Origin of the sequence: Paenibacillus sp. NPDC057886, from assembly GCF_042796655.1 — a bacterium.
GTDB lineage: Bacteria > Bacillota > Bacilli > Paenibacillales > Paenibacillaceae > Paenibacillus.
Map to the genome: position 1 here is coordinate 57,672 of NZ_JBHVMZ010000003.1, position 115,343 is coordinate 173,014.

General features: G+C 47.0%; 92 protein-coding genes, 2 pseudogenes and 3 CRISPR repeat arrays (2 of these 97 cut by a window edge). Of the genes and pseudogenes, 71 read left to right on the plus strand and 23 right to left on the minus strand.

The window, feature by feature from the left end; translation table 11 throughout:
- The 9 genes from ACFVQB_RS10990 to ACFVQB_RS11030 all read left to right on the plus strand — a co-directional run.
- Positions 1–827, plus strand: partial view of a proline racemase family protein gene (locus ACFVQB_RS10990; RefSeq protein ID WP_379438270.1) — the 3' portion only. 196 nt of this gene lie to the left of the window's left edge; only the last 827 of its 1,023 coding nucleotides appear in the window; its start codon lies off the left edge, out of view; it ends in the stop codon at positions 825–827.
- A 48-nt stretch (positions 828–875) separates the two neighbouring features.
- A complete protein-coding gene (locus ACFVQB_RS10995; protein ID WP_379438273.1) occupies positions 876–1,763 on the plus strand; it encodes a dihydrodipicolinate synthase family protein in 888 nt (295 codons plus the stop codon).
- A 55-nt stretch (positions 1,764–1,818) separates the two neighbouring features.
- Entirely contained in the window at positions 1,819–3,258 is a 1,440-nt protein-coding gene (locus tag ACFVQB_RS11000) for an aldehyde dehydrogenase family protein (RefSeq protein ID WP_379438276.1), read from the plus strand.
- 10 nt (positions 3,259–3,268) lie between these two features.
- Positions 3,269–3,541, plus strand: a complete 273-nt coding sequence (locus ACFVQB_RS11005; protein ID WP_379438278.1) for a (2Fe-2S)-binding protein — start codon at positions 3,269–3,271, stop codon at positions 3,539–3,541.
- Complete coding sequence (locus ACFVQB_RS11010; protein ID WP_379438280.1) at positions 3,541–3,873, plus strand: (2Fe-2S)-binding protein; 333 nt, start codon at positions 3,541–3,543, stop codon at positions 3,871–3,873. Before ACFVQB_RS11005 ends, ACFVQB_RS11010 begins: the two co-directional genes overlap by 1 nt.
- Positions 3,870–5,072, plus strand: coding sequence for an NAD(P)/FAD-dependent oxidoreductase (locus ACFVQB_RS11015; RefSeq protein ID WP_379438283.1), 1,203 nt, complete (start codon positions 3,870–3,872; stop codon positions 5,070–5,072). The genes ACFVQB_RS11010 and ACFVQB_RS11015 overlap by 4 nt, the downstream gene beginning before the upstream one ends.
- A 17-nt stretch (positions 5,073–5,089) precedes the next feature.
- The gene (locus tag ACFVQB_RS11020; protein ID WP_379438286.1) at positions 5,090–7,753 is read left to right on the plus strand and encodes a LamG-like jellyroll fold domain-containing protein; all 2,664 of its coding nucleotides are present in this window, start codon (positions 5,090–5,092) and stop codon (positions 7,751–7,753) included.
- A 10-nt stretch (positions 7,754–7,763) separates the two neighbouring features.
- Positions 7,764–10,073, plus strand: a complete 2,310-nt coding sequence (locus ACFVQB_RS11025) for a beta-L-arabinofuranosidase domain-containing protein (protein WP_379438289.1) — start codon at positions 7,764–7,766, stop codon at positions 10,071–10,073.
- A 384-nt stretch (positions 10,074–10,457) separates the two neighbouring features.
- Positions 10,458–11,654, plus strand: a complete 1,197-nt coding sequence (locus ACFVQB_RS11030; RefSeq protein WP_379438292.1) for an IS110 family RNA-guided transposase — start codon at positions 10,458–10,460, stop codon at positions 11,652–11,654.
- Positions 11,655–11,786: 132 nt separating this feature from the next.
- On the opposite strand, the gene ACFVQB_RS11035 is transcribed toward ACFVQB_RS11030, so the two are convergent.
- Genes ACFVQB_RS11035 through ACFVQB_RS11045 form a run of 3 tightly spaced genes read right to left on the minus strand, consistent with a single transcriptional unit; the run spans position 11,787 to position 15,779 of the window.
- On the minus strand, positions 11,787–12,971 hold the full coding sequence (locus ACFVQB_RS11035) for a Ger(x)C family spore germination protein (RefSeq protein WP_379438295.1): 1,185 nt from the start codon (positions 12,969–12,971) through the stop codon (positions 11,787–11,789).
- The gene (locus tag ACFVQB_RS11040; RefSeq protein WP_379438298.1) at positions 12,968–14,065 is read right to left on the minus strand and encodes a GerAB/ArcD/ProY family transporter; all 1,098 of its coding nucleotides are present in this window, start codon (positions 14,063–14,065) and stop codon (positions 12,968–12,970) included. The genes ACFVQB_RS11035 and ACFVQB_RS11040 overlap by 4 nt, the downstream gene beginning before the upstream one ends.
- Positions 14,066–14,084: 19 nt before the next feature.
- Positions 14,085–15,779, minus strand: coding sequence for a spore germination protein (locus ACFVQB_RS11045; protein ID WP_379438301.1), 1,695 nt, complete (start codon positions 15,777–15,779; stop codon positions 14,085–14,087).
- Between the two features lie 343 nt (positions 15,780–16,122).
- Here ACFVQB_RS11045 and ACFVQB_RS11050 point away from each other — a divergent pair, with 343 nt between their 5' ends.
- Entirely contained in the window at positions 16,123–17,886 is a 1,764-nt protein-coding gene (locus ACFVQB_RS11050) for an ABC transporter ATP-binding protein (protein WP_379438304.1), read from the plus strand.
- Positions 17,867–19,708 carry an ABC transporter ATP-binding protein gene (locus tag ACFVQB_RS11055; protein ID WP_379438306.1) on the plus strand — a complete coding sequence of 614 codons (1,842 nt, stop codon included), beginning with the start codon at positions 17,867–17,869 and terminating at the stop codon, positions 19,706–19,708. Before ACFVQB_RS11050 ends, ACFVQB_RS11055 begins: the two co-directional genes overlap by 20 nt.
- Positions 19,709–19,767: 59 nt before the next feature.
- Here the strand turns inward: ACFVQB_RS11055 and ACFVQB_RS11060 are convergent, their stop codons facing one another.
- Positions 19,768–20,787: an NADP-dependent oxidoreductase gene (locus tag ACFVQB_RS11060; RefSeq protein WP_379438309.1), complete on the minus strand. Its 1,020-nt coding sequence runs from the start codon at positions 20,785–20,787 to the stop codon at positions 19,768–19,770.
- Positions 20,788–20,960: 173 nt separating this feature from the next.
- Here ACFVQB_RS11060 and ACFVQB_RS11065 point away from each other — a divergent pair, with 173 nt between their 5' ends.
- A complete protein-coding gene (locus tag ACFVQB_RS11065) occupies positions 20,961–21,524 on the plus strand; it encodes a TetR/AcrR family transcriptional regulator (protein WP_379438312.1) in 564 nt (187 codons plus the stop codon).
- A gap of 130 nt (positions 21,525–21,654) precedes the next feature.
- Here the strand turns inward: ACFVQB_RS11065 and ACFVQB_RS11070 are convergent, their stop codons facing one another.
- On the minus strand, positions 21,655–23,646 hold the full coding sequence (locus ACFVQB_RS11070) for a DUF4832 domain-containing protein (protein WP_379438315.1): 1,992 nt from the start codon (positions 23,644–23,646) through the stop codon (positions 21,655–21,657).
- A gap of 642 nt (positions 23,647–24,288) precedes the next feature.
- On the opposite strand from ACFVQB_RS11070, the gene ACFVQB_RS11075 reads away from it, so the two are divergent.
- The 7 genes from ACFVQB_RS11075 to ACFVQB_RS11105 all read left to right on the plus strand — a co-directional run bounded on the left by ACFVQB_RS11075 (position 24,289) and on the right by ACFVQB_RS11105 (position 31,574).
- Entirely contained in the window at positions 24,289–25,389 is a 1,101-nt protein-coding gene (locus tag ACFVQB_RS11075) for a Gfo/Idh/MocA family protein (RefSeq protein WP_379438318.1), read from the plus strand.
- Positions 25,390–25,400: 11 nt separating this feature from the next.
- Positions 25,401–26,291: a carbohydrate ABC transporter permease gene (locus ACFVQB_RS11080; RefSeq protein ID WP_379438321.1), complete on the plus strand. Its 891-nt coding sequence runs from the start codon at positions 25,401–25,403 to the stop codon at positions 26,289–26,291.
- Positions 26,292–26,303: 12 nt separating this feature from the next.
- Entirely contained in the window at positions 26,304–27,137 is an 834-nt protein-coding gene (locus ACFVQB_RS11085; protein ID WP_379438324.1) for a carbohydrate ABC transporter permease, read from the plus strand.
- A gap of 70 nt (positions 27,138–27,207) precedes the next feature.
- A complete protein-coding gene (locus ACFVQB_RS11090) occupies positions 27,208–28,551 on the plus strand; it encodes an ABC transporter substrate-binding protein (RefSeq protein ID WP_379438326.1) in 1,344 nt (447 codons plus the stop codon).
- A 252-nt stretch (positions 28,552–28,803) separates the two neighbouring features.
- On the plus strand, positions 28,804–29,829 hold the full coding sequence (locus tag ACFVQB_RS11095) for a LacI family DNA-binding transcriptional regulator (RefSeq protein WP_379438328.1): 1,026 nt from the start codon (positions 28,804–28,806) through the stop codon (positions 29,827–29,829).
- Positions 29,830–29,950: 121 nt separating this feature from the next.
- Positions 29,951–30,913, plus strand: a complete 963-nt coding sequence (locus tag ACFVQB_RS11100) for a helix-turn-helix transcriptional regulator (protein WP_379438330.1) — start codon at positions 29,951–29,953, stop codon at positions 30,911–30,913.
- A gap of 136 nt (positions 30,914–31,049) precedes the next feature.
- Entirely contained in the window at positions 31,050–31,574 is a 525-nt protein-coding gene (locus tag ACFVQB_RS11105) for a VOC family protein (RefSeq protein WP_379438332.1), read from the plus strand.
- 88 nt (positions 31,575–31,662) lie between these two features.
- On the opposite strand, the gene ACFVQB_RS11110 is transcribed toward ACFVQB_RS11105, so the two are convergent.
- The gene (locus tag ACFVQB_RS11110) at positions 31,663–32,568 is read right to left on the minus strand and encodes a helix-turn-helix transcriptional regulator (protein ID WP_379438334.1); all 906 of its coding nucleotides are present in this window, start codon (positions 32,566–32,568) and stop codon (positions 31,663–31,665) included.
- Positions 32,569–32,756: 188 nt separating this feature from the next.
- Between ACFVQB_RS11110 and ACFVQB_RS11115 the strand changes: the two genes are divergently transcribed.
- Genes ACFVQB_RS11115 through ACFVQB_RS11125 form a run of 3 tightly spaced genes read left to right on the plus strand, consistent with a single transcriptional unit; the run spans position 32,757 to position 35,365 of the window.
- Entirely contained in the window at positions 32,757–33,398 is a 642-nt protein-coding gene (locus ACFVQB_RS11115; protein ID WP_379438336.1) for a carbohydrate-binding family 9-like protein, read from the plus strand.
- A 50-nt stretch (positions 33,399–33,448) separates the two neighbouring features.
- The gene (locus ACFVQB_RS11120; RefSeq protein ID WP_379438339.1) at positions 33,449–34,297 is read left to right on the plus strand and encodes a sugar phosphate isomerase/epimerase family protein; all 849 of its coding nucleotides are present in this window, start codon (positions 33,449–33,451) and stop codon (positions 34,295–34,297) included.
- Positions 34,298–34,354: 57 nt separating this feature from the next.
- Entirely contained in the window at positions 34,355–35,365 is a 1,011-nt protein-coding gene (locus ACFVQB_RS11125; protein ID WP_379438342.1) for a Gfo/Idh/MocA family protein, read from the plus strand.
- 75 nt (positions 35,366–35,440) lie between these two features.
- Here the strand turns inward: ACFVQB_RS11125 and ACFVQB_RS11130 are convergent, their stop codons facing one another.
- Positions 35,441–37,078 (minus strand): bifunctional metallophosphatase/5'-nucleotidase, encoded by a 1,638-nt coding sequence (locus ACFVQB_RS11130; RefSeq protein WP_379438345.1) that lies wholly within the window; start codon positions 37,076–37,078, stop codon positions 35,441–35,443.
- 252 nt (positions 37,079–37,330) lie between these two features.
- On the opposite strand from ACFVQB_RS11130, the gene ACFVQB_RS11135 reads away from it, so the two are divergent.
- From ACFVQB_RS11135 to ACFVQB_RS11155, 5 genes are all read left to right on the plus strand, one after another.
- Positions 37,331–38,314: a phosphate/phosphite/phosphonate ABC transporter substrate-binding protein gene (locus ACFVQB_RS11135; RefSeq protein ID WP_379438348.1), complete on the plus strand. Its 984-nt coding sequence runs from the start codon at positions 37,331–37,333 to the stop codon at positions 38,312–38,314.
- Positions 38,315–38,485: 171 nt separating this feature from the next.
- Positions 38,486–39,286 (plus strand): phosphonate ABC transporter ATP-binding protein, encoded by an 801-nt coding sequence (gene phnC, locus ACFVQB_RS11140; RefSeq protein WP_063565947.1) that lies wholly within the window; start codon positions 38,486–38,488, stop codon positions 39,284–39,286.
- Positions 39,283–40,146 carry a phosphonate ABC transporter, permease protein PhnE gene (gene phnE, locus ACFVQB_RS11145; RefSeq protein ID WP_379438352.1) on the plus strand — a complete coding sequence of 288 codons (864 nt, stop codon included), beginning with the start codon at positions 39,283–39,285 and terminating at the stop codon, positions 40,144–40,146. The genes phnC and phnE (ACFVQB_RS11145) overlap by 4 nt, the downstream gene beginning before the upstream one ends.
- Positions 40,143–40,949 carry a phosphonate ABC transporter, permease protein PhnE gene (phnE, locus tag ACFVQB_RS11150; protein ID WP_379438355.1) on the plus strand — a complete coding sequence of 269 codons (807 nt, stop codon included), beginning with the start codon at positions 40,143–40,145 and terminating at the stop codon, positions 40,947–40,949. The genes phnE (ACFVQB_RS11145) and phnE (ACFVQB_RS11150) overlap by 4 nt, the downstream gene beginning before the upstream one ends.
- A 239-nt stretch (positions 40,950–41,188) precedes the next feature.
- Complete coding sequence (locus ACFVQB_RS11155) at positions 41,189–41,602, plus strand: hypothetical protein (protein WP_379438358.1); 414 nt, start codon at positions 41,189–41,191, stop codon at positions 41,600–41,602.
- Between the two features lie 93 nt (positions 41,603–41,695).
- Here the strand turns inward: ACFVQB_RS11155 and ACFVQB_RS11160 are convergent, their stop codons facing one another.
- Together ACFVQB_RS11160 and ACFVQB_RS11165 are read right to left on the minus strand one after the other, a co-directional pair.
- A complete protein-coding gene (locus ACFVQB_RS11160; RefSeq protein ID WP_379438361.1) occupies positions 41,696–44,506 on the minus strand; it encodes a chitinase N-terminal domain-containing protein in 2,811 nt (936 codons plus the stop codon).
- Between the two features lie 206 nt (positions 44,507–44,712).
- Positions 44,713–45,189: an RNA polymerase sigma factor gene (locus tag ACFVQB_RS11165; RefSeq protein WP_379438364.1), complete on the minus strand. Its 477-nt coding sequence runs from the start codon at positions 45,187–45,189 to the stop codon at positions 44,713–44,715.
- Positions 45,190–45,396: 207 nt separating this feature from the next.
- On the opposite strand from ACFVQB_RS11165, the gene ACFVQB_RS11170 reads away from it, so the two are divergent.
- The 7 genes from ACFVQB_RS11170 to ACFVQB_RS11200 all read left to right on the plus strand — a co-directional run bounded on the left by ACFVQB_RS11170 (position 45,397) and on the right by ACFVQB_RS11200 (position 55,177).
- A complete protein-coding gene (locus tag ACFVQB_RS11170) occupies positions 45,397–46,110 on the plus strand; it encodes a response regulator transcription factor (RefSeq protein ID WP_024628875.1) in 714 nt (237 codons plus the stop codon).
- Complete coding sequence (locus ACFVQB_RS11175; RefSeq protein ID WP_379438368.1) at positions 46,107–47,570, plus strand: sensor histidine kinase; 1,464 nt, start codon at positions 46,107–46,109, stop codon at positions 47,568–47,570. Before ACFVQB_RS11170 ends, ACFVQB_RS11175 begins: the two co-directional genes overlap by 4 nt.
- On the plus strand, positions 47,567–48,724 hold the full coding sequence (locus ACFVQB_RS11180) for a hypothetical protein (RefSeq protein WP_379438371.1): 1,158 nt from the start codon (positions 47,567–47,569) through the stop codon (positions 48,722–48,724). Before ACFVQB_RS11175 ends, ACFVQB_RS11180 begins: the two co-directional genes overlap by 4 nt.
- Before the next feature lie 248 nt (positions 48,725–48,972).
- Positions 48,973–49,677 carry an ABC transporter ATP-binding protein gene (locus ACFVQB_RS11185; protein WP_379438373.1) on the plus strand — a complete coding sequence of 235 codons (705 nt, stop codon included), beginning with the start codon at positions 48,973–48,975 and terminating at the stop codon, positions 49,675–49,677.
- Positions 49,674–51,035 carry an ABC transporter permease gene (locus ACFVQB_RS11190; RefSeq protein WP_379438376.1) on the plus strand — a complete coding sequence of 454 codons (1,362 nt, stop codon included), beginning with the start codon at positions 49,674–49,676 and terminating at the stop codon, positions 51,033–51,035. Before ACFVQB_RS11185 ends, ACFVQB_RS11190 begins: the two co-directional genes overlap by 4 nt.
- A gap of 108 nt (positions 51,036–51,143) precedes the next feature.
- Complete coding sequence (locus ACFVQB_RS11195; protein WP_379438378.1) at positions 51,144–52,193, plus strand: efflux RND transporter periplasmic adaptor subunit; 1,050 nt, start codon at positions 51,144–51,146, stop codon at positions 52,191–52,193.
- Between the two features lie 551 nt (positions 52,194–52,744).
- Entirely contained in the window at positions 52,745–55,177 is a 2,433-nt protein-coding gene (locus ACFVQB_RS11200; RefSeq protein WP_379438381.1) for a glycoside hydrolase family 6 protein, read from the plus strand.
- A gap of 321 nt (positions 55,178–55,498) precedes the next feature.
- On the opposite strand, the gene ACFVQB_RS11205 is transcribed toward ACFVQB_RS11200, so the two are convergent.
- Complete coding sequence (locus ACFVQB_RS11205) at positions 55,499–55,732, minus strand: hypothetical protein (RefSeq protein ID WP_379438384.1); 234 nt, start codon at positions 55,730–55,732, stop codon at positions 55,499–55,501.
- A 499-nt stretch (positions 55,733–56,231) separates the two neighbouring features.
- Here ACFVQB_RS11205 and ACFVQB_RS11210 point away from each other — a divergent pair, with 499 nt between their 5' ends.
- Positions 56,232–58,574: a rhamnogalacturonan lyase gene (locus ACFVQB_RS11210; protein ID WP_379439651.1), complete on the plus strand. Its 2,343-nt coding sequence runs from the start codon at positions 56,232–56,234 to the stop codon at positions 58,572–58,574.
- Positions 58,575–58,721: 147 nt separating this feature from the next.
- Here ACFVQB_RS11210 and ACFVQB_RS11215 read toward each other — a convergent pair whose 3' ends face one another.
- Positions 58,722–59,324, minus strand: coding sequence for a histidine phosphatase family protein (locus ACFVQB_RS11215; RefSeq protein ID WP_379438387.1), 603 nt, complete (start codon positions 59,322–59,324; stop codon positions 58,722–58,724).
- Between the two features lie 225 nt (positions 59,325–59,549).
- On the opposite strand from ACFVQB_RS11215, the gene ACFVQB_RS11220 reads away from it, so the two are divergent.
- Complete coding sequence (locus tag ACFVQB_RS11220) at positions 59,550–60,512, plus strand: AraC family transcriptional regulator (protein WP_379439654.1); 963 nt, start codon at positions 59,550–59,552, stop codon at positions 60,510–60,512.
- Positions 60,513–60,692: 180 nt separating this feature from the next.
- The gene (gene melA, locus ACFVQB_RS11225) at positions 60,693–62,198 is read left to right on the plus strand and encodes an alpha-glucosidase/alpha-galactosidase (RefSeq protein ID WP_379438389.1); all 1,506 of its coding nucleotides are present in this window, start codon (positions 60,693–60,695) and stop codon (positions 62,196–62,198) included.
- 118 nt (positions 62,199–62,316) lie between these two features.
- Here the strand turns inward: melA and ACFVQB_RS11230 are convergent, their stop codons facing one another.
- Positions 62,317–62,739, minus strand: coding sequence for a hypothetical protein (locus ACFVQB_RS11230; protein WP_379438392.1), 423 nt, complete (start codon positions 62,737–62,739; stop codon positions 62,317–62,319).
- A gap of 299 nt (positions 62,740–63,038) precedes the next feature.
- Here ACFVQB_RS11230 and ACFVQB_RS11235 point away from each other — a divergent pair, with 299 nt between their 5' ends.
- From ACFVQB_RS11235 to ACFVQB_RS11260, 6 genes are all read left to right on the plus strand, one after another.
- Entirely contained in the window at positions 63,039–63,398 is a 360-nt protein-coding gene (locus ACFVQB_RS11235) for a PadR family transcriptional regulator (RefSeq protein ID WP_379438394.1), read from the plus strand.
- Entirely contained in the window at positions 63,395–64,087 is a 693-nt protein-coding gene (locus ACFVQB_RS11240) for a permease prefix domain 1-containing protein (RefSeq protein ID WP_379438396.1), read from the plus strand. The genes ACFVQB_RS11235 and ACFVQB_RS11240 overlap by 4 nt, the downstream gene beginning before the upstream one ends.
- A complete protein-coding gene (locus ACFVQB_RS11245; RefSeq protein ID WP_379438398.1) occupies positions 64,084–64,641 on the plus strand; it encodes a DUF4825 domain-containing protein in 558 nt (185 codons plus the stop codon). Before ACFVQB_RS11240 ends, ACFVQB_RS11245 begins: the two co-directional genes overlap by 4 nt.
- A gap of 131 nt (positions 64,642–64,772) precedes the next feature.
- Positions 64,773–65,543, plus strand: coding sequence for an amino acid ABC transporter substrate-binding protein (locus tag ACFVQB_RS11250; protein ID WP_379438400.1), 771 nt, complete (start codon positions 64,773–64,775; stop codon positions 65,541–65,543).
- A gap of 105 nt (positions 65,544–65,648) precedes the next feature.
- Complete coding sequence (locus tag ACFVQB_RS11255; RefSeq protein WP_379438402.1) at positions 65,649–66,308, plus strand: amino acid ABC transporter permease; 660 nt, start codon at positions 65,649–65,651, stop codon at positions 66,306–66,308.
- 62 nt (positions 66,309–66,370) lie between these two features.
- Positions 66,371–67,126 (plus strand): amino acid ABC transporter ATP-binding protein, encoded by a 756-nt coding sequence (locus ACFVQB_RS11260; protein ID WP_379438404.1) that lies wholly within the window; start codon positions 66,371–66,373, stop codon positions 67,124–67,126.
- Positions 67,127–67,368: 242 nt separating this feature from the next.
- Here the strand turns inward: ACFVQB_RS11260 and ACFVQB_RS11265 are convergent, their stop codons facing one another.
- Both ACFVQB_RS11265 and ACFVQB_RS11270 read right to left on the minus strand, forming a co-directional pair.
- Entirely contained in the window at positions 67,369–68,235 is an 867-nt protein-coding gene (locus tag ACFVQB_RS11265; RefSeq protein WP_379438407.1) for an RlpA-like double-psi beta-barrel domain-containing protein, read from the minus strand.
- Between the two features lie 152 nt (positions 68,236–68,387).
- Positions 68,388–69,134 (minus strand): hypothetical protein, encoded by a 747-nt coding sequence (locus ACFVQB_RS11270; protein ID WP_379438409.1) that lies wholly within the window; start codon positions 69,132–69,134, stop codon positions 68,388–68,390.
- Positions 69,135–69,363: 229 nt separating this feature from the next.
- Here ACFVQB_RS11270 and ACFVQB_RS11275 point away from each other — a divergent pair, with 229 nt between their 5' ends.
- Positions 69,364–69,705 carry a DUF4190 domain-containing protein gene (locus ACFVQB_RS11275; protein WP_379438411.1) on the plus strand — a complete coding sequence of 114 codons (342 nt, stop codon included), beginning with the start codon at positions 69,364–69,366 and terminating at the stop codon, positions 69,703–69,705.
- Positions 69,706–69,838: 133 nt separating this feature from the next.
- Here ACFVQB_RS11275 and ACFVQB_RS11280 read toward each other — a convergent pair whose 3' ends face one another.
- The 3 genes from ACFVQB_RS11280 to ACFVQB_RS11290 form a co-directional block, all read right to left on the minus strand.
- Positions 69,839–72,025, minus strand: a complete 2,187-nt coding sequence (locus ACFVQB_RS11280) for a YhgE/Pip family protein (protein WP_379439656.1) — start codon at positions 72,023–72,025, stop codon at positions 69,839–69,841.
- Positions 72,026–72,104: 79 nt separating this feature from the next.
- Entirely contained in the window at positions 72,105–72,683 is a 579-nt protein-coding gene (locus ACFVQB_RS11285) for a TetR/AcrR family transcriptional regulator (protein WP_379438414.1), read from the minus strand.
- A gap of 379 nt (positions 72,684–73,062) precedes the next feature.
- Positions 73,063–76,271: a CRISPR direct-repeat array (repeat unit 33 nt; unit sequence GTCGCACTCCGTATGGAGTGCGTGGATTGAAAT).
- A 639-nt stretch (positions 76,272–76,910) separates the two neighbouring features.
- Positions 76,911–77,120 (minus strand): helix-turn-helix domain-containing protein, encoded by a 210-nt coding sequence (locus ACFVQB_RS11290; RefSeq protein WP_285078029.1) that lies wholly within the window; start codon positions 77,118–77,120, stop codon positions 76,911–76,913.
- Positions 77,121–77,487: 367 nt separating this feature from the next.
- Here ACFVQB_RS11290 and ACFVQB_RS11295 point away from each other — a divergent pair, with 367 nt between their 5' ends.
- The 10 genes from ACFVQB_RS11295 to cas2 all read left to right on the plus strand — a co-directional run bounded on the left by ACFVQB_RS11295 (position 77,488) and on the right by cas2 (position 89,308).
- Entirely contained in the window at positions 77,488–77,838 is a 351-nt protein-coding gene (locus ACFVQB_RS11295; protein WP_379438417.1) for a hypothetical protein, read from the plus strand.
- A gap of 784 nt (positions 77,839–78,622) precedes the next feature.
- Positions 78,623–79,414, plus strand: coding sequence for a hypothetical protein (locus ACFVQB_RS11300; protein WP_379438419.1), 792 nt, complete (start codon positions 78,623–78,625; stop codon positions 79,412–79,414).
- A 659-nt stretch (positions 79,415–80,073) separates the two neighbouring features.
- Positions 80,074–80,832 (plus strand): DUF3800 domain-containing protein, encoded by a 759-nt coding sequence (locus ACFVQB_RS11305; RefSeq protein ID WP_379438422.1) that lies wholly within the window; start codon positions 80,074–80,076, stop codon positions 80,830–80,832.
- A gap of 418 nt (positions 80,833–81,250) precedes the next feature.
- Positions 81,251–83,707 carry a CRISPR-associated helicase Cas3' gene (cas3, locus tag ACFVQB_RS11310; RefSeq protein ID WP_379438425.1) on the plus strand — a complete coding sequence of 819 codons (2,457 nt, stop codon included), beginning with the start codon at positions 81,251–81,253 and terminating at the stop codon, positions 83,705–83,707.
- A gap of 76 nt (positions 83,708–83,783) precedes the next feature.
- On the plus strand, positions 83,784–84,506 hold the full coding sequence (gene cas5c / locus ACFVQB_RS11315; RefSeq protein WP_379439660.1) for a type I-C CRISPR-associated protein Cas5c: 723 nt from the start codon (positions 83,784–83,786) through the stop codon (positions 84,504–84,506).
- Positions 84,503–86,464, plus strand: coding sequence for a type I-C CRISPR-associated protein Cas8c/Csd1 (gene cas8c, locus ACFVQB_RS11320; protein WP_379438428.1), 1,962 nt, complete (start codon positions 84,503–84,505; stop codon positions 86,462–86,464). Before cas5c ends, cas8c begins: the two co-directional genes overlap by 4 nt.
- The gene (gene cas7c / locus ACFVQB_RS11325; protein ID WP_379438431.1) at positions 86,465–87,334 is read left to right on the plus strand and encodes a type I-C CRISPR-associated protein Cas7/Csd2; all 870 of its coding nucleotides are present in this window, start codon (positions 86,465–86,467) and stop codon (positions 87,332–87,334) included.
- Complete coding sequence (gene cas4 / locus ACFVQB_RS11330; RefSeq protein ID WP_379438433.1) at positions 87,321–87,980, plus strand: CRISPR-associated protein Cas4; 660 nt, start codon at positions 87,321–87,323, stop codon at positions 87,978–87,980. Before cas7c ends, cas4 begins: the two co-directional genes overlap by 14 nt.
- Positions 87,977–89,008, plus strand: a complete 1,032-nt coding sequence (gene cas1c / locus ACFVQB_RS11335; RefSeq protein ID WP_379438436.1) for a type I-C CRISPR-associated endonuclease Cas1c — start codon at positions 87,977–87,979, stop codon at positions 89,006–89,008. Before cas4 ends, cas1c begins: the two co-directional genes overlap by 4 nt.
- Before the next feature lie 9 nt (positions 89,009–89,017).
- Positions 89,018–89,308 (plus strand): CRISPR-associated endonuclease Cas2, encoded by a 291-nt coding sequence (cas2, locus tag ACFVQB_RS11340; RefSeq protein WP_379438439.1) that lies wholly within the window; start codon positions 89,018–89,020, stop codon positions 89,306–89,308.
- A gap of 194 nt (positions 89,309–89,502) precedes the next feature.
- Positions 89,503–93,724: direct repeats of the CRISPR family, unit length 33 nt; unit sequence GTCGCACTCCGTATGGAGTGCGTGGATTGAAAT.
- Between the two features lie 890 nt (positions 93,725–94,614).
- On the opposite strand, the gene ACFVQB_RS11345 is transcribed toward cas2, so the two are convergent.
- The 4 genes and pseudogenes from ACFVQB_RS11345 to ACFVQB_RS11360 form a co-directional block, all read right to left on the minus strand.
- Positions 94,615–95,169 (minus strand): stalk domain-containing protein, encoded by a 555-nt coding sequence (locus ACFVQB_RS11345; RefSeq protein WP_379438442.1) that lies wholly within the window; start codon positions 95,167–95,169, stop codon positions 94,615–94,617.
- 284 nt (positions 95,170–95,453) lie between these two features.
- The gene (locus tag ACFVQB_RS11350; RefSeq protein WP_379439663.1) at positions 95,454–95,696 is read right to left on the minus strand and encodes an integrase core domain-containing protein; all 243 of its coding nucleotides are present in this window, start codon (positions 95,694–95,696) and stop codon (positions 95,454–95,456) included.
- 27 nt (positions 95,697–95,723) lie between these two features.
- Positions 95,724–96,316 (minus strand): annotated as a pseudogene (locus tag ACFVQB_RS11355) (IS3 family transposase); the annotation flags it as partial.
- Positions 96,317–96,327: 11 nt separating this feature from the next.
- Entirely contained in the window at positions 96,328–96,645 is a 318-nt protein-coding gene (locus ACFVQB_RS11360; protein WP_379438445.1) for a transposase, read from the minus strand.
- Between the two features lie 291 nt (positions 96,646–96,936).
- Between ACFVQB_RS11360 and ACFVQB_RS11365 the strand changes: the two genes are divergently transcribed.
- The 3 genes from ACFVQB_RS11365 to ACFVQB_RS11375 all read left to right on the plus strand — a co-directional run bounded on the left by ACFVQB_RS11365 (position 96,937) and on the right by ACFVQB_RS11375 (position 98,523).
- Positions 96,937–97,284, plus strand: coding sequence for an asparagine synthase-related protein (locus ACFVQB_RS11365; protein WP_379439666.1), 348 nt, complete (start codon positions 96,937–96,939; stop codon positions 97,282–97,284).
- A gap of 37 nt (positions 97,285–97,321) precedes the next feature.
- Entirely contained in the window at positions 97,322–97,453 is a 132-nt protein-coding gene (locus ACFVQB_RS11370) for a lasso RiPP family leader peptide-containing protein (protein WP_379438448.1), read from the plus strand.
- Positions 97,454–98,166: 713 nt separating this feature from the next.
- Positions 98,167–98,523, plus strand: coding sequence for a winged helix-turn-helix transcriptional regulator (locus tag ACFVQB_RS11375; RefSeq protein WP_379377211.1), 357 nt, complete (start codon positions 98,167–98,169; stop codon positions 98,521–98,523).
- Between the two features lie 409 nt (positions 98,524–98,932).
- Here ACFVQB_RS11375 and ACFVQB_RS11380 read toward each other — a convergent pair whose 3' ends face one another.
- Positions 98,933–100,126 (minus strand): MFS transporter, encoded by a 1,194-nt coding sequence (locus ACFVQB_RS11380; RefSeq protein WP_379438451.1) that lies wholly within the window; start codon positions 100,124–100,126, stop codon positions 98,933–98,935.
- A gap of 656 nt (positions 100,127–100,782) precedes the next feature.
- Between ACFVQB_RS11380 and ACFVQB_RS11385 the strand changes: the two genes are divergently transcribed.
- Both ACFVQB_RS11385 and ACFVQB_RS11390 read left to right on the plus strand, forming a co-directional pair.
- Positions 100,783–101,412: a TetR/AcrR family transcriptional regulator gene (locus ACFVQB_RS11385; protein WP_379438454.1), complete on the plus strand. Its 630-nt coding sequence runs from the start codon at positions 100,783–100,785 to the stop codon at positions 101,410–101,412.
- On the plus strand, positions 101,409–102,383 hold the full coding sequence (locus ACFVQB_RS11390) for an alpha/beta hydrolase (protein ID WP_379438457.1): 975 nt from the start codon (positions 101,409–101,411) through the stop codon (positions 102,381–102,383). Before ACFVQB_RS11385 ends, ACFVQB_RS11390 begins: the two co-directional genes overlap by 4 nt.
- Positions 102,384–102,551: 168 nt before the next feature.
- On the opposite strand, the gene ACFVQB_RS11395 is transcribed toward ACFVQB_RS11390, so the two are convergent.
- On the minus strand, positions 102,552–103,499 hold the full coding sequence (locus ACFVQB_RS11395; RefSeq protein ID WP_379438460.1) for a methyl-accepting chemotaxis protein: 948 nt from the start codon (positions 103,497–103,499) through the stop codon (positions 102,552–102,554).
- A gap of 273 nt (positions 103,500–103,772) precedes the next feature.
- Here ACFVQB_RS11395 and ACFVQB_RS11400 point away from each other — a divergent pair, with 273 nt between their 5' ends.
- From ACFVQB_RS11400 to ACFVQB_RS11455, 12 genes and pseudogenes are all read left to right on the plus strand, one after another.
- The gene (locus ACFVQB_RS11400; RefSeq protein WP_379438463.1) at positions 103,773–103,898 is read left to right on the plus strand and encodes a hypothetical protein; all 126 of its coding nucleotides are present in this window, start codon (positions 103,773–103,775) and stop codon (positions 103,896–103,898) included.
- A 37-nt stretch (positions 103,899–103,935) separates the two neighbouring features.
- Positions 103,936–104,025 (plus strand): annotated as a pseudogene (gene tnpB, locus ACFVQB_RS11405) (IS66 family insertion sequence element accessory protein TnpB); the annotation flags it as partial.
- 192 nt (positions 104,026–104,217) lie between these two features.
- Positions 104,218–104,982: an SDR family oxidoreductase gene (locus ACFVQB_RS11410; RefSeq protein ID WP_379439669.1), complete on the plus strand. Its 765-nt coding sequence runs from the start codon at positions 104,218–104,220 to the stop codon at positions 104,980–104,982.
- A 384-nt stretch (positions 104,983–105,366) separates the two neighbouring features.
- Entirely contained in the window at positions 105,367–106,782 is a 1,416-nt protein-coding gene (locus tag ACFVQB_RS11415; protein ID WP_379438466.1) for an RNA-guided endonuclease InsQ/TnpB family protein, read from the plus strand.
- 987 nt (positions 106,783–107,769) lie between these two features.
- A CRISPR array of direct repeats spans positions 107,770–109,087; the repeat unit is 33 nt; unit sequence GTCGCACTCCGTATGGAGTGCGTGGATTGAAAT.
- A gap of 127 nt (positions 109,088–109,214) precedes the next feature.
- Positions 109,215–109,400, plus strand: coding sequence for a hypothetical protein (locus tag ACFVQB_RS11420; RefSeq protein WP_379438469.1), 186 nt, complete (start codon positions 109,215–109,217; stop codon positions 109,398–109,400).
- Positions 109,384–109,662: a hypothetical protein gene (locus ACFVQB_RS11425; protein WP_379438472.1), complete on the plus strand. Its 279-nt coding sequence runs from the start codon at positions 109,384–109,386 to the stop codon at positions 109,660–109,662. The genes ACFVQB_RS11420 and ACFVQB_RS11425 overlap by 17 nt, the downstream gene beginning before the upstream one ends.
- A 438-nt stretch (positions 109,663–110,100) precedes the next feature.
- Positions 110,101–110,886 carry an ABC transporter ATP-binding protein gene (locus ACFVQB_RS11430; RefSeq protein ID WP_379438475.1) on the plus strand — a complete coding sequence of 262 codons (786 nt, stop codon included), beginning with the start codon at positions 110,101–110,103 and terminating at the stop codon, positions 110,884–110,886.
- Positions 110,887–110,933: 47 nt separating this feature from the next.
- Positions 110,934–111,734, plus strand: coding sequence for an ABC transporter permease (locus tag ACFVQB_RS11435; RefSeq protein ID WP_379439672.1), 801 nt, complete (start codon positions 110,934–110,936; stop codon positions 111,732–111,734).
- Between the two features lie 24 nt (positions 111,735–111,758).
- The gene (locus tag ACFVQB_RS11440) at positions 111,759–112,595 is read left to right on the plus strand and encodes an ABC transporter permease (protein ID WP_379438478.1); all 837 of its coding nucleotides are present in this window, start codon (positions 111,759–111,761) and stop codon (positions 112,593–112,595) included.
- Between the two features lie 90 nt (positions 112,596–112,685).
- Complete coding sequence (locus tag ACFVQB_RS11445) at positions 112,686–113,741, plus strand: ABC transporter substrate-binding protein (RefSeq protein WP_379438481.1); 1,056 nt, start codon at positions 112,686–112,688, stop codon at positions 113,739–113,741.
- A gap of 29 nt (positions 113,742–113,770) precedes the next feature.
- Positions 113,771–115,108, plus strand: coding sequence for an LLM class flavin-dependent oxidoreductase (locus tag ACFVQB_RS11450; protein ID WP_379438484.1), 1,338 nt, complete (start codon positions 113,771–113,773; stop codon positions 115,106–115,108).
- Between the two features lie 24 nt (positions 115,109–115,132).
- Positions 115,133–115,343 carry the beginning of a class II aldolase/adducin family protein gene (locus tag ACFVQB_RS11455; protein WP_379438487.1) on the plus strand. 545 nt of this gene lie beyond the right edge of the window, so only the first 211 of its 756 coding nucleotides appear in the window; its start codon is at positions 115,133–115,135; the stop codon falls past the right edge of the window.

Consider the following 115,343-nt stretch of genomic DNA (forward strand, 5'->3'; position numbering starts at 1 on the left):
TTGTGACGGCACCGACAACGCCAGAAGCGAGCTTTGGATTGTTATTCCTGAACCAGGAAGGCCTTTCAGCCATCAGCGGCCACGGAATCATCGCCGCCGTTGCGGCATGGGCATCGACGGGGCAGCTATCTGCTTCGGACGCTGCCAACGGCGTTCTGATCGATTGCCCGGCCGGAACGGTCAAGGCCTTTGCCGATTTCGACGGGCATGAAGTCCGGTCGGTTTCTTTTTTGAATGTCCCAAGCTTCGTTTATGCCGAGCAGCTTGCGGTGAAGGTTCAAGGCATGGAGGTAAGGGTCGATGTCGCTTTTGGCGGTGAGTTTTATGCTGTGGTCGATATGTCAGCTTTGGGAGCCGGGGATGTGTTCAACCTTCCGAAGCTGCGTGAATGGGGCAGGCTGATCCGCGAGGAGATCGAACGGCGGCTTGAGGTGAAGCATCCGCACCTGGACTGGATATCCGGAATTCACGGCGTCTTTTTTTATCAAAGGGGAGATGCATCGTGCGATGACCGAAACCCGAACCAGCTCGCATATCGCTGCACGGCTGCATTTGCCGGAGAGCAGCTTGACCGGTCGCCGGGAGGGGCTGGCACCTGCGCTCACATGGCGGTCCTGCATTCCTGTGGTTCGCTGAAGCCGGGGCAGCAGATCGTTTATGAAGGGATCACTGGCGCGCGAATCGTGGGAAGCATCGAAGGGGAAAAGGACATTTACGGGTATAGAGCCGTCATTCCTCGGCTCACCGGAACCGCTCACATCCTGGGATTCATGAATTTCTTGCTCGATCCGTCAGACTCGCTGCCGGAAGGCTTTGTTCTTTACTGAATCGAGGTTGATATTGAAATGGATAACACTGAAGGGAGAAATGTCAATATGGCAACATTTGAAGGGGTTTATGTCGCGCTTGTCACACCGTTTACAGCGGATTACGAGGTTGATTACAAACGTCTGGCGGAGCTTTGCGATGACCTTATCTCACAAGGTGTGAACGGTTTGATCCCGGCTGGATCATTAGGCGAGTATGCGACATTAACGAAGGAGGAGCGGGCCAAGGTTGTGGAGACGGTCATCGAAACCGCGGCAGGCCGAGTGCCTGTAGTGGTCGGTTCCGCGGCGCCTTCCACCAAGCAAGTGGCAGATTGGGTACGGCATGCCAAGGATGCGGGAGCTGCCGGCGTGATGGCACTGCCACCGATTAATTACAAGCCGCTTGAGTCTGAGGTCATCGCTCATTATGAAGCGGTGAATGAGGTGGGTTTGCCGATTATCGTTTACAACAACCCGCATGATTACAAAGTTGATTTGACTCCCCAGCTGCTTTCCAGGCTTTCCGAGCTTGAACATGTCGTGGCCGTGAAGGAATTTTCCGGGGACATCCGCCGCGTGCACGATATTTTGGCCCATACGAATCTGGAAGTGATGATCGGCGTTGACGATTTGGCTATGGAAGGTGCGCTGTGCGGAGCAACGGGATGGATTTCGGGCGTGCCGAATGCCCTACCTAAGGAAGGAGTGGAGCTATTCAATCTGGCGAGACAGGGCAAAGTTCGGGAGGCGTCTGTTCTATATCGCCATCTTCTCCCTTTGTTCCACTTTGATGCCAGTCCGCAGCTTGTCCAATCGATCAAATATATGATGGAACTGGCCGGATTCCCTGTAGGACCGACGCGTCCGCCTCGCCTGCCACTCCCGGCAGCCGACTATAGCGCCATTAAAGAAGCTTTTGAGTTTGCCGTGAAGCGCGAAATAAACCAGCCATGAAGCCTTAGCTTAACCAACAATGCTGATTATGAGTCCTGCAAAAGGAGGAACGCAAATGAAAAACAGCCGTAACTGGATCGGGGGAGAATGGATAGAGCCGACAGCGGGAGAGTGCGCCGTAATCAACCCATCCAATACCAAAGAGCAGGTGGGGGTGCTGCATTTATCAGATTCATCACAAGTCATTCAGGCGGAACAGGCGGCGCGTGAAGCTTACGGCCCCTGGTCCGGCTTGAGCGGCCCCGCCAGAGCCGGTCATTTGGAACGGATGGCGGATTTGCTGCAGTCAAAATCAGATGACGTCGCTAACCTCGCAAGCATGGAGATGGGGAAGCCGATTGCGGAAATGCGCGGGGAAGTAAAGCGGGGGGTGAATCTGCTGCGTTATTACGCCGCCGAGGGACTCCGGGCGAACGGGGAGGTCATCCCTTCCAGCGAGCAGAATGTGCTGCAATTCACCAGAAAGGTTTCTCTCGGCGTGGCGGGCATCATTACGCCCTGGAACTTCCCCGTTGCCATTCCGATCTGGAAAATAGCGCCCGCGCTGATTTGCGGAAACACAGTGGTATGGAAACCGGCGGAGCTTGCATCGCTGACCGCGACCAGGCTGGCGGAACTTTTTGAAGAAGCTGGGCTTCCGCCGGGCGTCATCAATCTGGTTATCGGCAAGGGCAGCCAGATCGGTAAAGCGATGCTTGAGCAAACTCCTTTGGATGCCGTAAGTTTTACCGGCTCCACGTCCACAGGCCTTGGTATTGCCCAAATTTGCGCCAAGCGCAATATCAAATATCAGACTGAAATGGGCGGCAAAAATGCTGCTGTCGTATTAAACGACGCCGATCTTGAAACGGCTGTGCCGCTCATTGTCAGCGGTGCGTTTCGATCGGCGGGCCAAAAATGTACGGCAACAAGCCGGATTATTGTTGAGTCAGGAATCTACGATTCGTTCATCAGGAAATTGTCGCATGCCTTGTCCAAAATCAAGCTGGCTCCGGCACTTGACAGCGACGCTTACCTTGGTCCCGTGGCTTCCGCAAGCCAGTACGAAACCGTGATGTCTTATGTGCGTATGGCCAACGAACAAGCAGATATTCTGGCGCAAGGTCCGCCGGTCTCCGGAGATCAGGCGGGTTATTATATCCGGCCGATCGTGGCCGCTGGCGTAAGCGCAGGACACCCCCTGATCCAGGAGGAAATATTCGGACCCGTCGCCATGGTTCTGAAAGCGGCCGACTTTGACGAAGCGGTGGCTTTGTGCAATCAATCGATTTATGGGCTGAGCGCTTCGCTGTTTACTCAAAATTTATCGCATGCCCACAGGTTCCTGGACGAGGCCCGGGCCGGAATGGTCCGTGTCAATCAGGAAACCGCGGGTGTTGAGTATCAGTCCCCGTTTGGCGGCATGAAGCTGTCAAGCTCCCATACGCGCGAACAGGGCCAGGCTGCACTGGATTTCTTTACCGAGCTTAAGACATACGCCATTTCTTATCGATAGGAGGTTTCCCATGAAACGCTTTTCCATGATCATTTGCCGATGCGAAGAAGTAACCCTCATTCAATTGGAGGCCGCCTACGAGTCAGGATGCCATACTTCAAGGCAGCTAAAAATGAAAACACGGGCCGGTATGGGAGCCTGCCAGGGCAGGATATGCAGGCATCTACTCGAAACCTGGGTGCATGCCAAAAATCCGGAGTCTCCCCCCGATCCGGAGCTGCTGCCCCACCGTCCTCCGGTGCGGCCGGTGACCTTTGGCCAGCTGGCTAATGGTGAGGCGTAATGGAACGGATTACGAATCATCCGATTTTGGGTCCGCTGAAGAGGGGGAAGGAAGCGGTCAGCTTTACGTTTGACGGCAGAAAACTTTCCGGACTTCAGGGCGAACCGATTGCCGCGGCCCTGCTGGCCTCGGGGATTCGCAGACTGCGCAGGCACGAGGAGTCCGGCACCGCTCGCGGGCTGTATTGCGCCATCGGCCACTGCATGGAATGCCGGCTGAACGTGGAAGGGAGGGGGCAGGTTCGCTCCTGCCTTACCCCGCTCGAAGAGGGGATGCGCATTTCCGAAGGGCGGCAGCTTTCCAATGAAATTACGGGGAGGAAGCTGCCATGACCCCAGCTCCGTCATTCGACTTGTTGATTGTTGGAGCCGGTCCGGCGGGATTATCGGCCGCCGCAACGGCGGCCGAGCATGGCTTAAGCGTAGCTGTGCTGGATGAATTCCCGCAGCCGGGCGGGCGCATGCTGGGACAGTTCCACGAGGAAAAAGGGAGCTGGTGGGTTGGAAGACAGGTTGCGGAACAGCTGATAGAAAGATGCAGCGCCATGGGAGTGGATATCCGCTGTGGCGTTTCCGTTCACAGCATGCTTCGGATTGAACATCGCTGGGTCGTAAGAGCGGCGGGAGGATCGTTCACGGCTGCAAGGGTTTTGCTCGCCACCGGCGCCGCCGAAATTCCTCAGCCGACGCCAGGCTGGACGCTGCCAGGGGTCATGTCGATTGGGGCCGCCCAGGTGATGGCCAATGTGCACTATGTGAAGCCGGGACACCGCGGGCTAATCATCGGCGTGAACGTGCTCGCCATGGCGATTGCTCGCGAGCTGTCCGTCAGCGGGATTTCGCTCGCCGGGATCGTGCTGCCAGAACGAAATTCCGTATTCGGTAAGGAAGCCCTGCCTAAAGAAGCGGTGAAGCGTCTGCTGGGCCTTGCTCATTTGGCACCGTCTCCGCTGATGAGAATCGGAGGAAAGCTTGGCGCGAGCCTTGGGTTGGCGGGCGCGGTATCCCGCTTTTTTCCGCGGGGCGGGCTTAAAATATGGGATATTCCTTTACGGCTCCGCACTTCCGCGATATCCATTAACGGCGAACATCACGTGGAATCCGTGACGCTGGCGGATGTAACCGGGAGAGGTGAAATCATTCCGGGCAGCGAGCGGGAGGAAAACGTCGATTTTGTGGCTCTTGCCGGCGGTTTATCCCCACTCGCGGAATTGGCCGCTGTGGCCGGGTGCCCCCTGGTGTATGCAAAGGAACTGGGCGGCCATATTCCGCTGCACAATGAGGATATGCGAACGCCAGTAGAGGGCCTGTACGTCGCCGGCAATATTACGGGAATCGAAAGCGCGCTGGTCGCTATGGCTCAAGGCTGTGTTGCGGCGGCCGCCATTTGCCGGGATGCTGGAGTGCTGGGGAAGGATTGGGAACATAACCTGCTTGAAGCGATGGAGCATGTCCGCCGGATTCGAGCCGCTGCTTTGATCCAATTTCATTCAGGCATTTCGGATGCCAGAGAGCAATTATATAGGAAATGAAATGAGGAGGAATGAACATGAAAAAATGGTTATCTATGGCGCTGAGCTTTGCGCTGTTGTTTTCCTTATGTGCATTCCCGGCCGCGGCCGAGCCCGTGAATCCGGAACCAACCGAAAGCGAGGCGAAGATCATTGACATTTTCGGAAGAACGCTCAACGATTACGGCGTCGAGCTGGTAGACTGGCAGGGATACATCGCCAATCCTTACGTGAAACTGAACGTTGTTCCGCCAAACGAGGCCGCTTATCCATTAACGATTGACATCAAGGCCAAAGGCACCTCTCGCCTGATGATGGACCGGCCGAGCACGTTGAGCGCGACTGGGGCGGCAAAAACGCTGACGTTTCAAAATACCGGCGAAAGCAAGCACTTTCTGCTCGAAGTTCATCCCGACCGAATCGGAGGCAACGGTGAAATTGAACATTATACGCTGGAACTCACGGTCACGGATGCAAATGGCAATGTCCGAAAACAAACCACCCCGATTCGCGTATGGGACCAGGATGATGAGAGAGAGCCGAGCCTGCCGCTGAAATTTGATTACAGATATGACACGATCCAGCCTTATTTCAGCGATCCCGCGATCCGAAACGCCAGCGAGCAGGCGATCAAGGATTGGTTCTACTTCTTTGATATGGAGCCCTTCGATACCGTCCCGGCGAACTCGGAAGTCACACGGCTGCCGCAGGATAATTTTGACGGGCATATCTCCGTGACCAATAATGAGCCTTACAACGGAATGTGGATCTACCTCAGAGGGCTTAACGAGCCTTATTCCACTGGCGGAGCGTCCGACAACGGGAAATATCATAAACGTAACGGAGTGACGGTTCCCGACAGAATTCATCGTTCGCTTCTCACCATTTTGGACTTTTACGATACTGCAACGCCGTTTAGCTCGCTGGATGATGAGAAATGGTACCTGACGGAGATGTCAGACACCTCTACGGACGTGTACGGACTCATCATGCACGAATTCGGGCATGCGCTTGCATTTTCCCACAGCTGGAGAGGGATGGCTGCCTATAAGCGGAGCGGAGGAACGGCGGACAATATCGTCGCGTACCAAGGGGTTCCTGTTCCGCTGGATGACACGTATCATATTCCTGGAGAACCGCAATACTGGGACCGGATTAGCGGCCAGAACGGCGGCCGTACGCATCTCTTTCACAACAAGCGCTGGATGCTGACCAAACTGACGCTGTTGATTGCGGAACAAGCGGGCTGGAAATTGAATCGTTCACTGACGCCTTTTCTTAGCCCGGCCATTAAAAACACTCCGGTTCCCAATGCTAAGCCAGGACAAAATTATGAGCTGAAGCTGCAAGCGGAAGGCGGGGTCCCATTCTATGATTGGAATATTGCAGGGGGAACGCTACCGGAGGGACTGACGCTGGACCGCTTTACGGGCAAGATCGCGGGAAAAGTATCTGGTGGGGCCAAAGGCAGCTACAGGTTTACGGTACAGCTCCGGGATTATGACGAAAAGAGCGCCCCGGTTCAAAAGGAATTCACATTAAACGTCGGTCAGGGAGAGCTGGCGGGAAATTACTTATTTGATGAAGAACAGGCCGAGGATTCCGGTATCGCCCTGGATTATTCCGGTGCGGGCCATGATGCCGCCGTTTATCATGCTTCCCGGACGGACGGGGCAAGAGGCGGAGGATTGGGGCTGAACGGCTCGTCAAGCTACATGAAACTTCCGGATCGGATTTTGAAAGGAGCCCAAGACTTCACATTCTCCGCATGGGTAAATGCTGCCGGAGGCCCGGGTGTCTCATCCTCCGGTGGCCCTGATATAAGCGCAGCCAGCGCGCGCATTTTCGATTTTGGCTCACCCGCAGGCAAATTTATGGCGTTATCCATCGAAGATGGCGGAACGTTACGCTTGACGGCACCGGGCCCACAGGGGACGGGAGCCGTGAGCGTTTCCGGCAGCGGCGTAACATCCGGACAATGGCATCATGCAGCGGTCACCGTATCCGGAAGCACGGCTGTTCTTTACCTGGATGGGGATGAGCTGGCCAGGACCTCGGATGTGAATCCGGGCAGCATCCGATCCCTTCTGAATGGAGCGAACAAGTATATCGGAAAGTCCGGGACAAACGAACATTATTTTGCCGGAAGCCTCGATGAAATCAAGCTCTATTCGCGTACGCTGCTTGCAGACGAGATCGCAGCGCTCGCCGCCGATAAACCATCTCCGCCCGTTGTCGAACCGCCGGGTCCGGTAAATCCGAACGTAGCGGTTGAAGGAACCGTTACAGCCTCCTACGTCTCGCCCTGGGAAAGCCTTGTGGGACTAAATGACGAATACGAGCCGACAAGCTCGGCGGACAGGGGGCACCCGGTCTATGGGAACTGGGATACCCGTGGAACCGAGCAGTGGGTGCAGTATGATTTTGACCGGCCGTTTAGCCTCTCGTCAAGCGAGGTATACTGGTTTGACGATCAGGACGGGATCGATCTGCCAGCGTCGTTTTACGTCCAGTATTGGACGGGAACCAATTGGGTGGAGGTATCGAATCCTTCCGAATATGGCGTGCTTCCGGATCAGTATAATGCGACCTCCTTCGATCCGGTGACAACGACGAAAATCCGCCTAACCATGAAGGCGAAGGAAGCGACTTCCACGGGTATTCAGCAGTGGAAGGTGATTGGAACATCCACAAGCGAATAGGGGGCATGACATGGGTTTGGTTAAAGAGGATGAAAGCATCGTAATCAAGGATATGGAGACGCTGTATTTAGGAAATCTGGCCACGGTGGAATTCGATCTCCGCTTGCCTCGGGAAGGGAAATACGGCTCAAAAATCACCTGGACATCAGGGGATTCCCGTTTTCTCCATGACGACGGTACGGTAACCCGGCCGAAATACGGCATCGGCAAACGCACGGTTGCTCTGCGCGCGATGTTTCGATACGGCGATTGCATCAAGGAAAAAGTCTATGAAGTGACCATTTTGGAGGAAGAGAATCAAATTCGGACGTCGCGGATCTATCCGATACGCCTGAAAGAGGAAATGGGAAGACCGTTTTATTTGCCGGCGGTCGCCGTGGTCGAAACGGCTGAGGGCGAGATCATTTCCCATGCCGTGGATTGGGAACAGGGAGAGGAATACATTGTTGATGAGCCCGGTCCCATCATGTTTAAGGGGGTCCTGAAAGACACAGCCATTCCGGTAAGCGCGGAAGTTTGGGCGGCAGCAGGGCAGCGGGAACGGGAAACGATGGACACCACTCCTGCCGTGCACAGCTTTCCCGCTGAGGCGGTGGTGCTGAAGGAAGGAACCGCCTTTAAAGCGGCTCAGGACAGAAGCCTGGCCTTCTTGAAAAAGGTCAATGACGACCAGATGTTATATAATTTCCGAGCCGCCGCCGGACTGGATACGCGCGGAGCTCCGGAAATGACCGGTTGGGATTCGCCCGACTGCTTGCTGAGGGGGCATACGACCGGACACTATCTGTCCGCGCTGGCATTGTGCTATGCGGCTTCGGGGGATGAGGACATCAAGCGGAAGGCGGAGTACATGATCGCTTCGCTGGAAGAATGTCAGCAGGCTTTTGCAGGCCAAGACGGATTTCGTGCCGGCTTCCTCAGTGGTTACTCAGAGGAGCAGTTTGACCAGTTGGAGAAGTTTACCCGCTATCCGGAAATATGGGCTCCTTACTACACCCTGCACAAGATTTTTGCCGGATTGCTGGACTGCTACCGCCACATGGAAATCATTACGGCGCTGACGATCGCCGATCAGCTTGGCGACTGGGTATATCACCGTTTGAACAGGCTCCCTAACCGCGTGCTCAAAACCATGTGGAGCATGTACATCGCCGGCGAATTTGGCGGCATGAACGAATCGCTTGCCGAGTTATACTCCATAACGCATAAACCCGAACATCTGGCGGCGGCAAACCTGTTTGAAAACGATCGTCTGTTCGTGCCGCTGCGCACGGGTATTGACGCCCTCGGTGGCCTCCATGCGAACCAGCATATTCCTCAGGTCATCGGTGCCCTGAAAATATTCCAGGCTACTGGAGAGAAGGAATATTACGACATGTCCCGCTTTTTTTGGCAGGCCGTTACGGGCGCGCATATCTATTCGATCGGCGGTACGGGAGAAGGCGAAATGTTCCGGCAGCCAGGCAGAATTGGAGAGTGTCTCAGTGACAGAACCGCGGAAACCTGCGCCTCGTACAACATGCTGAAACTGACGAAGGAATTGTTTGCATATTATTCTGTAGCGGAATATATGGATTATTACGAGCGTACGATGTTTAATCATATATTGGCCTCCTGCGATCATCAACCGACGGGAGGGAGTACGTATTTCATGCCGCTGGCGCCCGGCAGGACAAAATCTTTTGACGTAGCGGGGAATACCTGCTGCCATGGCACCGGATTGGAGAACCATTTTAAATATCCGGAGGCGATTTATCATTACGATGAGTCCTCGCTTTATGTTAATTTGTTCATTCCTTCAACCCTCCATTGGCGGGAACGGCAGGTGAAGCTGACGCTGGACGCGGAGCGACACGATCCAGGTAAAGCGACGCTGCGGGTGAAGGGGACAGGGGCTTTTGCATTGAAGATTCGCCGTCCTTACTGGGCCGGGCCGGACTGCCGCATGGAGATCAACGGCCAGAAAGCCAACATGACTGACGACCCCACAGGGTATATGTGCATCAGCCGGGATTGGCAGGATGGAGACGAGATCAAGCTTTTCTTCGACTGCAGGCTTCGCCTGGAAACGGCACCGGATCGGAAGGAACTGGTGTCTCTTGCGTATGGGCCGTACATTTTGGCTGCGCTCTCTGAAGAAAGTGACTATTTGCGGCTTCAGCTGCGCGAAGATGCCCTTCAGGAAAGTTTCACCAAGGAAACCGGGCCACATGGGTTTACTTTCCGCTATACCTGGGATGATTTGTTGTTCATACCGCTTGCGAATGTGTTTCACGAACGATATCACGTGTATATTGAACGGAATACGATGCTGCTGTAGGAGGCTACTGAAAAAGGAAAGCTACGATCACGGAAAAACGCAAACGGGACGAAGCAGAATAGACCTCTGCTTCGTCCCGTTTGAACCTATCAGTGTTATTGCTCCCAACCGATACGTTTTTTTTAGAGCTTTTGAGACAGCCCCTTCGTATTATAGGGTCAACCAGAGAATTACTGGTTGGCCTTTTTTAATAGCTGTTTTACGATGGAGGCAGCCGGGAGAACGTGACAGCCCCTGGGGATAAACCTCGTACTAAAAACAGTTCTCCCACCGCCCCCTTCTACCATGTTTGAGCTGGTTGAGGCCCTGACCTCGTATCACAAGCGAAGCTGTGGAGTAGGAACCATGGTGGGAATACCGGCGAATTTAGATTAGGAGGAGAAGATGAAACCTGTTGTTGGCGTAGATGTTGCTAAAGGAAAATCGGTTGTACAAGCGTTTACTAGGCGGAACAGTCCTTATGGACGTAACCAAGACATTCTGCATACCCCAAAAGGGTTCGAAAAGCTGAAACAACTCTTGGAGGATTTAGAACAGAAGACGACCCTCAAGCCAGCTGTTATTTTAGAGCCTACAGGACATTATCATCGTGTGCTGGTGCTCTATTTGCAACAGGCTGGATATGAGGTCATTCTCGTTAACCCTTTGCAGGCGCAGAGAGCACGGAGAACAGGATTGCGAAAAGTCAAAACGGACGCCTCAGATGCCTGGCATTTAGGAGATCTGTACTACCAAGAGAACTGGCCTGCCCATCCTGGACGAAAGGAAGCCCTAGTGGACTTACAATTCTTAAGTCGAGAACACGAGTTTATTACAAGCTTGTATGTTCAAGCTAAACTGAATATGCGTACACTTGTCGATCAAATCTTTCCAAGTTACGAGGGTGTGTTTAAAGACTTATATTCCAAAACATCATTGAATTTGCTGGAAGCTTGTCTCACTCCAGAAGGGGTGAAGGCACAGACGCCAGAGGCTTGGGCGGATATTGTGAGAGTGGCCACTCGGGCTTCACGCTCTGAAGCTTGGATGAATCGCAAGGTAGAAGCCCTACAGATCGCAATCGCAAATAATCCCGTGCAGCGGGTTCCTTATGGCCTAGAGATGGCGCTGCGAAGTCTGCTGGCTCTTGTTCGTGAATTCCAAGAACAACTTGCAGCACTCGAAAAAGTGATTCTGGACCTGTCCGAGACTCTGGACGAAGTCCAACTGCTGAAATCCATTCCTGGGGTTGGAACAAAGCTAGCCACTGCTGTTGTTTCTGAAATCGGAGATGCCTCACAGTTCCATCATCCCAAACAACTGGTGGCATACGCCGGAATCGATCCAAGCGTCTTCAGTTCAGGGAAGTTTGTGGCCACACAAAACAAGATCACCAAACGGGGTTCCAAACGACTACGACGAGCGGTGTATTTAGCGGTAACGTGCGGATTGCGAGGAGAACTGAACCCTCGGCTCAGGGAGTATTATGACAGAAAAAAGAGTGAAGGAAAGCCCCATAAAGTAGCCGTGATCGCTTGCGCCAACAAGTTACTCCATCACGTATACGCTATGCTTAAGAAAGGGGAACCCTACACTCTATAATTTAATAATCCATAAACTTCCATTTTCATGGAGGTTTATTTGCTATGACTTCTTACATTATACCAAATGTATACGCTTTTCAAAAGCTTGACTTGACATACTATTAGCTGGTTTTGATTTTGGAGGGCATTATTAATTCGCGGTCATCGTAGAGGCTCCGAAATCTTCAATGTCCACCTTCACCTCAAAGGTCACGGGTACGGTTGCAAAGACCTGATCCCAATGGTCCTTCACTTGTTCCCACATATCGGGGTGTTGAATTCGCAAGGCTTGGCCCATATGTGCTACCTCCACCCGCATTTTTTTCATCTTGGATATCGTTTGTTGTGCCAGCTCCTTGATCTTGTCCTGAACAACACCTGCTTCTTCGCGCAGTGTCTGATCCTTCATTTTATTTGCATCAGAAACAAAGGTTTCAGAAAGGCGACCCACCGATGAAATCTTCACATGGAACGAAATGTCGTTTTTATGAACGTGAGCCTGAATATTGCTTTTTGCCGATTTGATCTCATAGACGAAATCCCGTTGCGAACGGGAATCGGTACCTTTTACAATCCCACCTGTCAAATCTCCTGTAATCCATTGCAATCCTTCTACATCCATTTTATTCAGATATCCTGCATATTTTTGCGTGTCCCCCCTGATAACCCCTGCACCAGACAGTGTGATTCCCTCCCTAATCCTGATGACGTTGGGTAACAAGAAGCTGGACCTCGATTTTAGCGGTCCGATCACTTTGGCAAGAGTTACGGGCTTGACGAGACGATTGGTGTGGCTGCGGTTGTCAAAAAGATCTTTCAGCATGAAGGCGGGTGTTTTCCCCGATATCATTTCCTTGAACACATCGCTTGCTGTACCGGTGCTTGTTAAGAGCAGAATACTCAGTCGAATGTCGTTATCCGCCAAATAAAAATCCAATAGTTCCTGAAGGGGAACTTTTTGAAGTAATTCCGAACTAATGACAATGGTTTTAAGGTGAAATCCTGCCGGAGACTGATTGCTGAGATAGGATTCCCTTGTCATTTCCATGATTGAAGCGCCAAGCTCCTCTTCATTGTAGAATCGGTTTCCCTGTGAAGAGGTTTCTGAGGTCCCTGTATTCGGAAGAACGAACTGAACAGTTCTTCGAATCTGATATTTCGGATGTTGTTGCTGGGTTTCTCGGACAGACGTCTCCGTTTGCTGCGGTACCGCGTCCAATGCAATGCCTGCTTCCAAATTCCTCTCCTCAATGGGGGAACTGCTCCAGCAGCCAGCAAGCAGGAAGTAACATGTAATCATGCAGGTGTATCTCAAGCAACGCTTCCAACTCTTCATGGAGAATTCACCCGCCAACGTGAAATGAGAAGCAACAGCACAGGCAAGCATGAGAACAAGACCAGATTGGCCTTACCCATGTATGCTCCCAGAGCAAAAACTTCGTTAATGTCTTTAGGCAACTGGGAAATGAGGCAAATGAACGGCAAAATCAGGAACATGCTTATCCTGTAGGATAAATTGAAAATTTGGGAAACGCCTAAGGCAGCAGAATAGAAAATGATTGTAAATGTAGAAAAAATCTGCAATACCCAGATAGCCAAGAGCAGGGATTCGAATCGTTCCAGCAGGAGGTCTTCGAATTCCACGCTGCGGGCAAGATCGAAGAAAGGCCAGGTGCGCGTCAAAACCCCGTCCAGGGAAAATACCCCAATACAGATGATTACGGCTGACGTATAAAAGATAATGGCAAGGCCGATCCCCCAGCTCATGACTTTAGCTGCTTTCTTGGGAGCCTGCATCCGACTTAATATGAAGAGGAAACATTCGCTTCCGCTGAAGGCGAGTGTAGTGGATGGAATGCCTTTCATGATCGGTGTCCATCCCTTGGCAACGAGGGGGCGAAGATTATTCATATCGAAAGCGGTAGATCCCAAAAGATAGATAAGAATGAGAACGGTTATGGATAGGGGAATAATAATCTGGCATAATCTCCCGATTGTGCTGATACCCTCCATGCACAAGTACAGAGATATCCAGACAAACCAAGCCAATATTGCCCATCCTGGTGTCCCCTCCAGAAGATAGAAGGAAGCCATTTCTTCCATAGACCTTAACTCATAACTGGCAAGATGAATGTAATATAGAACGACGACAAGCCCGATGCCTTTTCCGATAAGCTTACCAGTAATTTGTTGTACGTATTCATAGAAGGTGAAATGCGGATATCGCTTGCCGAGCAAGATAATGATCCAAGCTGTGCAGAGGCTGAATATGCCCCCCAGAACAACCGATATCCAAGCGTCAGCAGTGCTTACTTTGCTAATTATCTCTCTTGGCAGGGTAAACAATTCCGCCCCAATCATGAAACAAAGAATAAGCGCTAGCGTCTGTAACGTAGTTAACTGTTTCGTTTCAGGAATTCCGGCTGACATCAGGAGTGCTCCTTTCCATCTAATCTTTGCGTTTGGATTCCTTGGGCTTAAGCACCTCGGGACGATATTTCATGAATTGCAGAGGTACACGGATCACATAGTCTTTCCAGTCTTTCAAGGACTGGGGAACGGCCAGATTGACATAAGAAATGCCGAAGCTTTTCAGCTTGAGCATATGGACGACCAGGAAGAGAAAAGACATGATTACGCCATACAATCCGAACATCGCAGCGCTAAACATAATTGGAAAACGCAGCAGGCGCATGGATAACCCTGCGCTGTACATTGGCGTCGCAAAGGAACAGATGGCTGTCACGGCAACGACAATGACCAAAATGGGACTGACGATTCCTGCATTTACCGCAGCCTGTCCAATGATCAGTCCACCTACGATTCCCATGGCTGGACCGATAGGTTTAGGAAGTCGCAGTCCTGCTTCACGCAATACTTCAATGGCGATTTCCATGATCAATGCCTCAATGAGTGTCGAGAAGGGAACGCCTTGCCTTGTGGCGATGATGGAAACAACCAACTTGGTTGGAATCAGGCCGGGATGAAACGAAATAAATGAAATGTACAGGGCAGGAGCGAAAAGGGAAATAAACGTGCAGACAAAACGAAGGATGCGAATCAGCGAGCTAGGAAGCCATCGTTCATAATAATCCTCCGGGGATTGTAACATCATGGCATAGGTGACGGGCATTAACAGCGCATAGGAAGAACCATCCAACAATATGGCTACTCGACCTTCCAGCAAGGAACTCATAACCCGGTCAGGGCGTTCTGTATTTTGTATTTGGGCAAATGGACTCAAAAAATTGTCCTCGATGAGCTGTTCCACATAACCGTTCTCCAATACTTCATCCACGTCAATGGTTCTTATGCGCCGTTTGACCTCTGCCACTAACTCTTCATTGGCAATATCCTTGAAATATATAACCATCAACTTTTTTTGCACCCGCTTACCGACTTGATAGGACGTCATGGCAAGGCTTTTATTTTCTCCGTGTCTGCGCAACATGGCCGTATTGTCGCTTAACGTTTCGGTGAAGCCGATTCTTGGTCCGCGAAGAACGGCTTCTGAGATGGGTTCCTCCACGGAACGGGTCTGGCCGCGAGAGCTTCCTAACAGCAGGGCACCTGGCATGCCTTCAACTAACAGCATGGTGGAACCGAACAGGACTTTTCGTAATGCTTGATGGACATCGACGATCCACTCGGTCTCCGAAATCAACAAGACTTGTTGCACAAGGTAATCCTCTAGCTTTTCATTTCTAATATGTTCATCTGTTAAGGGCTCACTTGCCCAGTCCAGAAGCGGCTTTAATATATTCTGGTCGAGTCCGGGTTTGTCGGTAAGGCCGTCCACAAAAAACAAGACGCCTTTGGCTTTCAAATTTTGGAGAAAGATCGTTCTCTCGTTGACATCATCCATATCCAGAGCAGATTTCCTGAATTTGTCCAGGTTAAGTTGATAGTCATCCGTAAAAGAAAGCATTTCCTCATCTGATGCTGTCCGCGTATCGCCCGAGTCGAGTCCACGTTGGTCTTCCCGTTGTAGTTCCTCTAATTTTTGTTTTCTTTGGCTGTAAGCCCCATCAAATATTTTAATCTGTCTGATGGTGAGCAGAATGAGCAGTGGAACAGCCGTAAGAAAAAAGACTTCCATTAGTACTCCCCATTTGGGTATATGGTTCAGGATGAATTGTGGCATCACAGGGCCTCCATTTCCAGAATATCCACGTTGGTTAATAGGGTTGCCAAAGATAACAAAATAATGCATTACTAAGGGGCAATACGCATTGTACCCATTTGCATTCCTAATTTGGGCACGCTGCTCAGTTTTTTATCATAGATCGATGCTCCCATGCCCATTTCAGGTTAATAATGAGAAGGAAAGAAAGATATTAGCGATTTGATGGTGCAAAATGCGATATAATAAGCGTATTGGATACGTGAAATTTTACATAGAGTTATGGAAAGAGACTAACGGAGCTGGCTGCGTGAACATACGAAATCGTCACGAAGATTAAACGCTCCGGGCCGGAGGAATGGTTATGATCAAGCTGTTGTACTACTTGAAGAAGTATCGAGTCGCCGCCATCGCAGCACTGGTCATGATGCTGATTGAATTGACGGTCGAATTGGCTCAACCCTATTTGATCTCGAAGATCATTGATAACGGTATCCAGCAGGGAGATCTGTCAGTAGTTTGGCTATGGGGCGGAGTGCTCGTGGGCAGCGCCATTGTGGCGTTTGCCGCGGGTATTGCTAGTTCCTTTTTTGCGTCACATGCGAGTCTCGGCTTCGGTTACGATCTGCGGGAGAAGCTGTATGACAAAGTGCAAGCGTTCTCTTATGCGGTCTTTAACCGTTTTGCCACTTCATCCCTGATTACCAGATTGACCGGGGACGTCACACAGGTGCAGGATACGGTGTTTATGAGTCTGCGATTCATGACGCGTGTGCCGCTGGTGGTAATTGGCAGCATGATCATGGCGGTCGTGGTGAATCCGAAGCTGGGTCTGCTGCTCGTGGTGATGGTGCCTGTGCTGCTGGTGGTTGTTATCTGGATGATCAAAAAGGCAGCGCTGCTGTTCCGCAATGTGCAGCGCAGACTGGATGCCGTCAACGGAGTCATCCAGGAAAATCTGACAGGCATTCGGCTGATTCGTGTCTTCGTCCGGATGGGCCACGAGATTGAACGCTTTGCCGGGTATAGCGGCAAGCTGATGAAGGGCACGATCTCCGCGCTGCGCCTGACGGAGACGACGATGCCATTCATGCTGCTCATGATGAATGGTTGTATCATCGCCGTGCTATGGTTTGGACGACGTGATATCACTACCGGGAGTGCAACCGTGGGTGAAGTCGTAGCAGTCATTAACTATCTGCTCCGCACCATTGGCGCCATGTCTGCACTGTCCTGGATTCTGGTGACCTTCTCCAGAGCGAGTGCTTCGGCACAGCGGCTTAACGAAGTTTTTGACACGGAGGAAGTCTCGGAATCAGCTCAATCAATGAACACAGGTCGTTCTGCACAAACTGGGAAAGGGAATTCTGTTATCCAGGGTGCAGTTGATTTTCGGGGTGTAGGATTCAGCTATCCGGGCAGTGAAATTACTGTGCTGGAGGGTATTACATTCTCAGCCAAACGAGGTGAACGTATCGCCATCATGGGAGCGACGGGCTCGGGCAAATCCTCACTGGTACAGCTCATTCCAAGGCTCTATACCGAAGATCAAGGCGAGGTTCGTATAGATGGTAATGATGCAGAACGGTTGGACATTTCCACATTGCGCGGAGCTATCGGTTATGTGCCGCAGGAGGTCGTTCTTTTTACCGGATCGGTACGGGATAACATCGCCTGGGGCCGAGAGGACGCAACGCTTGAAGAGATTAAGGAAGCGGCACGGCGTGCCCAGATTCATGAGACCATTGAGAAGTTGCCGAATGGCTACGATACACAACTGGGTCAGCGGGGAGTGAATCTGTCGGGTGGACAGAAGCAGCGGCTCTCGATTGCCCGTGCATTGATTCGTCGTCCAAGCATCTTGATTCTGGATGACAGTACAAGTGCTCTCGATGTAGCCACGGAAGCAAGGCTGCTGGGTGCACTGGAAGAGTTATCGTGTACAACGTTTATCATCACGCAGAAGATCAGTTCAACCACCTCTGCCGATCTGATTCTGCTGTTGGACGATGGACGTCTGATTGGACAGGGGAAACATGAGGATCTGATGGATTCATCCGAACTGTATCGCCGAATCTATGAATCACAATACGGGGAGGGTACACCACATGTTCAAAGCATTCATTGAACCTTTCCGTCAGCCCCCACCGCCGATTGATCCCGAGACGTTGAAGGCAGGTGGAGGTCGTAAGCCGAAGGCACGGGCGAAGAACTGGTCCGGTACGTTAGGCCGGATCTGGGCGTACCTGGCCCGTCGCAAGGTCAAGCTGACGATGGTGCTGTTGATGGTATTTGCCAGTTCCGCACTCGCTTTGCTTGGACCGTATATGGTTGGTGTAGCTGTGGATAAATTCATTGATGGAGAAGCAACGAGTTCCAGCTGGACGACATTTTTATTGGGTCTGGTGGCAGTCTATGTTCTCTTCTCCCTGACGTCATGGCTGCAAAATATATGGATGATTGAAATTGCACAGGAGACCGTGTTCCGCATGCGGTATGATCTGTTCTCCCATCTGCACAAACTGCCGATTCCATTCTTCGGCAAGCGTCAGCAGGGGGAGATCATGAGCCGGGTTACCAACGACATTGAGAATGTCAGCGGTACGCTGAACAGCTCGGCCATCCAGATTTTCTCCAGTGTGTTAACACTGATCGGAACGTTTGGCGTGATGCTTTGGTTAAGTCCGCTGCTGACCTTGCTTACATTTATCGTCGTACCACTGATGGCTATTGGCATGCGCTGGATTACGCGCAGAACCGGGCCGTTGTTCAAACAACGTCAGCGGAATCTCGGCGAACTCAATGGGTACATTGAGGAAACCTTGTCCGGGCAGAAGATTATCAAGGTGTTCTCCCAGGAAGAGCGGGTCATTCGAGGCTTTGAGGAACGAAATACGAAAATCCGGTTGTCCGGTTTCTGGGCGCAGACCATCTCCGGTTTTATTCCTAAGCTGATGAATGGTCTGAACAACCTGAGCTTTGCGATTGTCGCAGGCATCGGCGGGATCTTGGCGATTCAAGGTTCCGTTACAGTTGGGGTGATTATCATCTTCGTAGAATATGCCCGTCAGTTTACTCGGCCGCTCAACGATCTGGCCAACCAGTGGAATACGTTGCTGTCTGCGATTGCTGGGGCAGAGCGCGTGTTCGAGGTGCTGGATGAGGACGAGGAAGCGAAGGATGAAGGTGCAGCGGTGTCTCTGGACAGAGTGGAGGGAGCCGTACGCTTCGACAAGGTATCCTTTGGATACGATGAAGGACGTAATATTTTGCATGAAATTAACTTTGAAGCGAAGCCGGGTGAGATGATTGCTCTGGTAGGTCCGACCGGGGCAGGGAAAACAACATTGATTCAGCTGTTATCCCGCTTCTATGATCCTACAGCCGGTACGCTAACGGTTGATGGGCGTGACATTACGACCATTCGGCGCGAGAATTTGCGCTCACATATGGCATTTGTTCTTCAAGATTCATTCCTGTTCCAGGGCACGATTCGTGAAAATATCCGTTTCGGCCGTCTGGATGCGACCGACGAAGAGGTGGAAGCTGCTTCGAGGTTGGCGAATGCCCATTCGTTCATCATACGGATGAAGGATGGGTATGACAAAGTGCTTCAGGCCGACGGAAGTGGCATCAGTCAGGGACAGAAGCAGCTGCTTGCGATTGCCCGGGCAATTCTGGCTGATCCGTCCATCCTTGTATTGGACGAGGCGACCAGCAGTATCGATACCGTCACGGAGATCAAAATCCAGGAAGGGCTGCAGCGCCTGATGCAAGGCCGTACCAGCTTTGTCATTGCCCACAGGCTGAACACAATCCGCCAAGCCGATCGTATTCTTGTACTGAAGGATGGTCAGCTCTTGGAGCAAGGTTCGCATGACGCATTGCTCGAACAAGGTGGTTTCTACAGCGAACTGTATTACAGTCAGCTGCGGAACAAGGCACAATAGTATAAAAAAGAGCAAGTAACTGAACCTTGAAAGTGTTCGAGTACTTGCTCTTTTTGCTGCTACAAGTCGGACATCCCAGTTTCTTGAGCAACTATGGAAGATAGATTATCTGTAATAATATCCCTCTGAATGACTAATTTGCCTCTCATATTCCGGGTGTCGTAATATTTATGAGCTTCGGCTACACCTTGGCGGGTAAAGGGGAATACGTTGTCTACATGTATATCGAGCTTATTCGTCTGAATCCATTGGATAAACGCTTCCCAGTCGTTGGCATTGGGGCTGATCAAGGCAAATTGGGCATCAATTCCACGGATGAGAGGTTGCTTCGCAATCGCCGGATTTACAAGGGAAATGAACGTCCCATTATTCTTTAATATGCTGTAATTTTTCAGTTCTGTTGCTCCGATTCCCGTGACTTTATCGACAACCGGGTCACGAACCATATCCAGCACGACATCAACAGGACTCAAAGTCTCAGCAAAGTCGGTTGTTGTATAATCAATCACTTCGTCGGCACCGAGCTGAAGAACAAATGAATGATTATGGGCCCGAGCCGTGGTGATCACATAAGCGCCGTGTTGTTTGGCTAATTGTATGGCGATGTGTCCTACGCCACCTGCACCGGCGTGGATCAGAATACGCTGTCCCGGCTGCAGTTTACCATAGTGAAATAAAGCTTGCCAGGCTGTCATGCCGGACGCAGAGACCGAAGCAGCTTCTGCATCGGAAAGGGACTCCGTTATCACAGCAAGATCGCATTCTTCCACAGCGACATGTTCAGCGTAACCACCTCCTGTACGAGACACCGCAATAACGCGATCCCCGGTTTGTACACGAGTAACCTTTTTCCCTGTGGCCACGACGATTCCAGTTATATCGACTCCAAGAACATAAGGGAATTCAATGGGCATGAAATGCCTGAATGTTCCGCTCCTAATCAGTCGATCCGCTGAGGATACTGTGGTCGCCTTCATCTCCACGAGCACCTGTGTATCACTAATATGTGGTATATCGCGCTCCTGCTCCGCAAAAACCTCCGAGCCTCCATAATTTTCTATCACTACTGCTTTCATCATAGTCCTCCATTCGGTATTGCTGGCTGTCAGTTGATTTGTTCCCAGCCGTTCAATATAATGATCGTACTTATAATGGGATTGGACGACAATTGTTAAAACAGTTGAATGTGTATAATATTGAACACAATCCACTGTTTTGTTCAATCTCAGATCCGATAATAAAAGGAGTAAGTATGGACAGAAGAATACAAAAATCACGTGAATCGATTATAGAGGCCTTTATTCAACTGCTGTCCGAAAAAAATTTCGAGCAAATCACGATTAATCAAATTGCAGAGCGAGCCAATGTAAGTCGCGGAACGGTTTATTTGCATTTTATGGACAAGTTTGATTTGTTGGATCAGTGTATAAAATCCCATTTGGTGGAACTGATCGAGAGCAGTCTCTTCTGCGGAGTCACTGGCATATTTCCTTCCAAAGAAGCTCTGCTGCACAGTTTTCGGTATCTGAAAGAACATGCCCTATTCTATGGTGCAGTGTTGGCTGATCAAAGTGTCCCGGCATTTCGAACTCGCTTGCAAGCTGCTCTGTTGAGAGGACTGGATAAACAAATCGACATGAGTGGCATCAATCAGGGAAGGAACAAGGAGATTATGCTTCAATTCCTTGCTTCCGCGCTGGCTGGCATGATTGAATGGTGGATTACTTCAGCCGAACCGTACTCCGCAGAAGAATTGGTTGATGAATTATGGATTCTGATGGAACGCAATCAAATGACACCTGTGCCTCACGTATAGGGGAGAGTTGCTGGGGTTTACTGATTGTTGTGTTCGGTTGATTTGATAGATAGTTATCATCCAAAAAAAAGAAAGAGCAGGAACGAAGGGCGCTGTGGCCCTTATTCCTGCTCTTTTCATGTCATGCCGTTTACTTCGTTACACTGCTCAGCTTGAACGAGCCGTCGGTCAATTTATTTGTATTGGCAAAGTCTACGCCAGGTTTATTCGTTTCCGGGTCAATGATCGCAATCGCGATATCATAGGTTCCGGCAGCAAGACCGGAGACCGGAATGGAATCGGTCAGGGTGTAGGTACCCGTTTTCCACGTGGTCAGATTAACGGTTGTTGTTTTCTTGGCGACCACTGTATTGCCGCTGCGCAGTTGGATTTCAACCGGCCAGGCAAATGGGAAGTGCTGCACGCCTTTATTTTCCACCTTAATCGTTGTGGTAAACGTGCTTCCGCTAATCGTGGATGGGTGCGAGATTTCCTTCACCACAAAGTGGTAACCCATTCGTTTCTTGAGTGCATCGATATTGGCCTGTAATGCATGATTCAGAGGAAGCGAGGCAGGGGAATTCGGTCCCAGCCAGCTTGGTTTGCTTAGCTCCGTTTGACGCAACGTTTCCGTAAATCCGCTACCGGTGGTTAATGCTGCAAGCATGCCGGAAGCGCCCCCGTAAAATTCACCCCCGGAGATGCGTGTCTCCCAGAAGTTTGCATGTGCTGGCTGCTGTTGACCGATGTCATCCCAATAGCCATTCTGAGTGCCTGTGTACCAGCCCCAATCGGCATCGAAGCTGTCTTTATGTCCAAACACATCGTTAAACATACCCATGACCATGCCTTTGTTATTGGTTTTGGCGAGGGCGATACTGCGCCGGATCAGAACCTGCATCTTGTCCTCTTTGCCGGCAAAGGCATCAATATAATGCTGAACATACTTGTTCGAGATGTCATTGGTAGGGAAAGCGCCGGTGTAATTGGTTTCACCATTTGGTCCGACATAAGGCCAGGTATGGAACTCACCCCAGTGTCCGAGGGAACCGATCTGGACAAAGGCGACCGGACGATCATTGGTATTGTATCTTGCCGCAATGGCCTCAATGGCTAATTTGTGCCGTTCTTGTACATAGGTGGAGTTGTAGTTGGGAGAGAAGCCCATGTTGTTGCCAGTACCCATGCCTCCGGTTGTATCGTTGTATACGGTTCCGGGCGATTCTCCGCGGGCAACCATGTCATTGTAAAGCCAGTCGGGAATATCCCGGTGAGCCTGTCCTGTCGGGCTGTCCAGAATGAAGCGAAACACCACTTTGACGCCTTTACTTTTCCAGTAGGCAAAATTGTTTGCAGCCTCAATCGCGCTAAAATCATAGGTGCCTTTGGTAGACTCAAGTTCCTTCCAGGTTACTCCGGCATATACGAGCCTGTGTGGCTGTGCATATGTCGTGCTCTTGGCTGAAGGCGCCCAGCCTTTAAATGGATTGTTGAGTGGGCTGTCCAGCTCTACGGGATTCACCACGGTATTGTTCCCTGTACCACCACCTGATCCAGCCGAGGTCAGAAGGTAAGCGGGCAGTGTTTGTCCAGACGCAGGCAGTCTCGACGTATCCGAGCTGTTGTCGATATATCCAACTCGTACCGTGCTGCCTGCACTAATTTGAAGTGTAGAGAGAGGAATAGCGACCTCAATGACGGAAGAGCTGCGATAGAATTGGGAGCTGGTCAACGTGCTGTTGAAGTTCCAGCTCCAGTCCGTTCCGCTGCCGCCATAGCGGTATAACCCTGTATTTTCAAGCAGCCACTCCACACCTGTAGCTCCCCAGCCCGCAGCCTGATAACCAGTTGCAGTATTGTTATCGGTATTGATCCAGAAGTTGCCCATCGTTGTACTCAGACCTGAACCTTGAACGAGCAGATAGAGGTTGGTTCCATCATTGGTTACTTTGAGCGTCTGGGCAGTGCCACTATTGGTGGTGAGAGCACTAACGCTGCTCCAGTCGCTGACATTGCCATCAATGGTGATGGTTGCAGCAGAGGCCTTTGGGAAGGCTCCTGCAGGCAAGAGCAGGGTAATCATGAGGACAAAAGCCAAAAACAGTCCAAGGCTCCGCTTGCTTCTATCAAATAATCTTGTCATGGTATACCTCCTGAATAATGGATTTTGAATGATAACTCGTTCTGCCCGCCCCGAATTTCTTTATGAGGGGAGAGTTAGGAGAGTTCAACTCCTTTCTAATCCGCATGAAGTGGCGGAATATTAACGTTTTATGTGAGAGTCATGGTAGTAATCGGGGAATAAACAAATAAAAAGATGGAATTTTATTTTGCGGCAAATGTAAAATGTGTTTCAGTTCTTGGATTCCGCGTCTAAATTGCATTATAGGGGATGGATACAGGAGATTCAACAGATTTTTTTCCAGAATTTATTGAGTTTTCTATTGAGAATAAGAGTGTCTTATTGGATTTTGGACCTGAGTAATCATAACTTGAATATACTTTTTGCCGCAAATAAAAATGAATTCAAATTAAAGTATATGATAATAAAACAAAAATGTAAACGCTTAATTTATGATGAATAAAGAAGTATACTGTTTAGTAGTATATAAAATTAAGGCCGAATATGTTGCCGCAAAATAATTTAAAATTTAGCCAAAATCAATTGACAAGAAATTAAAACTATTTTACTATCGTTACATAGTCACAGTCCTGTTAGATTTCTTAACATCGAATTGGCTTCATGGCATTTGCCGCAAATTTACGAGCAACGGAGAGTGTAAGCATGGGGAAGATAAAAATGGCTTTTATCGGTGTAGGAGACATGGGGTCACATCATTGCATTGGTTTTGATTTGCTCGAAGATAGTGAGGTTCGTTATATCTGTGATATGAATGAGGCGAATGTGGCACGTACGCTGGCTGAACTCAAGAACAGCAACCCAATCATAGTTAGCGATTATCGTGAGCTGCTTGCCAAGGAAGATTTGGATGCGGTGGTCATCAGTGTACCGAACTATTTGCATCGTGAAGTGGCAGTCGCTTTTCTGGAAGCTGGCAAGCATGTATTTCTGGAGAAACCGGTCGCCCATACCATTGAGGACTGTGATGCCATTATAGAAGCGGCTGAAGCCTCGGGACGGGTATTGCAGATCGGATTGGTTTATCGGTACTCAAATCTGTATCGCCGAATGGAGAAGGAATTGGAGAACGGACGTCTTGGTGACGTGAAATTGATGTGGTGCAAGGAATTCCGTGACCCGTTCCCACCTGCGGATTGGTTCTATGACAAGACCAAGTCTGGGGGAGCGATTGTAGAAAAGGATTGTCATCACTTCGACATTTTCAACTGGATGATCCAGGCGAAGCCTGTCCGCGTGTTTGCCTCTGGAGGCCAGCATGTCATGAAGCAAGGAGAGCCTAATCGAATTCAGAATTCATACAGTCACTATCCGACGAAAGAAATTTCGGATACCTCCATCGTCGACCATGCATTTATCACCATTGATTATGATAACGGCAGCAAGGCCAATCTGGGCCTGTGCATGTATTTGAAACCGCGCAATCTGATGGGAGAAGGGCTTGAGATTGGCCTGATCGGAGAGAACGGCGGCCAGATGGTGGCCCGTAATGACAAGACGATTGATATCGTTGGCGGGCAGGACTGGACGAAGGACCATCTGGAGATTGACGTGACGTCCGATTCCATTATGGGTGGACACACGGGGGGACAGACCCAGCGCATTGATTTTCTGAAATGTGTACAGGAAGGCAGACAGCCTTTTGCGAGTGCACAGGTTGGTCGTAACGCGTTGCTTATTGCCCTGGCGGCAGAGAAATCCATTTTGGAAGAACGGTACGTCTATTTAGAAGAAATTTCAGGCTGAGGGGTGTCATCATGAACAGGTTGAGAAAATATGACACACTGCTGTTTTTTCTCTTCATATTGCCTTGGATTATCGGATTTATCACCTTTTTTCTGTTTCCTTTCGGGACCTCGGTCTTCTACGCCTTTACGGATGCAAGGCTTCCGGGAGCGACCAACTTCAACTTTGTCGGCATTGATAATTTTACGCACATGATGGATGATCCCATCTTCTTGAAAAGCTTGATGAACACGATGTTTTTCGTTGTATTCGGTGTTCCGATCGTTACGGCGGGTATGCTCGTTCTGGCAATGCTGCTTAATTTTAATGTCAAAGGTATTGCCTTGTTCCGCACCTTCTTTTACTTACCGACCCTGGTTCCCATTGTGGCAACGGTCATTATCTGGCGTCTGGTGTTCAACTCCGAATTTGGCATCTTGAACGCCGGACTTGGCGCGCTCGGTATAAGCAAAGTCGACTGGATTGGCGGGGAGCATACAATCAAGCCGGTCATCATCATGCTTCAAGTCTGGATCTCCGGCAGCGGGGTACTGATCTTCTTGGCTGCACTGAAAAACGTCCCCAGACATTTGTATGAAGCTGCTGCAATTGACGGTGCAAGCGGGATACGCCGATTTTTCCAAATTACGCTGCCGATGATCAGTCCTTCCATCCTGTTTGTGATCATTATTCAGACGATGTATAACTTTCAGATGTTTACGGAAGCACTGCTGCTATCTAAGGGTGGTCCGAACTACTCTGCTTATACGTTTGTCTACAATATTTACAAGTCGGCCTTTACCGATCTGAAATTCAGCATGGCGATGACGCAGTCGATTTTCCTGTTCGCCGTGATCTCGCTTGTCACCCTGATCCTGATGAAAGTATCGAACCGCTTTGTGTATTACGAGGGAGAACGATAGGAGGAGAGTTACATGAACAGCCGAAAAATAGCGGTAAAAGCGTCCCAATATGCATTGCTGATCGCAGCATTAATGCTGTTCGCAGGGCCTCTTGTATGGATGCTCTCGACCATGCTGAAAACCAAAGCGGAAACCTACAAGGTACCTCCAACTATTCTGCCGGACACATTCAGCCTGGAAGCCTTTGAACGATTGTTTGCTGTGCAGCCGATGATGTGGCAGTGGATCCAAAATTCGTTTATCATTTCCTTTTTTGTTGCAGCGGGAGCGGTGGTTTCCAGTTCACTTGTCGCTTACGGTTTCTCCCGTTTTGCAACCAAGTATCGGAATATTCTGTTCCCGGTCGTGCTGGTTACCTTAATGATTCCTCCTTCCATTATGATGATTCCCTCGTACGTCCTTTTTTCCAAGCTGAACTGGATTGACACCTGGTTGCCGCTCATTGTGCCAGCCTGGCTCGGAGGCGCCTATTATATCTTCCTGTTCCGACAGTTTTTCATGACTATTCCCCAGGAGCTGGACGAGGCTACATATCTCGACGGCGGCAATCGCTGGACGGTATATGCGCGAGTCATTATGCCACTGTCCAAACCGATTATTATGACGACCATTATTTTTGCCTTTGTGAACTCCTGGCTCGATTTTCTGGGGCCGTTCCTGTATATCAAAAACCCAGAAATGTTCACGCTGAGCGTGGGCTTGCAGCTGCTGATTGGTCAGACGAGCCAGGATTTGCCGGCGCTCGCTGCGGGTGCATTTATCAGTATTGTACCTATCGGTCTGCTGTATCTGTTTGCACAACGTTATATCGTCGAGGGGGTGGTGCTTACGGGCACCAAAGGGTAGAGTGGCTGCCTGCTTTCCGGTTTTCAGGTGAACAGGACTTATTGATATGACTTAAAGGGGAGCTGTGTATATGAGAGCGAAAAGTAAACGGCTATTCAATGTATGGGCACTTGTACTTGCTACAATGGTGGTGATCAGTGGATGTGGAAATGGGGGATCGTCCGAAAATGCCGACTCTTCTGGTTCCGGCAGCAGCCAGAGTGAACCTGTAACGATCACATACTCCCAGTGGGGGACGGCAGAAGAGCTTCATCGTACACAGGAACTGCTGGATCAGTTCATGAAGGCCAATACCGATATTAAGGTCAAACTGGAAGGCAAGGATTGGGGCAGCTATTGGGACGGACTGACAGCGAATGCAGCTGGGGGCACACTTCCGGACGTGTTCAAAACGAGTTATGCATACGTGGAGAAATACGCCGAGCTGGGCATTTTCAAGGAATTGGACGGCTTGCTGGCAGAAAATCAGTTTGATCTGAACAATGTGGACAAAAGTCTGCTGGGTCTTCACCAATATCAGGGCAAACAAGTATCCTTTCCGATCGATGCCAACGTCATCGTATGGTATTACAACAAAGCGATCTTTGAGAATGCAGCCACGAATCCTCATAAAGCTCCCGTTCCATCGCTTGAGCCAACGTGGGACGAAATTACCGACATTGCAACCAAGCTGACGCTGGATAAGAACGGGAAAAGCGCAGACGAAGCGGGTTTTGATGCAGGTAACATTGTGCAGTGGGGCTTGTCCATTTCACCAGGATCAACGATGGATTGGTTCCTGGAGCCGGAGTTGTGGTCCAACGGTGCCAAGCTGGTGAATGACGATGGTTCCCTTGCGCTTGAGACACCTGAAGCGATGGAAGTGCTGAACTATTTTATCGACTTGACCAAAAATAAAAAGATCAATACCACACCTGCACAGATTGAAGGCTTGGGTGGACAGGTGAACCTTGCGATTACTACATCCAAGGTAGCGATGAATCCGGGTGGAAGCTGGAATACAACCAACTACCAGGAGGCTGGCGTGAATTACGGCATCTCCTATTTGCCGAAATTCAAAACCAACCAAACCGTTGTTCAGCCAGCAGGTCTTGCAATCAGCTCCAATACAAAGCATGAAGAGGCGGCTTACAAGCTGCTCGCTTGGCTAGCAGGTCCGGAAGGACAGACAGAACTGGCGAAGCAAGGATATTCGATTCCGGCTAACAAGGCCGCAGCGGATGCCTATATTGCTACTGTAGGCGAAGATAATAAAATCTTCCTGGATGCGCAGCAGTATGGCATTGTATCTCCCTTTACAACCAAGAAAACCGATCTGGTCTGGACGTATGGTGAGCAATCGCTCAAACTTCCACTTGCCGGAGATGGTGATCTGAACGCAGCACTTAAGGATTTGGCCTCCAAGATGCAATAAGCAGATAAAGAGGCAGTAGAGCTTCATAAGTTTTCTTAAAAGGGTTACAATTGGCGGCAGTTATGGGGGACAGCAAGCTCCCTGACTGCCGCTATTATTTTATAAAAGACTGCGCCTATGCACCATTTCATTGACTTCTGGGCAGGAGAAATATAAAATTATATTTGCCGCAAATTTGTGTTTGCTGAGATGAAATTGCCCCAATACGAATGGGGTTTAAATACATAGTTAGAGGAAAGGTGGGGACTTCACATGGCAAAATTGAAGGATATTGCAGACCGCGTCGGTGTATCGATCTCTACCGTTTCACGTGTGATGAAGAACGATGTCAATCGATCGGTCAGCGATGAAACCCGCAAAAAAATATGGGACACCGCTGAGGAATTGGGCTATCGTTCACAGCGTCCGGCCAAGAAGAAAAAGGTCCAGCCCAAAACGACATATGCGATCGGCTGTGTGGTTGCCATTCCCCAAAATAAATACAACAGTCCTTATTTTTCGGTCATTATGGAAGGGATTGAAAAGCAGCTTGCTGAAGCGGGCATGCGTCTGGAATTTGTGTACAGCATCGAAAACGACGGGGATATCGTGCAGCTGCAGTCTCTGGTGAAGGAACATCAGATTGATGGCATGATTGTGGTGGAACGGATTGATCCGGAAGCCTATCGCTGGCTCAAGGCCAATGTGCGGACTGTTGTGGGTGTGGATATCACGGACCCGGACATTCCAGTCGTTGGTTATGATCGTGAAGAGGCGGCCAGGGAGGCAACGAATCATTTGATTGCCCAAGGGCATCGGATCATTGCCTACATTGGCGGAGCAGAATTTAAGAATGATTTTCTGGAGGAAAAACGTTTTCTTGGTTATCGACGTGCAATGACTGATGCGGGCTTACCTATTGATAATGACTGGGTGATTGATGTGAAATGGGATGTTTCGCTGAGTTATGAATTGACCAAGCAGGCATTTACCAACAATGCGAACAGACCTACAGCCATTTTTGCAGCCAGTGATATGATGGCGATTGCGGCCATGCGTGCTGCAACCGAACAGGGACTCCGCATTCCGGAGGATATCGCCTTTTTTGGTGTAGATAATATTGAGATATCCGAATTCACCTCTCCGCCGTTATCAACTATTCATGTACCCAAGCTGGAGATGGGCATGTTCGCGGTTAAACAGCTGCTCGATTATCTGGATCATCCGTATGAAGTGGCTGTCAAAATGATCGTTCCGTACCGCTGTATATTCCGCCAGTCTTCCAATGGCAAAATATAATAGCTATCTACAAAAGAGTTCCCGTGTCCAGTTATGGGCGGAGGGAACTCTCTTTTTTACTAAAAAGGCTGTTGATATAACCAGTTGAGATTAACAATTAATAAAGCTGAGGGGCTATGTTATGCCAAAAAACGATAATATGTTGGCCATTCTATGGATGCTAAATTCAGGCACCAAAATAACTGCAAAACAAATATCTGAAAAGTTAGAAATAAATATAAGGACCGTTTATCGATATATTGATGCATTATGTGCCAGTGGAGTGCCTATAATTTCAGACGCAGGCCATAATGGCGGGTATAGCTTACTGAATACTTTTATCACAGCACCACTGTTATTTGATATTGAAGAGAAAAAAGCGCTTCTTCAGGCTGCTGTTTTTGCAAAAGAAGCGGGATACCCTTTGAGTGAGGCGTTAGACCATGCGACATCAAAATTGAAAATGTATTCGAATCAGGAACAAGAAAGTATACTTAGTCGTCATTTAGCCGGATTTGATGTTATCAACCGTAAGGGGGATCCTTCCATTCAGCCTGTGTTGATGGAATTGGAGCAGGCTGTGGCAAACGATTTCTCTGTAGAAATCGATTATCGCGCAAGCCATAAAGAACAACCTGAGAATAGGATGATCGACCCCTATGGAATGGTTTACTGGAACAATAAGTGGTATACAATTGCATTTTGCCATCTAAGGAATGAGATCCGCAGTTTTCGGGCAGAGCGGATTCTACAAATCAAGCGGACTCAAATTAAATTTAAGCGTTCCGAAGCTTTCTCAGCTCGTGAATTTTTTATGCAAAATTTATTACCTGATGTAGTGGACAAGGATGGATTAATTCAGTTAATTATCACAGGAAGGTCAGAGGCGTTGGATGACGTATGCTTGCATTGGTTTATGGGACACCATTTGAAAGAACGGACTTCAAATCAAGCCATCTTTTTACTTGAGGAAAAATCACTTCATACCTATGTCCCGTATTTTCTCCTATCCTACGGGAAATCCATTCAAGTCATCGAACCACCGAGTTTGAAGGACAAACTTGTTGCGGTTGTGTCCGAGCTAATGGAATACTATCAACTTTAATAACTACACTGACAGTAGATGTCAGTGTAGTTATTTTATAATGATGACAATCAGGGATTACCGAGATGGGTAATTGGTATCACTTGATAAATAAGCCTAAAATCAATAAATTAAAATCATTTAAAGGTGGGTAAACATGACTGAAAACACAAAATACACTGCAGTATCTGGTGAATATACAACGAATGGTACTCCCAACGGCGTTACCTCTATTACTCCGTTTATAACAGTGAAAGATCCTACTGAAGCAATAAAGTTCTATAAAAATGTTTTTAATGCAAGGGTGAAGGACATTACTGAACATTCTGATGGAAATGGAAATCGAATGATTGTTCATGCGGAATTAGATTTTGGAAATGGTTTTTTGCAGCTAGGAGCAGCGAATCCAGCATATCAGTTGTCCCTGCCGCCAGATGAAGAAAATGCATGTTATTCTTTGGGGATTTACGTCATTAATGTTGATGAAGTAATTGAAAACGCGGTATCAAGAGGAGCCAAAGTAAGGGAATCGATTATAAACTTTGCTTCAGGTGATCGATTTGGAAGTATAGTAGATCCTTTTGGAATAAGGTGGTCCATTCTGACTCGAATTGAAGATTTATCCGAAGAAGAAAGTAGTCGTAGGGTCGCTGAATGGGCGAAAAGCTTTAGCGCAGAATGAGAATCAATAAAAAAATTGAATCAAATATGGATAGAAGATATAAAAACGGTCGTCTTTCGCTTATCGAGCTGAAGATGACCGTTTTTTTTCACAGCATTCTGGACAACTTCCGATATTCCCGTGGTGAAATGCCCTCATATTTGCGGAACATGCGGCTGAAATAATGAATGTCCGGGTAACCGCTTTGTACACCCACAGTCTCAATGGAATGATCGGTTTCCCGCAGTAGCTTGCGTGCCTCGCTCAGGCGGACGGATTGAATATATTCATTGGGCGGCATGCCCGCAATCTGTTTGAACAATTTGGCCATGTGATCCACACTCAGGTTCAATTGTTTGGCGATGCTCGAATTGGTCCACGGGTCGGATGGGGCGACCTCTATACGTTTCATGAGTTCGAGCAGCTTCTCTCCGTGTACCGACTCATGGCGTGGTGAACTTCGCCAGGATGAACGTAGCAGATGGGTCAATATTTGAAGCATCAAGGCTTTGCATACCAGTTCATATCCCGGTGGGCGCATCGTAAATTCATGAACCAATTGCTCCATAAGCTGCACGGACACTGAAGAAGGGGTATACACCGGGTTGATAGATAGCGGCGTCATGCCCTCTGCGCAAGCTTCCACTGCGAATTTATGATGCAGAACAGTCTCTTCGTTAACAACCATATCTGCCTCGGTTAGAATGGTCAATTCGTTGAAGAAATCAAAATGAATGCCAATAAAACGTGCTTCCGGGCTGGAGACGACTTCATTCTGGTGATAAACCCCGGCAGGCAGCAGGATTAGCTGGCCCGCCTTCAAAATATGGTGTTTATCGTTCATATAAGTTGCAGCTTCACCTTGAGAGACGTACAGAAGTTCAAAATCATACAGACGCCGCTTTGCCAGCTTGCCGGGAGGAAGGCTCTGGAACTGAGCATAATGCACGTTGGGAGACCATTCCTTGTAAGTGGCGGTTCGTTGCAGAGGATATACCGCTTGTTGGAGGGACATGAATTCCATCTCCTTTTTCAATGAGATTGGCCCAAATAAATCTAGTTAAAACTGAACGGAATTGTGCAAATAATCTCTTTATCTCCTAAATAAATGATCACGTAAATTATTTATAATATATGTATTATCACATGTTCTTACGAGAGAGACAACATCACGGATTAAGCTAAAAAAAGGAGAGGATTAAGATGCGCTCTCTCCCTGTGGAACGGAGCACAAGTTATTGCTGCGAACCACTCAGGTCAGTTGCACAGAGTGGATTCCCCTCGGCTGCGGATTGGGAACGATGTATTCCAGTGGAACTGGTCGACACGGTAACAGGCAGACCACCTCATCAATCCACGGAAGTCCGTTTTGGCTGGAGTCCCGAATACTTGCATATTCGCTTTGTATGCCAGGATGATCACGTTGTATCTGACTTCACGGAAAGGGATCAGCCATTGTATGAGCAGGATGTAGTTGAACTGTTCATTGATGAACAGGGCGATGGCAGGAACTACATCGAACTGGAGATCAGTCCGCACAACGTAATATTTGATGCATTCATTCACAATAACGGCGAAGGTTCCGAATTCAAGGCAGATGTAACCTGGCAGCTGGAGGGTTTGCAAACAGCTGTAGAAGTGGATTTTCAAGGCCATCGGGTGTATTTGATCCATATTCCCGCCAGTAACTTCAAGTCGCCCCTGAATAAAGGGTTATGCTGGAGGGTCAACATTTACCGAATTGATGAGAATGTGCAGGGAGAGCGGGAGTATCAGGCATGGCAGCCCACGGGGGCTGTAAACTTTCATTTGCCTGCCCGGTTTGGTCATTTTCAATTGGGATAGCTATGCACTGATGAAGAACAGGTTTGTATATTTTGAAGGAGGGTATTGGCATGAAAAAAGGGATTAACATATGGTCGTTTCCAGGAGATGCCTCCATTTCGGATTGTATTCAGACGGCGAAGCAAGCTGGCTTTGAGGGGATTGAGCTATCGCTTAATGGGGAAGGCGAGCTGAGTCTGTCTGCCACAGATCAGGAGGTTCGTGATATTCAGGGACGTCTCGAAGAGGCCGGACTCGAAATCGCGGGACTTGCAACCGGATTGTACTGGGATTACCCGATGACGAGCGCCCGTCCGGATATTCGCACAAAAGCACTGGATGTGTGTAAAAAACAGCTGGAGCTTGCCGCGGCATTTGGTGTGGATACCATTCTGGTCATTCCGGGTGCGGTTGGTGTGGACTTTATTCCAGACAGCGAAGTGACGGATTATGAAGTTGCCTACGAGCGGGCACAAGAAGCCCTTGCGCATCTGCTGCCGTATGCGGAAAGTGCCGGAGTATCGATTGGCATTGAGAACGTATGGAACAAATTTCTGGTGTCGCCGCTAGAGCTGCGTACCTTTATTGATTCTTTTAATTCAGATTATATAGGTTCATATTTCGATGTAGGCAATGTGGTGCAGAACGGTTACCCGGAGCAGTGGGTGCGTATTCTTGGTCATCGGATTAAGAAGGTGCATTTCAAGGATTACCGCCGTCAAGCGGGAGGGCTTCACGGTTTTGTGGATCTGCTGGCTGGAGATGTGAATTATCCGGCCGTGATACAGGCATTACAGGCCATTGGTTACGACAACTACGTAACTGCCGAGATGATTCCGCCATACACTCATCATTCGAAGCAGATCATATTCAATACATCCAAAGCGATGGATGCTATTCTTGGACGTTCTCAGGAATAAATACAGCTAACAACGTTTATACGAATATAAATCTATGAATATTTGGGAGGTAGAAACATGTTAAAAGTGGGATTGATCGGTTTTGGGTTTATGGGACGTATGCATTTTGACAACTATGTACGCCTTGCCTCAGAAGGGGAACCTGTGGAATTGGTAGCCATCTGCGATCTGAGAATAGAGGAACTGAAGAACGGTAAAGCAGCCGGCAATATGGCGACAGAGCAAGAGGTATATGATCTATCGCCTTATCGTTTGTATGACAACATCGACGCGATGCTGGAGCAAGAGGAATTGGATATCATTGATATTACGCTGCCTACGCCACTACATGCTGAACTAACGTGTTCGTTGCTGGAGAAGGGCATGCATGTGCTGTGTGAGAAGCCGGTTGCGCGCCATTCGGCGGAAGGCTGGAAGATGGCACAGACAGCCAAAGCGACCGGGAAAACACTGATGATTGGTCAATGTTTACGTTTCTGGCCAGCCTATTCTTATCTGAAATCCGTTGTGGAAGACGGCCGTTATGGAGCGGTAAACGCAGGTTACTTCTTCAGGGGTTCAGGTTTGCCTCAAGAGTGGTTTTTGGATGGAGAGAAAAGCGGTGGCTGCATATTAGATATGCACATCCATGATGCGGATATCATCCACTGGCTGTTTGGCAAACCGGATCAAGTATCCACGCTGGCTCGTAACGTCATTCCGGGAAGCGGCTATGATACCGTGTCCACCAATTATGTATACCCTGACGGAAAAGTACTGAATGCCCAAGCCGACTGGACGCTGGGGGGAGACTACGGTTTCTCCATGACGTATCGCGTTAATTTGGAGCAGGGGAATCTGGTCTTTGAGAATGGTGAGCTGAAAGTAAATCCGAACAATGCTCCCGGTTTCGTCGCTGAGCTGTCACCCGACTCGGGATATTATCACCAACTGAAATATTTTATCCAGTCTGTTCAAGCAGGTAAGCCTGTATCTGTATGTACACCGGAGAGTGCAACAGGCACGCTTGAGTTAATTGAAGCCGAGATGCGCTCGGCGGATGAGCATGGGGCATTGGTTTCATTATAATAGAAAGAGCAGAACCTGTGATGAGGGTTCTGCTCTTTGCATTTCTGAAGTAGTACGGGTCTTTGAAAAAGAGAGCTATCCAACAACCTGCCAGTTATTCGCCTGCTCCACTGTCAGTGGTTGATGCCTGCGAATATAATCCTCCACCAGTGCCGCCATATCCGTGGCGCCTTCGTGAAGTACCTTTTTGCCCGGATACATCGCATAATCACCACCACCTGCCGCACGATAACTATTCATCACTACAGAGTATGTCGCGTCCATGGCAACAGGTATGCCTTCACGTTCCAGCTTCACCACACGACTTCCCACAGGTTTAGAGATATCCAGCTCATATTCGATGCCTGCCCACATGTCGTAATTATAATGCTGTGGTTTCGGCTGCATGTAAGCGGGATTGACGACTACTTCGCCCGAAGCCTCGACTTCAAAGTAACGCGCTGTTTGCTCCAACGCATCCCGAATGTCCTGACCACGAAGCTCCAGTACCGTTAGTGTGTTGGGATAGATAAAATTGGACAACACATCCCGAACGGTAATAAGGGAACCGAATCCGCGAGCTTCTTCACTGAGCAATGCCGTATTGGAGATTTGAGCACCCGTTGCTTCCATCTGCACCTGATGTACAAAAGCAATGAAGGGATGCGCTGCGAGCCGCAGTGCGGCAGGATCGGTAATGGACAAGTCTCCGGCCACCTCGCCAATCGGCTGGTCCAGCCATGCTTGTGCTTTTGCTTCAAGCTCGTCTGTCAGTTTCATAACAGCCGCATCGGGCTGTACATCACTATTTCCATGCAAGAGCAGCAAGCGAGCCTGTTTTTCTGCAATCTGCCACTTTCCATTCGATAACCGGTCCAACTCAATGGATACATGACCTGCACCGTTCCCACTAAATCCAGGCTGAACCACGGTCACACCATGTATTTCAGCGGTAAGCTGACGATGTTGATGTCCGGTGAGCAGAACGTCAATTCCTTCAATGTCACGGCAGATGGCGTACGCCTGATTTTCTCCGGTTAACCGCTCGGCAGGTTCGCCAGTCTCCAGATCACTCTCAAAACCACCATGATAACTAACCACAAGCACATCCGGCTGTTCATGTTCACGAATATAGTCAACCCAAGCACGAATAGTCTCCATAGCATCAAGGAACTGTAAACCTTCTATATTTTTCGGATGCTCCCAGTTCGGGATATAGTGCGTCGTTGCGCCCAGCAAAGCAATTTTAACGCCTGAAGACAAGGTTTTGATCAGATAGGGAGGACCGAAGGCGGGAATGGCTGCTCCAGTAGGTGCAATGTGTGGTACCTCTTCGTCAGGCTTTCCTCCATTAACAATATTTGCGGATAGCCAAGGGAAATGGGAATCTTGAACTGCTTTACGCAGCAAGTCCTGACCGTAGTTGAATTCGTGATTGCCCACCACGGCTGCATCATAGCCCAGTTCATTCAGAACATTAATGAAGGGATGCACTGCGTGATCTGAAACAAAGGACGCAGCATATGAGGCCAAAGGGGAACCCTGCAACAGATCACCATTATCCACGAGCAGCAGTTCGGGTGAACGCTCCCGTTCACGCCGGATCAGCGAAGCAAGCAAAGCAAGTCCGGCTGGACGATATGCATTGGTATTGTAATGTATGGGACGAATGGCCCCATGAAGGTCACTGGTTACCATGATGTCGAAGCTTGACGTAGTTGTTATGGATGTCATTTTACAATCTCCTCTAAATATATAAGTTTAAACATATCAAATCACTGGTCATTCTGGCGGCAGATTACAAGGGAATTCACCATTTATACTTGTATTATCAACCGTAATGAGGCTATTCTAACAGATCAAAGCTGCTCTGACAGCCTGACAGGAAACTTTACAAAACTCCAAATTTCGTTTCACATCGCGGTAATATTCGACGACTATAGTAGACAAGTAATGAAAAATAGAAACTCTTTGGAGGGTGTTCGCTTGAAGAAGTCTGCTTTATTTTTACCATTGTTGATTTTGGTTCTGTTTCTAAGTGCTTGTGGGTCTAACAGTAGTACAACAGGTTCGGCTAACGGGGCTGATACGAGCTCGAATTCATCCAGTACTGACACGGCAGAGACAGACAAAGCCGCTGAAGGTTATGTGCCGACTGAGCTGACTGTACAATTCGTTCCATCACAAAATGCAGATACACTCGAAGCAAAAGCAAAACCGCTTGAGAAGCTGCTGGGTGACAAATTGGGTATCCCGGTGAAGGTCAGCGTATCCACAGACTACAACACAATTATTGAAGCAATGGCTTCCAATAAAGTGGACGTAGGTTTCCTGCCTCCAACGGCTTATGTTCTTGCCAAAGAAAAAGGCGCAGCTGAAGTTATTCTTCAGGCACAACGTTTTGGTGTAAATGATGAGACTGGTGCTCCAACTGAGGAACTGGCAGATTCATATAAATCCATGATTATTGTGAAGAAAGATTCACCGATCCAATCCGTTGAAGAACTGAAAGGTAAAAAAATTGCCTACCAAAACGTAACGTCTTCCGCTGGTTATGTATGGCCGGCAGCATTGTTGCTCGACAGAGGTCTTGATCCTTTGAAAGATGTACAGCCAATCACGGTTAAAGGCCATGACCAAGGCGTACTTGCTGTACTGAACGGTGATGTTGATGCCGCAGCGATTTTCCAAGATGCGCGTAACACTGTAGCGAAAGACTACCCGACTGTATTTGAAGATACTCGTGTACTGGCGTTCACTGAGCCGATTCCTAACGACACGATCGCAGTTCGTACAGACATGAATGCAGATTGGACAGCAAAAATCAAACAAGCGTTCATCGACATCGGTAAAGATCCACAAGGTCACGAGATCATCAAAGAAATCTACACACACGAAGGTTATGTAGAGTCTGATGACAGCAAGTTTGATATCGTTCGTCAATACAACGAAAAAGTAAAAACCGAGTAGTTTTCTGTCAAAATAAATCGTTAATAATCGCATTGCATTGCTTATCTTTTCATTGGATAACTTCATCGTATCAGCGGGCAGGCCAGTTCAGCGTGACATACGCTGCGCTGGCTTGTCCCATTACAGCGTGACCCTGCGAAATACCATATTAATGAAAGAAGGATTACTGCCATGATTGAGCTTCACAATGTAACGAAAACATACGCTAACGGCACCAAGGGCCTGAATAATATCAATTTGAAATTTAAACAAGGAGAATTCATTGCCGTCGTTGGTCTGTCTGGTGCGGGAAAATCGACGCTTCTGCGTTCCATTAACCGACTTCATGATATCAGTGACGGTGAGATTTTGATTAATGGCAAGTCGATTACGAAAGCTCATGGCAAATCACTTCGCATGATTCGCCGGGATATCGGCATGATCTTCCAGAGCTTCAATCTCGTGAAGCGTTCCAGTGTGCTTCGTAACGTGCTTGCTGGACGCGTGGGATATCATTCCACAATGCGTACTATTCTGGGTCGTTTTCCAAAAGAAGATACAGAACTCGCATTTGGAGCACTGGAAAGGGTAAATATCGCGGAAAAAGCCTATTCCCGCGCGGACCAGTTGTCCGGTGGGCAGCAGCAACGGGTGGCAATAGCCCGAGTGCTTGCACAGGAAGCCAAAATCATTCTGGCAGACGAACCTGTCGCTTCACTCGATCCACTAACAACGAAGCAGGTTATGGATGATCTGAAACGCATCAACCAGGATCTCGGTATTACAACGATTGTTAACCTTCACTTTATTGACCTAGCCAGAGAGTATGCGACCCGTATTGTTGGATTGCGTGCCGGCGAAGTGGTGTTTGATGGCCCGGTATCCGAAGCAACGGATGAGCGTTTTGCAGAAATTTATGGCAGACCTATTCTGGCAGACGAGCTGCTGGATAAACAGGCTGTACAGGAACAGCGGGGAGAAGTTCTGGTATGAAGCAACCCGTAAACGTATCGATAGATGGATCATTGCAGAATGAATCAGGAAAGGGAAAGCGTCCTGGCACAGGCTCAGGTTCGACTATCCACCGTCCCAAACCACCGGGGCGCACTAAACATCTGCTCACGTTGGTCATCATTCTGCTGCTTTTGTGGGCAAGTGCCAAACAGACTGATGCCAGCTTCAGCGAACTGATTGAAGGTTTCCCGAACATGCTGGATCTGCTGAAGGAGATGTTTCCTCCGCGGTGGACTTACTTTGATAATATCGTTCAGGGCATGCTGGAGACCATTCGAATGGCTCTGATTGGTACAACGATTGGTGCGATCATCGCGATTCCGGTCTCCATCATCTGTGCAGGCAACTTGATGCCCAGCCGCTGGATTTACTACCCGGCCCGTTTTGTACTGAACCTGATTCGTACTGTGCCTGACCTGTTGCTGGCTGCGCTGTTCGTTGCTGTGTTTGGACTGGGACCGATCCCTGGTATATTGGCACTCGCCGTCTTCTCGGTGGGACTGATTGCCAAGCTGACCTACGAAACGCTGGAAACGATTGATCAGGGACCGCTTGAAGCGATGACGGCTGTCGGCATGAACCGGATTCAACTCATTGTTTATGGCGTGGTGCCACAACTGGCCGCCCAGTTTACTTCCTATGTGCTGTATGCCTTTGAGATTAATGTGCGTGCCGCTGCGATTCTCGGATTGGTTGGAGCTGGGGGCATCGGACTGTATTATGAAGCAACACTTGGATTCCTGGAATATGACAAAACGAGTGTAATCATTCTGTTTACCCTTGTCATTGTTCTGATCATTGATTATGTAAGTACTAAGCTGCGGGAGAAATTGTTATGATGAAAAATGAAACAAGCGTAATCCGGCGCAAACCACGGAAGAACCCGCTTCGCTGGGTCATTGTAATCTTGCTTATCCTAGTGTACGCTTGGGCACTTGCCGGTGTACCTTTTACAGGGTTGAAAGAAACCGCTGGTCAGATCATGAAGGCCATTATCGCCGGGGTTTTCTCCCCGGATTGGGATTTTGTTTATCTGCCTGAGGGTGAAGATTTGCTGCGAGGATTGCTGGATACGCTGGCGATCTCCGTGCTGGGTACCGTCATTTCTGCTGTACTGTGTATCCCGTTTGCATTCTGGTCTGCCCGAAATATGAGCAGCTTTCGTCCTGTATCGGGTTCGGGCAAAATGGTGCTCAGCTTTATCCGTACGTTCCCGGAGATTATTATGGCTTTGCTGTTTATCAAGGCGGTGGGTCCGGGTTCCTTTGCGGGTGTACTCGCCCTTGGACTACACTCCATCGGGATGCTTGGCAAACTGTTTGCTGACGAAGTGGAAAATATTGATTATGGTCCTTCTGAAGCGTTGCTCGCTTCCGGAGCGACTCGCATGCAGCAGCTGTGGTTTGCTGTACTGCCACAGGTTTTGCCTGGATTCCTTAACTACACGTTGTATCGGTTCGAGATTAATGTGCGTTCTGCAACCATTCTGGGGGTTATCGGTGCAGGGGGGATCGGTACACCGCTGATCTTTGCACTCAGCACACGGAACTGGCCGCGAGTAGGGATTATCCTGCTGGGAATCATCGTGATGATTACGATCATTGATCTGATCTCGGGATACATTCGCAAGAAGCTGGTATAGGGAAGAAAGGGTAACGTTTGCTTGCTAATAAAGACGAATAAAATAAAGAACATGATGGATATGTTTCAATCCATTATTGATCTATCGGAAGAGCAGCCCATGCAATAGCAGGTGCTGCTTTTTGTATTTTATAGGAAGTTAATATCAGCAAAATGTTGAGCCTATATGAAATTACTGTTTTAGAAGTAGACTCATCTTATGATACTGTATAGTTATAAATTTAGTAATGGAGGTAAATTGTGAGAAAAATCAATCACGTATTATGGGTCTCAATATCTATACTTATTTTAATAGTCGCCATGTCTCTCACGGGTTGTTCCAAATTGCAAACAAGAATTAATCTGATGGGAGAGAGTGAACATTGGAGAGGGGAGCTAGATACGACAGTAACAAATGAAAGAGCAGAAAATGGACAGTATACTATATTTTATAAAAAAGATAATTTGGAAGATATTAAAGAATATAAAATTAACATTAATGAAGGAAGAATAATTAGAAAGGAGAGCGATTTAACTTCGAAATCTATAGAGTTCCCTATAACGAGAACAAAAGGTTCAATGGTTAGTAGGAATGAAGACCAGACTATTGTCATTGAGTGGAAAGATATGAGTGGTAACAACTTTGAAGAGAAACTGATCTTAAGTGAAAAATAACAGAAAAAAACCGAAGCAAGGTGCCTGGAGTCCCGGCAAACTTGCTTCGGTTTTTCAATGCTTGGTTAAACGTTAGGCATTCCTTAGTGAGACTTAGCTTGCTGCAGGCAAAGATACAGCGGATTTCGTTACTTGTACTGTAATCGTTTCCGTGCTTGTCACACCCGCTGCATTGATCAGCTCGGCGCGATACGTGTACGTTCCATTCGCGTGACCGGATACATCTGTCACGGCGCTTTGTGCATTAGGTGTTACTGCGTTCAGCGCTTTGGTATCGATCAGTTGACCATTCTCATAGAGACGGTATTCTGTTGCATTTGTTCCCCACCACAGATTCATTGTCACTTTGTAGTTGCCGTCCCCATCCCAATTGTCTTGGGAGAGAACTGCTTTGCCAGGGGCAGCATTCGCAACTTGTACCGTAAGTACTTCACTGCGAGTTGTACCCTTGGAGTTCGTCAGCTCAGCTACATAGGTATAAGTACCGTTAGCTTTGCTATTAATCGTAGTTTGGGCCGATTGCGCCGCTGGTGTAGCGTCTGTCAGCTTTTGTGTGTCAATCAGCACGCCATCTTCATACAGCTTATAGCTTGTGCCATTGTCACCCCACCAGAGGTTCATCGTAACCGTATAAGATCCTTCAGACAGACCATTGCTATAACCATTGTTGGATGTAAGCGACGGTTTACCTGGTGCGCCAACAGCTGGCGTAGAAGGTCCTTCTTCGCCGCCTTCCTCAACTTTTACGAAATCGTTCAAGCTTCTAGGCTTCAATTGGAATACATCTTTGAAAATAGCGGCAACACCGGTCACGCTGATTTTATCGCCTGCTGCATAAGGGAAGGATGTTTGCGTTACACCTGTGCGTGTATCTACACGTACATGCGTGCTTGTTCCGTCCGCTGCAACCGCATCGAATTCAAACGAACCTGCCGGAGTTGCACTGATGATGTTTTGAACAGTTACTTCTTTCAATTGAACGAGTTGACCCTGGTTAGCAGCCGTAACTGCCGGAACTTCAAGGGCAGCAGGAATGGAGGCTGTACCTGTTTTCTCGATCGCTACGATATCTGTAAGCTCAAATTCACTGTTGTACAGCGCCGTTGCTGCGGTTACTTTAACCACATCACCAGCGTGGAAGCCGCCAGTGCTTTGGAAAACATAAAGGCCGCCGGTTGTGTCTTGAAGATAGAAGGATTGTCCACCAAAAGCACCTGGCTCTGTAGTAACTACGCCCTCAACCGTAACCGTTGAACCAGCTGCTTTGGTGCGAGCATCAGCAATGCTGATTGTTGCCGGGATGGGTCCTTCTTCTTCCGGAAGCTGCTCAGCCGGAACATTGCCGACGGTAACTGCAGTCGTGATCAGGTTGCTGCCGTTCAGACGCAGACGCAGGCTGGCAGCGCCCGTTGTACCTGATTTAATGCGGACATTCAGGTCCTTGATTGCGCGACCTTTACTGTCGGAAGTTACGCTAAAGTTGGAGCTATAACCGTACGAAGTCGGCCATGTACCACTTTCATTCTGAATCATGGCTACTTGCGTTCCGCCAGTCAGATAGATTCCTGCACTGTAACCGGAAACGGTTGTGTTAGCAGGCATGTTCTCTACAACCACACGGATTTGGAAATCCTCCGCATTAGGCAGGGTGTCCTGCTTTACGAAGCTGTAGGAAGCATTCGCGCTTGAAGCTGGTCCACCATAAGAACCTGCTTTGAACGTGGAACGATCGTACCACTTGTATCCGGCAGCTGGTGCGGCCCAAGGTTCAGCCTGTGGTTCAGTGGAAGCCGCAGGTTGTTCGAACGGAAGCAATGCTGTTGCATTATCCAGTTGGAGTCCGTTCACTTGAGTCAAGCTAGTGTAATTTTCTTGATTAGCAAGCCAGTTAACCGTATTGACCAGCAATTTGCCGTCATCCACTTCTTTGAAGCCATCATACGTTGTTTTGCGAGCACCAGTCTCTTCGCGCAAGTATTTCGGTGAAGCATCTTCAACCGGAGAGGAATCCCCGATAAACGCTGCTTTACCTGCACCCAGCTTGGATACGGCTACATAAGGACCTTCCTCAACTCCACCACCGTTGTATACGCCTTGGTCAACAGCGTTCGGCCAAGCTGCATTCGTTTTCGGCAGGTAAACAATACCTTTGGCTTTGGTTGGATCAGTGATCGCAAGAGTGGACCCTGCGTGCATGGCTACAGCAGATACACCTTCCGTAATGCCAAATGCCTGTCCAGCAGGCACAATGTTAGTAGCGTTAATATCGCCTAATGCGTTGTAACGGAAGCGTACTCCGAAATTATCGGACAGCCAGTCCGTGCTGGTTACATTTTGCATAGCCTCAGAGTTACGCTCCTCTGTGCTCATGCCTTTGGCTGGATCTTCGAATGCGCCACGACGATAACCGTTAATTGCTTCGGAACCGTCCCAGCGGTTTTTGTTACGGTCAGCATTGTAGTGATCTCCAATGAAGAAGATGCTGCCGCCTTTTTCTACGTACTCTTTCATGGCTGCCTGTTCTGTCGTTTTGAAGGGAACATTGGGTTCAGCAATGACAAACACGTTATATTCTTTCAGATCGTCATAGGTAAAAGGAGTTGTCTTGCGCAGTTCCTTTACATAATATCCATCATTCGCGAGTGCATTGCCGAAGTCAGAAAAGCCTCCGTCAATGACCCAGTCAGCCGCTCCGGCTGTCTGTGCATGAGTATTGTCGAACAATACTTTCTTGCCAGCATTTCCGTTAACAACCTTCGCCTGAATGAACGGTGCAGGGTCTGTTGCCCATTCGGCTTGAACCGTTGCATCTCCATTCCACAATCCGATCTGAAGCGGCAATGCCATGGACAATGCTAGGAGTGATTTTACCCATACTCCTCGCATACGTGTCAATTTACCCAACCAAATCCCTCCCAAATATTAGTTGAAACATGAGTTCGTCCATATTCTAACACACCAAAATCTCACATAGTCATAACAATTTGTAAAAACGAAATCGACTTTTGTAAAAATGAGTCCTTTGTCATGCTCCATAGAGCAAATTTTGATACTTTCTAACATCAGATGTTGATTTCAACGTCATTCCTGCTCATGAAAAAAGCCATCTCTTATGAGATGACTTTGGCCCGAATGCGATTGACGGCATGAAATACCGAGGATTTGATCATGCCTTCACTGCGGTTGATTAGCTGGGCGGTTTCCTTGATGCTGTACCCATGAATCACGCGTAATTCAAGAATTTTGCGATGCTCTGTATTGTTAATGATCGACACAAGGTCGTTAACACCTTCGGAAATCTCCAACTCGGATGTATCACAGTGATAGGTCTGCATCTCCAATTTACTGTCACGCTTCAGTGTACGGGTTCGCTTGCGGAATGTATCCATGGCGAGGTTACGGGCAATTCTTTTGAGGTAGTAGAGAAGACGTTCTTCCGGAATGTCAGCCGATACATTCATCATTCGAATGAAGCACTCCTGCGTGAGGTCCTCTGCATCCTGTTGATTTTTGACGATTTGAGATAGATACCGTGTCACTTCTGATTTATAGTTTACATAAGCATCATGAATGGTTGTTTTGTTCACGTGATGTTTTCCCCTTTGGATACCGATCTGGCCTTTTCCGGTCTGGTTTGTTCTCTATGTTCCATAGTATATCGGGATGATGTTTCCAAAGACGCCAGACTTGTATCCGAGTTGTAACATTTTCCGTGAACCTCTGTTCAATCCTGGAGCAGAGATACAAAATATAAGGCAGATGAAATTCATAGAGCAGGGAGATTAAGATTCATCATGAGACCGAAACAGATTTTGATTATTGAGGACGAAGAGTCCATTCGCGACATCCTGTCCTATTCTTTGCGCAAGGAAGGATTTGAGATGACCGAAGCAGCAACAGGCAGAGAGGGCCTGGATCTGCTCAGAGAGTCCAGACCAGACTTGATCCTGCTCGACCTGATGCTGCCCGACATGAGCGGGTTCGATGTATGCAGACAGCTATCGGTGAATTCGAAGATTCCCGTGATTATGATTACGGCGAAGTCCGATATGCTGGACAAAGTGCTCGGCATGGAGCTGGGGGCGGATGATTATATTACCAAGCCATTCGACATTCGTGAGGTGGTTGTGCGTATTCGGGCCATTTTCCGCCGGATTGATCTAATCAGCGAGACGCTGGAGAATCAGTCCTATGAAGTGGTACGGCTTGGCAGACACATTGAGATACGCAAGGATGAGCGTGAAGTCTGGAAGGATGGGGAACGCGCCGGACTGACCAATAAGGAGTATGATCTGCTGCTGTATTTGGTCAACCATCACCGCAAGGTACATACAAGGTCTGAGTTGCTGGATAAAGTGTGGGGATTTGATTTTCCCGGAGATACCCGGACGGTAGACATTCATATTCAGCGCATCCGCAAGAAGCTGGATAGTGGGGAGCAGGGCATTTCACTTATCGAGACGGTCTTCGGCGTGGGGTACAAACTGAATATTCAGGTGCATACATGAAGTGGACGATCCAGTTCAAAATGGTCGTTCTTTTCTCGGTCATCGTATTTATCGGTTTTTCGGCCTTGCTCATTATTTTGAATAAAGTGGGTGAGGAGAACATGTACAGGGAAGTGCAGGAGGACATGGTACAATCCAAAAAAAATCTGGATATCGCGCTCAATCAATACTTCCTGATTCATAATAAACGGATTAGTGAGGACTCCCTGGGAACAGGGAATCGGGACCTCGCAGAACAGATCGGATCCGCGGTAGGCGGCAAGGTCATGGTGTATCGATCGGATGGAACCCCGTTTAGTACCGTGGGTGCGGAGGGGAAGCCGGGTGCCGCCCAAACCTCTGATCTACAGGCTGCCATGAAATCAAAGATCGCCTATACAACTGTGGTGGACAAAGGCAGAGTAACAGGGAATCTGTCCTTCCCTGTGCTGTCGGATGGGAGCATCCTTGGCATTATCCAGCTGGAAAGGGATTACACGGATCTGTTCAAACGGCATCTGCGCTTTCAGAACACCATCAAGGGCTTTGCAGCGGTCATTTTTGTGTTTGTTTTCATTGGCTCTGTCTTTATTTCACGCCAGATTACGAAGCCCATTCGTGTGCTGACGAAACGTTCAGCCGAAGTTGCACAAGGCAGCCTGAATGCAGACATCCACATCTCAACGAAGGATGAGATTGGAGAGCTGGCTTCCAGCTTTACGGTCATGATTGATCGGGTAAGGGAGCAGATTGATGTGATTGAGAGAGAACGGGATGAGGTCAAGCATTTGCAGGCGCGCAACAAGGTTTTTTTTGACAATGTGACCCATGAATTAAAGACACCGCTGACCACGATACTGGGGTATGCCCAGATTTTGCGGGATAATGGATTTACGGATCAGGCGTTCTTCGATAAAGGGTTGAAATATATTATCAATGAGAGCCAACGTCTCAACGTCATGGTTGCCGATATCCTGGAAGTGACCGTATCGTCCACACCGATTCAGACCTATCGCTTTGAGCAGGTGAATGTATCGAATATTATTCGGGAAGCCTGCGAAGACATGTCCATCAAGGCGGGCAAGTACAATATTGGCATTCGCTATGAGCTGGAAGAGCTGCTGTATGTCCAGGGGGACTGGAATAAGCTCAAGGAAGTTTTTTTGAATGTACTGGATAACTCGGTCAAATACGGGAATGTGAATTCCATCATTCAGGTCCAATCGTTCCGGCTGGGAGATTCGGTAGCCATACTGATTCGTGATGAAGGAGAAGGCATTCCGGAGGAAGCGCAGAAGCATGTATTTGAACCCTTTTACCGGGATAACGGGATGAACAGGACAGAGAAGGGAAGCGCTGGACTGGGCTTGTCCATAGTGAAAAACACGGTGGAGCAGCATGGGGGAACGGTGGAAATGAAAAGTATATTAAACAAGGGAACGCAGGTGAATATCAGTCTGCCTGGAGAATGGGACGTATGAAGAAACGAGGATTTTGGAGCAGACATCGCGATATGCTTATGTTATCCGGTTTGCTGATTGTATTTGTCGGAGGTATCTTTGGCATTGGTAGTCTGTTCAGCATTGGACATGCGAAGCCCAGAACCGTCATTCTGCCGGATAAACAGTTCAACAGCCGCCTGGCCCCACCGCCAAGCAGCACAATTCAGATTGAGTCGGCTACCAAGCTGCCCAATGACTTTGCCATTTATGATTTTGAGGTAGCTGATCCCAACACCGTGATATTGAATCGGCCGGATCGTTCCTATACCGGGATCAAGCTGTCACAACTGCACATGGATGATAATCGGTTGAAAGACATCGCTACGAATACAGAGTATGGCATTACCTTGAGTCCGGATCAGAGCAAGCTTATTTATTCCCAGTACCGATCGACTCAGGCACAGAAGACAACCTATCAATATGATTTGAAATCTGGGGAACATCGCAAGCTGAAGAATGACAACTCCTATTCACGTGTCTTTGTAGGCAATGAATCCTACATCGGATATGATGATCTGGTGTTCAACATGGTGGAGCTGAATACAGGAAAGAAACATGAATTGTACAGTTATGATGAGTTAGTTGCCAAGGTCGCACAGACGAGCAACATTTCAAGTCCGGATGATACCCTGATTATGCTGTATTCATATGAGATCAGCCGGGATCTATCACGGGTGTATGTGCTGGTCAAACTGAAAGAAAATTACGCCGTCTACAGCTTCTCTCTTAACGATAAAAATGAAATCACTGCATACACCCCTGCCCAGGATATACAGCAGTTTAAGGTATTGAAGAATGGGGACATGCTGATTCAGGGCATGATTAACAACGAACAGGGATTGTACAGATATCGATCGGCTACCAAGAAGTTTGAGCTGCTAGTCAAAGGGCCTATCTGGAGCTTCGATCTGGATGAGGAGGAGTCCCGCATTGCCTATTTTCTGACACTCGAAGGACAGAAGAATGAGGTGCACATTGCCTATCTGAATGACCGCAAGCTGGGGTCCGATACAGTTATCTACCGGAATATCGATTACTTTATCAAGTTGAAATGGAATGACAGCAACCTTTTTGTTGTTGGGAGCTCCATGGAAAAAAGCGAGTTATATCGGTTTAGCTTCCGAGCTTGGTAAAACCGTAAATATGGAATGCTCAGACATTAGGGCCCTATGGAATAAAGTCGCTACGTAAGGACTAAACCCATAGGGCTCTTTTTGTATGTGAGCATTATTGCATAAGTTCAAAGAGCGCATTTCAATCGCATCTCAATCCAATGGTGTAAAAGTATGATTTTACAAATTGGATACAAGTCCAGATTGGACCGATACATCTGATGGCTATAATTACCTCTATTACATCGATGAGAGAGGAAGCCGGATTCATGCTGCGAGTAGAACAGGTGTCACACACGTTCCGCAATGCACAAGGGACTGTTCCCGTATTGCAGGACATTAACATATCCGTGGGCAAGGGTGAGATGGTTGCACTGCTGGGAAGCTCCGGTTCAGGCAAGTCGACGTTATTGCATCTGATGGCAGGTCTGATGAAGCCGGACACAGGCAAGATCCTCATTGCAGATCAGGATATTGTGCGAATGAGTGAGAACCGACTGGCTGAATTTCGCCGGACACATATTGGCTTTATTTTTCAGGCGTATGAGCTGCTGGCGAACCTGACGATTCGGGAAAATGTAGAGCTGCCGCTCGTATTTCAGGGCATTCGCCCATCATGGCGTAAGCAAAAGGCGATGCACCTGCTGGAACAGGTAGGCCTTGTCGGCAAGTCTGAATTATTCCCTTCCCAGCTATCGGGAGGGCAGCAGCAGCGCGTCAGCATTGCGCGTTCGTTGATTACAGAGCCGTCCGTCATATTCGCAGATGAGCCTACCGGGAACCTGGATACGCGAACGGAGGAAGAGATTATTTCCATTTTGCAACAGCTGAATCGGGAGATGGATACAACATTCGTTATTGTCACGCATGAGGCTGAAGTGGCGGAGCAGATGCAGGTTGTCATTACATTGCAGGACGGATGTTTGGTGGAGAGTGGTCAGTCCAAGGCAGTAGAGCAAGGAGAGCGGTTGTGAGAGTTCTGGATGTGTTGCGAATGGCATGGGGACAGATTGTGCGCAGGAAGGTGGTTACTTTACTGTGCATGATTGGCCTGTCCATCGGCTGTGCGGCGATGATTATCGCATTAAGCGTGGGGCAGTCGGTACAGGTCTATGGTGAGAAAACGTTAAACGAGAATTACAAAATGGATGAGATTACGGTGTCTCCCAATGAAGGAATCAGTTCCGGAAGCAATGGACAGACGTCCACTTTTGAACGCGGAGCGCTGACGGCTCGCAAAGTCGATATTATTGGCAGCCTTCCGCATGTCGTCGCTGTCGCTCCGATGCTGAAGCTGGATATGCTGGAGATGGCTACTTTGGATGGCAAAAGCTCCAATGTAGAAGTCATCGGTACAGAGCTTGGATCATTGAGTCGTTTCGGCTACCGTTTTGACAAAGGCGGGGCCTCGGGAATTAGCGGAGCCGCTATTGCGAATCATGGTGCAACTTTCGGACTTGTGGAGGCCGAGGTGATTCGCGAACTGAACAACAAGCTCATGGAGGATTCGTTTAACGATGAGTTTCTACAGCAGTACATGGCGTTGATGTCTACCCAAACCGAGCTGTTTCAGGCACAGTTTAACCTGAAATATCAGGACATGAATGATTCGTCCAAAGTCAAAATAAGCTCGCCTTTGCGAGTGACGGGTGTGCTTAAGGTGCCTGGTGGCATGAGTGAGAATAATGCCATGTATGACAAAAAGATCTATGTTTCCCTCGAAACTGCCCGGATGCTCGCCGAACAATTCCAGAGCAGTCAGGCACAGGCTGCGGCGGCAGGACGGTTGAACTCGGCGCTCGTGAAGGTGGAGGACAAAAAGTATGTGGCGCAGGTGCAGGAGCAGATTAAGAAGCTGACGCTGATGACAGACAGTAATCTGTATCAGGAGCAGGCGATGAAGGAACAGCTCGGCATGTACCAGAAGGCCGCTATGGGCATTGGGATATTCGTCATGCTGCTGGCTTCGCTGTCCATTATTGTCGCGATGATCATGTCCACGCATCAGCGCCGCAAACAGATTGGCGTCATGAAGGTGCTGGGAGCTAATCTGTGGCAGATCCGGCAAATGTTCATTACAGAAGCCGCAGTACTCGGAGTAATGGGCGGTATTGTTGGTGTCTTCATCGCTTACGGAGCCATCCAGGGAGTGAATGGACTGCTCCAAGGGCAAATCTCGATGGAGGCAAGCACACCTCTCCAAGTGGTTATTCAGACGTCGGCCCTGCCTGCTGGCATAGCGTTTGCGGTGTTGACCGGAGTGCTCTCTGGAATCTATCCGGCGATTAGTGCTTCGCGTACGAATGCGTTGCAGGTGATTAAATCGGCATAAATGAAGCAGAGATACAGCAGAGATAAGACAGAATCAACAGCAGATTCAATGAAGGGACATACGGCAATGAAGAACTCGGCAATAAGCAAATGGATAAAGAGAATCATCATGATCGGACTGCTCGTAGGCGCTGGATATTTTCTATACCAACAATATAAACCGGTACCGGAAGCGCCCATCGAGGCCCCGCAGCCCATTACATTTGAAGTCACACAGGAGACGATCACGCAGGAAATTCAGGTCAAAGGTAAGTCGGCTTATGCCAAACAGACGGATGTGTACGCTCCTTTTGCCTCGAAGATAAAGCAGTGGAATGTGGAGAATGGGGAGCCCATTCGCAAGGGAGCTGTCATGTTCTCGCTTGATTCCAAAGCATTGCAATCGGAAGTGCAGCAGTTGGAAACCGATATTGAGAAATCGAGGCTGGAAGCTCAATTAAATGAGATTGGTCTTACTCAGGGAGAGGGTCCCGAGCAATTGGGGGTTACCGAAGAAGAACGGAAGAAAGCTTTCGCGGAGCGGGAAACAAAACGACTGACCAACGAAATGAACAAGGAATCCATCGCTGTGAAGGAGCAGGAGGTTCAGGCCAAGAAAGCGGTCATTGGTTTATCCACCGTGTATGCGCCGGTATCCGGCGTATTTATGATGAATGATACGGAGACCAAGACACGTATGGTGAGCGAAGGTCAGTATGTAGGTACCATTGTGGATACGGGCAAACTGCAATTTGTGGCGACCATTAGCGAGCAGGACATTTTCAAAATTCAAACTGGCATGCCTGTAAGCGTACATATGACGGGCAATAAGGAGGTTCCGTTAACCGGAAAGGTCAGCAAAATCTCCAAGTTTGCCAAAAAGGGAACGGAAGCAGATCTGAAGCAGCCTTCCCAATTCGATATTGTCATTGATCTGAAGCCAAACGCCAAGCTGATCGGTGGATTAAGTCTGGAGGGCAAGATTGAAACGCTGCGCAAGGAGAAAGCTACGGTGGTTCCCACGTTGGCAGTCATGCGTGATCAGGATAAGGCATATGTCATGCTGGATCAAGGCAACGGGCAATATGCACAGCAGACTATCCAAACAGGCATGGAGACAGATGACAAGACTGAAGTACTGAACGGTTTGAAACCGGGAGATATTGTAGTCCTTCCATAAAAAGAGAGCTTGAGAATATGCCAAGTGAAATAGCTCATTAAGGGGGAATAAGCCCCTGATGAGCCTTTCTTATGGCTTGGGGAGGCACATCTCATAATTCCTGCCTGATTTATGGAATTAAATATAATAAATTTTAATAAATTCAATTTACAGTAATATTTACATGGAGTATAATCGATTCATAAGGAGGTGGACACGCGATGTGAGGTTTGTATCGAGGGTAAGCCTTTTTTTAAAACCTCTAAAAGTAAGCGCTTACTTTATTTGAGCTTGAGCAATGCCTTGAAAGCCGTTCACCAAAGATCACCCGCATACACCTACAGATGTTATCCCCCTTGCTTTGTCACTTAACCCCAGTGTAAGACACCATTTCTGTTTCTTGTTTCACACCTTATTATTGTTGAACTAGCTTGTCCCAATTGAACTACATTCATGGAGGTGAAGTTCCTACAGCTCATCCATACGTTCTCTACCGTGCATAGCATCTTGCCGACACAGAGGATCAGACATGAGTATATACCCAATCCAATTACAGGAAAGGTGGAACCCTAATGACAAAATCGAAAACCTTATCGAGAGGCGGAAAGGTCCTTCGCAGAAGTGTAAAACAAATGCTGGCAACAACGCTGCTCGCGGCGGGCATTTTCCCGGGCATGGCTCCAGGAGTGAGTCAGGCGGCTGAAGCGCATGTGGATAATCCGTTTATCGGAGCTACGGCGTATTTAAACCAGGATTATTCCGCTCTCGTGGATACGTCTATCGCTCTCACCAGTGATGCTTCGTTAAAAGCCAAGATGGAAACGGTCAAATCCTATCCAACGGCAGTCTGGATCGACCGTATTGCCGCCATCAATGGAGGAGCAGACAATGCCGGACGCAAAAGTGTGGAGCAGCATCTGGATGCCGCCTTGGCACAAAAAAAGGCAGGCACTCCGATTACCGCTTCATTCGTTATCTACAACTTGCCTGGGCGGGATTGTCATGCGCTTGCGTCCAATGGTGAACTTCCACTAACACAGGTGGCCCTGCAGACGTATAAAAATGATTATATCAATGTAATTGCCGATATTTTTGCAAAGCCCAAGTATCAGGACATTCGTATCATCGCGATCATTGAGCCGGACAGTCTGCCCAATCTGGTAACCAATCTCAGTACACCAGCCTGTGCCCAGGCCAGTTCAACAGGCATCTATGAAGCTGGCGTGAAATACGCTTTGGACAAGCTGCATGCCATTCCGAATGTGTACAACTACCTGGATATTGGTCACTCCGGCTGGCTAGGTTGGGATAACAACCGTACAGGTGCAATCTCGCTGTATACCAACGTTGTCCAAGGAACAGCAGCAGGTCTGAATAGCGCCGATGGCTTCATTACGAACACGGCGAACAGCACACCGCTGAACGAACCGAATCTGCCTAATCCGGATCTGAACATTGGCGGACAACCGATCAAGTCTTCCAAGTTTTATGAGTGGAACCCTTACTTTGACGAAACCGATTTCACTGCGGCACTGTATAGCGGATTTGTACAAGCAGGATGGCCGGCCAGCACGGGCTTCCTTATTGATACCAGCCGCAATGGATGGGGCGGGGTTAACCGTCCAACGTCTGCCACAGGCAGTGATATTAACACGTACGTGAACTCCGGGCGTGTGGATAAGCGGGATCACCGGGGGAACTGGTGCAACAACAGCGGAGCAGGCATAGGTGAAGCACCTAAGGCAGCACCAGGACCAGTACATCTGGATGCCTATGTATGGGTCAAACCTCCAGGGGAGTCCGATGGCTCCAGCTCGGAGATTCCGAACAACGAAGGGAAAGGCTTCGACCGGATGTGTGATCCAACGTTTACAACTCGTGATGGTGTATTAACGGGTGCACTGCCTAACGCACCGGTGTCAGGTCACTGGTTCCATGACCAATTCGTTATGCTGGTGCAAAACTCATTCCCTGTTCTTCCTGCCAGCAATGGTGGAGGGGGTGGAACGACAGCTCCAGCAGCTCCGGCAACACTGTCTGCAACAGCAGGCAACGCACAGGTTTCCCTGAGCTGGACAGACTCCACAGGTGCGACCAGTTATAACGTGAAGAGGGCGTTGAGCGCGTCGGGTCCATTCATTACGGTTGCAGCGGGCGTGACCGGCACATCGTATGCCAACGCAGGTCTGATCAATGGTACAACCTACTATTATGTGGTTAGTGCCGTGAATGCTGCGGGTGAGAGTGCGAATTCGGCTGTAAAAAGTGCGGTACCAGTAGCAGGCGTAACTGCCCCTGCTGCACCAACAGCGCTGACAGCTACGGCAGGCAATGCTCAAATCATCTTATCCTGGACGGCTTCGGCAGGAGCGACAGGTTATAACGTGAAACGAGCGTTGAGTGCATCGGGTCCATTTACGACCGTTGCTGCCAACGTGAGCGGCACATCTTACACGAATACAGGTCTGACCAATGGAACGACCTATCATTATGTGGTTAGTGCTGCGAACGCTGCCGGGGAAAGTGCCAATTCTGCCGCAGCTTCCGCAACACCACAAAGTGTAGTTGTTCCGACGAGTGATCTGGTTCTGCAATATCGTGCGGGAGATACCAACGCGGCAGATAATCAGATCAAACCGTATTTCAATATCAAAAACGTGGGTAACACGGCTGTAAACCTGAGTGATCTGAAAATCCGTTATTACTTCTCCAAAGAAGGTACCGCAGCGATGGACTCTGCAATTGACTGGGCTCAGGTGGGCGGTGCCAACATCCAGCGCACGTTCACCGATTCCTATGTGGAGCTGAGCTTCACTGCTGGAGCAGGCGCGATCCAGGCGGGTGGACAATCCGGGGATATCCAGCTTCGTATGTACAAAACGGACTGGAGCAACTTTGATGAAACCAATGATTATTCCTACGATCCAACCAAAACATCTTATCAGGACTGGAACAAGGTGACCCTCTACAAAGGCGATAACCTGGTCTGGGGCATTGAGCCTTAAATAGGTAGCTCAACACATGAAGCAGGGACGTTTTCAAGTCATGTTTATGACTGTGGGAACGTCCCCTGTTGTTGTTTTCTGCTTCAGGAATCGGCTTTTATAGCTATGCACCAACTCTCATGAAGAACGGCTTCAAAATCAGAGAGAGTAAGAGTGGTACGCGACAAATTTTTGCTTGTAATGATTTCATCTTCTTGGTCATAGCCAAACCAGAGATGCCAGATTTCCAAGTTTATTTCTTTATTGAGTGTAGTTACATAATTATATAATTCCTTCGTTAGATTTATTGGAGGAACATCGAATTTATAAATAAGATTGAGATTAGTATACTTGCTCATGAATTTTTAAAGCATATGGAGCATTTTCTATGTGAAAATGATTAGACGTTGCTAAATCACCATATAGAACCTTTGCATTTTCATTCATGTCTTTCCAAGGAATCTGGCCATCTGGAACATTCATACGAATCATATCCTCTACATTTAAAACCTCTTGTCCTTTAAGTTTAATCTCGGGAATTGGACGATCTGCTGCTATATAGAATTCGAAGCTCATTTTTAATCACCCTGCCTTCATAAGGTATTCTTATATTATTGCAATAATAGAGGGAGTTTTAAAGTAACCGGATTGGCTTTTCTATAGAACCTCTAGTACATATTTTCCTGTTGAGCCCTCCTCCAACAACACTGAATATTGATCGTTTTGGACGGATATTTGCCTATGTCGCGGCAGGTAGGATGTCTATAATAGTACCCGATGGGCAGGATGAAGCTGCTCTGATGGAGAGAGAATGGAAGGGGGACGGAGTCGAAGAAGTCTGTTCAAGCGGATGATTCTTTTAAAATTTTGTAAGCGCATTCAGTAAAGTTTGAAGGATATGAATGTCTGTATGGATTTTCTGTATGGATTGACGGATGTCGCAACGATCCAAGCACAGCCATATGCATCACCCATTTTGTCACAAGGAGAGTGAAGGTCGATGAAATCCAAAACAACAGCGCCGATACATAAAGGATCGGTTTCAGGTATGCACTCCAATCGCAGGAAGGTGCGTATGCCACTTGCAGCCAAAATGCTGTCTTCGGCACTAAGCGTTGCCTTGCTCGTTGCGGGAACAGCGGGTGCGAGCGGAGCAGCAGCTTCCAGTGAGAACAGCGCGATTGAGGCCAGCGTGCAGTCACATAAGGGAGGTAGTTCTTTGAAAGACATTCAGCTTGAGTATCTGGATCGCGGTCTGGTCGCGGCGTCTACTTCCGAGGGTGTTTTTCTCAGTTGGAGATTGCTTGGTGACGAGGCCACAGGGTATAGCGATAAAGGTCTGACAGGTACAGATTTTAACGTGTATCGTGATGGCAAGAAGATTGCTACGGTCACCGACAGCACCAACTATGTTGATGCCGCAGGCAAATTGTCGTCCCGTTATGAAGTGGCAGCGGTAAGCAATAAGGGCAAGGAGAGCAAACGCAGTGCATCCGTCAAACCTTGGGCGAACGGCTACGTCGATATTCCTTTGCAAAAACCGGCTGATGGTGTGACGCCAGTAGGAGAAGCCTACTCGTATTCTGCGAATGACATGAGTGTGGGCGATGTGGACGGGGACGGTCAGTATGAGTTTTTTGTAAAATGGGACCCTTCTAACGCCAAGGATGTCTCACAAAAAGGCTACACCGGTAAAACTTACGTGGATTGTTACACGCTGGACGGACAATTGTTGTACCGGATCGATCTCGGGGTTAACATCCGTTCGGGTGCTCATTATACACAGATGCTCGTTTATGATTTTGACGGGGATGGCAAGGCCGAGATGATGTTCAAGACCGCTCCGGGAACCAAGATTATTCAATATAACAAAAAAGGAAAGGTTACTTCCGAGAAATACATCACCCTTCCGAAGCAGGATCGCAAGGCAGGTTACTCCAACGAAGATGATTACCGTTTAAGTGCAGATGGCTACTATGATCATGTCGTGGATATGTTCAAAAACTGGCATAAACATGAAGAGGTCGTGAAGGGCAACTGGCCTGCTACGTTGGAGGAAGCTTTTGGAATTGAGAAAAAGTATAGTTATCCATTGTCTCAGAAGGATGCTGAGAGCCTGGCAGACTACTTCATCGATGTGTATGCACCAAGCCGGAGTGACAAGAATGAGCTGCGCAAGTTCGAAGGCTTTATCGTGGATGGGCCTGAGTATGTAACGGTGTTTGAAGGAGAGTCAGGCAAAGAGCTGGAGACCATTCCTTATGAGCCGGGACGGCAGGATGATGGGTTGATGTGGGGCGATTACGCAATGGCGCGTATTGAACCGGCGAACCGTGTAGATCGTTTTCTGGCAGGCGTGGCATATCTGGACGGGAAGCAACCGTCAGCAATCTTTGCACGCGGGTACTACACACGTTCGACAATGGTCGCCTACAACTGGGATGGCAAAAAGCTCAAGCGTGAATGGAAGGTGGACAGTGGCTGGACACCGATGAAGAACCCGTTCAATGACGGCCCACATGGGGTGGATGGTACAGATCCAGTGTATGGTTCGATTACAACGCAAGGCGCGCACTATTTCAGTGTCGCTGATGTGGATGGAGACGGCAAACAGGAGGTCGTGTACGGCTCGGCCACGATTGATCATGATGGCAGTGTACTGTACAGCTCCAAGGACCTGATGCCTGCGGAGAGTGCTACTCCGGGAACGATTGCACGTCTGGGCCACGGGGATGCGCTTCATGTAGCTGATATTGATCCGGATCGTCCAGGACTGGAGATCTTTATGGTGCATGAGGGTGGTCCTTGGGCGCCATACGGATATTCCCTGCGGGATGCAAAGACTGGGGAAGTAATCTATGGCGGGTACACGGGCAAAGATACCGGACGTGGCATGATCGGTGATGTGGACCCGACTCGCCGCGGGCTGGAGACATGGGCTGTAGGATTGTGGACAGCCAGCGGTGAGAAAATAAGCGATAAAGCCCCCGGCACCAATATGAATATTCGATGGGCTGCCGATATGACCACTCAAATCGTGGAGGGTGCCATCAATGTCACCCCTACAATCAAGGATTGGAATCGGGGCACGCTGCTGACCGCAACCGGAACGTTGACCAACAATTATACCAAAGGTACGCCGTCTCTCGTAGCCGATATCTTCGGGGATTGGCGGGAAGAGATGCTGGTGAGAACCGAGGACAGCTCGGCGATCCGCATCTACCTGAGTACCGAGAAGACCGATCGTAAACTGTATACGCTGATGCATGACGCGATGTATCGTGTCGGCATTGCCGGACAGAACAGTGGATACAATCAGCCGTCTTATCCATCCTTCTACATGGCATCGGATATCGACTGGTCGAAGGTTACGCTGCCGAAGTTTCACACGCCCAAGTCGGGTAAAGGTGGAAAATAAGAATTAATAGGTGAGAAGTGAAAATGGGAAATGCCATTGGGAAACGTAAATAGTGAAGCTCTGGAGTAACCTCAGTGCGTTTAGGCGTACGGGAGGTTACCCGGAGTTTTTTTTGATATGGCTAAACCGAAACAACAGACGGAATCATCAATTCAAATGTTCAACAGATGCAAAATCTTGAATGGTGTACTTCCCGTTTTCATGAATCAATGTGGTGATGGAGCATTCGGGAATCAACTGACTTTGCATCGTGATAAAATCAGGATGCCAGACGTTAAGCTCATGCTCTGGGAATGTGTTTACCAGAAAATCTGTAATTAACCCGCCATGAGTAACGATAACGATATGGCTATCTGGTGGCTCTACATTCGTCAATTCCGTTAGGAAAGAGGCTAAGCGTTCGCCTGCCTGCTTTGATGAGTCGCCAACGGGTGGGAGGTAGTCTGGATCGCTTGTGCATCGGTCCCACATTGCGATGAATTCTTCAAATGTTTGTTCAGGCAGGTCACCCCAGTTGGTGCGTTCTCGCAGACGCTGTTCTTCCGTCACTGTAACGTTTGTTTGAAGAGCAATATGCGCCGCTGTGTCAATCGCCCTTCGAAGTGAGCTTGCAATGATTTTGGTGACAGGTACGTTAGCCAAATAAAGTGCTGTCGACTTAGCTTGCACTACTCCTTCGGATGTGATGGAAACATCACCGATGCGCTTTTCTTTGACCCCATGTCTCACCAGAAAAAATGTAGTTTTCATCCCTCAAGACCTCCCGCTTATAGATTGGATAAAAATCAAATTGATTAGATTTACAACTAATTATATAGTTATCTAATTTATAATCGCAATGTTTTTCATTTACATGATGCTATACATCGCCGAGACTTGCTACAATGGAGAAAAGTGAGGATTGTTGCAGCAACGGAGGTGCAGGCATTGGAAGCAAAACATTGGACAGGCAGTCTGTTTCAGGAGAAACTGCGCATGGAGGACTATGGACCGCGTTTCTACGCATATTATTACAAGCAATGGGACAACTACCAGATGTCCTATCACGATCATGACTCCACCGAGATCATGTACATTATTTCGGGAATGTGCCGGGTCGATGTACAGATGCCGGATGGCAGCTCGGAACAGGCAGTATTGAAAAAAGGGCAGTTCATTCTGCTGGACGCGGGGGTTCCACACCGTCTGCTGGTGAAAGATGGCGTCCCGTGCCGCATGCTGAATGTGGAATTTGGAGTTGCCAGATCAGAGCCAGGCCAGCCTTCCATTCGCCAGCTCGCGCTGGAAGAGGAAGAAGTCCATGCTTTTCTAACACAAGCCTCGCCTTATCTGGTTTTGCCTGACCCGGAGGAGGTGTACCATATTATGAAAAGCCTGGTGCTGGAGCTGGATCAGCGTGGACTTATGGAGCAAGGACGATCTTCTGCAACCATGCGGATCATCCCGCCGGAGGAACGCTCGCATCATCGCGAAGCCCGTGATTTGAAGTCGCCTGAACAAGGGACGCTGGTACGCACGTTGTTTATCCAACTGCTGGTTCGGGTCGCAAGACTTCGCGGGGAAATCAACCGAAGTGCGCTGGATCAGACGGAATTGTACGTGAAACGGACGATTGAATTCATGCATCACAATATGGATCGAAATATTCAAATGAAGGATATCGCGGCTGCGGTGAATCTGCATCCAGGCTATTTGCACCGTATTTTTCGCCAGCACACAAAGCGCACGCCTACCGATTATCTCACGATGCTACGAATGGAAAAGGCGAAGATGCTGCTGCAACAGACAAATATTCCAATCTCCGAAATTTCCGATTACGTGGGCGTGGGGAGCAGACAATATTTTCATATGTTATTCAAGAAATATACTGGCCGAACGCCGGTTGAATTCCGTTCCTCGATGGAGCGACATGTCAGTCATTATCCCGCTGAAGAATAAATCGTGCAGTTTATCTGGAAAGTACGGCGCGGTGGATGTAAAAGTGAGGATTTTTGACAACCTTGCTGTGAAGAGGTCATGATTTTGATAACGCTTCCTTACAACCCGTTGCTACAATGATTTCATGAAGTGAGATCATTAACCGGGGCGAATATACTCGGATTACGGGAGGAACTATGCATGTCGTTTAAAGTGGCATTTATCGGGGCAGGCAGTATCGGATTTACACGGGGGTTGCTGCGGGATTTGCTCGCGGTACCGGAATTCAACAATATTGAGATTGCGTTCTGTGATATCAATCAGCACAATCTGGACATGGTTACCGAGCTATGTCAGCGGGATATCCGCGAGAATGGACTGAATATTCAGATTCAGCCGACAACGGACCGGAGAGAAGCGCTCAAGGACGCGAAGTATGTACTATGTACAATCCGTGTGGGTGGGTTGGAAGCTTTTGCAACCGATGTGGATATTCCGCTCAAATATGGTGTAGATCAATGTGTCGGCGATACATTGTGTGCAGGTGGGATCATGTACGGACAGCGCGGAATTGCCGAAATGCTCGACATCTGCAAAGATATTCGTGAGCAAAGCGCACCGGATGTGCTGCTCCTCAATTATTCCAACCCGATGGCTATGCTGACATGGGCCTGCAACAAGTACGGTGGCGTGCGTACGATCGGACTATGTCATGGCGTACAGCACGGGCATCACCAGATTGCGGAAGCGTTTGGACTGAAAATGAATGAAGTGGATATTGTATGTGCCGGTATTAATCATCAGACCTGGTATATCAAGGCTTCCCATGAAGGTAAAGATCTTACAGGCGATTTGCTCGAAGCCTTCGAGAAACATCCGGAGTATAGCCGTACCGAGAAAGTGCGGATCGATATGCTGCGCCGATTTGGTTATTACAGTACGGAATCGAATGGTCACCTTAGCGAATATGTACCTTGGTACCGCAAACGTCCGGAAGAGATCAAGGACTGGATTGATCTGGGCAACTGGATTAATGGTGAGACAGGCGGATATTTGCGCGTATGTACAGAGGGTAGAAATTGGTTTGAGACTGATTTCCCGAACTGGATGAAGGATGAGCCGATGCAATTTATTGCGGAAAAACGAGGCGGGGAACATGGTTCCTACATTATAGAAGGGTTGGAGACGGGACGCGTATACCGCGGACACTTTAATACCGTCAATAATGGTGTGATCTCCAATCTACCAGATGATGCGATTATCGAAGCACCGGGATATGTGGACCGCAACGGCATTTCGATGCCACATGTAGGCGATCTGCCGCTCGGTCCGGCTGCCGTGTGTAACGTGAGCATTTCCGTACAACGGCTTGCGGTTGAAGCTGCTGTACATGGTGACGACAAACTATTGCGTCAGGCGTTCATGATGGACCCACTCGTGGGTGCGGTATGTAATCCAAAAGAAATCTGGCAAATGGTTGACGAAATGCTGGTCGCTCAAGCCGAGTGGTTGCCGCAATATGGTGATGCGATTGCCGCGGCAGAAGCAAGACTCGCTGCGGGCAACCTGATTCCAACGAAGGAATATGAAGGTGCTGCACGTCTCAAAGTGAAAACCGTTGAGGAGATGCAGCAGGATCGCGACGCCGCCAACAAAAATGCGGGTGAATCGGATAAAGGGAAAGATCGCGAGAAAGTGCAGCAATAGATAGAGGCAGGATGTACAGCAATGCGATATAAACGGAATTTGAAAATTAAGAACAATGAATAAGAGATATAAAGAGTAGACAGGGCCCTCTCCAGTATTGGAGGGGCCCTGTTTGGTTCTATTCTTTCTCAACGACACGAACCACAAACGTAAAAGAAGTATCTCCCAGGCTGATCTGTGAATCTTGAGGGGAAGACCAGCGGACAAATGCTCCGTAATAATGTGTCCCTGGTTCCTTGGGAAGTTGGAAGGTCCCACCCGTTGAAGTAATGGGTTGATTGCGGTTGTCCACATATTCAGAAATACTTATCACATCCGGGGGGATGTCTATGCCCATGTCTATGGATAATTCCTCACCGACAAGAACTTGGACCGGACTTTTGTCTTCAAAATTTAGGCTAGCATAGTCAGCACATATACCTCCCCAGCAATAACTGCCCTGTACAGCTGGAATAGAGATGCCGCTTTCGCTCTGGATAGTTGGCGTAGGCAGTTTCTGAGGTAAGTTGGGCTCCGGTTCCTGAGCCTGTTTTGATCCCATTTCGGTTTCCTTTGCAACTGTCGGTGGGAGTGAGGCAGTTTCGTTTGTACCATTAATTGAAGTAGAATTACAGCCGGATAATATCAGCAATGTTGTAAGGAACACGAATGAAGTTATCGTTCTCATAGTGATGAAGAATTTTATTTTATCCACCTCCCTAATATCTTCCAGACGAAGAACAAGAGAAGAATGTTGCTCATTGGAATGCATATTTACCATGCGATACATATTACCTTTACAGACATAGTAATATGTCTTATAGTATACCCAGGATTGAAGAAAGTCGGTGAATCTGGCAGATGGATGAACAAGCGATTAACAGTGACCTAATTCGAGGCAACATTGACCCCATTATTCTGAGTGTACTTATACCGAAGGATAACTACGGCTATAGCATTATTAAGGAAATCTATCGCAAGAGTGGAGAACGGTTTGAATTAAAGGAACCGACACTCTATTCCAGTCTGAAAAGGCTGGAGAAGAGTGGATATGTGGAATCCTACTGGGGGGAAGAGACCCAGGGAGGACGACGCAAATATTACCGGATTACAACGCAGGGGCAGGAAGCTTATAAACAGCAAGTTCACGCTTGGCACGCAGCCAAAACATTGATTGACTGCATGATTATTTCCGGGGAAAAGGGAGATGAAGGGATATGACATTGGAAGCTCGCATTACCCGCCATGTGAATCGTCTGTTCAATCATGGGCAGGGCACATTGGCTAATCAAGAGTTAAAAGAAGAGATTCACAGTAATCTCGCTGCACGAATCGAAGATTATATGGAGCAGGGTATGGACGAGGAGCAGGCATTTCAGACTGCCATTCAGCATGTAGCTGGCATGGAGCAGATCATGAGTGATCATCGCAGGGTTCAACGCGTTCCTTATTGGACGGCGGTGTTGCAGTCTGCCTTGATCTATAGCCTTATCGCCTGGATCATCACCATTCCAATGAGAGTCATGGTCCAGGGCGCAACCATTAACAATTTGCTTATGATCATAAGTGTGATCGTGGCCGGAACGTATGTGTTTTACATGTTGAAAAATAAAAATACTTCCGCTGATTCAGAGGACACCACCGTTATTCGAACACCTGTGTTCTTGCAATGGACGCGCAGAGTGTGGTGGTTATGGGCAGGGCTCATCGTTGTGTTATGGGGTACACAGGCGGCGCTTCGATTTGGAAGCAACATCTGGTATAGCCGACCGATACAGGTAGAGGGGCCCTATCAATTTGCGGTAATCGCGATTGCTTTTGCCATACCTTTATTAAGTATTATTATTCCTTTGATCGTGCAGAGGGCGTATCGGATTGTAGGCAAGTATGAGGTAGGTGATGTCATATGACAGGAAAGAATAAATGGATTATTGCATTGGTCATGCTCGGTATTTTTGGTGTTATTGTGGTTGAGGGCATCGTTAATCCGAGAATAGAGGCGAAGCAGTCGCAGTATGAAGCAGAGCAGCAAGATCCGTTGACCCATGATTTTGCGGCATTAGCGAAATATCGCAGTGCTTATATGGGAGACTTCTCCAATCTCAGCCATTTAAATCAAGCTCTGCCCCTAAGCGAGCAATTGAATGGGTATCAGTTGTATCCAGAGACTTTTACGGCTCAGATCAATTACAGGATGGATACCAGCGAGATGAAGCCCGAAGCGTTGGAACGAATACTTGTATATAACGCTGCCGCCAATTTTGTGTGGATTGATAATTTGGAGCATGTGCTTTATTCATTTGAGAATGTTCAATATACTTTGAGCCGTGAGGCTGCCCAGCGATGGGCCAGAACGGAACTGAAGACCCTCCAGGGACCGGAGGAGTGGGATGCAACGGTACGCAAAAAGCTGGTGGAGCCCATACAAGTGAAAGAAGCTTTTTCACAAATTGTTGACAATTAAGCTGATTCAAAGATAAGGAAAAGGTAAGAGGCTCGACTCTTCTCCTATGCTATGTTATTATAAGACTCTGATAACGTGGTAACGAACTAAAGCGTTTGTGTTTTGGTTATAGACATGGAGGGGTTAGAGAGATGAGAAAACAAGCGATATTTCTATTATTGATCAGCATATTCATGATTGTTGTTGCGGGATGTTCCAGCTCGGGAAGCAAAGATGATAATGCCATTATTGTGGGGATAGATGATAAATTTGCTCCAATGGGCTTCCGGGATGACAAGAATGAAATTGTAGGTTTCGATATTGATTACGCAAGAGCAGCAGCGGAGAAAATGGGGAAAGAGATTACGTTCCAGCCCATTGACTGGTCTTCCAAAGAATCGGAGTTGAACAGCGGCCGAATCGACCTGATCTGGAACGGGTACACGATTACGGATGAGCGGAAAGATAAAGTGCTGTTCACGAAGCCGTATCTGGAGAACAGCCAGGTTGCAGTCACACTCGCGGACTCCCCGATCACGAAGCTGGATGAGCTGGATGGCAAAAATGTAGGCTTGCAGGCCCTGTCCTCTGCGGCAGATGCACTCGCGGCAAGTCCTCTGAAGGATAAAGTGAAGGCTTCCGAATTCCCGGACAACGTACTGGCCCTGACCGATCTCAAGACCAAACGTTTGGATGCTGTCATCATCGACGAAGTGGTCGCGAGATATTACATGTCCAAGGAAGAGGGAACGTTCAAACTGCTGGATGAATCCCTTGCTCCGGAACAATACGGCATTGGTGTGAAAAAAGGCAATGAGGAACTGCTGAATCAGCTGCAAAAAGCATTGGATGAGTTGAATGCCGATGGCACAGCAGCCGAGATTTCCACCAAATGGTTTGGCGAAGATGAAGTTTTGAAATAGGTCCAGGCACTTGCCTGACATATGTAAACAACATGACCCCGGATTCCAAAATGGAGCAAGTCTCCTGCGGAATGCGGGGTTAACAGATTAGAGGAGCCGATTACGATGAGTTGGGAATATCTATGGGGCGTCATGAAGCCAATGCTTGAAGGGGCACAGACCACGATCTTTTTATTTTTGCTGGCCATTATAGTGTCTGTACCACTTGGATTTGGAGTAACCTTATTGATGAAAAGCCGATTCAAGCCGTTGGCATGGATCGCTCATACGTACGTATATGTGATGCGGGGAACGCCGCTGATGCTTCAGCTGTTGTTCTTTTGCTTCGGTCTGCCGCTGCTTCCAGGGGTAGGGGAGTATCTTGTATTTGACCGTTTCACGGCGGCAGCGCTGGCCTTTATTTTGAATTATGGTGCGTATTTTGCCGAGATTTTCAGAGGTGGATTGCTCTCGATTGATAAAGGACAACATGAAGCTGCACAGGTACTGGGTCTAGGCAAATGGCAGACGATGACGAAAGTCATCATCCCGCAGATGTTTCGGGTAGCGTTACCTGCCACTGCAAATGAATCCATAAGCCTTATTAAAGATACGGCGTTGCTGTATGCAGTTGCTGTACCTGAGCTGCTGCATTACGCACAGGCCGCAGTAAACCGGGATTTCCGTCTGACACCATTTCTGATTGCAGCTATTATGTATTTGCTGATGACCATGGTACTCACCTTGTTCTTCAAGGCACTGGAGAAACGTTATATATTTGAGTAAAAGCGCACGGAACAGAAGTTTATGAAGTTATCCAATCTCATCAATTAAAGGACTGTCTGCATATGACACATATTATAGAAGTGAATCAATTAAGAAAATCATTCGGTACACTTGATGTGCTGAAGCAGGTATCGTTCAACGTGAAGCCGGGTGAAGTCATTGCTGTGATCGGGCCTTCCGGTTCGGGTAAAAGTACGATGCTACGCAGCCTGATTCATCTTGAGGATATTTCGGGTGGCACCATTCGCATTCAAGGTCAGACGCTGGCTGAGAACGGATCGTATGCAGGTGCCGCGGATATCCGGAAGATTACGGATCGCATGGGCATGGTCTTTCAGCATTTCAACCTGTTTCCGCATCTGACGGTACAGGCAAATCTGGAACTGGCACCGAAGACGTTGAAAAAAGAAAGCTCGGCGATCATCCGGCAGCGCAGTCTGGAATTGCTCGGTAAAGTAGGGCTGTCCGACAAGGCGGATGCGTATCCCGCCAACCTGTCCGGTGGACAGAAACAGCGCGTAGCGATTGCACGCGCACTGATGATGCAGCCCGACATTCTGCTGTTCGACGAGCCGACCTCGGCACTCGATCCCGAGCTGACAGGAGAAGTGCTGCGCGTCATCAAGCAGCTGGCACAGGAGAATATGACGATGATGATCGTCACCCATGAGATGAGCTTCGCCCGCGATGTCGCGGACCGTGTCTTCTTCATGGATAACGGCGAAATCGCCGAGGCGGGTCCTCCAGAGCAGATCTTCGGCAATGCCAAGCTGGAGCGTACGCGCACGTTTTTGCAGCGGGTGGAAGTAGAAGGGTAAAGGTTGTTGCACCGGATATAAGCTGGTGCAAATGCCAATCTCCATTGAAATTCCTGGCGGATTCGCACCTCAAAATTTGTCGAAAGCAGTTGGGTTTAAAATAAGAGTATTTTCATTTTTAGAGCGTCTGAATACTGAAAAAAGTTTCTATTATAAAAACGTTAAAAACGAGCCTTTAGAATCGCTTCTAAGGCTCGTTTCGCGTTCAGTAATCTTATTTGACATTCTATACTTTGATATGATTACGAACCCATGAGTTCAATTTTAACTGTGTTTGATCCAGATGGTTTGCCAATGCTAGCCCAGGCACGATATGTCAATTCCACTCCCTTATTGGCGGGAGCTGTATCTGTTACTCTTACAATAATGGATTGATTGTTGGATAGGTTGGTCACCTTAATAAATTTGTTTCTATAAGTCGTACTCCAACTGTTTGTAGATGTTATTGCACAAGTCAGATCAACGGGGTGAAGCACTTCTCCATTCCCAACTGAAACGTTCAAAATATTTTGATATGCTGTCAAATCACTGTAACCTGAGCAGGAAGAGGAGGTTGTTCCAGCGGAAGTTCCCTGGCATGGATGACCATAAAATGCGCAATGTGCACTGGATGAAACAACGCTCTGAACATTTATACCCGTATTACTTGGCACAACTAATGGTTTCAATGGATTATCATTTGCTGCACTCGCGAAATTAGGGTTAACTGCTGCACGAATAGCATTCGCAGTTGTAAGAGCATAAAGCCATGGGATGGCTCCTGTAGCCGTCAAAATAGCTGTTTGACCGATTCCTCCACTGTTGGTCCAATTCGTGGGTTCATAAAGCTTAGCAGGGTACTGTTTCCACCCATCACTACTGTTCGTGTCATATAAATAGGTCACTTGTCCGGTGTTCTTGCGGACAAGAGGACACGATACGACATATTCACCATTAGCATAGGATGGAGTGATAAAGTCTAAATCACGGTTAGGATCCGAGAAAATATAGTTTAAACGAGTTTTGATCGCGTCTGCTCGAGAAAAAGTATCTCCAAGAATATATTTACCATTTATATAAAGCCCATAGATATCGCCGGTAATTTGAGAAGTTGTCGCTGTATTTGCCATAATTTTATTCCTCCAAAGTTGTATTGAAAGAATGGGGGCGTTTGTTCCGAGATAGGTCCCCTCTATCAAGTAACAAACAATCTTTCTAAAGATATAATATCATATAGCGTAACGTTACGCAATATAAAAAACAAAAAAAGCCATTTGGCTTTTTAAGATAAGTGCTGCAGTTTTCCATCTTCAATTTTCCATCTGGAAAGGTTACCCTGTGTCACTTCTGCTTGAAATGTATTGGTTTTGGAGTCATAAATGACTACAGGTGCATTCATGATTTTGTTCAGATCCATTGCTTGAATCTTTTTATCCACAAACTTATAAATGGTCGTTTCAGCAGCCGTACCCTCAGTAGCGACAATTTCCTTAATTCCATCCTGATCAATATCAGCCTCAACCGTATGAGCACCTATACGTAAAAGTTTTGGTGGCATGGAATCAGTGGATATATAATCTGTAATGGGGCTGTTGGCACCATCTGAACCTGTAATTTTTATATATGATTTAGATAGAACATCAACGCTATCAATAGTGAAATCGCTCACTTCACTAGCTCCAGAATAACCAATTTTACCGACATCATAGCTATTAAAATTTTTAACAAGGGATGCCAAAATTCCTTCTTTATCTGTATCTGATTGATAAATTTCTATGGTTACATGATCCAGTATTTTGCTTGTAATAATCGTGCGGTTCTTTGAAAGATTGATCTTATTGAGTGGTGTCATGTTAACTTCTTCATAGCTTAGGTTAAAGGAGCTTGGAGAACTAGTTTCGGCTGTGTCAGACTGGGATGTTGGACTTTGTTCATTTACAGTTACATTAGCAGGAAGGATTTCATCTTCCCCATTACATCCTGTGATTAAACAAAGCAAGGCAAGCTCGGCTAATACCAATTTTTTCATTTTGTTTGCACAACTCCTTTTATCTATATTTTCCCACATCCAAAGAAGGTAAAGGGTTTAAATATGGTTACAACTTATAGACGTTATGTTTACCATTTTTGTTCAAATTTCTCTTTCCAAAATATTCTTTATTTTTTTAAAAAAATCGGAATATTTACAAATAATGGAGCATATTTTTCCAGCGAATCAAGTATAATAAGACTACTTAACAAACAGGGAGGATTTACCTTTGGATCAACGTCAGAATGATGTGGATCGTTATTATAGCGATCCACTTCCGCCACCACCTTATGTAGTACCAAAAACCAATAGCAAGTCTATCGCAGCGCTTGTCCTAGGAATTTTGTCAATCATGATTCCATATTTGGGATTTCTGATTGGGATTGTCGCTATCGTATTTGCATCTATTTCTCTTAAGGAAATCAGGCTTCGCATGGAACAGGGAAGAGGACTCGCCATTGCTGGTCTCGTTTGTGGCATCATTGGCACGGCGATATATGCGATTATCATTTTGTTCCTGTTGGTTGCATTTGCCGCATTCTCTAGTGGTGAGGTTTCTTCTACATATTAGGATCGAGGAATGAGGAAGGGCGATCTACATTTTTGTCTCTTCACTAAAAAAGCAAGGCCGTGTATAAGCAAACACCCGCTGTTGTTGTGGCGAGGACGTTGCTTATAACATGCCTTGCTTTTTATTTTCCATCTTATACGTGAAGCACTGCCTCACTATTTACTTCTTCAATCTCATTCGTGCGATGCATCATGAAATAGGCAAAGGTAGCCGCCAGACCAATCACCGCAAAGATGCACAGAATACCGATCTGATCCCATGCTACACTGAACTGTCCACTCGAAATAACAGCTTTATACCCGGTTACTGAATAGGTCATTGGCAGCCATGGATTGAAACCTTTCAGCCAGTTCGGAATGAGCTCCAACGGGAATGTACCCGCACTGGTGGTCAATTGAAAGATTAACATCAGGATCGCCAGGAAGCGGCCGGGATTCTCCAACCAAGTAACCAGAGCCTGAATGATGTACATGAAGGTCAGGCTGGTAACGAAACTGAATAAAAGGAACAAAGGCACGCTTTGAACTTCTAGGCCCAAGCCAGACAAGACAAGCCAGGAAGCGAGCAGGGATTGCACGGCACTCATGATTGTGAAAGCCAGTGTTCTGCTCACAAAACGATTCCAGCCACTCGCATCGGTAACCGAGCTGCTGCGTGTTGGTACAACCAGCGTTGCAATCAATGCCCCGACAAACAGCCCCAATGACAGAAAGTATGGAGAGAATCCTGTACCATAGTTGGGCACTTCGTTATGTTTGTGTTCATCCACTTGAACGGGCTCTGCATACATCGTTACGAGTTCATCCGTCTTTTTCACACTGCCCGTTTGATCCGCGGCATCATTCAGTTTGGTGGCAAGCTCACCAGAGCCGTCGGTCAACTTGGCTGTACCTTCTTTTAAATCTCCTGCGCCGTTATCCAGCTTGCGGGAACCATCGGCAATGGTGGTGATTCCGTCTGAAAGTTGGTTCAACCCATCAACCAGTTTTCCTGCACCTGTGTTTAATTGACTCGAACCCTCTGAAAGTTTGGCTCCGCCAGCAGCTGCTTCGGCCAATTTGGAGTTGAATTGTTGAAGGCCTGTTTCAAGCTGCACCTGTCCAGCAGACAATTGCGTTGCTCCTTCTAAAAGCTGCTGCTCACCCTGCACTAACTGGCTGCTGCCTTGATGCAGCTGTTGCTGCGCAGCTTGCAGGCTTTGGCTGCCTTCGAGCAATTGCTGTCCGCCTTGATATACCTGTTCGCTACCAGCAGCAACAGCCTGGCTTGCTGCCAGCAACTCCTGTACAGCCGGGTTAGCAGCTAACTCTGGACTGGCCTCAGCTAATTGGGCAAGACCTTGTGCAACGGCCTTGGCACCTTCACTTACTTTGCCACTGCCTCCGACTGAAGTCTGCAATCCCGCGGTCAGCTTGGCGCTGCCTTCCTCGGTTGCTGCCAGCCCGGCATCCAATTTTGCGGCTCCTTCCTTAGTGGATTGAATACCAGCCTGTAACTGTTTGCCGCCAGCTTCAGCCTGTGCTGCTCCGTCACCGAGCTTCGTACCTGCTGCCGCTAGTTGGGACAAACCATTAGAAAGAGAGCTGGCTCCCGCATGAAGCTCACCAATACCTTGAGCCAAGGTGCTCGTGCCTTCCTTTAACGGGGCAATACCTGTTTCGAGTTTGTTGGTTCCATCGGCCAGTTTAGACAGGTTCTCTTTAAGCTTGGAGGCACCTTCATCTAGCTTAACCGCACCCTCGTTGATCTGACCTGCGCCATCTCCGGCATCCGCCAAACCGCTAGAGATCTTCTCCACCTGGTCGAGCAACGTTTCGGTATACGATTCCGTCACTTTGGCAGAGACTTTGGATTTGATCTGTTTGACCGCTGTCCCGCCAATCTGACCCGCTAGGAAGTTGTATCCTTCATTGGGTTCATAGATCAGCTCTGCCGGCTCGGGATGGTCATCCATCAGAGTGGTTGCTTTTGCAGAAAAATTCTCCGGAATAACAATCGTCATGTAATACGTGTTGTCTTCCATGCCTTTTTCGGCTTCTTCTCGGGTCACGAATTGCCAGTTGAAGTCGTCACTCTTTTTCAATTCATCGACTAGATTCTGTCCGACTTCCAGCGATTTGTCATTGTAGGTTGCCCCCTGATCCGTGTTGACCACGGCGACAGGCAGTTCATTCATTTTGCCGTAAGGGTCCCAGAACGCATTGAGGAACAGACCGCTATACAGTACCGGAATGAACAGCACCACAAGAATCGGAATAAATACTTTTGGTTTCTTGAAGGCGGATTTCAAATCCTGCCCAAATACAGTGAATGATTTCATCATGTTCTCTCCCCATCATTACGCGACTCTGTTGCTATATCTATCTCTAATCGATAAAGGATTCAGCACACTTCTTTCTTTATGTAGGGGATAATCCACTTTTGAGAAAGAGGCCTACAAAAGCCTTGATTTGCTCCTTGTGCAGCGAAGGATGCCCTTTGTTCCAATCGGATGTTAAGGTGACATAGAGTTTCAGCAGGACAAAAGAGACCAGTTTGGGATCATCCTCTCGAATCTGCTGTAGTTCCATGGCGCGCTGAACTTGGCGTTCCAGATATTCGAGAATGGCCGTCTCTACTTTCTGCAGTCCTTCTTTCGCTTGAGGCGTGCCGAACTCATTCACCTCCTGAAACAGCTTAATCAACAGCTCGTGTTCCTCCCTGTACTCCAGCAAAGCGTCCATGCTCTGGTGTACATTTTCAAGAAATGGATTGTCGTCCTGTACAGTTTCTTCCGTGATCTGTCTCATATCAGCTATGATCGAGTGGAGAATCTCTCCGAATAGTTCTTCCTTGTTCTCAAAAAATGTATAGATCGTACCTTTTCCCACGTTGGCCAGTCTCGCAACTTGCTCCATTGTGGTGGCTTTGTATCCAAACAGCGCGAACGATTTCTCAGCAGAGTCAATGACCTGCTGCCTTCGATCGATTGTTCTCATGGTATAAGCACCTCCTTGTTGTATGGAATGTTAAAGGGTAAATTCGAAATTGACTTAATTACTAATTTGGTCAATTGGTCGTTTATAACTGTAGCACTCGAACAGGTAGAGTGGATGTGATCTTTGTCATGGTGTGGATGGGGGGATGAAAAAGGTTATTTAGGGGAATCGGTATGTGACTCAGCCAGGTGCGAATGTAATGCTCACATGAAAACCCTGGGGGATTCGCACCTCATATTTTGTCGAAAAGGGGTATTTTATTGCCTTTTGGCAAAAGACAGATAGGAATAGATTGAATTATGATATGGAAAGTCATAGAATAATAGTGAAAAAACGTGTTTTTGACGGATCAGATCGTTAAGATACGTGTTTTTTCGCTGTCGCACTCCGTATGGAGTGCGTGGATTGAAATCGTTGTCATCTCGTTGACACCTCCGTAGTATAAGTCGCACTCCGTATGGAGTGCGTGGATTGAAATCTAAATGTGTCCAATTAATTACGTAAATTGGAATGTCGCACTCCGTATGGAGTGCGTGGATTGAAATTCTCCAGGATGTAGTCCTCGACCGCTTGCCGATAAGTCGCACTCCGTATGGAGTGCGTGGATTGAAATCAATAGTTCGACCGATACCTCTTGTCCGATTAAAGTCGCACTCCGTATGGAGTGCGTGGATTGAAATTGCTCCGGCTGTGATCGTTGTGCCTGCGATAGTTGTCGCACTCCGTATGGAGTGCGTGGATTGAAATGTCTTGGCCGCGATAATGACGCCGGTGACTTCGCCGTCGCACTCCGTATGGAGTGCGTGGATTGAAATCCTTTCCGCGCATAAACTACGAGGTCGCCGCCGCGGTCGCACTCCGTATGGAGTGCGTGGATTGAAATGCCATCTAAGTAACCTCCTTCGTTTGTCTTCGCTCGTCGCACTCCGTATGGAGTGCGTGGATTGAAATTCCCTAACCGCGCGATTGCTCCGTCAAGTGCATCTGGTCGCACTCCGTATGGAGTGCGTGGATTGAAATTGTCTCTTTTGTGCGCTGACCCGACAGATGCAGGTCGCACTCCGTATGGAGTGCGTGGATTGAAATTATGATCTGTAGTGGGCTCGAACCACTGACCCCTAGTCGCACTCCGTATGGAGTGCGTGGATTGAAATGCCTGTGCCTCCAGCGAAGCAGTAGGATCGGAACGTCGCACTCCGTATGGAGTGCGTGGATTGAAATTGAATCGGAAGACAGGGAATTAAGAAACTCTTCGTCGCACTCCGTATGGAGTGCGTGGATTGAAATCGCTTGATCAGGTCGATGACCCTCGCCCCATAACAGTCGCACTCCGTATGGAGTGCGTGGATTGAAATCTCGGTGAAACCTTGATCATCGCCAGCGAAGTGACGTCGCACTCCGTATGGAGTGCGTGGATTGAAATCATATCCTCAATGGTTGTATCGGATTCGCAATTAGTCGCACTCCGTATGGAGTGCGTGGATTGAAATATTCGTTGCATCCATACCAGTAATATTTGCGCGGCCGTCGCACTCCGTATGGAGTGCGTGGATTGAAATATCTTCACCCGTCTTAATCAATGGCAGGACATCAGGTCGCACTCCGTATGGAGTGCGTGGATTGAAATACACTTGAACTTACAAGTGCGAATGCGTCTTTATGTCGCACTCCGTATGGAGTGCGTGGATTGAAATCGTTTTTGTCCTCTGATCCCGTGTAGAGGCAAACCGTCGCACTCCGTATGGAGTGCGTGGATTGAAATTTTCCAGCCGAGATCGTACACTACAATATCTTTGGTCGCACTCCGTATGGAGTGCGTGGATTGAAATATGTAATAGATAACCGATGCAGGATCATCGTTGCAGTCGCACTCCGTATGGAGTGCGTGGATTGAAATACCTGCCGTTGTTTTCTCAGCGTTCATGGCTGTACGTCGCACTCCGTATGGAGTGCGTGGATTGAAATCATCGCATAACGCAAAGCGTCCATTGTGTGGTTGAAGTCGCACTCCGTATGGAGTGCGTGGATTGAAATTCCAAATGCAGCATATTACGAGGCGTTTATCAAGTCGCACTCCGTATGGAGTGCGTGGATTGAAATCTATCAAGGCCTTTAACACATAATTTTTTTTAGCGTCGCACTCCGTATGGAGTGCGTGGATTGAAATATCGCAGTGCGGACACGCCAGGTGGTATTGCTCCAGTCGCACTCCGTATGGAGTGCGTGGATTGAAATTCTGACAAGATGGCACACTGGAGAGTGACGCTATCGTCGCACTCCGTATGGAGTGCGTGGATTGAAATCTTGAAGATGGGATAAGTGTTGAGACACAGCGAGGTCGCACTCCGTATGGAGTGCGTGGATTGAAATGCTACTGTGATTTAAATCTGCTTGTTAGTCATACTGTCGCACTCCGTATGGAGTGCGTGGATTGAAATCAAAGAAGTGAAAATGATGATAGAGACGCATTTATCGTCGCACTCCGTATGGAGTGCGTGGATTGAAATCGTAATAGTGGAAAGACAATGGATGCAGGCGATTGGTCGCACTCCGTATGGAGTGCGTGGATTGAAATTCTCACTATAGGTTTTTCTTATATACGGTATCCAGTCGCACTCCGTATGGAGTGCGTGGATTGAAATTATTCCCGTTACTAAAGAGATGGACAGCAAAAAAGTCGCACTCCGTATGGAGTGCGTGGATTGAAATAGTGATCAACTATGAAGCCATCAGACTTGAGTATGGTCGCACTCCGTATGGAGTGCGTGGATTGAAATTACTGACGCTGCTGCATACTCATTGTTAAATTGAGTCGCACTCCGTATGGAGTGCGTGGATTGAAATTTTATGGATGACACAACTATAAGTGAGGTGAACAGTCGCACTCCGTATGGAGTGCGTGGATTGAAATTATTAAATATGTCTCTTTGTTCGAAAAACTAAGGTCGCACTCCGTATGGAGTGCGTGGATTGAAATAGTAATCGCCAACTCCGAGGAACAAGCCAAAACGTGTCGCACTCCGTATGGAGTGCGTGGATTGAAATAAAGTGCCTATTGAGCTAGACAAGCAGCGAAACGTCGCACTCCGTATGGAGTGCGTGGATTGAAATAAAAATGCCAGCTCAGCCATTTATATATCCATCATGTCGCACTCCGTATGGAGTGCGTGGATTGAAATCTCACGTCCAACGTTAAATCAGGTACCGATCAGGAGGTCGCACTCCGTATGGAGTGCGTGGATTGAAATTGGAGCGATCCTTTGTCAGTCGCCGGGTTCGGGGCGTCGCACTCCGTATGGAGTGCGTGGATTGAAATATATGCGGTACCCGGTACCGTAGACTCTGTATAGCGTCGCACTCCGTATGGAGTGCGTGGATTGAAATCGCCAGGTCGAACGTCATCATCGCCATCGTCGTAGTCGCACTCCGTATGGAGTGCGTGGATTGAAATCATTTGTCTAACCCAATGTACACTCAGAATGTGGTAGTCGCACTCCGTATGGAGTGCGTGGATTGAAATATGTTTTCGGATTTTAAAGCATCAAGATTCGCGTGGTCGCACTCCGTATGGAGTGTGTGGATTGAAATTGGTTACGATCAAACTGAGCACCCATCCGTTGGAGTTGCACTCCGCATGGAGTGCGTAGATCAGGAGGAAGATAGAAAATATACAAAGGGGGCCAAAATGTATACGTTGAAATTGGAGGATACAATGGATATACCTGAACGTGGTATCGTTCTTATATGCAGCGCTGTAGGTTTAGAGTTCCAATTATATTCCTTGAAAAAAATTAGTGTGTTTAAAAATTTTGGTACACAGTATAGATAAACCACCTGTTGAGTGCGAAGTGATAGATGTGAGCTTGTCTTTTTCGATTACTGAACGCCCGATTGTGGGGATTAATATTTGAGGGAGATTGAACCTTAATAGAATTAAGAGAGGCTCTTTTATTCAAAAGTTATAAGAAATGATATTATATGTGCAAGATCAGGATAATATGAATTACTGCTATCAAAAAGTAATGATCTGAATTCGTAAAGAATGAACATCAAATTATCTTAATTGGAAAGGAGCATCGGATGTGATTTTAAATATCTTAGATCAATGTGAAATGTAGGCAAGTTAATCTCTATAAAGTAAACCCGCACAAACAAAACTCCTTTTTTTCAATTTCACTAAAAAGAATAGTCTCTCGCATCGTATAGATTTGAGATATCCACTTAAATTTACTCCTCTATAAATTCAACAACTTCTTCAATGCGACATTGTAGGTCTTCGCAAATACGTGCAATCACACTTAGTGCAACAAACTCTCCATTAGACATTTTGGCTAGAGTAGAAGGTGAAATACCTAGTTGAGTACGCAGGTAAGTTTTAGTCTTGTCCTTTTTAATTAGAGTTATCTCCATTGGTTTATAGCTAGGTTTTAATGCCATCATTAACCCTCCAAGAAAAAGTGTGTATATACGTGTATTTTATTGAATATGGACTATAAATACAAGAAGTCGTACTTTTTGTACAAATTGGTATTGAATAAAAATCTAACTTGTTGTACTATATGTATAGTAAATCGAACTTTTAGTTCATTAAAAATAATTTATTTATTTTTGTAATATGGAGGCGATATCTCAGAATGAAGGATTACTATGCATGAAAAATGATCTTTGATTTAAGTAGATATATTAGAAAATTGTGAGGCTTTGCTGAGGCTCTACGGAACAAACATATAATTATACTAATCTAGTAAGTTACAGAAATAATGAGATTTTGATAACGATTTAATGAAAAGAGGTGTTCCTGAGTATGTCAGATCGTATTGAATTAGCTTCTGTAGTGATAGGTCCTTTTGATGACGTTCAGGATTTTTATATTTACCAAGGATATGTCATGAATGAAAGTTATATCTTTTTCCTTGACGAAGGTACGCTATGGCTGCGGCATGTGCATAAAGTTGCTCACGTAGATCACTTATATATTAATGGAGATACCGGAGGGATAATTCTCGCCGAACACACCAAAGGAAATGTAAAAGAATTGGTAGACTCAATCATAGATAGATTGTGTGGCATGAATGCTTTGACATTTCTCACGGATGTCTTATTGTGGACTCCAGAACGTGTTGATATGAACTTGAAGCTTGATCGATTTCAATAAGAAACTGATATTATATTATGATACGATGGGCATAGTAGCATTATAAAATGAGATCAAATACATTGAATATTGTCCTTGGTTCTTTAGATGTTGAACTATGAAAATAAATATTCTTAAAGTAACAAAGATTAGACCTGTAAAAAGCTCTATTTAATGGTGCGAATGTTAAGCTCACATAAAATCTCTAGGAGATTCGCACCTCGAAAATTGTCAAATAAGCTATTATTGTCCCCTTTTCGCAACATCATTCTTGAATTAATTGGATTATTTGTATTAGATGAATTTATTATCATTACGAAATGACAGAATAACGTTAAAATATACTTTTTTGAAACGAATATACGTTACTTTCTGCTGTCGCACTCTACATGAGTGCGTGGATTGAAATACAATGCAAATTGATAGTGAACCAGTCCAAGAGTTGTCGCACTCTACATGAGTGCGTGGATTGAAATGCAAGGGCGAGCCCTTGAGCCAGCGGAGCGAAATAGTCGCACTCTATATGAGTGTGTGGATTGAAATTCTTGTGCTTCGAATATAAAGTTGATGCTGTACGTCGCCCTCCTTATGGAATGCAAATCGAATCCCTAAAAAAGTCTTACCTTTCTCATGCTAAGCATGGGTAAGAGGGTAGGATTTTTTTATTTTAGAGAAATAAAAAATATTGAGTATAGAAATGTTCTATTCATGCAGCATATTTTAAGGTTTTTTGCTAAACAATAGATTTGACCTATGGTAGAAAAATCAATATAATGTTATTAATTGTAAAATAAGGAGGAAGGGTATGTCGAGGTATTATGATGGATACGGATTAGACTCGACTGTGACACTTCTCAGAATAGCTTATGGTCTTGACAACTGGAGAGAGGTCGTTAAGTTAGGTGAAACACTTTATGAAGAATCACTTCGTATATATAATTTACAAATGTTGACTAAGGAACAGGACATCGTTGAAATACATACACAGCGGGCAATAGTATATTACATTGGATACAGTCGTTTGATGCAAGGAATAGCGTATCAAAAACTGCTAGAGTTTGATAAAGCACGGGAATGCGTATTGCAATACAGTGACTTCCAGTGGATTAAATTGACTAATCAAGAGACACTTAATGAAATAGAATTTTATAGCGATATAGCCACAATCAATTTAATTGTTTTGGATTTACTTGAGGGTAATGCTACAAAGCTTGATGAATACGTGGCTTACATTCAAAAGTCAAAAGGTGAGATTATATCTGGATTATTGACTTTGCTTGAAGCCAATCGTTTAAATAATTTACCTATTAAGAAGTTAGAGTATCTATTTGAAGAACATCGTTCGATTGGTGATACTACCGTAATGTCGGATATTGATATCTCATATTATCTTAAATTTAGTTTTGAGTTGGCGCTGTATTATACCCGAAGTAATAATGATCCCGATGCAATCGATATCTTACTCAATTGTTTGGCAATATCTCCTAAGATTAATCATAATAAGATAAAATATGTAGCGCTTTTTGAAAAAATCAGAGATCAGGCTACACATGCACAGATTAGCTTTTACAAATCTATCTTAGAGGGGATGTTATGATGAAGAAAAGAAATGCTCTAAATATGTTGTATTCAATTGTTTTGGCAACGTTAGTAGCACTCCCGATTGAGAGTATAATGCAGTTATTTAATCATGGCGTTGGCCATTAATTTTCAAATAATCGACTGAATAAAGAAAATCTATCCAAAGTATAGACTGTACCCTATAGAGGAGACACTTTAAAAAAGTCTCTCTATGGGGTATTTTTGTTGTATGCAACGATTTGAGACAAGGGATGAAGATCAACCCATGTGTAAAAAAAATTACAGAAAAGATTCACCTGCTCCAAGTAGAGAATGAACTCTTAAAAAAGATTTGCATGGCCAAACGGAGGTGGAACCACGAGTTAAACTAGCGCCTAGTCTTCGATTCAGGGTTGATCCGAACCGTGATTGAGAAATAGGCGAATGGTGAGTTATTTGTGTGGATGGGTTTGATATTATTTAAATCTTCTGCTATATTGTAATTGTATTTAAGTCGCATTTCTCTGAATTGCGTGGATTGAAAATGCTAAATTGTCATTGTGGAGTTTTGTTGCAAAAGGCGCATCCTTTAAGAGGATGCGCAAGTTATTATTAAAATTGTGAAGTACATAAATAGCACAAAATTAAGAGAATATATGGTTTCACTAACCTATAAGAAATCAAGGAGGGGAATATGTGATAAATGGATTTTATTTAGACGAGTCTGGAAATAATGGATTTGGAGATATGCAACAACAACCTGTAGTTTGTTATGGTGGGATTTTAGTTCCTAACACCAGTGTTATAGGTCTTGAACGTGATTTTGAAGCACTGTCCTTTAAAGCAGCTTTGCAAATTAAAGGTGAGATAAAAGGATTGACAAGTAAACAGGTTAATACGTTACCATTCTTTCAAAAGTATGAAATACACAGTAAGTCTTTCTTTGATGGGGACGATCTGTATTCCAAAATTCCGATCAATGATCGGTTTAAGCTCGCTGAAGAAATGTTAGAGCTTATTGATCGACATGGAGGTAAAGTGCTTGCCTCTGTAATTAATAAAAATACATATAAACAAAATACAGGTGATACAGGTCATACTAACATGCACCAGCTTGGAATGAGTAATTTAATTCAATTAATAGAAAAGGAACTCATTCAAAGGAATGAAACAGGAGTTGTTATTCCTGACAACGGACGCGACGAAGAGAGAGAACTCTTAATTCAAGTTATCCGACAGGAGACGACCAGCGATCGTATATATAATAGCTCTTTCCTTCAGAATTCACACCATTGCCAGTTAGTACAGTTAGCCGACATCATTGTATTTCTTACAACTGTCTTTTTTCGATTCCAATATGGATATGCGCCTCGTAAAGCAAATAATAAAGAATTAATAGAACTATATCAAAAAAGGATAGCTCCTTTGTCCCCAACAGTATGGGAGTACAGGTGATTACAATTAAGGGAGCATACCATTGTACGCTCCCTTAATGTGGTCGAACCAATGTGCGGCCACATATATAGTATACCCAATATTGGACTTCAATATGACAATACAAAAAGGGAAACTTCATATTAGGTCGGACCAATGTACGAGTTAACATGAAGTTTCCCTTATAGGAAAGTTAATTAGGTCGAACCAATGTGCGAGTCAATTAACTTTATCTAACAATATTATACTCTGTAACTGAATCCGAGTCAATGATATAACAAGTTTAACACTACTTGATAGGGGTAGAAACTAAGGATTTTTTTGGGTAATAAAAAAGGAGTTTGTCGTCTGAAGTCGAAAGGTTAATATAAGTAATTTTCCCAATTAATGAGTATGGGAAACGGATTTGAATCCCTTTTCTGAAAGGAATCGAGGCTTAATGACCTTTATTGCACATATCCGTCAAAAAGATGGAGAAATTCAAACTGTTCAGGATCATCTAATAGAGGTTCAACAAGGGGCGGAGCAGGCTGGAGAGAAGATCGGCGTTAAATATTTGGCAGGCATTGCTGGTCTTCTGCATGATATGGGCAAAAATACAGATCTTTTTCGAAACTACATTCAGGAAGCTGTCGCAAACCCGGATGCCCCTCCTCGCAAAGGTTCAGTTGATCATTCGACTGCTGGGGGCAAGCTACTGCACAGCCTTTACCATGGAAGTGGCACAACGCTTGAGTCAAAGTACACCGCGGAGTGGATTGCCAATTGTATTATCTCCCATCATCAGGGTCTAAGAGATTATATATCACCTGATAAAGCCTCACCTTATATGGAGCGAGTCATTTCCAGGGAACTAGATCAATATGAGCAAGCGAAAGAAGAATTTCTCAAGCACAATCCCCCAGACCAACTCGACCATATGTTTGAGCAAGCGACCCAAGAGCTTCAACAATACATACAGATCATCAATAAAAATAAACTTCCACGAATTGCGGGAGCGCTGCTTATTAAATATATCTTTAGCTGCCTGATTGACGCGGATCGAACCAATACAAGACGATTTGAAGAAAACGAAACATCGACAGAAGAAATCGATTACAAGTTGTTTTTTCAACAAAGCTATGAATTACTATCTCAACATTTAAGCGAGCTTGAGCACGGCAGTAAAGTAGACACACCCATTAATCAATTGCGACGTGAAATGTCCCGGCAATGCGAACAATTTGCGTATCGTCCATCAGGAGTGTACACCCTTTCCATACCAACAGGCGGGGGAAAAACGCTTGCTAGTATGCGCTACGCGCTAAGACATGCCATTGAACATAACAAACAACGGATTATATATATCGTTCCCTACACCACCATCATTGAACAAAATGCGGCTGAGATCCGCAGTATTTTGAAAAACGATGACATGATTTTGGAACATCACTCCAACGTGGTGGATGACAAGGATGACGAACGCCATGAGGGCGACGAAGGGGAAACTCTGGATTTACGCAAAAAGAATCTCAAGCTTGCCCGTGATCATTGGGATCGGCCGATTATTTTTACGACGATGGTTCAGTTTTTGAACACCTTTTATGCCAAAGGAACCCGAAACGTCCGCAGATTACACCAGCTTTCCAATGCAGTCATTGTATTTGATGAAGTGCAGTCGGTTCCGGTTCATTGTATCTCCCTCTTTAATGCTGCACTGAATTTCCTGAATGTGATTGGGAGATCCAGCCTGTTGCTCTGTACAGCGACTCAGCCTGCATTGGATTTTGTAAAGTACAAGCTGCATTTCTCGGAGCAGCCGGAGATTATTGAGAATTTAGATGAGGTGGGGCGAAGCTTCAAACGAGTTGATTTACAGGACCTTACGAGGGATTCACCTTCGGGTTGGGACGCAGAGGAAGTATCTTCCTTTGTCCAGGAACAGATGAGGGAAGTGGACAGTGTGCTGGTCATTTTGAACACGAAAACAGCCGTCCGTAAACTGTTTGAACAGTTGATTGAGGTGGAATGGCTGAGAGAGAGTGGCGTTCAGGTAGTTCATCTGAGCACCAATATGTGTGCAGCACATCGCAAAGAGGTTTTATCCGGGGAGTATGGCGTTATTCCGAGATTGGCAAAGGGTGAACGGATCATCTGTGTGAGTACACAGCTTATTGAGGCGGGTGTGAATATCAGCTTTGATTGTGTAGTTCGTTCCTTGGCTGGTTTGGATTCGATTGCTCAGGCGGCAGGGCGATGTAATCGGCACGGGAAAGATAAGGTTCGCAATGTGTACATCATTCGCTCATCGGATGAGGTGTTAACGAATCTGCCTGAGATTCAAATTGGCGCCGAGAAGACGGAACGTGTGCTTCAGGAATTCAAGGATGACCCGGGTTCGCTCGGCGATGACTTGTTATCTTCAAAGGCAATGTCCCGTTATTTCGAATATTATTTTAACGATATTGGAGACAAAATGCATTACCCCATTCCTAAGCTTGAACAGAACTTGTTTGATCTGATGGACCGTAATCGTTATTACGTGGATGCCTATAAGAAGAAGTATGATTGTAAGCCGGAGGTTATGAATCACTATGCTATAGCTACGGCAGAGAATTATTTCGAAGCCATTTCCACAAACGCCACGCCCGTAATTGTGCCTTATGGGGAAGAAGGAAAAGAATTGATTTTGGACTTGAATGGAGAAATTGAACCTGGTGAAATGAGTGAGTTATTACGCAAGGCTCAGCAGTATACGGTGAATATTTACGATCAAGAACTTCGGGCCTTGGAGAGAAATGGAGATGTATATCCCCTTTTGCATGGGCATGCCCTGGCATTGAGGGAACCAGCATATTCCGATGATTTTGGCGTGGAATCCAAGGGTGAGGGTGCTTGGGAACCGATGATGATTTGATCATAGGATTCATACAGGAGGGAGATTCATGATACATGTTTCTCCCTCCTATACCCCATAGAAAGGAGCTGAAATGTTGAGAAATCAAATCGAATTTGAGGTTTCGGGAAAATATGCGCTATTCACCGATCCACTCACGAAACTTGGCGGAGAAAAATTCTCTTATCAGATTCCTACATATCAAGCCCTCAAAGGGATCGTGGAATCAATTTACTGGAAGCCAACGCTGATCTGGATTATAGACGAAGTCCGCATCATGAATCCAATTCAAACGGAATCGAAGGGCATGCGTCCGATTGAATACAACGGGGGCAACACACTGGCCTATTACACCTATTTAAGAGATGTTCGATATCAGGTGAAGGCCCATTTTATATTTAATCCTCATCGTGAAGATCTGATACATGATCAGAATGAACACAAGCACCACAATATCGCCAAACGAGCTGTCCAGGTTGGTGGACGAAGAGATATCTTTCTGGGAACCCGTGAATGTCAGGGCTACGTTGAACCTTGCCTGTTTGGTGAAGGTGATAGTTTCTATGATCATATTGGTGAGCTTGATTTTGGCACGATGCTACATGGAATCAGTTACCCGGATGAAACAGGAAACAATGAGCGAGAGGTTCGCCTGTGGAAAGCGAAAATGCAGCATGGTGTGATTCAATTTATCCGTCCAGATGAATGTACCTTAGTGCGTAAGACGGGAGAAGGCACAGCTAAAGTGTTTGGCTCTGGGAATTTGCAGTCTGTAGATGATTTGCACTCAGAATGGTTCGGAAATGAGGTGAGTGAATGAGTTGGTTGGCCAATTTAAGCAAAACGTATGATGATCATGCCGATGTCGTAGGGCAATTTGAAATGAAGAAAAATGGACGAGAATATGCCCTGATTCCAGTTTCTCATACGACTCAGACCGCCCATATTGAAGTGCATCTGAACGGAAAAGGAAATATTGTTAACGCCTACGTAGTTGATAAAAACGATTGTAGCACGATTATTCCTTGCACCGAAGCTTCTGCAAGCCGAACGAGTGCACCTGTACCTTATCCGCTTTTTGACAAATTGGCCTATGTTGCGGGAGATTACGCACAGTTCTGCGGAGAAGCCAAGGGAACACCGTATCAAGATTATTTGAACCAACTGAAGGCTTGGTGCGAATCTCCATTTAGTCATCCTAAAGTACAGAGCGTACTTCACTATGTTAGCAAAGGTACACTGATCGCTGATCTAGTCGACAGAGGGATACTTCATGCGGATAGTCGAGGAAAGCTATTGGAGAAGTGGGTAGCTGCGCCTGGCGACCAAGAAGGGAAAAAGCCTGACATTTTCAATGTGATAGCTTCGGATCAGAGTGGGGCATTTGTTCGATTTGCTGTAGATATCCCAGGAGAACCCGAATCCAGATTGTGGCGTGATGCTTCGGTACAACAATCTTTTATCCAGTTTTACGAGATGAGTTTGCAGGACAAGGACATCTGTTTCGTGACAGGTGATTACCTACCAGTTGCGGATAAACACGCTTCTCGCATACGTCACTCAGGAGACAAGTCCAAGTTGATCTCCGCCAACGACTCCAGTGGATTTACGTATCGGGGGCGTTTTCGTACCAGTCGTGACGCAGCAACAGTCAGCTATGAAGCATCGCAGAAAGGGCATAACGCTCTCAAGTGGCTGATTGATAAGCAGGGAACTACGATGGATGGCAAGGTTTTTCTAGTGTGGGGAAGTAGTCGTCTGGATATGCCGGAGCCCCAGGAGGACTCGTTTATTTTTTGGGACGATGCGGATGATGAGGCAGCGCTTGCTGGTGGAGACCGAACGCATAAGGAATTTGCTTTGCAGATCCGGAAGGCGATTAATGGTTATCGTTATGATGGAGATTATCAATCCAGTCATGAAGTCACGATTATGACGCTGGATGCGGCTACACCAGGTCGTATGTCAATTATGTATTACCGGACGTTGGATCAGAACATCTATTTGGACCGGATACAAGCCTGGCATGAGAGCTGTTACTGGTTGCATCGTTATCGGAAAAATAAATACGACAAACTTGTCTCTTTTATCGGAGCCCCCGCAACCAAAGATATCGCTTTTGCCGCCTATGGCCCACGGGCCAGTGACAAGGTGGTCAAAGGATTAATGGAGCGTATGCTTCCATGCATCATTGATGAACGACCGATTCCACTGGATATCATTCGCAGTTCGATTCATCGTGCATCCAACCCGGTAGGCATGGACAATTGGGAATGGGAGAAAACACTTAGCATTACTTGCGCATTGGTTAGAAAGCATTATGAAAGGGAGGGATATGGATTGAGTTTAAATACAGAAACGAATGATCGTAACTATTTATTTGGCAGATTGCTTGCAGTGGCCGATGTTATCGAAGAGCGGGAACTGGATCGGGAGAAAGGTCGTTCAGAAGGGGCAAATAGGAGAGCAACAAATGCCGTTCGGTATATGAATGTATTTTCGCAGCGCCCACAACGAACGTGGAAAATCATTCATGCGAGTCTTCATCCTCATTTAGTTCGTTTGGGTGGAAAGGCATTTTACTACAATAAACTTATTGAAGAAATTAAAGATAGAATCAAGTTTGAAGAATTTAATGATAAACCTTTGACTGGTCTTTACTTACTCGGATATTCAAACCAACGAAGTGATATGTATACAAGCAAGAAAGATAAAGAAGCCGTAGCTGTACTTAATAATGACGATGAAAACCAATTGAACGAACAAGGGGATAACTAAATGAGTACACTTGATCACAAAATCGATTTTGCTGTTGTGCTGTCTGTTCGTAATGCCAACCCGAATGGTGATCCATTGAATGGAAACCGTCCTCGTCAGAACTACGATGGTTTTGGAGAAATTTCGGATGTATGTATCAAGCGTAAAATTCGTAACCGTCTTCAGGATATGGGGGAGTCCATTCTGGTGCAATCCGATGAAAAACGCAATGATGCTCATCGCTCCATTAAAGATCGTGTGGATGCCAATGAGAATGTACAAGAGCATGCCAAAGGTAAAAAGGCAAATAAGGATTTGTATGCAGAAGCCGCTTGTCAATCCTGGATTGACGTACGCAGCTTTGGACAAGTATTTGCTTTTAGCGGCACAGACGTATCTGTCGGTATTCGGGGTCCGGTATCCATCCATACCGCTGTAAGCTTGGATCGGATTGATATTTCCAGCATGCAGATTACGAAGAGTGTAAACTCAGTCACAACGGCTAAAGATCCGGACAAAAAAGGATCGGATACGATGGGTATGAAGCATCGAGTAGATTTTGGAGTGTATGTATTCTATGGCAGTATCAACACGCAACTGGCTGAGAAGACCGGCTTTACATATGAAGACGCAAAGAAAATTCGTGAATCACTGAGAACTTTATTTGAAAATGATACGTCCTCTGCCCGTCCTGACGGTAGTATGGAGGTGCACCAACTGTATTGGTGGGAGCATAGTTCCAAGATGGGGCAATATTCATCTGCGAAAGTACATCGTTCTCTGCAAATTGAATTGAAGCCAGACGTAGCAGAAGCAAAGTCCTACGATGATTATAACTATACGGTGGTGCCACTTGAAGGCTTGGCAGTCCAAGAATATGAAGGACTATAACGAAGAGGATTATTTGCTGCTTTCGGGTATTCAGCATTTTAACTTTTGCAGAAGGCAGTGGGCATTAATTCATATTGAACAACAGTGGGAAGACAACGTGCGTACCATTGAGGGAGATCATCTGCATCGAAAAGCAGATCAACCAGCGCTTCGTGAAAAACGAGGCGATAAGCTGGTGGTTCGTGCGCTTCCGGTGCAATCGAGGGAACTTGGGATCACAGGCATCTGTGATGTGGTTGAATTCATTCGTGATCCATCTGGAGTTCCACTTGCAGGAGAGGAAGGGTTATACCTTCCTTATCCTGTTGAATACAAACGTGGGAAGCCCAAACGAAATGATTCGGATCACTCCCAATTGGTAGCACAAGTTCTATGTCTCGAAGAAATGCTCGTATGTGATATTCCCAAGGCCTATTTTTATTATGACGAGATTAAACATAGGGTTGAAGTCATTATTACTGCGGCAGATCGGGAACGTGTGAAGGCAAGTATTCAAGAGATGAGACATTATTTTGAACGGAACCATACACCCAAAGCCAAAGCAGGACCACACTGCCTAAGTTGTTCTTTGAACAATATATGTGTGCCTGATATCTTGAACAAACGCTCTGTTTCAAGTTATATCGAAAGCAGGTTGAATGAATGAAAAAGCTGCTGAACACCTTATTTGTGACATTACCAGATACATACCTTGCACTGGATGGCGAAAATATTGTGATTAAGCAGGAGGACAATATTCTTGCCCGTTATCCATTACATAATCTGGAGGCCGTGTGTACGTTCGGGTATGCGGGAGTCAGTCCAGCTCTTATGGGGGCTTGTGCGTCACGCAATGTGAATCTGACTTTTATGACACGGACGGGACGATTTCTAGCCCGGGTTATTGGTGAAGATCGAGGGAATGTAGTTCTTCGCAAAGAACAGTACCGCATATCTGACAGTGAGGAGCGCAGTGCGCGGGTTGCTCGTAATATGATTACAGGAAAGTTGTATAACAACAAGTGGATTTTGGAACGAGCAACACGGGATTATGCCCTACGCATCGACACGGAACGAATGAAGAAGGTTACGGAGTCGCTAGGCGAAACGATGAAGCTGTTACGCGAGGTAGAGCAATTGGACGTATTGCGTGGCTTGGAAGGCTCTGCCGCTGTTCAATATAACTCCGTTTTCGATGATCTGATACTACAGCAAAAGGAGTCATTTTACTTTTACGGACGCAGTCGGCGTCCTCCCTTAGATAAAGTGAATGCGTTATTATCCTTTGCCTATACCTTGCTCGCTAATGATATGAAGTCTGCACTTGAATCTGTCGGACTTGATGCATATGTCGGCTTTTTGCACCGGGATCGTCCTGGCAGAGCTTCTCTTGCACTGGATATGATGGAGGAGCTTCGGGGCGTGTATGCAGATCGATTTGTGCTTTCGCTCATTAACAAAAAGGTAGTTAACGATAAAGGATTTTATATAAAAGAAAATCTTGCAGTGATTATGGATGATGATACACGAAAGAAAGTGTTAAAAGCGTGGCAAGATCGTAAACAGGAGAAGATTATGCATCCGTATTTGAATGAAAAAATACCTTGGGGGCTTGTACCATATACTCAAGCGTTACTACTGGCAAGATATATACGGGGTGATTTGGATGAATATCCTCCGTTTCTGTGGAAGTAGGTGTAATGATTGCTTATTTTGATTACGTATGATGTAAGCACGATAGACAGTGAAGGCCGAAGAAGGCTATCTAAAGTAGCGAAAAAGTGTGTGGATCACGGTCAGCGAGTACAAAACTCGGTGTTTGAATGTATACTGGATGCTAGCCAGTTTAGACGTTTACGATTTGAACTGGAAGAATTGATTGATAAGGATACAGATAGTCTTCGATTCTATAACTTAGGCGATAATTACAAAAGTAAAGTTCAACATGTGGGAGCCAAAGATTCCTATGATATGGGTGATCCGTTAATACTATAGCAGGTGCGAATGCCAAGCTCACATGATTTTCCTGGGGGATTCGCACCTCGAAACTTGTCGAAAAGGTCATTTTTGTGACCTTTTGGCAATGATATATAGCAGAGATTGGTTGATAATGGGTTTTAAAGAAGTGGTAATACCGAAAATACGTTAATATTTACTCGGGAAATGTGAGTATTACGTTATTTTTCGCTGTCGCACTCCGTATGGAGTGCGTGGATTGAAATCGTCTGCGCGGAGATAGTTTCCGTCGATGTACGAGTCGCACTCCGTATGGAGTGCGTGGATTGAAATACATTTACGGAGCTCGACGTACGCAACACGATTAGTCGCACTCCGTATGGAGTGCGTGGATTGAAATATCGCGTGGATGATGGGTCGATCCTACTGCGCAGTCGCACTCCGTATGGAGTGCGTGGATTGAAATGATTTTGACGCCTAGAGAATCCAGCGCGTAGCACAGTCGCACTCCGTATGGAGTGCGTGGATTGAAATCGATATACTGGCCGTGCACCGCCTCATCGCGCATAGTCGCACTCCGTATGGAGTGCGTGGATTGAAATTTCCGGCGATTCCAGGTACGTTTGCTTATCGCGAGGTCGCACTCCGTATGGAGTGCGTGGATTGAAATAACGTAATATTTACCGTCATATAATACGCGAATCTGTCGCACTCCGTATGGAGTGCGTGGATTGAAATATCCTCCTTTGATGGTGTGACTGGTTTAACAATCGGGTCGCACTCCGTATGGAGTGCGTGGATTGAAATCTCCCAATTTCGAATTGGTTGTTTAATCAGATCGTCGCACTCCGTATGGAGTGCGTGGATTGAAATCATTCGCTCCTGGTACTGATCAATGGAAGGCTTAAAGTCGCACTCCGTATGGAGTGCGTGGATTGAAATTTATATTTGCTTTCTGACATTGTGCAGCTCAATTGTCGCACTCCGTATGGAGTGCGTGGATTGAAATACCCCAGCAATGTCTATCGAAACTTTTGCATCCGGTCGCACTCCGTATGGAGTGCGTGGATTGAAATAGTTGTAGCGTCCAGCGTTTGGTCCGCCAGGATAGGTCGCACTCCGTATGGAGTGCGTGGATTGAAATAACTATATTATGCGCAATATGGGCATTGCATTGGAGTCGCACTCCGTATGGAGTGCGTGGATTGAAATTTTGTAGACCTGCTAAATCCAAACCCAAAGCCGTTGTCGCACTCCGTATGGAGTGCGTGGATTGAAATAAATAATTCTAGAAACATTTTCCTAGGTCTGATAGGTCGCACTCCGTATGGAGTGCGTGGATTGAAATCTCAAAGGTAAAGCATGTACAGATGAAGCAACCCAGTCGCACTCCGTATGGAGTGCGTGGATTGAAATTATAAATGATCTTCAAGATCAGCCGCCGATTATAGTCGCACTCCGTATGGAGTGCGTGGATTGAAATAAATTTTGGGGCAGTTGTGAGTCTCGATAAGAACGTCGCACTCCGTATGGAGTGCGTGGATTGAAATGTTTTGTCCAACAGCCCTGCCACGATATCGGGATCGTCGCACTCCGTATGGAGTGCGTGGATTGAAATACCATTGGAGGGCCGCCTTTTACAGCGGCTAAAGTCGCACTCCGTATGGAGTGCGTGGATTGAAATCAAAATCGCAAAAGTGGTGCTGAATGGAGTTTACGGTCGCACTCCGTATGGAGTGCGTGGATTGAAATAATTGAATCTGCTAAAAGGCTATTTGGATCTACAAGTCGCACTCCGTATGGAGTGCGTGGATTGAAATAACAACAAATGGAAATGCTTTATCAACAACGCAAGGTCGCACTCCGTATGGAGTGCGTGGATTGAAATTGCAATAAGACCTTTCACTAAGAATTTAGGCTCAGGTCGCACTCCGTATGGAGTGCGTGGATTGAAATCCCTTTAAGGGAGAAATATTAGGTGTTAAAGCTTTGTCGCACTCCGTATGGAGTGCGTGGATTGAAATAGGCAAAGCCTTTGAACACACAATAGAAATGTTAGTCGCACTCCGTATGGAGTGCGTGGATTGAAATTATCATACGAGTTTGAATCCAATAGCGAGAATGCGGTCGCACTCCGTATGGAGTGCGTGGATTGAAATAATTGAATCTGCTAAAAGGCTATTTGGATCTACAAGTCGCACTCCGTATGGAGTGCGTGGATTGAAATAACAACAAATGGAAATGCTTTATCAACAACGCAAGGTCGCACTCCGTATGGAGTGCGTGGATTGAAATTGCAATAAGACCTTTCACTAAGAATTTAGGCTCAGGTCGCACTCCGTATGGAGTGCGTGGATTGAAATCCCTTTAAGGGAGAAATATTAGGTGTTAAAGCTTTGTCGCACTCCGTATGGAGTGCGTGGATTGAAATAGGCAAAGCCTTTGAACACACAATAGAAATGTTAGTCGCACTCCGTATGGAGTGCGTGGATTGAAATTATCATACGAGTTTGAATCCAATAGCGAGAATGCGGTCGCACTCCGTATGGAGTGCGTGGATTGAAATCGATCGACCATGCGCATTCTTTTTCCGTTGATGCGGTCGCACTCCGTATGGAGTGCGTGGATTGAAATTTTTTTCTTAACTCTCTTATCCTATTAGGATAATTGTCGCACTCCGTATGGAGTGCGTGGATTGAAATTATCTCTGAATGCAGCTAGGATGGAATATCCGGCGTCGCACTCCGTATGGAGTGCGTGGATTGAAATGGTCTTAACTACGCTCTTCAACAGTTGCAACAGGTCGCACTCCGTATGGAGTGCGTGGATTGAAATAAACGAAAGGTGAATGAAGGCATAGTACCAGGGGTCGCACTCCGTATGGAGTGCGTGGATTGAAATTTTTAGATTTACGGTTTAATGTATGCCGGAAGCGGTCGCACTCCGTATGGAGTGCGTGGATTGAAATCAGAAAGAGATCTCGAAGAAATGAATGGAGAACTTGTCGCACTCCGTATGGAGTGCGTGGATTGAAATCATTTCCCACGGATCAAGTCTGCGAACTGGTATTGGTCGCACTCCGTATGGAGTGCGTGGATTGAAATTAAAAATGTCAGTAGTATTAGGGGTTTTATATAAAGTCGCACTCCGTATGGAGTGCATGGATTGAAATCACAAATCAATCATAATAATGTCTTCAGCGGGTAGTCGCACTCCGTATGGAGTGCGTGGATTGAAATCAACAATTCAGGATAACATCTAGGTAGCATGGGGGTCGCACTCCGTATGGAGTGCGTGGATTGAAATTTCAAACTCTCCATTTACGTATGTAACTCCTAAGGTCGCACTCCGTATGGAGTGCGTGGATTGAAATATTTCCGTTGTTTAATGAAGCGACGATAGGCGGATGTCGCACTCCGTATGGAGTGCGTGGATTGAAATTGTACCTGCGTACTTCTGGACTGTAGTAGAGGGCAGTCGCACTCCGTATGGAGTGCGTGGATTGAAATTGTTTATAGTTGTATCCACTATCGCTATTGTCCGTCGCACTCCGTATGGAGTGCGTGGATTGAAATAAAAAGCTTATGGACGGTCTGTTCTGGCTGCTGCAAGTCGCACTCCGTATGGAGTGCGTGGATTGAAATACGGTTGAAGACATTCAACCTGACCCAGCTCCACCGTCGCACTCCGTATGGAGTGCGTGGATTGAAATCATGTTCTCGGATGGATTGCGGCCGGACTCTATTAGTCGCACTCCGTATGGAGTGCGTGGATTGAAATACATGAACAAACGGAATCAATACCAGAAACATCAAGTCGCACTCCGTATGGAGTGCGTGGATTGAAATAAACATGTGAGCTGCATTCCCGTAATCCGTCACTGGTCGCACTCCGTATGGAGTGCGTGGATTGAAATTCAGACGGACGCGGTGTATACGAAAAAGGCAGTCCGTCGCACTCCGTATGGAGTGCGTGGATTGAAATCTCTTCCACTTGGTGGATTTATAGAACGATCCGCGTCGCACTCCGTATGGAGTGCGTGGATTGAAATCCTGTCTGCTCCACCCGCTGTTACGGTCAGATTTGTCGCACTCCGTATGGAGTGCGTGGATTGAAATTCATGTTGTCGTTGAACCCAAGCAAAAAGTGGAGTCGCACTCCGTATGGAGTGCGTGGATTGAAATGTTGATGCCGATGGAAACCCGATCGACATTGGCGGGTCGCACTCTGTATGGAGTGCGTGGATTGAAATATGCAGGCCCAGCAACAAGCACAGGAAGCACAAGGTCGCACTCTGTATGGAGTGCGTGGATTGAAATCGGAATCCATATTGTTCTGACTGCACATGCTCAGGTCGCACTCTGTATGGAGTGCGTGGATTGAAATATCAAGCGTCATGATCTTGTACCCCATTGTTTTCAAGTCGCACTCTGTATGGAGTGCGTGGATTGAAATAATGATCTAGTTAAAGATGCAGTTTCGCTCGAAACGGTTTCTTGAAGCTTGAGACTAATGCCACCGATAGCCCAATCAATCCAACTTGTTGGGATGGAGAGATCAGGAATTTTGTTAATGACTGATACATACGCGACCTGAGAAAGTCCATTATTCGGCCGCATACAAACCAGCGTGCCACGTTTGTATGTTGCATTTGTAGAAGCGTAATTCCTTACGGGGTTACCTGCAGAAGTAACTGCAATACCGTGTACATAGCTGGTACTGTCATCAAAGAAAGTGCCGTTAATTCCATATTTGGTCGAAGCAGTCAAGTTTTTGCCGCCCAAATCCTCAATTCGGATCGTAGACATATCTGCTTCGATGTAGTCTACCGTTATACCGTTCCATGTTGTTTGTTTAGATTTTGCATCAGCCATTTTCATCATCCTTTTTTGTTTGATGAATTGAAATCGTGGGAATCAACCGGGGTATTGTCATTCCCCGACAATACCAGTTGCCGATTTCCTTCTCACTTATGTAGGTAAATTGGGACGACTATATACAACCATGCAAATTCGTTTGTCCTACTATTTTTTCTGGATGATATTTTTGAAAATGGCTACACGAGGAGAAGAGGCTAAACTCAAATCATAATATAAAGTAGAAGAATGAGATACTATTATTCGTTTAACAATAATTTTCTGGAAGAAGTTTCCGACCTTTAGGTTATGTAAATGCATCTTTATTAGCATCTAAAGAGTAAATACAGAGCTCGTTATCAACACTCTGCTTGCTACTCAGATTAAACAAATCATTAGTAGACTTGATATTATTTGATTATCCTTAGAAATAATAGAAGCCTCTCCCGGTGATAACCGAAAGAGGCACAAGAAAAATATACGATTTAATCAATCATTAAACTCAACAAATACATGCATATACTTATCTAATCCTGGAAGACCGGTTGTTTCTTTGATATCCAAGAAACTGAGTTTTTCTTCCCAATCCAATCTTTCCTGATCAGAGTCGTCAGCAGCTACTTCAAAAATATATGCTAAGACAAATGCATCAATACTTGAGACTCCCTTATTTAATTTTACCCACTCTTGAGGGAAAACAACTTGATTATTACCAGCTGTAATTTTTTTACCCGAAAAATTCAGAATCAATTCTTGGTCTTGATTTTTAATTGTAGTTATTTTTTTCTTTCCATCCCATTTGATCGTTGCTCCGGATGATTTGAAGATATCCTTCACTGGAACATAAACTGAATTATACGTGGTTGTAGTCAATTTGTCGTTTTTTGTGATATTTAGTTCCACCTTTTTAAGTGAAGGATTGTACGTGTACGCCGCACGCTCCTTGAAAGGTCGATCCTTTAAAGGTTGGTCCTTAGCGGATGCAACGGACGCTACACCGACAACTAAAGTTAACATCAACAATAATGAAAAAAATCGTTTCATCTTGATTCCTCCTTGAAAATTATTGTTTACGTTAACTTAAACGTTAAAAGTTGAGAAAATGTTTCCCTTAGAATCCAGTAGTATTAACTGATTTGGTAATACCTGTGGAAGGATTATCCGAAGTACCGTACGTTTTACCATTGTACTTATGCGCGTTTAACATACTGGAAGTCAGGTTTGATGTAGTCCCACTATTTGAAGTGACTGTAGTGCTTGTATACGTGACTTGTACTGACCCGATATTCGTCCCGGTCCAACTGGACCTATGTCAAGAAAGTAGACACTTACGCCGCGGATTTGTCCGTAAATTTCATCAAAAAGCGAGCAGGGGAAAGATAACCTAGCGCGCCATGCATTCGCTTGCGGTTGTAATAGAACTCAATGTACTGGTAGATGGCGGTATAAGCCTCTTTCGGCGTCTTAAAACGAGGGTTACAGTAAATAAGCTCTTTCTTTAAAATACTGTGCCATGACTCGATACAGGCGTTATCGTAACAGTTTCCTCGGCGGCTCATACTCGATTCCATACCATATGATTTCAGTTGCTCTACGTATTCTTTTGACGTGTACTGAGAGCCACGATCCGAGTGGTGGAGCAAGCCCAGAGCGGGGCGTTTGGCCTTATAAGCATCCTGCAATGCATCTAGGACAAACGGGTTTCCATATGGTTGTACAGACGCCAGCCTACGATTTCACGCGTACACAAATCCAGAACGCTGGCGAGATATAGACGACCTCCTCGGCAGGGAATGTAGGTGATGTCGGTGACCCATACGGTATTCGGTTTGGACGTTTTAAATTGCTGATTCAGCGTATTCGGTGCAATGGGATGGTCATGATTGGAATCCGTGGTCTGGACACGATATTTGGAACTTACCACAGAACGAAGATTCATTTGACGCATATATATACTGACGGTACGTGAAGTGATTCTATACCCTTCCAGATGGAGCAGATACGTAATTTTAGGACTTCCACACCGCATCTGGTGGTCGTAAAAATGATACCGAATACGCTTCATGACCTCGGCTCTCCGGTGCTGCTGCTTGCTTGTTCGGTCCATCCGCCACTTGTAATATCCGCTCCGTGACACTTGCAAGGTTCCGCACATCTTCTCCAAAGAAAACTCGGAGCGATGGTCTTCCACAAACTGAAATCTTAGCTCTTTGGTTTGCTGAAGATGTGCACTGCTTTTTTTACAATAGCCAGTTCCTCTTGTGTATCTGCAAGTGTATGTTCTTTCTCTTGAAGCAACCGACGCATCTCTTTGAGCTCTGCCTCCAGTTCCTTCACTCGATCCACGCTAGCCGCAGGCTCGTTTTTAAGTTCACGATACTTGCTCATCCATTGATGTAACGTACTTTTCGGAATGTTGAGTTCTTCTGCCAAGTCCCCAAGTGTCTTCGTTTGCTCTTGGATGAATTTGACCGTTTGTTTCTTGAATTCTTCGTTATATCGTTGTCGCTGTTCTCCCATGGGGACACACCTCCGTTAGTCTTATTATCCTTCTGTCCGTTAACGGGTGTCCACTTTTTATTCTAGTTCCATAGGGACCATTTGTATGAACCACTTCAGATATATAAGAATAATATCTTTGACGATGCGTTGTTTCGAGGATTGTTTACTCAACAATTTAAAAAAAAGTGGGATCTTCACCATAAAGCTAAAATCCGTGATCTTCCTAGAATCTATCCTTTGCCAAGGCAACTTGAATATGAAGATATCATGCTGTTTCATCAGAATATACCTTTGGAGGGTCTTCATCATATGGATGCGAGGCATCCGTTTTTGGACTATGATTTAGTAAACTTTTGCTTTTCGCTGCCAGGGAACATGAAAAGAAATGAAACTACTAAGGTGATTCTAAGAAAAGCCTTCTCGAATTACTTTAGTCAGCATCACCTTGGACGTGGGAAGTCTGATCATTCTACCCAAATAGTGCATGATATAAATAAAAAACAAGAGAAGTTAAACCTCCTAATGAAACATTCCAGATTGGTAGAACTCGGAATTGTGGAGTATAGACAGTACCAAAAATTACTAGGATATCTTCAGTATGGAACATTGGAAAAACCTTTTGAATTAATGAAGATTATAGAATGTAATCTGATTTAATTTTGTGAGGTTCGTGGAGTAGAAAGGGGGAAGATACGTGTATACAAAGCCTGTTATAACGAATATTGGAAGTTTTGTTTCTCTTACAAAGGGTGGCGGAAGTGGACGAGCGGAATCTTATGTAACAGACAAGTACGGTAATGTTGTAGCTGTCTCTTACTGTAGTTAATTATCTCAGGTCTCTTGTAGTGATTATTAAGAGGTGAAAAATATTCTCCACCAACCTCACAAGGAAAGATCGAGGTTAATGCTTTTGGAAAAGTATTATCATAATCATGGCGGGCCACCTTTTGGAAAACGAAGGTGGTTTTTGTTTGCAGTACATCATAATCATCCCTTACAAAATTTAAGCCGCTATTTCCACTCTGTTTCAATCCACGCTTCTCATAAGAAAGCGACGTATACAGTAGATTATGGGAAATGAAGTTTACAGAAATGTCATTTCACGACTGCGCTCAGTTTGCTTTACTCGCTATAAATCTCGAAAAGCACTGTGGGATCAGCGTTTAACCAGCGTTATATTACGCAAAAAATTTAATCGCAATAGCGCAGGCTACCTCAACGACTTAGAGCAAAAATGGAATTCACTTATGAGCTAGTTAATTATGCTGTCATAGTTAAAAAACTATTTAGTTATGGGAAGGTCGCTTATTTGAAAATGGAAAGGACAGTTAAACCCAGTTCAGACATTGTTATAGAGGGTTATTTAGATTCTCCATTGTGAATTGAATATCGAAGAAGTAACAAAAAGGTTATCTTTATTCAAATTTAGGATATATCAAATTTTATAGCGATTTACATCCTTTCAATAAGATTGCATAATGAATTATTATAAAGTATGTATATTTATAGCATATACTTACCAAAAGGAGAGTGTAACTTGTGCACGAAACTATTCCAACTGGCGTGAAACTAAACGAAACTGGCTTTGGATACACGTTGTCCTTAATAGGCGGTAAATATAAAATGATCATTATGTATTGGCTGTCTGAAAATAAGGTAATGCGGTTTAATGAGCTGAAGCGATGTATCGGTACCATCTCCTTTAAAACGCAAAGTATCATGTTAAAAGAGCTGGAGGCAGATGGGCTTATCATACGCAAGGAATTTCCCCAAATACCTCCAAAAGTTGAATATTCATTATCTGAAAGTGGTCTTTCTCTCATTCCATTGTTAAATATGATGTGCGAGTGGGGAGAGAAAAACATTTCGCCAGCTCTGGAGGCTGTACAGCGGTAGGCATAGTTGTTTTGTTTATATTACAAAGAAGTATCTCCTGAACAGGGAAATACTTCTTTTTTATAGCAGTCTTAATAAAGCTAACTATTACAGATTGTCAAGAAAACTCAAATAATTTAGTGTGCTTTTTTCCAATTCGCTTACAGACGGCTCATTTTCTGTATCAGGCGGGCAAGGTTTCCTTCAACATTAAGCGCCGTGCTACTTGCGAACGCACCGTTTTCTGGTATTGCAACGGGATCAACGCAGTGACGAGCTTGAAATGTTTATGAAACGCCGAGGTGCTCATGTTTACGGACTTTGCAAGCTGCTTGATCACGAGCGGACGGTCGTATTGCCGGTTAATCAACTGGATCGCTTGAGCAATTTTGTGCGCGTTGGCTTTTGCAGCTGGTTAAGCACCAACCTTTTAGATATTAGTTTCTTTTATATCTTTCCTAATTTCTGGTGGAGCTTTGGAGCGGGTTACTCGTAAATATACCATAACGGTTGTTGCAGCGATGGCAACAACCGCTGCTCCAATCCAGCTAATCGAAGCTAAGGAAGCTTGTTCCACGACAACGCCTCCAATTCCTGCACCAGCACCCATAGCAAGCTGTAAAACTGAACTATTCATACTCACCATAATGCCTGAAGCCGCCGGAGCAAGCGTCATTAAGTGATATTGCTGAGTTGGACTTGTTGACCAAGCGGAGAGAGCCCAAAATATGAGCACAAGGAAAACGATAGCAGGCGATTGGGCTGATAATGACAGTAGAACTAAGGCTACTACATGCAGTACCATACTAACAAATAAAGTACGAGGGAATCCCCATTTATCTGTACTATAGCCGCCAAGCTTTGAGCCGAATAAGCTGGCAATCCCGAAAGCGAATAAAGCAATGATAACTGTTTTACTGCTCATCCCTGTAATCGACAGTAGGAAGGGAGAAATGTAGGTGTAGACAGTAGAATAACCAGAAATCCATAAGAAAGTGATCATTAGGGCTGCAATTATTTTCGGTTGCTTAATTAAAGCAAGCTGTTTGCGCAAGGGAACCGACTCATCGCCATTTGAGCGTGGGATGACTAAGAGTATAACGATCATCGCAAGAATACTAAGTGTACCGATTCCTCCGAAGATCAATCTCCAATCATAAGCGGAAGCAATAACTCTGCCTAGCGGAACACCGATAATCAACGAGGTGCTAAAGCCCATAAGGATTGTTGCAATTGCACTTCCTTGTTTATCAGGCGGAGTCATCTTGGTAGCGACAGTAAAGGAGGTTACAACGAATACTCCCATGCTTAGTGCAAGAATAACGCGTGAGACTAAAAGAAATTCAAAGCCAGGTAAAACTACGGCGATAATATTTCCAATCACAAATACGCCAAGTGAATAAACTAAAAGCTTGCGCTGCTCCATTCGTGCTGTAAATGCGATAAGGAAAGGTGTTCCAAAAGCATAGGCGAGTGAAAAAACAGTAATGAGCTGACCAGCAGCAGCGACGGAGACATTAACGTCTCTTGCAACTGTGTCGAGAATCCCTGCTATGATATACTCGGATGTTCCAAGCAAGAAGCTAACAGCGGCTAATAAGTAAACTTTCCAAGCATTAGACATATAATTATCCCTCTTTCTTAAGTTTCTATATTTCCGGGTATATAGAAATTTATTTATTTCCTTCATTGAGTATAAAGATTGTACTATAAATATGTAAGTACGCACATTTAGTACAGGTACTGTCATAAAGGTGAGTGTCACTCTGAGCAGATACACTACATTTTGTTAACACCGTATTATGAGTATTAAACTCCCAGGGGGAACTATAGTTCAACATCGAAAGGGCTGCCGCGTGGCAGCCCTTCGCTCAGCTAAAGGGCAGCATAGTTTATTAATCTAAGATTGTTGTTGAAGTGATAAAAGTTCTTACCTAAGCACTGACGGTTGCTGTCCCGGCATACCGAAAGCTCTTGCAGATCCTCTGCAAGGACTTCTGTTGTGCAATCCATTTTCTACGACAACATGGAGTTATCGTTCCACTATCTCCACATTAAAGGAAGGCAGAAACGTAAACTCATCATCCAAAGTAACCTGATAAAAACAAGTCGGAGGCGCATGTTGGGCTACACGCCGGCTTGTTTTTATTTGTTGAGTTTCATCCTGCTCATAAGTAGATAAATTTGCTCTTGAAATAAGTCATCATTAAAGGTATATTATTAATTAATTAACTGATCATTTAATTAACTAAAGTTAAGTTTAAAGAGAGGGGAATACATTTGGCAAGACCCATCAATGAAGAAAAAAGACTGGAGCGTCGTAAACGGATCCTAAAAGAAGCAGTTGTTCTGTTCGCAGAAAGCGGATATTCAAATACCACAACGGCTATCATTGCGAAGAATGTGGGAGTGACTCCTGGAACCATTTTTCAATATTTCCCTAGTAAAGAAGCTTTATTCTTCGAAGCTGTCCTTGAGCCGCTTGCTGAAATTCAGGTCAAATCGCTTGCTTGTCTACAACAAGAGGGGACGCCGGGCGGATTGATTAAGGACATGGTGGAAGAACAATTCAACCATATCTATTTCTATACAAATGAGTTACGGCTTGCTCAATCTGTCTTAGGACAAAGAATAAGGTTCCCTGAACTTACACAGAAGGTCCTTGAAAGTATTAAGGTAATGACGGATGCGATCGAAGATGTCTATGCCAAGGGACAGTTAAGGGGAGAATTCAACAAAAGCTTTTCTCCAGCAATGATCTCTCGTGCTTATATCTCTTTCTTAAATGGAGTGGCCTTAACTCTTGGAGAAAGTATTATTCATCATCCCGAGTGGGAAAATCTGAAGGGGCATGCCTTTTATTTGTTTGCACCCGTATCACCTATAGAAAAACTGGAGGAGTCTAAATGAGTCAAACATCATTACAACCCGATCTGACATTGAACAACGGTCGTGTGAAAAAACGGAAGATAATGTTTTGGAGCCTGGGGATCGTGCTCTTGCTTGTGGTGGCTCTTGTATTTTTTATATCGTTTAAAGTAATAGACACGTTGTTGCACCATCCTAGAGATACCAATGTCAGCTACGAATTGAATATTAATAAAACGCCTTACGAAGAGGTTGAGTTCAAGAGTTTGAAAAATGATAATACGATTAGAGGTTCTTTCTTTCCTGCAAATGTTAGTGGTAAATCAAGCGATAAAACAATTATTGTCGTCCATGGGTATACAAGCAATCGTTTAGTCAAAGGGCGGACCCAAAAGTTAGTAGAGCATTTCATTCCGAAAGGCTACAATGTGTTGGCATTTGATCTCAGCTCGCAAGGTAAATCCGATGGTGATTTGATTACACTGGGTCAAAATGAACAATACGATTTGCTGGGAGCTGTGGACTATTTAAAAACGAGAGGCCAAACGGGTGACAACATCGGAGTTATCGGCTTTTCTATGGGGGCAGCCACTTCTTTGCTGGCCGCAAGTGAGAGTGATGACATCCAAGCCGTAATTGCGGATAGTCCGTTTCGTAATGCCGGTTTATTTCTAAGAGAGGGTCTGCCTTTCTTTTCAGGTTTACCTGCGTTCCCATTCAGTTATACATCGACGTGGATGGCAAAATGGGTCTTTGATATTGATCTGGATTCCATCTCACCTATGGATGCGGTGAAAAAGATGCAAGACAAACCGGTTATGCTCATTCATGGTACTGGGGATCAGCAAATCAGTTATAAAAATACAGAAATGATTTACGAGTCCTTAAAGGATAACCCAAACGCAGAAGTATGGTATCCGAAAAATACGGAGCACATCGATGCGATCAACCACTACCCCACTGAATATTTCCAAAGAGTAGATCGCTTTATGGATGAGTATGTAGGAAAATAAATTTATCTAGGAGAGCTAACTATAGAAGGGCTTTCTGATGAGGTAGTGACACCCATTAATATCAAGTAAATTCAGCCTATAGTGTGGAAAACCACTATAGGCTGAATTTACATAGAAAAATAGTTATTTTTTTAGCGAGAAATTGCTGGAGATCAAGTCATGACTAAACTATTCCGCCCGAACCTTGAAGAACGAGATCAGTTCCGCAGTGGCGGACATTTCTTGTGTGCTTGCGGATATTTCCTCGATAGAGCTGGAGATATCCTGAATTTGGCTCGCCACTTTATTCGTTGCAGTCAAAATATTCTCAAAGAATACGCCAGTCTCTTGCGTGACCTGCAAGCCCTTCTTCACTTCTTGAGAGCCTAGTTGCATCGCCTCAGCCGATTGAATGATATCCCGCTGGATCTCTTCAATCAATTGGCGGATTTGCTTGGCTGACTCCTGCGATTGCTCTGCCAGATTGCGTACTTCTCCTGCTACAACCGAGAAGCCTCTTCCTTCTTCACCTGCACGAGCCGCTTCAATCGAAGCATTGAGGGCCAGCAGATTGGTTTGTCCGGCAATTTCCGTAATCATATTCACAATGTTGCTAATTTGATTCGAGTTATTTTCCAAAGACTGAGTGGACTCGGACGTATGTTGTACTGCACCGGAGCGTTGCTCCATGCTTAGCGCTTCATCTGCCACATCGGCCGAACTGCTGGCAATCGTCTGGACAACCGTTGACATTTCGGTCATCGCGCGAGCACTCTCCACCGTGGCTTGGTCTTGGGAACGAAGTCCACCGGAAATATCTCTCATATTGGTACTGATAATCTGAATGTTCTCATTATTTTTCTCGGAAATGCCCAATAATTTCTTGGATGAGTCCGAGAGATGATGAGAAGTCGTCTGTAGTTTAAACATCGTGTCGTTGATCCGTCGAGTCATCGTATTGAATTTCTGATTGATAACACCCAGATCGTCCCGACCCGTCTGTATTGTTACATCCAGGTTCCCGGTGCTGACTTCCACAATCCCATGCATCAGGCCTGCTGATCGAGATAGTGTTTTCTTTAACAGAATGTATTGCAGCACCATGAACAGAAGCAGGAAACCTCCGAGGAAGATCATACTATACGTAAGCAGCTTATTGAGTCCTTTCAGGAATAAGTGATGCAGGGTCTACCATACGTACGTAAAACCAAGTCGCACTCTGTATGGAGTGCGTGGTATTTGACGCTTACGGAAATAACGTAAACGTCAAACCCAACATACCTGTCCATACCAATTAGAGTCGGTCACAATAAATCCATCACGCATACGAAAGAATTGATTGTGAATGGAGATGAATGACAAGCGTTATGGGCGGAACGAATTCAGACATATCAGAACAGTGGGTAAACGATGAAAGCTTGGTGTGCGGAGCAGAACCTGACCGTTTATCAATTAAAATACTGGCTCTACAAAGCCCTTGGTCAGGCCGCAGCAACCGGAACGAACATCAATCCAAGTCGAGGTCGCTCGGATTGATGTTCGTTCCGGTTTTGAACCGGGGCGGCTTCGCGACGTGGTTGCGGCAATCGTACAGGAGCAATTTGCGCTTAACCCGTTCTCCACGGCACTGTTTTTGTTCTGCAACCGCAGGCTGGATAAGATCAAAATCCTGCACTGGGATCATACCGGCTTCTGGCTCTACTATCACAGACGTGAGGAAACTGAATTATTTCGAGGGAGTTTAGTTTCCCATAGGCTCATTAACGACAAACATGATTTCCGAATAAGAGAGCAACATTTCAAACATCACCTTGTGATAAAACTAAACATGAATTCCAAACAAGGAGATGAAGGCATGGGTAAGTTGAAAGATAAAATCGCTTTAGTAACCGGTGCAAGCCGGGGGATTGGTCGTGGCATTGCATTACGCCTGGCACAGGAGGGCGCATTAGTCGTAGTACACTATGGAAAAAAACAATATGAAGCAGAGGAAATAGTTCATAAGATTGAGCAAAGTGGAGGTGCCGCATTCACGATCAGTGCTGACTTAAGTACCCCTAATGGCATTCATTATTTATATGTGAAATTGGATGAAGTTCTTCGAGACCGTACAGGCGATAATCGGTTTGATATTCTTGTCAATAATGCTGGAATCGGTCAAATTGTAACCATAGAAGAGACGACGGAAGAATCTTTTGACGAAGTCATGAACATTAATGTCAAAGCACCACTTTTTGTTACTCAGCAAGCTTTGCCCCGTCTGAAAGATGGAGGTCGTATCATCAATATCTCCTCTTTTGTAACACGCGTGGCCTCCCCTAGTGTTTTTTCCTACAGCATGTCAAAGGGGGCGATTGACACACTTACACGCGTCTTAGCCCAGCAACTTGGGAGCCGTAATATTACGGTGAACGCCATCCAGCCTGGCATTATTAATACAGAAATGAATGCCGGGACTTTACAAGATCCCAATGGACAGAAATTTGCCGCCGGTCTTTCAACCTTCAAAAGGTGGGGGGAGCCTGAAGATGTTGCAGATATTGCTGCCTTTCTTGCCTCGTCGGACAGCCGTTGGGTAACCGGTCAATTGATTGATGCAAGTGGCGGATCTCATCTGTAAATTAGGGTTCTATAAAGCTCTTAAGCTAGCTTTCCGAACCTGTTAATTACTCAATAAGCTGCGCCGTCTCTTATCGTTCGAGTCGGACAAACCAGCAGCGAGCTTCCCTCGGGATTCAACCCGAAGCTGCTACGCGAAATCGCGCATGCGCTGGAGTCGCCATGTTGACGCTATCCGGTGCCCAGCGCGTCTATTTGGCCTCTGGATCAACGGATCTGCGCAAATCTATCAATTTGCGCAGAGAGGACTCCCACTTCTACAAGAGGTGAGGTGAATCGGCGACTGCTTGTGATTCTGACAAGATATTCTTCCTTCTCCTGGTCAAATGCGGTATGATGAGATAGAACATATATTCGCATTTTGAACTTGGAAGGAGGTGAGAACATGTCGAATTTGATGAAGCGATACCGAACTTTTCAAGTGTGGATTAAGCCCGGGCATCGGATGTTTGCGTACCTGAATCAATCGTGTCAAGATGCCAAGAACCTTTACAATACGACCAACTTTTATATTCGTCAGGTGTTTACCGCCTTTGGGCGCAATGAGCCGCTGCAGCCGTTGCAACAGAACGTGATGGATACGCTTGCGGCGCACATCGATGCCATGAATGGCCGACTCAGCGAGAAAAATCGTTCCCAACCCTTCCAACTGCCGTCTCAGGAGAGTCCCTTTGTTCATTATCGCTTCTTGGACGCCTTGTTCAAAGTGATGGAACAACCCGATTACCGCGCGCTCTCAGCTCAAAGCAGTCAAGGGATCATGAAGGTTGTGTTTCAGAATTGGACCGCCTTTTTCACCAGCATGAGGGACTATTGCAACCATCCCGAGAAGTATCGTGGAAAGCCCCATATCCCAGGATACGCTCGCGGCAAGGTGAAAGAACTGATGTTCTCGAATCAGGATTGCATCATCAAAGAACGGAAATATCTCAAGTTTCCCAAGACCCGGCTGCAGCTTAACGTCGGAAAACTGGGAAGTACCTATGGGCAGTTAAAGCAGGTGCGTGTCGTTCCGAGGTATGGTCAATACGTAGTCGAGTTGGTCTTTGCGTGTCAGATCGAAAAGATAGAAACATCGAATGAAAACGTAATGGCGATCGATCTTGGCGTCGACAATCTTGCAACCATCGTCACCACCACCGGATCACAGCCGATTGTGGTGAAGGGCAAGATCGTCAAAGCAATGAATCAATACTACAACAAGATGAAGGCTTATTATACGGGCATTCTTCGTCAGGGCAAAGAGCCGGGTAAAGGCGCTCACATGTCCGGACGTTTGGAACGTTTGCACCTAAAACGCCATCGCAGGATCAAAGATTTGTTCCACAAGGCAAGTCATTGCATCGTCAAACTGGCGGTGAAGGAACAGATCGGCACGATTGTCGTCGGACATAACGAGGGATGGAAGCAAGCGTCAACGCTCGGACGGCGCAACAACCAGAACTTCTGTCACATCCCGCATCAGATGCTCGTCTCGATGATCCGATACAAAGCGGCTGAACAGGGAATTGCGGTCATCTTGACGGAAGAAGCCTACACCTCGAAAGCCTGCTTCATGGATCAGGACCCTCTGCCGCGATATGGCGAAAAAGGTGAGCGGGTCTTCTCCGGAAAAAGAGTGTATCGCGGGTTATATCAGAGTCCGAGGGGCTTGATTCATGCGGATGTGAACGGCGCTGCGAACATCATGCGAAAAGTATTCCCAAACGTATCGGCAAACGGAACGAATGGGATAGCGGGGTTGGATGGCAGGAATACCATCAACGTGTCAACTCCACTGGTGTTAAGCATCCTGAAATAAGGGGTGAGACATCAGAAACCCCCAGTTTAACCGAAGCGAAAGCGTCGGTAAGTGGCGGGAGTATTCATTGACGGATTGGCCTGGACATCATTCTGTACGACTACCAGTCGGGACGCGGCGGAGAATTACCGAATGAACTGTTGGGACGCGTGTACGCCGTGTATCGCTTGGTCGGTTGGGGGATGCTTCCGCTGGGTGCCTTACTTGCGGGTATTATTACACAGTGGTTCGGAGTACAGACCTTCTTCCTGATATCTGCTTTGGTAAATGTAAGTTTATTTGTACCTATGCTAAAAGTGTTGACTAATGAAAACTTGAGATTACAAATGAAAGTCGATGCATCATAATTGCTGGAGTGACGTTCATTCGGTCATAGCGAATATACTGCCGGAACCTTGACCAAGCGTTATTCTGTAACCTTGTTCAGCAAAATACCAATGCATGCAAACACAATACCCGTTCAGTGCAAATATTTTATCTGTGAAAACGTTAGTATTTTTCCTTAAACGCTGATATGACTCAACCCTTTTTCGTGCAACGTTCGATTTTTGAATCATCTTATAGCTGATCTGGAGATGGAACTTGAAAAATTGAAAAACCGATGATGGCTTAAAGGATTTCCCTCAACTTACCATGTAATTTGAGGGGAGTCCTGCAGCCAGCTTGTTGAAGCAGTATTGGATGGGTCTAGGGGCGTGGGTGATGTCTGCGAAAAAGGGGTCAGACAAGCAGGTTAAAAAATGCAATGCGATTCAAGAAATCATTAATCCTTCCGAATAGCGGATCATAGTTGAAGGTGCGAACCCCAAGCTCACATAAAATCCCTGGGGGATTCGCACCTCAGATTTTGTCGAAAACATCGAATTCATGACCTTTTGGCAACGATTTGGATGAAGTAGATTGCCATTATTAGTGAAATGACATACGATAGTGGTGAAAATACGCGATTTTAACGCATCTCTTATTGGAGATACGTGTTTTTTCGCTGTCGCACTCCGTATGGAGTGCGTGGATTGAAATCTTAACGCAGGCAAAGCGAGACGAGGCGAAATGGGTCGCACTCCGTATGGAGTGCGTGGATTGAAATTGGACGGAGATTACCGCGTACTTGAACCGATTGAGGTCGCACTCCGTATGGAGTGCGTGGATTGAAATCGATTAACGCGTACGTTACGAGGTCAACGCCGATCGTCGCACTCCGTATGGAGTGCGTGGATTGAAATTGTTTCCGTTCATCTTGAGGATGTCCGCCCCGGTGTCGCACTCCGTATGGAGTGCGTGGATTGAAATGATAAAAACCGCGCGAGCATCCGTAACCTGAACGGCGTCGCACTCCGTATGGAGTGCGTGGATTGAAATGATACCGCGTCTCAGATCACCAGTTTTACCGAGGTCGCACTCCGTATGGAGTGCGTGGATTGAAATCGTAAGAGACATACTTTGCGTAATGTCGCGGATAGTCGCACTCCGTATGGAGTGCGTGGATTGAAATGTCAGCATGTCACGCGCATTTAATTCCCGCTTCTTGTCGCACTCCGTATGGAGTGCGTGGATTGAAATTTCGCGTCAAGCAGCTCCATTACGTCCCATCCGAAGGTCGCACTCCGTATGGAGTGCGTGGATTGAAATGGCCTCAGCGTCAGTTACACCGTCGAGGTCCTTGAGTCGCACTCCGTATGGAGTGCGTGGATTGAAATATGCCATCAATGTAGTTGTGGCGTTGTGCGTCCATGTCGCACTCCGTATGGAGTGCGTGGATTGAAATCTTCTCGTCCACTACAATATGGAAACTGGCCTGGTCGCACTCCGTATGGAGTGCGTGGATTGAAATCTCCTGGAGAACGCATTGGATGCAAGTGCGTGATGTCGCACTCCGTATGGAGTGCGTGGATTGAAATACCTCCGAGAAGTCCGATAACCCGATAAACGAAAAGTCGCACTCCGTATGGAGTGCGTGGATTGAAATCCGTCACCGACATGCGTAAAAACCTCATTGAGCGCGTCGCACTCCGTATGGAGTGCGTGGATTGAAATATGGATAGTTGGAAATCGTCTACGCCCAACACTGTGTCGCACTCCGTATGGAGTGCGTGGATTGAAATTCTGCAATCTGTTTCGGTGAAACCGCTTCGTCAGTGTCGCACTCCGTATGGAGTGCGTGGATTGAAATAAAGATGGATTAATGAGTATTGCTGAACATCTAAGTCGCACTCCGTATGGAGTGCGTGGATTGAAGTCAACAGCAAAGCCCAGCGCATTGACGAATTGTGCCGTCGCACTCCGTATGGAGTGCGCGGTTTAACTATGTCCAAATTCCATTTCCCACATAAATAGCCCAAAACCAAGACGCTTGTGTTCATCTCACTCCTGTCTTGGTTTTGGGCTATCAACTATTTAATTCTCGGGTACGCTCTGTCGCAGTATGTGGGAAGTTGGATCAGCTCCTGCAGCTGCTGCGACACCGCAGAGAGCTCGTCGAAGGCGCTGACGATGGAAGGCATGAAGGCCTCCTGTTCTTCGACGGATTGCTGAATCTGTTTCCTGCTATTCGCTGCCTTGCTGACACTCGCGGACAGTTCATCCGCGGTGGCGGACATTTCCTTGGTAGAGCTGGCTGAGCGCTTTGTCCGCCATGTCGGCGGAGCTGCTGGCGATCGTTTGCACGGCGGTGGACATTTCAGTCATGGCTCGGGCGCTTTCCACCAATGCCTGATCCTGGGTGCACAGTCCGGCCGAGATGTCCCGGATGTAATCCAGGTATTCGCGCAAATCCTTTTGCACGGAACCGGAATAGCTCTTTTCGTTAACGGCGTCCAGAACCTTGTTGACATCAAGGTCTTCGGACCATTTGGCCGTCGTGATTTTAGCCTGGTCGTATAGCTGTTGGATCAGGATGCTCTTCTGAAGCTGTTAGTGTAATTAAGAGACATCAATGTGGGGCGAAAAAAGTTCGTTTGCGCCAAATTGCGTTGTTGCCCCGGCTTTTTCGTGTTTGCGCATCCCATGGATTTACTATCCCTGCAAACGATTCAAACGGAATTGTTGTGAGCCGACTGTATTTTGGAATAGTATGGGTGCATAAAAAAACACCTTGACAACCGGAATGCTTGGTGATAGATTACACTAAATAATTTTCATATATTCCTACCTATTTACTTGGTTAAATGTCGAAAATGGGATGAATTCACACGCATGCGGCTGACTGTACAAACAGAGGCACGCTTGGCGAAACGGAAAACCGCAAGGTTTCCTGTTGTCGTTGAGGTGCTTTTTTCGATTTTGCGCATTTAACCTAAATATTGTAGAGGAGTGATTGGTATGGGAGGAGTACCTGCATTGCTGGAAATCCAAGGGCTGAGCAAAAGCTTTCGAACGGGTCAACAATCCGTGCAAGCCCTCAGGCACATTGAACTGGACGTGAAGGAAGGGGAGTTCGTCACCGTTATCGGGCCGAGCGGCTGCGGCAAAAGCACGCTGCTGCGCATCGTTGCAGGACTGGACGGTGGCTACGAAGGCAGCGTCAAGCTGGCCGGTGAGCCGATCGCCGGACCAGGCATCGACAAAGGCTTCATTTTTCAGGAACCGCGCTTGTTTCCTTGGCTTACGGTCGAGAAGAACATTGCGGCAGACCTGTCGTTGGGAGACAAGGACGTACGCCGGCGGGTGGACGAACTGATTGAACTGGTCAAGCTGAAAGGGTTCGAAAAGGCGTACCCCAAGGCGCTTTCCGGCGGAATGGCCCAGCGCGTAGCGATCGCTCGCGCATTGCTGCGCAATCCGCGCATCCTGCTGCTGGATGAACCGTTCGGAGCGCTGGATGCGTTCACGAGAGCGCACATGCAGGAGGTGTTGCTGGATATTTGGGAACACAACGGAACGACGATGATCTTTGTCACGCACGACATTGATGAAGCCGTGTTCCTGGGAAACCGGATTGTTATCCTGAAGCCCAGGCCAGGGGAGATCCGTGGGCGCATTTCAGTGGATTTACCGTATCCCCGCAAGAAGGCATCAGCAGGCTTTCAGGAATTCCGCTACAAGGTTCTTAATGAATTCGAACGCATTGACGAGCTTGCCTTCGGCGAAGCTGGAGCGGGCATATGAGCAAGGAAACGGCTAACGCGCATATGTCGAAATGGAAGGTGGAAGGAATGGGCCAAACGACTGCCAGCGGGTCGGCCGGAGCACGCAAGCCCTATCGGGACAAGCTGAGCGCGCTGGCATGGGGTTCAATCCTCCCTGTCACGGTGCTCGTGCTTTGGCAATGGCTCGGGGATCGGGAACTGATCTCGCCGCTGCTCTTCCCGACCCCGCTTGTCATTTTGGAATCATTGGTCTGGATGTGGGATTCGGGCATGCTTGCGGAAAACCTGGGAACGAGCGTATACCGCATGCTGGCGGGATTTTTCCTGGGCGGTGGGCTGGGCCTCCTGCTGGGGCTGTTCGTGGGCTTGTCACGCAGCGTTGAGCGTTTGCTGGATTCCACGATCCAGATGGTGCGCATGATTCCGCATATCTCGGTCACCTTCCTGTTCGTGCTGTGGTTCGGCATTGGCGACACCTCCAAAATTTTGCTGATCGCAAAAGGCTGCTTCTTTCCATTATATATTTACACCTTTTTGGGAATACGGAACACGGACCGTAAACTGTTCGAAGTGACGCGTGTTCTGGCTTACAGCCGTTTCAAACAGATTGTGCGGCTGGTTCTTCCGGCCTCCGTGCCCAATATCGTGACCGGCGTAAGGCTGTCGCTGGCAATTGCCTGGGGGAGCCTGGTTGTTGCCGAAATGATGGGAGCCAGTTCCGGTCTGGGATTCGTCATGATGGATGCCCGGGCCATGAGCGACACGCCGACCGTTTTTGTCGGCATTGCGCTGTTCACGGTTCTCGGCGTGATCACGGATGCGATCGTGCTGCTTGCCGAACGCCGGCTGCTGGCGTGGAGAGATTGACATTCGAGAGGAGGGAGTAAATACATGAAAGAGCAAGCGCAGGCATTCAGGACGGGAATTACCCCGGCGCGGCCAGGCGGCCAGGAGAAGCAACGCCTTTTCGGAAAGCATTTTTTCATCGCAGCGTTGCTGCCCGCCATGATCCTTATCGTTTGGCAATGGGCCGGCAGCATGGGGCAAGTCAGTCCGTTGCTTCTGCCGTCCCCGCTGGCCATTGCAGAGGCGTTTGCACAGCTGGCGGCAACGGGAGAGCTCTTCGTACAGATCGGGCATAGCCTGGTCCGTGCATCGATCGGCGTGTTTTATGGCGCTTTCGCGGCGCTGTTGCTTGGCGGGCTGATCGGCTTGTCCCGCACGGCAAGCAAAATCATCGATCCGTCGCTGCAATTGCTGCGCCTTACGCCAAGCCTGGCTACGGCCCCAATCATCATTTTGTGGTTTGGCTTTGGCGAGACATCAAAGATCGTCATTATAGCCTTCGGCGCGTTTTTTCCATTATATATGAGCACCGTTCAAAGCATTTTGGGCATTGACAAGAAGCTTTCCGAAGTCACGAAGGTTCTTTCCTTCGGCAAAGTCCGGCATTTTACCAGACTGGTCCTTCCGGGGGCGATGCCGGGCATTCTCTCGGGCCTGCGGTTGTCCATCGCATACGGCTGGCTCGGCCTGGTCGTGGCCGAACTGCTCGGCTCGCAGTCGGGAATCGGTTTCCTGATGAGCCACGCCCAGACGAATTCCCAGCCGGAAATCATTTTTGTGGGCGTGATCATCTTTGCAGCGATGGGCAAGCTGATCGACGTTCTCGTTGCTTCGGTGGAACGCAGGCTGCTGGGCTGGCGGGACAGCTATACCGGCAACTGACGGATTTCGGACTCAGGCTTCCGATGGATACAGGCATTGTAGTGGCTATACCGTTTACAACACACATCAATCATATGGGGGAAGAAAACGATGAATACAACAACGGCATTGATGAAGCGCACAAAGCGAAAAGGAGGATGGCTCGGCCTGCTGCTGGTCTTTGCCCTGCTGCTTCAGGCCTGCAGCAGCGACAAGGCGACTCCGTCGGCAGGTCAGGATAACGCAAGCGGGAGCGGAACGGAGAGCGCAGCGCCTTCGCAGGCTTCGGTGGATGCGCTGACCTACGGTTTCGTGGGCACGAACAAACCGGGCGGCATCGAAGGCTGGGGTTTACACACCGGAATCATCCAGGAGGAACTGAAGAAGAAGTACGGCATAGAAAAGGTGGAACTGGTGCCGTTCCAGACCGGGCCGGACCTGAATGAATCGGTCATTGCCGGACGTGTGGACGTGGGCAATTCCGGTGACACGCCGGCGCTGTTGGCCCGTTCATCCGGAGCGAAAACACGCCTTATCAACTTTACGAATACCGAGGTCAACTCTATTTTGATCGGTCGAAAAGACGGTCCTAAGTCCGTTGAGGATTTGAAGGGCAAAAAAGTCGCCGTGGTCAAAGGCTCGCTGATGTATCGCTTCCTGATCGGTTACCTTAATGAAAAAGGGCTTGAAAACGACGTGGAGATCATCAACATCAACAGCATCCCGGATACGGAGGCCGCGCTGATTCGCGGGGAGATCGATGCGTATGCCTACGGCAGCGGCTTCTACTCTGCATACAAACTGCTCAAAGAAGGCTACCCGTTGTTGGCCGAATCGAAGGAATATCCTAACCTGTTGAGCGTCAGCGTCGTGTACGCCGCCGAGGACTACTTGGAGAAATTTCCGGGGTTCCAGCAAGTATGGCGTGAAGCGCTGAAAAAATCGTACAACGATCTCCGATCCAAACCGGATGAATACTACGCCTGGGTTTCGGAAACCACAGGTACGCCAATCGAGGCGCTTAAGGAGATCCAGCCGATCGGGCAGCTTCCGTCGGAGCCATTGTCCTCGGAAGGGATTGAGCGCATCAAGGCGTCCAAGGATTTCCTCATTCAGGAGAAGCTGGCGAAGCGTGATTTCGACATTGACGAATGGATCGCCGAATAATCGTACGATATATAAGGAGGGAATCGACCATGTCTGGACAAAAGAGACAGCTAAAGCTTGGCATCGGACTGCAAGGGGGCGGGGGACACTGGAGGGACCCCGATGTGCGCGCCGATGGCGCAGCCAGCATCGAGGCCTATCAGGAGTATGCCCGCATCGCGGAAGCGGGGAAATTCGACTTCGGTTTTATCGCCGATTCCGCTTATATCACCAAGGATTCCACGATTCCATTTCTGAGCCGGCTCGAACCGATGACCGCTTTGTCGGCAGTTTCGGCGGTGACTACGAATCTTGGACTTGTGGGTACCTTCACCACATCGTACAGCGAGCCGTTCACCACGGCGCGCCAGCTTGCTTCGCTGGATATCGTCAGCGGGGGACGGGCAGGCTGGAACGCCGTCACCTCTGCGCTTGAAGGAGTTGCCAGAAACCACGGGCACGACAAGCTGCACGATCATGAGCTGCGTTACCGCATTGCAGCCGAATACATCGAGGTGGTCAAAGGGCTGTGGAACTCCTGGGAGGACGATGCGTTTCCCCGCAACAAGGAAACCGGGGAGTACGTTGACCTCGACAAATTGCATACGCTGAACCACGTAGGCGAGTTTTTCAAAGTGCAGGGACCGCTTAATATGGAGCGATCGAAGCAGGGTCACCCGATTATTTTCCAGGCCGGTGCCTCGGGAGCGGGCCGGGATTTGGCCGGCCAGTATGCTGATGCGGTGTTCACCAGCTTCGAGGATGCCGATCTGGAGAAGGCGCAGCATACCTACAGGGATATTAAGGATCGGGCCGCCGCTTACGGGCGCAATCCTGACGAAGTGTTGTTGTTCCCGATGATCTTCCCGATCGTGGCTCCGACCCCGGAAGAAGCCGAGCGTTTATATGAAGAAGGAAACCGATTCATTGACGTTGAGTATGCCGTGAAATACCTGGGACGGTATTTCAGCTTCTTCGATTTTTCGCAGTTTGACCTGGATCAACCGTTGCCGGAACTAGGCGATATCGGGCAGAACAGCTTCCGCTCGACGGCCGAGTACTATTTGCGCATCGCCAGGGAGGAGAACCTGACGCTGCGCCAGCTCGCATACCGGGCAACGAATCCCCGGGGCGATTTTGTGGGCACGCCCGAGTATGTCGCGGACAAATTTCAGCACTATTTCCAGGAGCGGGCTGTGGATGGCTTCATTCTAGCGGGATCTCACCGCAATCTGCGCAATTTCGTGAACCAGGTGGTTCCGTTGCTCCAGGAACGAGGCATCTTCCGGACGGAATACGAATCCGATACGCTGCGCGGCAATCTGGGCATCTCGTTTCCGGAGAACCGGTATGCGCTGGCCAGAAAGCAAGCCGCCGTACATGAATAATCACACCCAAGGAGGAGATCAGGCATGACCATAACCATTGACGCACGGACGATTAACCGGCAGCCGAGCTTTACCCATGTTGAGGATGAGCGGCAATACCGGAAAGAGCGGCTTGCCGCTGCCTTTCGGGTATTTGCCAAGCTGGGATATGAGGAAGGGGTCATGGGACATGCCTCCGTTCGCGATCCCGAGAAGACGGACCATTATTGGACGAATCCGTTTGGACTCAGCTTCG

Excerpts from the sequence above, each read along its gene's own strand:
- ACFVQB_RS11125 (WP_379438342.1), top strand. The coding sequence starts at position 34,355 with ATGTTAAAAGTGGGATTGATCGGTTTTGGGTTTATGGGACGTATGCAT.
- ACFVQB_RS11065 (WP_379438312.1), top strand. The coding sequence starts at position 20,961 with ATGGACAGAAGAATACAAAAATCACGTGAATCGATTATAGAGGCCTTT.
- ACFVQB_RS11255 (WP_379438402.1), top strand. The coding sequence starts at position 65,649 with ATGAGTTGGGAATATCTATGGGGCGTCATGAAGCCAATGCTTGAAGGG.
- ACFVQB_RS11205 (WP_379438384.1), bottom strand. The coding sequence starts at position 55,732 with ATGAGCTTCGAATTCTATATAGCAGCAGATCGTCCAATTCCCGAGATT.
- ACFVQB_RS11175 (WP_379438368.1), top strand. The coding sequence starts at position 46,107 with ATGAAGTGGACGATCCAGTTCAAAATGGTCGTTCTTTTCTCGGTCATC.
- ACFVQB_RS11440 (WP_379438478.1), top strand. The coding sequence starts at position 111,759 with ATGAAAGAGCAAGCGCAGGCATTCAGGACGGGAATTACCCCGGCGCGG.
- ACFVQB_RS11290 (WP_285078029.1), bottom strand. The coding sequence starts at position 77,120 with ATGGCATTAAAACCTAGCTATAAACCAATGGAGATAACTCTAATTAAA.
- ACFVQB_RS11095 (WP_379438328.1), top strand. The coding sequence starts at position 28,804 with ATGGCAAAATTGAAGGATATTGCAGACCGCGTCGGTGTATCGATCTCT.
- ACFVQB_RS11185 (WP_379438373.1), top strand. The coding sequence starts at position 48,973 with ATGCTGCGAGTAGAACAGGTGTCACACACGTTCCGCAATGCACAAGGG.
- ACFVQB_RS11170 (WP_024628875.1), top strand. The coding sequence starts at position 45,397 with ATGAGACCGAAACAGATTTTGATTATTGAGGACGAAGAGTCCATTCGC.
- ACFVQB_RS11300 (WP_379438419.1), top strand. The coding sequence starts at position 78,623 with ATGTCGAGGTATTATGATGGATACGGATTAGACTCGACTGTGACACTT.
- ACFVQB_RS10995 (WP_379438273.1), top strand. The coding sequence starts at position 876 with ATGGCAACATTTGAAGGGGTTTATGTCGCGCTTGTCACACCGTTTACA.
- ACFVQB_RS11015 (WP_379438283.1), top strand. The coding sequence starts at position 3,870 with ATGACCCCAGCTCCGTCATTCGACTTGTTGATTGTTGGAGCCGGTCCG.
- ACFVQB_RS11295 (WP_379438417.1), top strand. The coding sequence starts at position 77,488 with ATGTCAGATCGTATTGAATTAGCTTCTGTAGTGATAGGTCCTTTTGAT.
- cas1c (WP_379438436.1), top strand. The coding sequence starts at position 87,977 with ATGAAAAAGCTGCTGAACACCTTATTTGTGACATTACCAGATACATAC.
- cas7c (WP_379438431.1), top strand. The coding sequence starts at position 86,465 with ATGAGTACACTTGATCACAAAATCGATTTTGCTGTTGTGCTGTCTGTT.
- ACFVQB_RS11285 (WP_379438414.1), bottom strand. The coding sequence starts at position 72,683 with ATGAGAACAATCGATCGAAGGCAGCAGGTCATTGACTCTGCTGAGAAA.
- ACFVQB_RS11130 (WP_379438345.1), bottom strand. The coding sequence starts at position 37,078 with ATGACATCCATAACAACTACGTCAAGCTTCGACATCATGGTAACCAGT.
- ACFVQB_RS11110 (WP_379438334.1), bottom strand. The coding sequence starts at position 32,568 with ATGTCCCTCCAACAAGCGGTATATCCTCTGCAACGAACCGCCACTTAC.
- ACFVQB_RS11230 (WP_379438392.1), bottom strand. The coding sequence starts at position 62,739 with ATGGGATCAAAACAGGCTCAGGAACCGGAGCCCAACTTACCTCAGAAA.
- ACFVQB_RS11050 (WP_379438304.1), top strand. The coding sequence starts at position 16,123 with ATGATCAAGCTGTTGTACTACTTGAAGAAGTATCGAGTCGCCGCCATC.
- ACFVQB_RS11030 (WP_379438292.1), top strand. The coding sequence starts at position 10,458 with ATGAAACCTGTTGTTGGCGTAGATGTTGCTAAAGGAAAATCGGTTGTA.
- cas3 (WP_379438425.1), top strand. The coding sequence starts at position 81,251 with ATGACCTTTATTGCACATATCCGTCAAAAAGATGGAGAAATTCAAACT.
- ACFVQB_RS11220 (WP_379439654.1), top strand. The coding sequence starts at position 59,550 with ATGGAGGACTATGGACCGCGTTTCTACGCATATTATTACAAGCAATGG.
- ACFVQB_RS11250 (WP_379438400.1), top strand. The coding sequence starts at position 64,773 with ATGAGAAAACAAGCGATATTTCTATTATTGATCAGCATATTCATGATT.
- ACFVQB_RS11000 (WP_379438276.1), top strand. The coding sequence starts at position 1,819 with ATGAAAAACAGCCGTAACTGGATCGGGGGAGAATGGATAGAGCCGACA.
- ACFVQB_RS11365 (WP_379439666.1), top strand. The coding sequence starts at position 96,937 with ATGGATGCGAGGCATCCGTTTTTGGACTATGATTTAGTAAACTTTTGC.
- ACFVQB_RS11120 (WP_379438339.1), top strand. The coding sequence starts at position 33,449 with ATGAAAAAAGGGATTAACATATGGTCGTTTCCAGGAGATGCCTCCATT.
- ACFVQB_RS11085 (WP_379438324.1), top strand. The coding sequence starts at position 26,304 with ATGAACAGCCGAAAAATAGCGGTAAAAGCGTCCCAATATGCATTGCTG.
- ACFVQB_RS11215 (WP_379438387.1), bottom strand. The coding sequence starts at position 59,324 with ATGAAAACTACATTTTTTCTGGTGAGACATGGGGTCAAAGAAAAGCGC.
- ACFVQB_RS11245 (WP_379438398.1), top strand. The coding sequence starts at position 64,084 with ATGACAGGAAAGAATAAATGGATTATTGCATTGGTCATGCTCGGTATT.
- ACFVQB_RS11395 (WP_379438460.1), bottom strand. The coding sequence starts at position 103,499 with ATGATCTTCCTCGGAGGTTTCCTGCTTCTGTTCATGGTGCTGCAATAC.
- ACFVQB_RS11075 (WP_379438318.1), top strand. The coding sequence starts at position 24,289 with ATGGGGAAGATAAAAATGGCTTTTATCGGTGTAGGAGACATGGGGTCA.
- ACFVQB_RS11080 (WP_379438321.1), top strand. The coding sequence starts at position 25,401 with ATGAACAGGTTGAGAAAATATGACACACTGCTGTTTTTTCTCTTCATA.
- ACFVQB_RS11345 (WP_379438442.1), bottom strand. The coding sequence starts at position 95,169 with ATGAAACGATTTTTTTCATTATTGTTGATGTTAACTTTAGTTGTCGGT.
- ACFVQB_RS11180 (WP_379438371.1), top strand. The coding sequence starts at position 47,567 with ATGAAGAAACGAGGATTTTGGAGCAGACATCGCGATATGCTTATGTTA.
- ACFVQB_RS11060 (WP_379438309.1), bottom strand. The coding sequence starts at position 20,787 with ATGATGAAAGCAGTAGTGATAGAAAATTATGGAGGCTCGGAGGTTTTT.
- ACFVQB_RS11415 (WP_379438466.1), top strand. The coding sequence starts at position 105,367 with ATGTCGAATTTGATGAAGCGATACCGAACTTTTCAAGTGTGGATTAAG.
- ACFVQB_RS11210 (WP_379439651.1), top strand. The coding sequence starts at position 56,232 with ATGCCACTTGCAGCCAAAATGCTGTCTTCGGCACTAAGCGTTGCCTTG.
- ACFVQB_RS11240 (WP_379438396.1), top strand. The coding sequence starts at position 63,395 with ATGACATTGGAAGCTCGCATTACCCGCCATGTGAATCGTCTGTTCAAT.
- ACFVQB_RS11055 (WP_379438306.1), top strand. The coding sequence starts at position 17,867 with ATGTTCAAAGCATTCATTGAACCTTTCCGTCAGCCCCCACCGCCGATT.
- ACFVQB_RS11400 (WP_379438463.1), top strand. The coding sequence starts at position 103,773 with ATGAAAGCTTGGTGTGCGGAGCAGAACCTGACCGTTTATCAATTAAAA.
- ACFVQB_RS11380 (WP_379438451.1), bottom strand. The coding sequence starts at position 100,126 with ATGTCTAATGCTTGGAAAGTTTACTTATTAGCCGCTGTTAGCTTCTTG.
- ACFVQB_RS11100 (WP_379438330.1), top strand. The coding sequence starts at position 29,951 with ATGCCAAAAAACGATAATATGTTGGCCATTCTATGGATGCTAAATTCA.
- ACFVQB_RS11005 (WP_379438278.1), top strand. The coding sequence starts at position 3,269 with ATGAAACGCTTTTCCATGATCATTTGCCGATGCGAAGAAGTAACCCTC.
- ACFVQB_RS11090 (WP_379438326.1), top strand. The coding sequence starts at position 27,208 with ATGAGAGCGAAAAGTAAACGGCTATTCAATGTATGGGCACTTGTACTT.
- ACFVQB_RS11105 (WP_379438332.1), top strand. The coding sequence starts at position 31,050 with ATGACTGAAAACACAAAATACACTGCAGTATCTGGTGAATATACAACG.
- ACFVQB_RS11350 (WP_379439663.1), bottom strand. The coding sequence starts at position 95,696 with ATGGAATCGAGTATGAGCCGCCGAGGAAACTGTTACGATAACGCCTGT.
- ACFVQB_RS11040 (WP_379438298.1), bottom strand. The coding sequence starts at position 14,065 with ATGTCAGCCGGAATTCCTGAAACGAAACAGTTAACTACGTTACAGACG.
- ACFVQB_RS11450 (WP_379438484.1), top strand. The coding sequence starts at position 113,771 with ATGTCTGGACAAAAGAGACAGCTAAAGCTTGGCATCGGACTGCAAGGG.
- phnE (WP_379438355.1), top strand. The coding sequence starts at position 40,143 with ATGATGAAAAATGAAACAAGCGTAATCCGGCGCAAACCACGGAAGAAC.
- ACFVQB_RS11195 (WP_379438378.1), top strand. The coding sequence starts at position 51,144 with ATGATCGGACTGCTCGTAGGCGCTGGATATTTTCTATACCAACAATAT.
- ACFVQB_RS11390 (WP_379438457.1), top strand. The coding sequence starts at position 101,409 with ATGAGTCAAACATCATTACAACCCGATCTGACATTGAACAACGGTCGT.
- melA (WP_379438389.1), top strand. The coding sequence starts at position 60,693 with ATGTCGTTTAAAGTGGCATTTATCGGGGCAGGCAGTATCGGATTTACA.
- ACFVQB_RS11070 (WP_379438315.1), bottom strand. The coding sequence starts at position 23,646 with ATGACAAGATTATTTGATAGAAGCAAGCGGAGCCTTGGACTGTTTTTG.
- ACFVQB_RS11200 (WP_379438381.1), top strand. The coding sequence starts at position 52,745 with ATGACAAAATCGAAAACCTTATCGAGAGGCGGAAAGGTCCTTCGCAGA.
- ACFVQB_RS11025 (WP_379438289.1), top strand. The coding sequence starts at position 7,764 with ATGGGTTTGGTTAAAGAGGATGAAAGCATCGTAATCAAGGATATGGAG.
- ACFVQB_RS11435 (WP_379439672.1), top strand. The coding sequence starts at position 110,934 with ATGGGCCAAACGACTGCCAGCGGGTCGGCCGGAGCACGCAAGCCCTAT.
- ACFVQB_RS11445 (WP_379438481.1), top strand. The coding sequence starts at position 112,686 with ATGAATACAACAACGGCATTGATGAAGCGCACAAAGCGAAAAGGAGGA.
- ACFVQB_RS11270 (WP_379438409.1), bottom strand. The coding sequence starts at position 69,134 with ATGAAAAAATTGGTATTAGCCGAGCTTGCCTTGCTTTGTTTAATCACA.
- ACFVQB_RS11260 (WP_379438404.1), top strand. The coding sequence starts at position 66,371 with ATGACACATATTATAGAAGTGAATCAATTAAGAAAATCATTCGGTACA.
- ACFVQB_RS11410 (WP_379439669.1), top strand. The coding sequence starts at position 104,218 with ATGGGTAAGTTGAAAGATAAAATCGCTTTAGTAACCGGTGCAAGCCGG.
- ACFVQB_RS11360 (WP_379438445.1), bottom strand. The coding sequence starts at position 96,645 with ATGGGAGAACAGCGACAACGATATAACGAAGAATTCAAGAAACAAACG.
- ACFVQB_RS11115 (WP_379438336.1), top strand. The coding sequence starts at position 32,757 with ATGCGCTCTCTCCCTGTGGAACGGAGCACAAGTTATTGCTGCGAACCA.
- ACFVQB_RS11265 (WP_379438407.1), bottom strand. The coding sequence starts at position 68,235 with ATGGCAAATACAGCGACAACTTCTCAAATTACCGGCGATATCTATGGG.
- cas8c (WP_379438428.1), top strand. The coding sequence starts at position 84,503 with ATGAGTTGGTTGGCCAATTTAAGCAAAACGTATGATGATCATGCCGAT.
- cas4 (WP_379438433.1), top strand. The coding sequence starts at position 87,321 with ATGAAGGACTATAACGAAGAGGATTATTTGCTGCTTTCGGGTATTCAG.
- phnE (WP_379438352.1), top strand. The coding sequence starts at position 39,283 with ATGAAGCAACCCGTAAACGTATCGATAGATGGATCATTGCAGAATGAA.
- ACFVQB_RS11045 (WP_379438301.1), bottom strand. The coding sequence starts at position 15,779 with ATGCCACAATTCATCCTGAACCATATACCCAAATGGGGAGTACTAATG.
- ACFVQB_RS11280 (WP_379439656.1), bottom strand. The coding sequence starts at position 72,025 with ATGAAATCATTCACTGTATTTGGGCAGGATTTGAAATCCGCCTTCAAG.
- ACFVQB_RS11010 (WP_379438280.1), top strand. The coding sequence starts at position 3,541 with ATGGAACGGATTACGAATCATCCGATTTTGGGTCCGCTGAAGAGGGGG.
- ACFVQB_RS11035 (WP_379438295.1), bottom strand. The coding sequence starts at position 12,971 with ATGAAGAGTTGGAAGCGTTGCTTGAGATACACCTGCATGATTACATGT.
- phnC (WP_063565947.1), top strand. The coding sequence starts at position 38,486 with ATGATTGAGCTTCACAATGTAACGAAAACATACGCTAACGGCACCAAG.
- ACFVQB_RS11020 (WP_379438286.1), top strand. The coding sequence starts at position 5,090 with ATGAAAAAATGGTTATCTATGGCGCTGAGCTTTGCGCTGTTGTTTTCC.
- ACFVQB_RS11235 (WP_379438394.1), top strand. The coding sequence starts at position 63,039 with ATGGATGAACAAGCGATTAACAGTGACCTAATTCGAGGCAACATTGAC.
- ACFVQB_RS11430 (WP_379438475.1), top strand. The coding sequence starts at position 110,101 with ATGGGAGGAGTACCTGCATTGCTGGAAATCCAAGGGCTGAGCAAAAGC.